The sequence below is a fragment of the Arthrobacter sp. SPG23 genome (genome assembly GCF_000876655.1).
GTDB lineage: Bacteria > Actinomycetota > Actinomycetes > Actinomycetales > Micrococcaceae > Arthrobacter.
In genome coordinates this window covers 57,672-157,858 of record NZ_JYCN01000012.1, presented here as the reverse complement: position 1 = coordinate 157,858, position 100,187 = coordinate 57,672, and the positions used below count along the sequence as shown (strand labels likewise).

70 protein-coding genes, 1 tRNA gene and 1 pseudogene (1 of these 72 only partly in view) are annotated in these 100,187 nt (G+C 66.2%); 35 read left to right on the top strand and 37 right to left on the bottom strand.

Going from position 1 to position 100,187, the window contains the following annotated elements; genetic code table 11:
* From TV39_RS06035 to TV39_RS06015, 5 genes are all read right to left on the bottom strand, one after another.
* Positions 1–514 (bottom strand): hypothetical protein (locus tag TV39_RS06035; protein ID WP_144406336.1); only part of this gene is annotated, 514 nt, incomplete at its 3' end.
* A 122-nt stretch (positions 515–636) separates the two neighbouring features.
* Positions 637–1,971, bottom strand: coding sequence for an adenylate/guanylate cyclase domain-containing protein (locus tag TV39_RS06030; RefSeq protein WP_235347295.1), 1,335 nt, complete (start codon positions 1,969–1,971; stop codon positions 637–639).
* Positions 1,961–2,587 carry a PH domain-containing protein gene (locus tag TV39_RS06025; RefSeq protein WP_043479629.1) on the bottom strand — a complete coding sequence of 209 codons (627 nt, stop codon included), beginning with the start codon at positions 2,585–2,587 and terminating at the stop codon, positions 1,961–1,963. Before TV39_RS06025 ends, TV39_RS06030 begins: the two co-directional genes overlap by 11 nt.
* Positions 2,580–3,626, bottom strand: coding sequence for a biotin--[acetyl-CoA-carboxylase] ligase (locus TV39_RS06020; RefSeq protein ID WP_235347294.1), 1,047 nt, complete (start codon positions 3,624–3,626; stop codon positions 2,580–2,582). The genes TV39_RS06025 and TV39_RS06020 overlap by 8 nt, the downstream gene beginning before the upstream one ends.
* Before the next feature lie 50 nt (positions 3,627–3,676).
* Positions 3,677–4,567 carry an SDR family oxidoreductase gene (locus TV39_RS06015; protein ID WP_043479627.1) on the bottom strand — a complete coding sequence of 297 codons (891 nt, stop codon included), beginning with the start codon at positions 4,565–4,567 and terminating at the stop codon, positions 3,677–3,679.
* A gap of 206 nt (positions 4,568–4,773) precedes the next feature.
* On the opposite strand from TV39_RS06015, the gene TV39_RS06010 reads away from it, so the two are divergent.
* The 4 genes from TV39_RS06010 to TV39_RS05995 all read left to right on the top strand — a co-directional run bounded on the left by TV39_RS06010 (position 4,774) and on the right by TV39_RS05995 (position 10,030).
* Positions 4,774–6,357 carry an acyl-CoA carboxylase subunit beta gene (locus TV39_RS06010; protein WP_043479625.1) on the top strand — a complete coding sequence of 528 codons (1,584 nt, stop codon included), beginning with the start codon at positions 4,774–4,776 and terminating at the stop codon, positions 6,355–6,357.
* Positions 6,358–6,440: 83 nt separating this feature from the next.
* Positions 6,441–6,632: an acyl-CoA carboxylase subunit epsilon gene (locus TV39_RS06005; RefSeq protein WP_043479661.1), complete on the top strand. Its 192-nt coding sequence runs from the start codon at positions 6,441–6,443 to the stop codon at positions 6,630–6,632.
* A gap of 99 nt (positions 6,633–6,731) precedes the next feature.
* Positions 6,732–8,417: a DUF885 domain-containing protein gene (locus TV39_RS06000; RefSeq protein ID WP_043479623.1), complete on the top strand. Its 1,686-nt coding sequence runs from the start codon at positions 6,732–6,734 to the stop codon at positions 8,415–8,417.
* 167 nt (positions 8,418–8,584) lie between these two features.
* Positions 8,585–10,030 carry a dicarboxylate/amino acid:cation symporter gene (locus tag TV39_RS05995; protein ID WP_043479622.1) on the top strand — a complete coding sequence of 482 codons (1,446 nt, stop codon included), beginning with the start codon at positions 8,585–8,587 and terminating at the stop codon, positions 10,028–10,030.
* A 90-nt stretch (positions 10,031–10,120) separates the two neighbouring features.
* Here TV39_RS05995 and TV39_RS05990 read toward each other — a convergent pair whose 3' ends face one another.
* A complete protein-coding gene (locus TV39_RS05990; RefSeq protein WP_043479620.1) occupies positions 10,121–10,672 on the bottom strand; it encodes a hypothetical protein in 552 nt (183 codons plus the stop codon).
* A 180-nt stretch (positions 10,673–10,852) separates the two neighbouring features.
* Here TV39_RS05990 and TV39_RS05985 point away from each other — a divergent pair, with 180 nt between their 5' ends.
* Positions 10,853–11,587, top strand: coding sequence for a TetR/AcrR family transcriptional regulator (locus tag TV39_RS05985; RefSeq protein WP_235347293.1), 735 nt, complete (start codon positions 10,853–10,855; stop codon positions 11,585–11,587).
* A gap of 1 nt (position 11,588) precedes the next feature.
* Positions 11,589–14,120 carry an MMPL family transporter gene (locus tag TV39_RS05980; protein ID WP_043479618.1) on the top strand — a complete coding sequence of 844 codons (2,532 nt, stop codon included), beginning with the start codon at positions 11,589–11,591 and terminating at the stop codon, positions 14,118–14,120.
* A 95-nt stretch (positions 14,121–14,215) separates the two neighbouring features.
* Here the strand turns inward: TV39_RS05980 and TV39_RS05975 are convergent, their stop codons facing one another.
* Together TV39_RS05975 and TV39_RS05970 are read right to left on the bottom strand one after the other, a co-directional pair.
* Positions 14,216–15,643 carry an HNH endonuclease gene (locus TV39_RS05975; RefSeq protein WP_043479616.1) on the bottom strand — a complete coding sequence of 476 codons (1,428 nt, stop codon included), beginning with the start codon at positions 15,641–15,643 and terminating at the stop codon, positions 14,216–14,218.
* A 3-nt stretch (positions 15,644–15,646) separates the two neighbouring features.
* The gene (locus TV39_RS05970; RefSeq protein ID WP_043479615.1) at positions 15,647–15,985 is read right to left on the bottom strand and encodes a hypothetical protein; all 339 of its coding nucleotides are present in this window, start codon (positions 15,983–15,985) and stop codon (positions 15,647–15,649) included.
* A gap of 102 nt (positions 15,986–16,087) precedes the next feature.
* On the opposite strand from TV39_RS05970, the gene TV39_RS05965 reads away from it, so the two are divergent.
* The 3 genes from TV39_RS05965 to TV39_RS05955 all read left to right on the top strand — a co-directional run bounded on the left by TV39_RS05965 (position 16,088) and on the right by TV39_RS05955 (position 19,565).
* Positions 16,088–16,762: a Maf family protein gene (locus TV39_RS05965; RefSeq protein ID WP_043479612.1), complete on the top strand. Its 675-nt coding sequence runs from the start codon at positions 16,088–16,090 to the stop codon at positions 16,760–16,762.
* 124 nt (positions 16,763–16,886) lie between these two features.
* Positions 16,887–18,737, top strand: a complete 1,851-nt coding sequence (locus tag TV39_RS05960; protein WP_442853487.1) for an acetyl/propionyl/methylcrotonyl-CoA carboxylase subunit alpha — start codon at positions 16,887–16,889, stop codon at positions 18,735–18,737.
* 96 nt (positions 18,738–18,833) lie between these two features.
* Positions 18,834–19,565, top strand: coding sequence for a glutamine amidotransferase (locus TV39_RS05955; protein ID WP_043479610.1), 732 nt, complete (start codon positions 18,834–18,836; stop codon positions 19,563–19,565).
* 71 nt (positions 19,566–19,636) lie between these two features.
* Here the strand turns inward: TV39_RS05955 and TV39_RS05950 are convergent, their stop codons facing one another.
* The gene (locus TV39_RS05950; protein WP_043479607.1) at positions 19,637–21,049 is read right to left on the bottom strand and encodes an MFS transporter; all 1,413 of its coding nucleotides are present in this window, start codon (positions 21,047–21,049) and stop codon (positions 19,637–19,639) included.
* A gap of 271 nt (positions 21,050–21,320) precedes the next feature.
* On the opposite strand from TV39_RS05950, the gene TV39_RS05945 reads away from it, so the two are divergent.
* From TV39_RS05945 to TV39_RS05930, 4 genes are all read left to right on the top strand, one after another.
* Positions 21,321–22,733 carry an MFS transporter gene (locus TV39_RS05945; RefSeq protein ID WP_043479605.1) on the top strand — a complete coding sequence of 471 codons (1,413 nt, stop codon included), beginning with the start codon at positions 21,321–21,323 and terminating at the stop codon, positions 22,731–22,733.
* A 1-nt stretch (position 22,734) separates the two neighbouring features.
* A complete protein-coding gene (locus TV39_RS05940) occupies positions 22,735–24,936 on the top strand; it encodes a molybdopterin oxidoreductase family protein (protein WP_043479603.1) in 2,202 nt (733 codons plus the stop codon).
* The gene (locus TV39_RS05935) at positions 24,933–26,534 is read left to right on the top strand and encodes an FAD-dependent oxidoreductase (protein WP_043479600.1); all 1,602 of its coding nucleotides are present in this window, start codon (positions 24,933–24,935) and stop codon (positions 26,532–26,534) included. Before TV39_RS05940 ends, TV39_RS05935 begins: the two co-directional genes overlap by 4 nt.
* A 139-nt stretch (positions 26,535–26,673) precedes the next feature.
* Positions 26,674–27,315, top strand: a complete 642-nt coding sequence (locus TV39_RS05930) for a hypothetical protein (protein ID WP_043479597.1) — start codon at positions 26,674–26,676, stop codon at positions 27,313–27,315.
* 2 nt (positions 27,316–27,317) lie between these two features.
* On the opposite strand, the gene TV39_RS05925 is transcribed toward TV39_RS05930, so the two are convergent.
* On the bottom strand, positions 27,318–28,733 hold the full coding sequence (locus tag TV39_RS05925; RefSeq protein WP_043479595.1) for an NAD(P)H-quinone dehydrogenase: 1,416 nt from the start codon (positions 28,731–28,733) through the stop codon (positions 27,318–27,320).
* Positions 28,734–28,828: 95 nt separating this feature from the next.
* Between TV39_RS05925 and TV39_RS05920 the strand changes: the two genes are divergently transcribed.
* On the top strand, positions 28,829–29,647 hold the full coding sequence (locus tag TV39_RS05920; RefSeq protein WP_043479592.1) for a purine-nucleoside phosphorylase: 819 nt from the start codon (positions 28,829–28,831) through the stop codon (positions 29,645–29,647).
* Between the two features lie 45 nt (positions 29,648–29,692).
* On the opposite strand, the gene TV39_RS05915 is transcribed toward TV39_RS05920, so the two are convergent.
* Positions 29,693–30,178 (bottom strand): RrF2 family transcriptional regulator, encoded by a 486-nt coding sequence (locus TV39_RS05915; RefSeq protein ID WP_043479590.1) that lies wholly within the window; start codon positions 30,176–30,178, stop codon positions 29,693–29,695.
* Positions 30,179–30,274: 96 nt separating this feature from the next.
* On the opposite strand from TV39_RS05915, the gene TV39_RS05910 reads away from it, so the two are divergent.
* Positions 30,275–32,017: a phospho-sugar mutase gene (locus tag TV39_RS05910; protein WP_043479587.1), complete on the top strand. Its 1,743-nt coding sequence runs from the start codon at positions 30,275–30,277 to the stop codon at positions 32,015–32,017.
* Here the strand turns inward: TV39_RS05910 and nirD are convergent, their stop codons facing one another.
* Complete coding sequence (nirD, locus tag TV39_RS05905; protein WP_043479585.1) at positions 32,018–32,383, bottom strand: nitrite reductase small subunit NirD; 366 nt, start codon at positions 32,381–32,383, stop codon at positions 32,018–32,020. It lies immediately after the preceding gene.
* 283 nt (positions 32,384–32,666) lie between these two features.
* Here nirD and nirB point away from each other — a divergent pair, with 283 nt between their 5' ends.
* The 13 genes from nirB (at position 32,667) to TV39_RS05840 (ending at position 49,148) form a co-directional block, all read left to right on the top strand.
* Positions 32,667–35,306, top strand: coding sequence for a nitrite reductase large subunit NirB (gene nirB / locus TV39_RS05900; protein WP_043479582.1), 2,640 nt, complete (start codon positions 32,667–32,669; stop codon positions 35,304–35,306).
* Between the two features lie 2 nt (positions 35,307–35,308).
* Positions 35,309–36,343 carry a uroporphyrinogen-III C-methyltransferase gene (cobA, locus tag TV39_RS05895; RefSeq protein WP_043479579.1) on the top strand — a complete coding sequence of 345 codons (1,035 nt, stop codon included), beginning with the start codon at positions 35,309–35,311 and terminating at the stop codon, positions 36,341–36,343.
* Positions 36,344–36,362: 19 nt separating this feature from the next.
* The gene (locus TV39_RS05890) at positions 36,363–37,517 is read left to right on the top strand and encodes a uroporphyrinogen-III synthase (protein WP_043479655.1); all 1,155 of its coding nucleotides are present in this window, start codon (positions 36,363–36,365) and stop codon (positions 37,515–37,517) included.
* A 166-nt stretch (positions 37,518–37,683) separates the two neighbouring features.
* On the top strand, positions 37,684–40,455 hold the full coding sequence (locus tag TV39_RS05885; RefSeq protein WP_043479577.1) for a GMC oxidoreductase: 2,772 nt from the start codon (positions 37,684–37,686) through the stop codon (positions 40,453–40,455).
* Between the two features lie 13 nt (positions 40,456–40,468).
* Positions 40,469–42,571: a hypothetical protein gene (locus TV39_RS05880; RefSeq protein WP_043479573.1), complete on the top strand. Its 2,103-nt coding sequence runs from the start codon at positions 40,469–40,471 to the stop codon at positions 42,569–42,571.
* Positions 42,568–43,632, top strand: coding sequence for an alpha/beta fold hydrolase (locus TV39_RS05875; RefSeq protein ID WP_043479571.1), 1,065 nt, complete (start codon positions 42,568–42,570; stop codon positions 43,630–43,632). The genes TV39_RS05880 and TV39_RS05875 overlap by 4 nt, the downstream gene beginning before the upstream one ends.
* Positions 43,629–44,603, top strand: a complete 975-nt coding sequence (locus TV39_RS05870) for an acetoacetate decarboxylase family protein (RefSeq protein ID WP_043479568.1) — start codon at positions 43,629–43,631, stop codon at positions 44,601–44,603. Before TV39_RS05875 ends, TV39_RS05870 begins: the two co-directional genes overlap by 4 nt.
* A complete protein-coding gene (locus TV39_RS05865; RefSeq protein WP_043479565.1) occupies positions 44,600–45,082 on the top strand; it encodes a DUF1772 domain-containing protein in 483 nt (160 codons plus the stop codon). The genes TV39_RS05870 and TV39_RS05865 overlap by 4 nt, the downstream gene beginning before the upstream one ends.
* Positions 45,079–45,570 carry a hypothetical protein gene (locus TV39_RS05860; protein ID WP_235347292.1) on the top strand — a complete coding sequence of 164 codons (492 nt, stop codon included), beginning with the start codon at positions 45,079–45,081 and terminating at the stop codon, positions 45,568–45,570. Before TV39_RS05865 ends, TV39_RS05860 begins: the two co-directional genes overlap by 4 nt.
* Positions 45,567–46,919 (top strand): patatin-like phospholipase family protein, encoded by a 1,353-nt coding sequence (locus tag TV39_RS05855; protein WP_043479563.1) that lies wholly within the window; start codon positions 45,567–45,569, stop codon positions 46,917–46,919. The genes TV39_RS05860 and TV39_RS05855 overlap by 4 nt, the downstream gene beginning before the upstream one ends.
* A gap of 211 nt (positions 46,920–47,130) precedes the next feature.
* On the top strand, positions 47,131–48,009 hold the full coding sequence (locus tag TV39_RS05850) for an FAD-dependent oxidoreductase (protein ID WP_043479560.1): 879 nt from the start codon (positions 47,131–47,133) through the stop codon (positions 48,007–48,009).
* A gap of 92 nt (positions 48,010–48,101) precedes the next feature.
* On the top strand, positions 48,102–48,845 hold the full coding sequence (gene deoC, locus TV39_RS05845; protein WP_442853486.1) for a deoxyribose-phosphate aldolase: 744 nt from the start codon (positions 48,102–48,104) through the stop codon (positions 48,843–48,845).
* Between the two features lie 72 nt (positions 48,846–48,917).
* On the top strand, positions 48,918–49,148 hold the full coding sequence (locus TV39_RS05840; protein WP_043479557.1) for a hypothetical protein: 231 nt from the start codon (positions 48,918–48,920) through the stop codon (positions 49,146–49,148).
* 89 nt (positions 49,149–49,237) lie between these two features.
* Here the strand turns inward: TV39_RS05840 and TV39_RS05835 are convergent.
* The 4 genes and pseudogenes from TV39_RS05835 to TV39_RS05820 all read right to left on the bottom strand — a co-directional run bounded on the left by TV39_RS05835 (position 49,238) and on the right by TV39_RS05820 (position 60,048).
* A pseudogene (locus TV39_RS05835) lies at positions 49,238–50,061 on the bottom strand (metal-dependent hydrolase).
* Between the two features lie 4 nt (positions 50,062–50,065).
* Positions 50,066–53,746 (bottom strand): transcription-repair coupling factor, encoded by a 3,681-nt coding sequence (gene mfd / locus TV39_RS05830; RefSeq protein WP_043479552.1) that lies wholly within the window; start codon positions 53,744–53,746, stop codon positions 50,066–50,068.
* Between the two features lie 127 nt (positions 53,747–53,873).
* The gene (locus tag TV39_RS05825; protein WP_052500507.1) at positions 53,874–54,761 is read right to left on the bottom strand and encodes an AfsR/SARP family transcriptional regulator; all 888 of its coding nucleotides are present in this window, start codon (positions 54,759–54,761) and stop codon (positions 53,874–53,876) included.
* A 409-nt stretch (positions 54,762–55,170) separates the two neighbouring features.
* Positions 55,171–60,048 carry a peroxidase family protein gene (locus tag TV39_RS05820; protein ID WP_043479549.1) on the bottom strand — a complete coding sequence of 1,626 codons (4,878 nt, stop codon included), beginning with the start codon at positions 60,046–60,048 and terminating at the stop codon, positions 55,171–55,173.
* Positions 60,049–60,204: 156 nt separating this feature from the next.
* On the opposite strand from TV39_RS05820, the gene TV39_RS05815 reads away from it, so the two are divergent.
* From TV39_RS05815 to TV39_RS05805, 3 genes are read left to right on the top strand one after another with little or no spacing between them, the layout of a single operon-like run.
* Entirely contained in the window at positions 60,205–61,701 is a 1,497-nt protein-coding gene (locus tag TV39_RS05815; RefSeq protein WP_144406331.1) for an SDR family oxidoreductase, read from the top strand.
* Positions 61,702–61,756: 55 nt separating this feature from the next.
* On the top strand, positions 61,757–62,254 hold the full coding sequence (locus tag TV39_RS05810; RefSeq protein ID WP_043479547.1) for a DUF2505 domain-containing protein: 498 nt from the start codon (positions 61,757–61,759) through the stop codon (positions 62,252–62,254).
* A 4-nt stretch (positions 62,255–62,258) separates the two neighbouring features.
* Complete coding sequence (locus tag TV39_RS05805) at positions 62,259–62,480, top strand: SCO4848 family membrane protein (RefSeq protein WP_043479544.1); 222 nt, start codon at positions 62,259–62,261, stop codon at positions 62,478–62,480.
* 329 nt (positions 62,481–62,809) lie between these two features.
* On the opposite strand, the gene TV39_RS22225 is transcribed toward TV39_RS05805, so the two are convergent.
* Positions 62,810–62,947, bottom strand: a complete 138-nt coding sequence (locus tag TV39_RS22225; protein ID WP_160292483.1) for a hypothetical protein — start codon at positions 62,945–62,947, stop codon at positions 62,810–62,812.
* Between the two features lie 197 nt (positions 62,948–63,144).
* On the opposite strand from TV39_RS22225, the gene TV39_RS05800 reads away from it, so the two are divergent.
* Positions 63,145–63,369 carry a helix-turn-helix domain-containing protein gene (locus TV39_RS05800; protein WP_011691098.1) on the top strand — a complete coding sequence of 75 codons (225 nt, stop codon included), beginning with the start codon at positions 63,145–63,147 and terminating at the stop codon, positions 63,367–63,369.
* On the opposite strand, the gene sufU is transcribed toward TV39_RS05800, so the two are convergent.
* From sufU to TV39_RS05785, 3 genes are all read right to left on the bottom strand, one after another.
* Positions 63,366–63,851 (bottom strand): Fe-S cluster assembly sulfur transfer protein SufU, encoded by a 486-nt coding sequence (gene sufU / locus TV39_RS05795; protein ID WP_043479541.1) that lies wholly within the window; start codon positions 63,849–63,851, stop codon positions 63,366–63,368. The two genes, TV39_RS05800 and sufU, sit on opposite strands and share 4 nt — an antisense overlap.
* The gene (locus tag TV39_RS05790; RefSeq protein ID WP_043479538.1) at positions 63,848–65,179 is read right to left on the bottom strand and encodes a SufS family cysteine desulfurase; all 1,332 of its coding nucleotides are present in this window, start codon (positions 65,177–65,179) and stop codon (positions 63,848–63,850) included. The genes sufU and TV39_RS05790 overlap by 4 nt, the downstream gene beginning before the upstream one ends.
* Positions 65,180–65,320: 141 nt before the next feature.
* Positions 65,321–68,008, bottom strand: coding sequence for a LuxR C-terminal-related transcriptional regulator (locus TV39_RS05785; RefSeq protein ID WP_043479536.1), 2,688 nt, complete (start codon positions 68,006–68,008; stop codon positions 65,321–65,323).
* Positions 68,009–68,406: 398 nt separating this feature from the next.
* On the opposite strand from TV39_RS05785, the gene TV39_RS05780 reads away from it, so the two are divergent.
* Complete coding sequence (locus tag TV39_RS05780) at positions 68,407–69,465, top strand: hypothetical protein (RefSeq protein WP_235347291.1); 1,059 nt, start codon at positions 68,407–68,409, stop codon at positions 69,463–69,465.
* A 133-nt stretch (positions 69,466–69,598) separates the two neighbouring features.
* Here the strand turns inward: TV39_RS05780 and TV39_RS05775 are convergent, their stop codons facing one another.
* The 3 genes from TV39_RS05775 to TV39_RS05765 all read right to left on the bottom strand — a co-directional run bounded on the left by TV39_RS05775 (position 69,599) and on the right by TV39_RS05765 (position 74,443).
* Positions 69,599–71,044 carry a glycosyltransferase family 2 protein gene (locus tag TV39_RS05775; protein WP_043479531.1) on the bottom strand — a complete coding sequence of 482 codons (1,446 nt, stop codon included), beginning with the start codon at positions 71,042–71,044 and terminating at the stop codon, positions 69,599–69,601.
* Positions 71,041–72,846, bottom strand: coding sequence for a polysaccharide deacetylase family protein (locus tag TV39_RS05770; RefSeq protein ID WP_235347290.1), 1,806 nt, complete (start codon positions 72,844–72,846; stop codon positions 71,041–71,043). Before TV39_RS05770 ends, TV39_RS05775 begins: the two co-directional genes overlap by 4 nt.
* 148 nt (positions 72,847–72,994) lie before the next feature.
* On the bottom strand, positions 72,995–74,443 hold the full coding sequence (locus TV39_RS05765) for a polysaccharide deacetylase family protein (protein WP_043479526.1): 1,449 nt from the start codon (positions 74,441–74,443) through the stop codon (positions 72,995–72,997).
* A gap of 592 nt (positions 74,444–75,035) precedes the next feature.
* Here TV39_RS05765 and TV39_RS05760 point away from each other — a divergent pair.
* Complete coding sequence (locus TV39_RS05760) at positions 75,036–76,217, top strand: chitinase (RefSeq protein ID WP_052500506.1); 1,182 nt, start codon at positions 75,036–75,038, stop codon at positions 76,215–76,217.
* Positions 76,218–76,220: 3 nt separating this feature from the next.
* On the opposite strand, the gene TV39_RS05755 is transcribed toward TV39_RS05760, so the two are convergent.
* The 13 genes from TV39_RS05755 to TV39_RS05695 form a co-directional block, all read right to left on the bottom strand.
* Positions 76,221–76,985, bottom strand: coding sequence for a hypothetical protein (locus TV39_RS05755; protein WP_043479523.1), 765 nt, complete (start codon positions 76,983–76,985; stop codon positions 76,221–76,223).
* A gap of 124 nt (positions 76,986–77,109) precedes the next feature.
* Positions 77,110–79,074 carry an S-layer homology domain-containing protein gene (locus tag TV39_RS05750; protein WP_052500505.1) on the bottom strand — a complete coding sequence of 655 codons (1,965 nt, stop codon included), beginning with the start codon at positions 79,072–79,074 and terminating at the stop codon, positions 77,110–77,112.
* Positions 79,075–79,154: 80 nt separating this feature from the next.
* On the bottom strand, positions 79,155–80,162 hold the full coding sequence (locus TV39_RS05745) for a dTDP-glucose 4,6-dehydratase (protein ID WP_043479520.1): 1,008 nt from the start codon (positions 80,160–80,162) through the stop codon (positions 79,155–79,157).
* A 53-nt stretch (positions 80,163–80,215) separates the two neighbouring features.
* Positions 80,216–81,649, bottom strand: coding sequence for a nucleotide sugar dehydrogenase (locus TV39_RS05740; protein ID WP_043479517.1), 1,434 nt, complete (start codon positions 81,647–81,649; stop codon positions 80,216–80,218).
* A 549-nt stretch (positions 81,650–82,198) separates the two neighbouring features.
* Positions 82,199–84,898 (bottom strand): helix-turn-helix transcriptional regulator, encoded by a 2,700-nt coding sequence (locus TV39_RS05735; protein ID WP_043479514.1) that lies wholly within the window; start codon positions 84,896–84,898, stop codon positions 82,199–82,201.
* Positions 84,899–84,900: 2 nt separating this feature from the next.
* On the bottom strand, positions 84,901–87,573 hold the full coding sequence (locus tag TV39_RS05730) for a helix-turn-helix transcriptional regulator (protein ID WP_144406330.1): 2,673 nt from the start codon (positions 87,571–87,573) through the stop codon (positions 84,901–84,903).
* Between the two features lie 330 nt (positions 87,574–87,903).
* The gene (locus TV39_RS05725) at positions 87,904–90,684 is read right to left on the bottom strand and encodes a helix-turn-helix transcriptional regulator (protein WP_144406329.1); all 2,781 of its coding nucleotides are present in this window, start codon (positions 90,682–90,684) and stop codon (positions 87,904–87,906) included.
* Entirely contained in the window at positions 90,662–93,394 is a 2,733-nt protein-coding gene (locus TV39_RS05720; protein WP_043479506.1) for a helix-turn-helix transcriptional regulator, read from the bottom strand. The genes TV39_RS05725 and TV39_RS05720 overlap by 23 nt, the downstream gene beginning before the upstream one ends.
* A gap of 233 nt (positions 93,395–93,627) precedes the next feature.
* On the bottom strand, positions 93,628–94,212 hold the full coding sequence (gene pth, locus TV39_RS05715) for an aminoacyl-tRNA hydrolase (RefSeq protein WP_043479504.1): 585 nt from the start codon (positions 94,210–94,212) through the stop codon (positions 93,628–93,630).
* A 91-nt stretch (positions 94,213–94,303) separates the two neighbouring features.
* A complete protein-coding gene (locus tag TV39_RS05710) occupies positions 94,304–94,903 on the bottom strand; it encodes a 50S ribosomal protein L25/general stress protein Ctc (RefSeq protein WP_043479503.1) in 600 nt (199 codons plus the stop codon).
* Between the two features lie 268 nt (positions 94,904–95,171).
* The gene (locus TV39_RS05705) at positions 95,172–96,152 is read right to left on the bottom strand and encodes a ribose-phosphate diphosphokinase (RefSeq protein WP_011691079.1); all 981 of its coding nucleotides are present in this window, start codon (positions 96,150–96,152) and stop codon (positions 95,172–95,174) included.
* On the bottom strand, positions 96,149–97,675 hold the full coding sequence (gene glmU / locus TV39_RS05700; RefSeq protein WP_043479502.1) for a bifunctional UDP-N-acetylglucosamine diphosphorylase/glucosamine-1-phosphate N-acetyltransferase GlmU: 1,527 nt from the start codon (positions 97,673–97,675) through the stop codon (positions 96,149–96,151). The genes TV39_RS05705 and glmU overlap by 4 nt, the downstream gene beginning before the upstream one ends.
* Before the next feature lie 93 nt (positions 97,676–97,768).
* Positions 97,769–97,840 (bottom strand) — tRNA-Gln (locus tag TV39_RS05695).
* A gap of 192 nt (positions 97,841–98,032) precedes the next feature.
* Between TV39_RS05695 and TV39_RS05690 the strand changes: the two genes are divergently transcribed.
* On the top strand, positions 98,033–98,632 hold the full coding sequence (locus TV39_RS05690) for a TetR/AcrR family transcriptional regulator (RefSeq protein ID WP_043479500.1): 600 nt from the start codon (positions 98,033–98,035) through the stop codon (positions 98,630–98,632).
* 27 nt (positions 98,633–98,659) lie between these two features.
* On the opposite strand, the gene TV39_RS05685 is transcribed toward TV39_RS05690, so the two are convergent.
* A protein-coding gene (locus TV39_RS05685) for an ABC-F family ATP-binding cassette domain-containing protein (RefSeq protein ID WP_043479499.1) crosses the window boundary here: on the bottom strand, positions 98,660–100,187 show its 3' portion. 299 nt of this gene lie beyond the right edge of the window; 1,528 of the gene's 1,827 nt are visible here — the last part of the coding sequence; the start codon falls outside the window, past its right edge; the stop codon is at positions 98,660–98,662.

Sequence of the window (100,187 nt, the reverse complement as noted above, 5' to 3'; positions counted from 1 at the left end):
CCTCCGAACCGGCCAGCACCGGTTCAGAGGCCTCCTCATCGAAACCGTTCACCGTCGACGGCGACAGAGCCCACACCTTGCCCTTGGCCGGATCCGTCACCGAAATGACCGACGAACCAAAACTGACATCAGCCGAACCCGGCAACTGCTTATCCCCGCCCAGCTGCATATTCGCCGGCGACACCTGATTCAGGGTCGAACCGGTCTCATCGTCAACAAAAACGTTCCCGGAGTTCTGCAGGATATCGAACGTCGTACTCGCCGGCGTCACCGCACCATCCAAAACACGCGACGGATAATTCAACCGGCCCACAGCATTCCTGGCTTTGCTGACCACCCACACGCCGCCGTCGTTCAACTCCACCTCAGTGGTCTTAAACCCCGGATAAATAATCGCACCAGCCACCAACGCAGCACCGGCCACCGCAAAAACCGTGCCTCGGAAAATCCGCGCACGCCGACGGTTCTGCGTCGGTTCCGATTTGGGCGGCACGGATCTAAGTAGCCGTTTCATTGCCAGTTTTTCCCCCACAAAAAATGCATTCCGGGCACGCTGCGACCCACCAGAGACGTAGCCGGGTCAGTCCGACTATGTCATAAGACCATCAAATGTAGAAACCTGCCCGGTGCAAGGACTCAGTCCAGCACGAGCCCGCGGCCGCTGCCGCGCTGCAGCAGTACGGGATGGATTTCGCCGAAGCCGCGGACCTCCTCGGCCTTCTGCGGCACCAGCACAAACCGCTCGTCGTGTTCCAGGGCGGCGGCAGTCATCGAGTCGACCAGCACCGTGCCGGGGTCGGCCAGTGCCGTGAGCCGGGCTGCGAGGTTGACAGTGGGCCCGTAGATATCGCCCAGGCGCGAAAGGATCCGGCCCCACACCATGGCAACCCTGGCCTCGGGCAGGATCTCGTCCTCGGTGAAAGCCTGCGACAGTGCGAGGGAAATTTCGGCGCCGGCTGCCGGTGTTTCGGCAATATAGAGGACTTCATCGCCCACCGTTTTCACCAGCCGGCCGCCGCCTACCGAAATGATCTCGGCGCACTTGTTTTCAAAACGCTGCACCAGCTGGGCGAGCGTCTTCTCGTTCATGCGCCTGGAAAGGCTGGTGTACGAGACAAGGTCCGCAAAGCCCACTGCCCGTGCAAGGGGCAACGGCGCGTCATCCTCATCGCCTTCACGGCCCTCTTCGCTCGCTTGCAGTCCGGCTTCGGCCCGCACGGCAAGGCGCTGGACACCCGCATTGAGCTGCCGGCGCCAGGAGTACACCAGCATTTCCTCGAGGGCATCCACGAGGGACGGCAGCTGGTTGACCAGCCGCTTGCGGGCAACGGCGTCCGACACGCCCTGCCGGTGGACCATGTCCTCAACAAGGGCTTCGATTTGCCACACCACCATGCGGTCAGTCATTTGCCCGATGGCCCGGGTCACCGAAATGGCCGCCTCTTCGGTAAGTTTTCCCGCGCGGACCAGGTCCACCACGGTGGAGAGCGCCGCCTGGTCGCGTTCAGTGAAGGCCACGTCCTCGTCGCCGAGGTTGGGAAAGCCCAGGGCGCGCCACAGTTTACGGGCGGAGAGCAGGGACAGCCCCGCACCGGCAGCCACCTCACGGCGGCGCAGCTTGCGCTCACCGCCAAGGAGCCTGGCCTCAAGCGCCTTGGCTGCGAGCCGTTCGGCGGAGAGTGTCCCCGTGGGGGGTGCCTCAGACGGGGATGATCCCGCCGGCCTGCCCGCCGGGGCCGGATCATAGGGGGCGGGGTCGTGGGGTATCGGGCGGTGGGGTGCAAGCGGCGTTCCGGCAGGGTCCCCGGCCGCGGACGTGTCAAGCACGGGTGCCTCCACTGAAACGGTGTCCAGCGCGGCCGTTTCCAACACGGCGGCTTCGAGAGTGGCGGTTTCCACTACGGCGTCCGGCGGCGAGGGCAGCTCGGAGCGCTCGGCCTCGTCCACGGGTCCGGCATTCTCAACGCTCATCTCTTCCACCTTCTCTCGTTTCCCACTGCCCGCCCATGTCCCACGGCCGGTAGTACTGTGCGTCCCCGGCTAGTTGCTCCGCCCGGTCCGCCTCGAAGACCATGCCGGGCGGCAGCTCATCGATGGCATCGAGGACGAAGTTCCGGAACTTCACGGCCTCCGGCACATCCGGGATCACGGCGTCCCCGCCATGTCCGGTATCCAACGATATATTCCCGGACCGCAATATGCGTTGCCACAGCGTCTGGCTGACACCGATGTGGTGGACGGATGCGAGCGGAACCTGCATGTCCCGCTTGCGCAACATGCCGTAACGGGCAACTATCCGCCGGCTGGTCAGCACGTACTGCGTAGCGTGCCACCTGAGCACACGAGGCAGGCAATACCCCAACAGTATCCACGCAACTGCCCCGACGCACACTGCGACAAGCCAGATCGTCCAATCCCCGCTGATCAGCGGAACCAGCCGGGCCGGGCCGCCTTTCACGATCCAGGCACTCGCGAAAGCACCCAGGGCAGGAACAACAATGAACAACAGCCCCGGAAAGAAGAGCTTCCGGGGCTGGGGCCGGGTGACAGTGATGACCTGTTCACCCGGCAGGAGGTCTTTACGCATATCCGCTTTCCGCGGCGCCCGTGCCGGTTTCTGTTCCGTTGCCTGTGCCAGGCGGCGTCCACGGCCGGAGGTGCACCACGTCCCCTGCCGTCACGACGTGTTCATGCTTGGCTGCATCGACCACCAGGAGGGAGCCGTATTCATCCAGGCGGGAGGCATGGCCGATGATCTCGTGGTCACCGGGCAGCTGTGCCCGCACCTGCTTGCCGAGGGTGGACATGACCGATTCAACCCGCTTGTGCAGCGACGGTCCGCCGGCCATCCCGGCGGCGGGATCGCCGTCGGCATTGCAGAAGTTCCGGTAGAGCGCGGCAAAGCGCGAAAGATAACTCTTCAGGAGTGCGGTCCGGTCAACCGTCCGGGCATTCTCCAGCAGCACGGACGTGGCCGTGGGGACGGGCAGTTCGCCGGCAGTCAGGGTCACATTGAGGCCCGTGCCCAGGATCACGGGCGGAACAGTGCCGTCCCCCATGGGTCCAAGCTGCGCCAGGATGCCGGCGATCTTCCGGCCGCGCACCATGACGTCGTTGGGCCATTTGATTTCTGCCGGGATGCCAGCGGTCTCCAGGAGTGCCTCACGCAGGGCAAGCGCGGCGAGCAGCGAAAACCAGGAGTAACTGTGCGTGGGCAGCGGCCGCCCTTCCGCGTTGACCGGGCGGAGAACGACCGACACGGAAACCGAGCTCAGCGGCGGGGCCTCCCAATGGCGGTCAAGCCGGCCGCGGGCCGCGGTCTGGTGCTCGGCCGTCAGCACGGAAAGGTCCGGCCAGGCGCGGGGATCCACGGTCACCCCCTGCAGGAGGTCCGCGTTGGTGGAGCCTGTCGAGTCCACCACCGTGAGCTGCGCGAGGCCGTTGGCAGCAAGGAATTCATCGCTGCCCAGCTCAGCCCGGTTGAGCCCGGCCCGCGGAACGGAGTCCGGCCCGGCAGCGGTTGGCGCATCAGCACCCTGCTGCTCCGGGTCCTGCGGCTCCGGCCCGGGCTCGGGAGACTGCAGGTTGTTCGGGTCCTGGCCGTCGGCAGGCTGTGGGGCGTCCATAGTTGAATCCTACCGAGTTGGTGCGGCTCCGGCGGCGGCCCGAAGGGTTCTCAGAGGAAAATGTCAGGGACCAGCCGGTCCTCCGGCGCGCCCAGGCTGTAGGCGGAAAAGTCAGCCACCCCGGCCGCGGAGAGCACCTGTTCATCCGTATAGAAGTTGCCGCTCGGCGAACCGCCGCCTCCCTGCAGGTTGCTTCCCGTCAGCACGGCATGCGCCGCATCCGCCATGATCTCCGGTCCGCGGGCGGCCTTCACCATGTTCTCGCCGCCGGGCATGTTGCGGATGGCTGCCGTATCGATCAGGGTGCAGGGCCAGAGCGAATTGACGTTGATGCCGTCTGCCTTGAGTTCTTCGGCCAGGCCGAGGGTGGTGAGGCTCATGCCGTATTTGGCCATGGTGTAGGCAAGATGCATCCCGGCCCACTTGGGGTCCAGGTTCAGCGGCGGGGAGAGGGTAAGGATGTTAGCGGAGGATGAACGGCGCAGGGCAGGAAGCGCAAGCTTGGAGAGCAGGAACGTGCCCCTCACATTGATGTCCTGCATTAGGTCGTAGCGCTTCATGTCCACGGCGTCGGTCTTGGACAGATCGATCGCGGAGGCGTTGTTGATCACGGCGTCGATCCCGCCAAACCGTTCGACGGCGGCGGCAACCGCCCCGGCGACGTCGTCGTCGTTGCGGACGTCCCCGACGATCGGTAGCGCCTGGCCGCCCGCCGCCTCCAGCTGTTCCGCAGCGCTGAAGACCGTCCCCTCCAGTTTCGCGTGCGGCTGGCCGGTCTTTGCCATCAGCACTATGTTGGCGCCGTCGCGTGCGGCGCGGAGGGCTATGGCCAGGCCGATGCCGCGGCTGCCGCCCGACATCAAAATGGTACGGCCCTGAAGGGAACCGGCGGCCTGGTACGGCCCTGCGGCGGTGCCCGAAGCATCGTTGCTTGAAGTCATAAGGACACTCTAACCGAAGTATGTTACCGGTGAGTAACATACTGGTCGCTGTCTCTCAACGGCAGAAAATTGTAGGTTTTCTACAGCGGTCCGCGCCAATAGCGTCACTAGACTAGCCAACAGGGTCCTGTTTTTGTGCGGAAGCTACTTAAGCGCCGTTGCGACACAGTGCCAGCGACCATCAGCTACAGAGCCGGAGACACTTGATGAGCCACGATCTGACAACGACAGCGGGAAAGATTGCCGACTTCCGCGACCGCCAGGCGCGTGCCGAGCAGCCATCCGGCCCCGAGGCCATCGAAAAGCAGCACGCCCGCGGCAAGAACACTGCGCGCGAACGCATCGACATGCTCCTGGACGAGGGATCCTTCGTCGAGTTCGACGCCCTGGCCGTCCACCGCTCCACGGCCTTCGGCATGGAAAAGAAGAAGCCCCTCGGCGACGGCCTGGTGTCCGGATACGGCACCGTGGACGGCCGCCCCGTGGCGGTGTACAGCCAGGACTTCTCCGTGTACGGCGGCTCACTGAGCCAGGTCAACGGCGAGAAGATCGTCAAGGTGCAGGAATTCGCGCTGCGCAACGGATGCCCGGTGGTTGGCATCCTCGACGGCGGCGGCGCCCGCATCCAGGAAGGCGTCGCATCCCTGGCCATGTTCGCGGACATCTTCCGCAACAACGTCCACGCCTCCGGCGTCGTCCCGCAGATCTCCCTCATCATGGGCCCCTCCGCCGGCGGTGCCGCCTACTCCCCCGCCCTGACCGACTACGTGGTCATGGTGGATAAGACCTCGCATATGTTCATCACCGGACCGGACGTCATCAAGACCGTCACCGGCGAGGACGTCGACATGGAGACCCTGGGCGGCGCGCGGCAGCACAATGCCACCACCGGAACCTCCACGTACCTGGCGTCGGACGAGGCGGATGCCATCGAATTCGTCCGCGAACTCCTGGACTTCCTTCCCTCCAACAACCTGGCCGAGGCTCCAGTGCTGGACCACCAGCAGGAAGTGGAAGTCGACGACGACGACCTCGCCCTGGACACGCTCATTCCGGATTCCGCAAACCAGCCCTACGACATGCGCAAGGTCGTTGAGCAGATCGTGGACGACGGCCACTTCCTCGAGATGCAGGCCCTATACGCTCCCAACGTGATGATCGGCTACGGCCGGATCGAGGGGCACACGGTTGGCATCGTGGCCAACCAGCCCATGCAGTTCGCCGGCACCCTGGACATCTCGGCGTCTGAAAAGGCCGCACGCTTCGTCCGGCACTGCGACGCCTTCAACATCCCGATCATCACGCTGGTGGACGTGCCGGGCTTCCTGCCGGGCAAGGACCAGGAATTCCAGGGAATCATCCGCCGCGGCGCCAAGCTCCTGTATGCCTACGCCGAGGCCACCGTCCCCAAGCTCACGGTCATCACCCGCAAGGCATACGGCGGGGCGTATATCGTGATGGGCTCCAAGAAACTCGGCGCCGACCTTAACCTCGCCTGGCCCACCGCCCAGATCGGCGTCATGGGCGCGCAGGGTGCCGTCAACATCCTGTACCGCCGCGAGCTTGCCGCGGTTGCGGACGCCGGCGGCGACGTCGAGGCCAAACGCGCAGAGGTCATCCGGCAGTACGAGGAAGAGCTCCTCAACCCGTATCAGGCAGCCCAGCTGGGTTATGTGGATGCCGTCATTGCGCCCTCGGATACCCGGGTTCAGATCATCAAGGGCCTTCGGGCCCTGCGGGACAAGCGCGCCAGCCTTCCCGCCAAGAAGCACGGAAACATTCCGCTGTGACCCCGGACGTGGAGCCGGCCGCGAACGCGGCGGTCGAGTCGCAGGCGACGCCATACGGGAACGGAACCGACGCCACGGAGCCGCTGTTCTCGGTGGTCAAGGGCGAACCGACGGACGTCGAACTCGCGGCGCTGACCGCCGTCGTCCTCTCCCTTGGCAGCAGCGCCGAGCCGGAAGGCACGGCCAAGCCCAGCGTCCGCCACTGGGTGCGGCGGCAGCAACTGCGGCTGGCCCCCGCTCCGGGACCGGGAGCCTGGAAACGCAGCCGAGGCTGACGCCGGCGCCCTCCGGCCTGCGGGAGCACGCCGGGAACTGACACACCGAAAAGTTCAGTAAGTCTTTCATAACTGGGATTGCCCCGTTAGTCTCGTGGGGTGACTACCGAACCCGCAGCCTCCGCGCGCCCCCAAACAGCCATCGACGCCGTCGCAGACGCCTACACGGACACCCTGATCAGGCTCAATCCGAGCTTCGCCACCGTGCTGGGCGTGCCGGGCCACGAGACCGAATTCCAGGACTTCTCGCCGGCCGGCATCGAAGGGTTCATGGCGGCGGCCCGGGAGGCGCTCAGCGCCCTTGACGGCCTGGAGCCGGCGGACGACGTGGACGCAGTGACGCTCGACGCCATGCGCGAACGGCTGGGACTTCAGTTGGAGATCCATGAGTCCGGCTGGGATGCCGCCGAACTGAACAACATCGAATCGCCGGCGCAAAACATCCGCTCTATTTTCGACCTGATGTCCACCGACACCACCGAACACTGGGAGCACATCGCCGGCCGCGCCCACAGCGTCCCCGGAGCGATCGACGGTTACATCGAGTCGCTGCGTTCCGCAAAGGAGCAGGGCAGGGTGTCCGCTTCGCGGCAAGTGGCGATCGTCATCGAGCAGGCCACCAAATACGCCGCCGGAGACGGCTTCTTCGCGAAGATGGCCGCCGGCGCAAAGACCACCGAAGGGCCGCTTTCCTCGGAACTGCAGGCAACGCTCGACGACGGCGCTGCCGCTGCCCGCGCAGCATATGTGAAACTCGCGGACTTCCTGTCCGCCGAGTTACTGCCCGTGGCACCGGCCAAGGACTCGGTGGGCCGGGAGCGCTATGCACTGGCATCCAGGGCATTCCTCGGCGCGACGGTGGACCTCGACGAGACCTACGCCTGGGGCGTCCAGGAACTTGAACGGCTCATAGCGGAACAGGAACGCGTGGCCAACGAGATCCGGCCCGGCGCGTCAGTGGAGGAAGCCAAGGAGATCCTGAACAGCGATCCCGCCCGCCAACTCAAGGGCACCGATGCCCTCAAAGCCTGGATGCAGGACCTCTCCGACAAGGCTGTGGCGGATCTCGCCGGCGTTCACTTCGAGATCCCGGACATCATGAAGACCCTCGAATGCCTGATCGCCCCCACCGACGAAGGCGGCATCTACTACACCGGCCCTTCCGACGACTTCAGCCGGCCGGGCCGGATGTGGTGGTCCGTCCCTGCGGGCGAGGACACGTTCACCACATGGGCCGAGACCACTACGGTGTTCCACGAAGGCGTACCCGGGCACCACCTCCAGATCGCTACGGCCATCTATCGCCGGGAATTGCTCAACAAGTGGCGCCGCAACGTCTGCTGGACCTCGGGCCATGGCGAAGGCTGGGCACTCTACGCAGAGAAACTGATGCAGGAACTGGGCTACCTCAAGGACCCGGGCGACCACATGGGCATGCTGGACATGCAGCGCATGCGCGCGGCGCGCGTGGTGTTCGACATCGGCGTACACCTGGAGCTGGAGGTTCCGGAACGCTGGGGCAGCGGCACCTGGACACCGGACAAGGGCTACGACTTCCTGAAGGAGAACCTGGCGATCAGCGAGGGACAGCTCAACTTCGAATTCGCCCGCTACCTGGGGTGGCCGGGCCAGGCACCGTCCTACAAAGTGGGCCAGCGCCTCTGGGAACAGATCCGGGCCGAACTTGAAGCCCGCCCCGGTTTCGACCTGAAGGCCTTCCACACCAAGGCCCTCAACATCGGCTCCGTAGGCCTCGACACCCTCAAGCGGGCACTGCTCCAGTAACCGTGTCCCGCGCGAGACGTTTGCCACATGGGCGCCGGGAATAACTTCACAAAAGTGCCCAGATACGCCATTTTCTAGGGATTTCCTGGCCGCGCGTAAAATTTATTCCCGTAACATTTCTCAACATCCGTTCGTCGTGGTAGGCGCACCCGTCCTAGCGTGTTCGGGTGACCACTCAAACCAGCACCCCCTCCCCCGCAGGAAACACCGGCTTCCGGCTGCCCAAGTGGGCCGGCTCGTTCGGCTTCCAGATCATCGCCGCCCTGATCGTGGGCCTGGGCCTCGGCCTCCTGGCCAAGTACACCGGCAGCACCAAGGCGAGCCCCAATGCCCTCGGCGCCACCTTGCAGACCATCGGTTCGAGCTACGTCTCGCTGCTGCAGACCGCCGTGGTCCCCCTCATCTTCACCGCAGTTGTCAGCTCGATCTCGAACCTGCGCCAGGTGTCCAACGCCGCGAAGCTGGCGTGGAACACGCTCCTCTGGTTCGCCATCACATCCCTGATCGCAGTGCTCATCGGCATCGGCCTGGGCGTGCTGCTGCAGCCCGGCGCCAGCACCGGCATCACCCAGGAAGCCAAGTACGCCGGCAAATCCGGCGACTGGTGGGCGTTCCTGATCGGACTCTTCCCCAAGAACTTCCTGGGCCTGGGCGCCAGCTCCACCGTTGCCGAATCAGGCGCCGTGACCACCGCCGTCAGCTTCAACGTCCTGCAGATCCTGGTAATCGCGATCGCCGTCGGCGTGGCCGCCCTGAAGGTGGGCAAGGCAGCGGAGCCGTTCCTGACCCTCAACGCATCCGCCCTCGCCGTCATCCAGAAGGTGCTGTGGTGGATCATCCGGATCGCCCCGCTCGGCACCGTGGGCCTCATCGGCAACGCCGTGGCCGTCTACGGATGGGACACCATCGGGTCGCTCGGCAAGTTCACCTTTGCCATCTACGTCGGCCTGGCCCTCGTGCTGTTCGTGGTCTACCCCGTACTGGTCCGCACCCACGGGCTGTCCGTCAAGCAGTATTTCTCCGGCGTCTGGCCCGCAGTGCAGCTTGCCTTCGTTTCCCGCTCATCCGTGGGTACACTGCCGCTGACCCAGCGCGTCACCGAACGCAGCCTCGGCGTCCCCCGGGCGTACGCTTCCTTCGCTGTTCCGCTGGGCGCCACCACCAAGATGGACGGCTGCGCCGCGATCTACCCGGCCATCTCGGCGATCTTCGTGGCCCAGTTCTTCGGCATCCAGCTCGACTTCAGCCAGTACCTGCTGATCGCCCTCGTCTCCGTGCTGGGCTCGGCGGCGACCGCAGGCACCACCGGCGCCGTCGTCATGCTGACCCTGACGCTCTCCACACTGGGACTCCCGCTGGCCGGCGTCGGCCTCCTGCTGGCGATCGACCCGATCCTGGACATGGGCCGCACTGCGGTCAACGTGGCCGGTCAGGCCCTGGTCCCCACGATCGTGGCCAAGCGCCAGGGAATCCTGGACGAAGCACTGTACAACGCGCCGCGCAACGGCGACCCGTTCGCGGACGACTCCGTTGAAGACTCCGCCGAGGCGGTTGCCGGCCCGACGGCGGCTGCTGCCGCCGACGGCCGCGAACTCGCCGATGCAAAGGCCTGATACCAGGCGCAGCTGACAACGCAGCAGTCCCCGGGAATCACTCCCGGGGACTGCTGCGTTATTGGCGCCCTGGGGGGTGCCGGCAGGGACCTACCGGCCTCCGCCGCCGATCACGCCGTTCTTTACGGCCTTGGTGACCGCGTCGGCTTCCGCCCGGGTGAGCTTTCCATCCGCTACGGCTTTGTCCAGCCGGGTCTTCAGTGCGGCGGCCCGCTGGGACTGGGCCTCGGTGCGCAGCTCGTCCAGAGCGGCGGTGACCTTGGATTCCTCAATGCCAAGTGACTCCGCGAGGGATTTGGCGAGTGCCGCTTCCATGGCCTCCCTGTCCGGCTTCGTGCCCTCGGCGGGACGCGTGGCCGGCTTGTTCGCGTCACGGAACGCCTTCAGCGCCTCGGTGACCTTTGCCTCGTCAACTCCGAGCTTGGCAGCTAGCTCCGATGCCTGCGCGCCCCCTCCGTGTCCGTGCCGGCCGCCCATGTGCCCGCGGTCGTGGCCGTCGGCATTGGGAGAGGCCGACGCGCTGGGCGACGGAGAGGGCGCGGGTGTAGTGGCGGCCGACGCAATTCCGCTCACGCCGATCCCGGCCCCGACTACCAGGGCAGCGGCGCCCAGGCCGAGGCCCAACTTCTTTCTGCTTGTCATGGCACGTCTCCTAGATCCTCCGCAGCAACGTTGCTGCCCGTGGCGGTAGGTACAGTTCACCTACCTTTCCAAGCGTCCGGCCTCGACCTATAGAAGAGCTGTCATAGAGCTGTCAGGAAGCTGTGAATCCGACACCGCACAAACTTGCACAGAGTGTAAATATGCACGTAGTGTAATGCCGTGCCGACCACCCAGACCGTGCCCGCTCAGGCTTCCGGCGATAACGCTGTCCCGCCCGCTCCCTCGCGCCGGGAACTCAACAAGGCCGCCACGCGCCAGGCCATCACCGATGCCGCGCTGCACCTTCTGCGCAGCAAGGGGCCCGGTAACTTCACAGTCGAGGACATCGCCGAGGCCGCTGCCATCTCCCGGCGAACGTTCTTCAACTACTTCAGCAGCACCGAAGCGGCCCTGGCGGCAGTGACCCACGGCTTCCTGGACCACGCCCTGGCGCAGTTCCGGCTGCGGCCGGCCGGTGAGCCCATCCTTGAGTCAGCCAGGGCGGCCCTGATCCAGCTGGCCGACCCCATGACCGTGGCCCCCATGGCCGAGCTCTACAGCCTGGCGCAGTCCAACCCACAGCTCAACCGCTCCGAACTTGAAGCCTGGGACCACTGCACCGCGGAAATCATCGACGCTGCCCGGGAACGATTCGCCCGGACCCCCGGGGCGGAATTCGACGAGCTCTACCTCCGTGCGCTGGCCGGTTCCCTCATCTCCTGCGGCAAGGCTGCAATGGACGTCTGGTTCGCCCGGTGCGGCGGGTCCCTCACCCCGGAGTCCCTTTCGATCCTCAGGCAACTCCTGATCGATGCCGTGGGCCTGCTGGGCTCCGGATTCGCCCGCCCCGAAACGCCCCAGGCCAGCACGACGGCCAACAACTCCACCGCCACCCCTTTCGCAGATCGGCTCTGACATGGCACTTTTGCTTTACCGCCTCGGCAAGTTCTCCTACCGGCACCGCTGGCTGGTCATCTCCGTGTGGCTCGCCGTCATGGTGGCCGTCGGTGGCGCGGCTGCAGCCTTCCACGGCACCCTGTCCAACAACTTCCAGATCCCGGGCACCGAGACGCAGCGGATGGCGGACAAGCTCAAGAGCGAGCTCCCCACGTCCTCCGGCGGTTCGGCGAGCGTTGTGTTCGAAGCCAACGACGCACAATTCAGCCAAGCCGGGAAGGACGCAGTCACCGCTGCACTGACCAAGCTCAAGACCCTGCCCGACGTCCAGGGCACGGTTGACCCCTTCGCCACCCAGGCGCAACTGGACAAGGCCGCCGCAGACCTCGCCGCCGGCAAGGAGCAGTCAGCTGTCGGCAAGGCGCGGCTGGAGCAAGCAGCTGCAGAACTCGCTGCCGGCAACGCCCAGCTGGAAGCCGCCGAACAACAGATGACTGCCGCAGGGCTCCCTCCCGCGGCCATCGAGGCCCAGCTCGGGCAGCAGAAGGCCGCCCTCGCCGAAGGCCAGGCAAAGCTCGACGCCGGCACCAAGGAACTGGAAGCGGGCGAAGCAAAGCTGGCCCTTGGCACCCGCCAGCTGGCGGCTTCGGAGGGGCTCCGCTTCGTCTCCGAGGACGGAAAGGCAGCGATCGCGCAGGTCCAGTTCAAAACGTCCATCAACGGACTTGATCCCGAGGTCCGGCAGGAAGTGCAAAACATCGTCAGCGAGGTGTCTGGAGCCAACGTGACCGCCCTCCCCAGCAAGGAGATCAGCGAGGACATCTCCGAGCTCTTTGGCACCGCGGAAATCCTCGGCATCGCGGTGGCAGCCCTGGTCCTGATCATCATGCTCGGCACCCTGATCGCCGCCGGGCTGCCGCTGCTGATGGCCGTCGTCGGCGTCGCTGTCGGTGTGGGCGCCACCTTCGCCCTGAGCGGCGCCGTGGATATGAGCTCCATCTCCCCGATGCTGGCCCTGATGCTTGGTCTCGCCGTCGGAATCGATTACTCCCTGTTCATCGTCAACCGGCACCGCGGCCAGCTGCTCTCCGGAATGGACCCGGAGGAGTCCGTGGCGCTGGCCACGGGAACGTCCGGCAATGCCGTGCTGTTTGCCGGCCTGACCGTCATCATCGCCCTCGCGGCCTTGGTGGTCCCGGGCCTTCCGTTCCTCGCCGTCATGGGTCTGTCCGCTGCCGCCACGGTGGCTGTCGCCGTCGTCGTTGCCCTGACCCTGACGCCGGCCGTGCTCTCCCTCGTGGGCCGGAAACTGATCTCCAAGCGGGCCTGGGCCAAAGCGGCCAAGCACAATGCCGCTCCCGGCCACGAAACAGAGGACCGCGCAAAGGACGAATACCGGAGCAGTCACGGCTGGGGCGGCATCGTCACCAAGCACCCGTGGCTGGCCCTTCTGGCCGGCGTGGTGCTGCTTGGTGTTGTGGCGCTGCCCGCCAGCCAGCTCCGGCTCGCCCTGCCGGACGCCAGTTCCGAGCCGGTAGCCTCACAAGCGTTCAAGGCCTACGACGTCACCAAACGGAGCTTCGGCGAGGGCATGACCGGCCCGATCATCGTGGTGGGCGACTTCCCGGAGGGACTCAGCGAAGCCGAGGCGCAGGCAAAGCAGTTCGACGTCGCGGATATCCTGCGTGAGACCGAAAACGTTTCCGCCGCCGTGCCGCTGGCTCTGAGCGAGGACCGCCGCACCGCAGTGTTCCAAGTCATCCCGAACGAGGGCCCGGCCAGCGCGAGCACCGTGCAGGTGGTCTCCGAGCTCCGGGCCGAAAAGGGCCAGATCAAGGACTCCACCGGCGTGAGCATCGGCCTCACCGGACAGACAGCCGGCAACGTTGACGTTTCCACGAAACTTGGTGACGCGCTCCCGCCGTATCTGGCGATCGTGGTTGGCCTCTCGCTGATCCTGCTCCTGCTCGTCTTCCGCTCCATCTGGGTCCCGTTGCTGGCCACCGGCGGCTTCCTGCTCTCGCTCGCCGCGGCATTCGGTGCGGTCGTCGCCGTTTATCAGTGGGGCTGGCTGGGCGCGGTGTTCGGCGTCGAAAATCCGGGTGCTGTCCTGAGCTTCCTGCCCATCATCCTGATCGGCGTGCTGTTCGGCCTGGCCATGGACTACCAGGTGTTCATTACCTCGGGTATGCGTGAATCGTTCATGCACGGGGAATCGGCAAAGCACGCCGTCCGGAGCGGTTTCAGCCATGCCTCTGCCGTGGTCACCGCGGCCGCCATCATCATGGTCAGCGTTTTCGCCGGCTTCATCTTCTCGCATCTGAACATGGTCCGGCCGCTCGGCTTCGCCATGGCCTTCGGTGTGCTGATTGATGCCTTCGTGGTCCGCATGACGATCGTCCCGGCTGTGATGTACCTCCTCGGCGAAAAAGCCTGGTGGCTCCCCCGCTGGCTGGACCGCATCCTGCCGGACGTCGACGTTGAGGGCACGAAACTCCGCAAGGATGACGCCGCCGCCGTGACACAAGCGGAAGAGGTCGGCGCACGCTGACGGAACGCTTCGGGTCCGTCATGAGCCGCCCGCCGATCACTTGATCGGCGGGCGGCCCTGTTTCTCCAGTTCGTTGATGCGGTCCGTGGGCCGAGCTACGCCGCCAATGGGGCATCCCGGAGGGCACGCCTGCGAATCTTGGCGTGGTGGCGGAGTTCTTTCCGACGGCGAACCTCTTCCGGGTCTCCTGATTCCGCGGCCGGGCTACCGCGTTGGGTTCCCGGCAACGGCGGTGCAGTGGATTGGTAGCTGTGTCCGGTGGGAGTTATCAGTTCGATGCCATTCCTGCTCTGGCCGGGGACGATTGGCGTGGTCGGGTGTGCGCTCCAGCCCGGCGCTTCCTTGGTGTGGTTGCAGGGTTCGCAGAGCCCGGCGCCGTTGGCGTGCGTTGTAGCGCCGCCGCCGCGCCAGGGGACGATGTGGTCCAGATGGCGGATGGGGGCGTCGCAGTAGGGCGTGCGGCAGGTGTCGTCGCGCGCCGCGATGAAGCGGCGGAGTCCCGGAGAGAAAAGTCGGGCGCGGGAATCCATCGCCACCAACTCGCCCGTGGCGGGTGCGGTGTAGAGCCGGCGGATCCACATATTGAATTCCGGCTCCCCGGCTGCGGGCGTCCCTCCGCCACGGTCAATGATGCTTCTGGCCCAGCCGCCCGGGACCACACCGTAGCCCGGGAGCCGTGCCGGTTCGCTGTCGCCCCGGAAGAGGGTGCGGTCGGTCTTAACGAGCTGGATTTCAACGCCAGTGATCCCGCCGGGGGTGCCGGTGATCCGCTCGACGAGGCCATCAGCCATCAGCTGCCCCCGGGAACGCCGATCCCCGCCGCTGCGGAGTGAATCGGCGTGGCGGGTCAGGGCGGCCTGCACGGCGACGCCTTGGGCGACAGGCAGCAGGGCGGTCAGGTAGCACATGGTGTCCGGAGCGGGACGAAGTCTGACGTGGCGTTCGGCTGCGGCGTGGCTGGCCCTCTGGGTGACAGAACGGGGGTCACGGCGGTAGGCAGCGGTCCGGACCGCGGCGATGATTCCCCGGTCGCCTACTCCGTCAAAGGCCCCGGTGTCGGCGGCGAGTTCCTCGTCCACGGCGCACCGGCCCTCCGCCGACAGGAACGCCGTTTCGCGCACCAGCAACGTGGCCCGCCACTCGTTCAACTGCCCGGTTTCCAAGGCAGCGAGCGTGTGCGGCATTTCAGTCACCAGAGCCTTGGCCAGGCCCAACAGCCGGCTCCCCTTAGCCGGGGATTCGCGCCGGGCGAGCGCGATCTGGGCTCCGACGCCTGCCCCGAGCTGGTCTCCAGGAATCCCGGCAGCGGACTGTTGCCGGCGCTGCAGGCGGTCGAATGCCACAGCCAGCCGGGCCTGACGGGCAGCGAGGGCAGACTTGTGGTCTTCCAAGGCCCGGATCTCATCGATCAGCCGGGCACCGTCCCCCTCAAACGCATTCCCCGCAGGCTCCTGACCCCAGCAGCAAGCACAACAGCACTCCACTGCTGCCGGAACCGCTTCAGACCCCGAATTCCCGTCCATAGCTCAAGTGTCCCGCCGGGCTCTGACATCCATGGCTAAGACCCTAACGAGGGCCAACAGAAGCCGATCAACCGCTTGGGATGCCATCGGCGTGGTACCCACCCCGGTCGTAGCAACCGGCCCCCGGCTGACGACAAGGGCCACTTGAAGGCGCATCCTGACAGCGGCCAATGCTGAGTTCAGCTCGTCGACGCGCCGATAGAACTCCTCCTGCCCGTCAGGTTCCTCGGGGGGCCTCATCTCTTCGATCGCACGGCCGCACATCCTGAGCAAGCTTAGGAAGTTGTCGCCATCACTTCCGGCCGTTGCCTGTGCCGCTTCCGATCCCTGGTTGCCGTCCATGAACCAACTATCCCGCCGACCTCCGACAATAAGACCGGAGCGCTAAAGCCCGCGCAATAAGTCCGAGCGACAACCATGCTCAGCAGGAATTAGGCTGGAGCGGTGACCCGCCTCATTCTTGCCTCCCAGTCCCCCGCACGCACCAAATTGCTGAGCCACGCCGGCATCCGCCACGAGATCCTGGTTTCGGATGTGGATGAAGATGCGGTCCAGGCCCGCTACGGCGTGACGGATCCGCACGACACCGCCCTGCTGCTGGCGCGCGCCAAGGCGGAAGCCGTCGCTTCGCTGCCCGAAGCGGACGGCGCCTTGGTGCTCGGCTGCGATTCCGTCTTCGAGTTCGACGGTGAGGCGCACGGCAAGCCGTACACGGCCGACGTCGCCAGGGAGCGGATGCTGCGAATGAGCGGCGCCATGGGGGTACTTCATACAGGCCATTGGCTGGTCGATTGCCGGGACACAGACTCAGACGACAGCGGCTCAAACGGTTCCGGCGCCACGCTGGGCTCCGTGACCTCCGCCGAAGTCCACTTCATGGACATGAGCGCCGAAGAAATCGATGCGTACATCGCCACCGGCGAACCGCTCCAGTGCGCCGGATCCTTCACGATCGACGGCTACGGCGGCGCCTTCATCAGGAAGGTCGACGGCGACCCCCACACCGTCGTCGGACTCTCCATTTCCACCCTTCGCGGGCTGCTGGGCCAAGCACAGGTGGGCATCACCGAGTTGTGGACCGGCGGCGCCATCGACCCCGCCGAAGTCCGCGCCGAGTGAGCCATTTCGCAAGTCTTTGTAGCTTCCCTACAAAGCTTCGGAGCTTTACACGCGGAATCCGCAAGTAATATCGGCGGAACCCTCAAAATCGCGCTAGGCTCCCTGAAGGAAAGAAGGAGACGCCTTGTCAGCAAATTCGGAGCAGTCCGCAAGTCCAGAGCAGTCCACCGCCCCCAGCCACGCAGGTGCCGCCCTGACGAGCTCCAAGCGGCTGAGCAAAGTCCTCATCGCCAACCGCGGCGAGATCGCCGTGCGCATCATCCGCGCCGCGCGCGACGAAGGCATCGCCTCGGTGGCCGTCTACGCCGACCCGGACCGCGACGCCCTGCACGTCCGCTTGGCGGACGAGGCCTACGCACTGGGCGGCAACACTGCCGCTGAGTCCTACCTGGTGATGGAAAAGCTCATCGAAGTGGCCCACCAGTCCGGCGCCGACGCCATCCACCCGGGCTACGGCTTCCTGGCCGAAAACGCACAGTTCGCGGCCATGGTCATCGGTGCAGGGATCACCTGGATCGGGCCCTCCCCGGAGGCAATCTCCGCCCTCGGCGACAAAGTCCAGGCCCGGCACATTGCTGAAAAGGTGGGCGCACCGCAGGTCCCCGGCACGGCGGACCCCGTTGAATCCGCGGAAGAGATCCTCGAATTCGTCGACAAGTTTGGGCTGCCCGTGGCCATCAAGGCGGCCTTCGGCGGCGGCGGCCGCGGCATCAAGGTGGCCCGCACGCGCGAGGAAATCCCGGAACTCTTCGAGTCCGCGGTCCGCGAGGCCGTTGCCGCGTTTGGCCGGGGCGAATGCTTCATCGAACGCTTCCTGGACGCTCCCCGGCACGTCGAAACCCAATGCCTGGCTGACGCGTACGGCAACGTGGTGGTGGTCTCCACCCGCGACTGCTCCCTGCAGCGGCGCAACCAGAAGCTTGTGGAAGAGGCGCCCGCCCCCTTCCTGACCGAAGAGCAGAACCGCCGCCTTTACGAGTCTTCCAAAGCCATCCTCAAGGAGGCCGGCTACCTCGGTGCCGGAACGTGCGAATTCCTGGTGGGCCAGGACGGGACCATCTCCTTCCTGGAGGTCAATACCCGCCTCCAGGTGGAGCACTGCGTCTCCGAGGAAGTCACCGGAATCGACCTTGTCCGCGAACAGTTCCGGCTGGCCCGCGGCGAAAAGCTGGGGTACGGCGACCCCGAAGTGCGCGGCCACTCCATAGAATTCCGCATTACCGGCGAAGACCCCGGCCGCAACTTCATGCCCGCCCCGGGCACCATCACCACCCTGAAGAACCCCACCGGCCCCGGCATCAGGATCGACTCCGGCGTGGAGCAGGGTGACGTCATCAGCGGCAACTTCGATTCGATGCTGTCCAAGCTGATCGTCACCGGCGCCACCCGCGAGCAGGCACTGCAGCGCTCCCGCCGCGCCCTGGAGGAGATGGTGGTCGAGGGCATCCCCACCGTCATTCCCTTCGACCTGGCCGTGGTCACCAACCCCGACTTCGCCCCGGCAGAAGGACCGTTCAAGGTCCACACCCGCTGGATCGAGACGGCGTTCGTCAACGACATCCCGGCGTGGACGAACTCCGTCGAAGGTGAAGCGTCCGACGCCGGCGATCGCCAGCGCGTTGTGGTCGAGGTGGGCGGCAAGCGCCTTGAGGTGGTGCTGCCGGCGTCGCTCGGCTCGTTCAGCGCGGGCGGCGGCGCCGCCAAGCCGGCCAAGGCCAAGAAGCGGTCCCGCTCCGGCGGACCGGCTGCCGCTGCGGGCGGCAACGCCCTGACCTCCCCCATGCAGGGAACCATCGTGAAGGTGGCTGTTGTGGAGGGCGACGTTGTTGCCGAAGGTGACCTCGTCGTCGTACTCGAAGCGATGAAGATGGAACAGCCGCTCACTGCGCACCGCGCCGGCACCATTACCGGCCTGGCCGCCATCGCGGGTGAGACGGTTTCCGCCGGCGCCGTGATCGCCACGATCGAGGACTGACCACGCGCAGGCTCCTTCGCAGCGGGCCCGCACAGCATTAACGCCGCCCCCGGCGCGCCCATGGCGCCCGGGGGCGGCTCCATGCACACTTAGCGTGTGAAGCCATTTCTACTTCTTGCATCGCGTGCCGAGGACAGGGCCGCCGAAGAGGAATACGAAGCCTACCTGCGCTATGGCGGACTCGAGCCGGCGCAGCTGAGGCGCATCCGGATGGAAGCCGGACCCATGCCTGAGCTGGACCTGTCCGACTACTCCGGGGTGATCGTGGGCGGCAGCCCCTTCACATCCAGCGACCCGGCGGACCACAAGAGCGCGGCCCAGCACCGGGTAGAGCATGAGCTGCGCCTGCTGCTGGACCGCATTGTGCCGGCGGATTTCCCGTTCCTCGGCGCCTGCTACGGGGTGGGCACGCTGGGCCTCCACCAGGGCGCTGTCATTGACCGGACCTACGGCGAGGGACTGGGCGGCACCACCATCAAGCTCACTGCGGAGGCCCTGCAGGATCCCCTCCTTCGCGGCCTGCCGGAAAGCTTCACGGCCTTCACCGGCCACAAGGAAGCCGTCAGCGTCCTTCCCTCCCACGCGGTGCTCCTGGCCAGTTCCGCGGCCTGCCCGGTGCACATGTTCCGGATCAAGGCCAACCTGTACGCCACCCAGTTCCACCCGGAGCTCGATGCCGACGGGCTGGTCACCAGGATCGACATCTACCGCCATGCCGGCTACTTCCCGCCGGAGTCGGCGGAGCTGCTGATGGAAAGCGCCCGGCAGTTCACTGCGGCGGAACCGATGAAGATCCTCCGAAACTTCGTGGAGCGCTATGCGAGGTAGCAGCGGGAAATGACAAATGCCCGGCACCCCCGCGAAGGGGTGCCGGGCATTTCCCGTGACTGCTGATCGGGTCAGGCTACGTTGTTCTCGTAGTCCAGGTCCCGCGTTTCCTTGCTCAGGAAGAGTGCCACAAGCGTCAGCACCGCCATGACGCTGAGGTACACGCCCACCAGCACGGGGCTGCCCTTTGCCATTTCCCAGAGCCACACCGCGATGAAGGGCGCCACGGCCGCACCCAGGATGCTGGAGACGTTGTAGCTCACGGCGGACCCCGTGTAGCGGACGTTGGTGGGGAACAGTTCCGGCAGCAGCGCACCCATGGGTCCGAAGGTCAAGCCCATCAGGGTGAAGCCGAGGATCAGCAGGGCCATGGTGCCCACGAAGCCGCCGCTGAACAGCGGGACGAACAGCAGGCCGAAGACGAAGATTCCGGCGGTCACGGCGATGAGCATCTTGCGGCGGCCATACTTTTCAGCCAGCGGGCCGGAGACCAGGGTGAAGATGCCAAAGAACACGACGCCGGCGATCAGCATCCACAGAAAGTCGTTACGGGTGTAGCCCAGACCCGGGACAAACGCGGCGGCTGCCGCTTCGGTCATCGGCTTTCCGGCCTTCTCGGCGGCGGCCCTGGCGGCGTCCAGGCTGGACGCGCGGGTGCCGTAGGTCAGGGTGAACGTGGTCATCAGGTAGAACAGCACGTACGTGGCCAGCATGATGAACGTGCCCAGGATGAGCGGGCGCCAGCTGGTCTTGAAGACGCGGCCGATCGGAAGCTTGGCCACTTCGTTGGATTCCAGGACCTTGGTGAAGGCCGGCGTTTCAATCAGCTTGAGGCGGACGTAGAGCCCGATGATCACCATGACGGCGCTGAGCAGGAACGGAACGCGCCAGCCCCAGGCTTCAAACGCCTGCGGGGACAGCTGGTAGCTGGCCACGAGGAAGATCACGTTGGCAATGATGAAGCCGATGGGCGCACCCAGCTGCGGGAACGTGCCGTAGATGGCCCGCTTGTTGGCGGGGGCGTTCTCGGTGGCCAGGAGGGCTGCGCCGCTCCACTCCCCGCCGAGGGCCAGGCCCTGGGCGAAGCGCATGACCACCAGGAGGGCCGGCGCCCAGAAGCCCCAGCCCGGAACCAGCGCCGTGGGAAGGCAGCCGATCAGGAATGTTGCGATACCCATGGTCAGCAGCGAAGCCACCAGGGTGCCCTTGCGGCCGAACTTGTCCCCGAAGTGGCCGAAGACCACGGAACCGAGCGGCCGGGCGATGAACGCGACACCGAACACGGCGAAGGAGCTCAGCAGCTGGGTGGTCTCGCTCTGTCCCGGGAAGAACAGCTTGGGGAAGACGAGCACAGCGGCGGTGGCGTAGACGTAGAAGTCGTAGAACTCAACGGTAGTGCCGATGAGGCTGGCGACGATCACGCGCCCGCGCGAGTTAACCTGCTTGGCTGACCCCGGCTGCGGTGAGGTGGCAGTGGATGACATGTAGTAACGCTTTCGTGAGAAACCGGGCGGGTGCCCCAAAAGACTGCCCGGCTAAGGGATACGTATCTCTCAATAATAGTTCCCGGCGTCCAGCGACTGGACAAAGAGTCCATTATGCGGACTTTTTGATTTGTCTCACCTGACGGCGCCTCACGCCGCCCCGAATGCGCCGATAGGCAAACTTCACAGCACGTTAACAAACGGCGACGGTTCACGAAACGCGCCATCCCTACCTTTGAAGAACAACAAAACCCCCCAAAGGAGGTACACCGTGACTGTTGATCGCACGGCAGAGGCCGGCGCACGGCCCGGCACTACCCGCACCGCTGACGCCCCCGCCCTTGAAGTCCGCCCCGGCCGCTGGATCGCCAACTGGGATGCCGAGAACAAGGAGCAGTGGGAGTCCCACGGCCGTTCCATCGCACGTCGGAACCTGAACTGGTCCATCTTCGCCGAATTCCTCGGCTTTGTCGTCTGGCAGCTCTGGTCCATCGTGGTGGTCCAGCTCCCGGCAGCAGGCTTCACCTTCTCCACTTCCGAAATCTTCTGGCTGATCTCCATGCCCAGCCTGGTGGGTGCCACCCTGCGCATCCCCTACACGTTCATGGTCCCCAGGTTCGGCGGCCGCAACTGGACCATCGTCTCCGCGCTGCTTCTCCTCATCCCCTCCACTGGCTTGGCACTGTGTGTCTCCAACCCGGAGACACCGTTCGGCGTCATGCTCCTCGTTGCTGCCCTTGCCGGTTTCGGCGGCGGAAACTTCGCGAGCTCCATGGCCAACATCACGTTCTTCTACCCTGCCCGCGAAAAGGGCTGGGCACTGGGCCTGAACGCCGCCGGCGGAAACCTCGGTGCCGCCGTCGCACAGCTCGCCGTCCCGATTGCCATCACGCTCCTGGCCGCCGGCACGGTCAACCTGCCCGTCGCCGGCCTGATGTGGGTCCCGCTGATCCTGCTCGCCGCGTTCGGCGCCTGGAAGTACATGGACAACCTCACCAGTGCCAAGGGTGACGTGGCCGGATCCGTGGCTGCGCTGAAGGAACCGCACCTGTGGATCATGGCGCTGCTGTACATCGGCACCTTCGGTTCATTCATCGGCTTCGCCGGTGTTTTCCCGAAGCTCATCAAGGACTACTTCCCCGCGTTCTCCTCCATCGGAGTGGGCACGGTTGCACTGTCCCTCGCGTTCCTCGGCCCGCTGGTCGGCTCGCTGGCCCGCCCGTACGGCGGACGGATGGCGGACCGGATGGGCGGCGCCCGCATGACCGTTGCCGCCTTCGCCTCGATGGCGGTCATCACGCTCACCATGATCTGGACCCTGCCGCTCAAGAACTTCTGGCTGTTCCTGGTCCTCTTCCTGATGCTCTTCACCGCCAGCGGCTTCGGAAACGGCGCCACCTACCGGATGATCCCCATCATCTTCGCCACCAACAGCCGGGCGGCCCGAAACGGCGCCAGCACAGTGGCCACCCAGCGCCTGGCCTCCTCCGCCCTCGGCCTGATCTCGGCAATCGGCGCCTACGGCGGGTTCGTTATCCCCCAGGTGCTGAACGCCTCCAACCAGGCCAGCGGCTCGTACACCCCCGCCTTCTACGGCTTCGTCGGGGCATACGTCCTGATGCTGGTGGTCTGCTGGGCCTGCTACATCCGCAACGCCAACCGAAATGCGATGGGACACGTCTAACATGGCCACAAGCGCCGACACGCACTGCCCTTACTGCGCCCTGCAGTGCGCCATGACGCTGAAGTCTCCAGCGGCTCTGACCCCGGCTGTCCAGCCGGGGTCAGACCCCGTGCCGGCTGCACCCGTCCTGGAGGTATCCGGACGCGACTTCCCCACCAACCGCGGCGGCCTCTGCCGCAAGGGCTGGACGTCCGCGTCCCTGCTGAGCCACCCCGGACGCGTCACTGAGCCCATGCTGAAGGGCTCCGACGGCGTCCACCGCCCGGTGAGCTGGGATGATGCCCTGAAGCTCATCACCGCCGCCGTGAAGGACACCCGCTCCCGCTACGGCGCGGACGCCGTCGGCGTTTTCGGCGGCGGCGGCCTGACCAACGAAAAGGCCTACATGCTGGGCAAGTTCGCCCGCCTGGCCCTTGGCACGTCCCGGATCGACTACAACGGCCGGTTCTGCATGTCCTCCGCAGCCGCCGCCGGCATGAGGGCCTTCGGGGTGGACCGCGGACTCCCGTTCCCGCTCGAGGACCTCGACGGCGCCAGCACCATCCTGATGCTCGGCTCCAACGTGGCCGAGACCATGCCGCCCTTCGTACAGCACCTGCAGGGAGTGCGCGACGCCGGCGGGCTCATCGTGGTGGACCCCCGCCGCTCCGCCACGGCTGCGTTCACCTCCGACGGCGGCGGCCTGCACCTGCAGCCCCTGCCGGGCACCGACCTCGCCCTCCTCCTGGGCCTCTCGCACGTGGTGATCCACGAAGGCCTGGCGGACTCCGAATTCATCCAGGCGCGCACCAGCGGCTTCGAAGCCGTGGTCCGCAGCGTCAACGCCTTCTGGCCCGAACGGGTTCAGTCCCTGACCGGCGTGCCCGCGGACCTGATCCGGGAGACTGCCCGCCGGCTTGCCCACGGGGCCACCAAGGGCGGAAGCTACATCCTGACGGGCCGAGGCGTGGAACAGCACGTGGACGGAACGGACACCGCCACCGCCGCCATCAACCTGAGCCTGCTGCTCGGCCTGCCGGGTTCAGCCCGCAGCGGCTATGGCACCCTCACCGGCCAGGGCAACGGCCAGGGCGGCCGCGAGCATGGCCAGAAGGCCGATCAGCTCCCCGGCTACCGGAAGATCACCGATCCAGCCGCCCGCGCCCACGTTGCCAAGGTGTGGGGCGTCCCGGAATCGCTGATTCCCGGCCCCGGCCTCCCCGCCGTCCAACTGCTGAAATCCCTCGGACAGCCCGACGGCGTCCGCTGCCTCTTCGTGCACGCCTCCAACATTGCGGTGGCCTCCCCCGACGCCAACGCAGTCATCGAGGGCCTCCGCAGCCTGGACTTCCTGGTGGTCTGCGATTTCTTCGTCTCCGAAACGGCCGCCGAAGCCGACCTCATCCTGCCGGTCCTTCAGTGGGCCGAGGAGGAAGGTACGCTGACCAACCTTGAAGGGCGTGTCCTGCGCCGCCGCCGCGCCCTGCAGCCGCCGGCCGGAGCGCGCAGCGAACTCTGGATCATGGCACGGCTCGCCGAGGCGCTCGATGCCCCGTCCACCTACAGCGAGGATCCCGAGACGGTGTTCGAGGAACTGCGCCTCGCCTCTGCCGGCGGGCTCGCCGACTACTCGGGTATCGACTACGCCATGCTGGACCGCGGCGAGGCCGCCTACTGGCCCTACCCCGCCGGAAGCACTGGCACGCCGCGGCTGTTCCTGGACGGTTTTGCCCACGCCGACGGCAAGGCGGTCATGACACCGGTGGCGCCCCGCCGCCGTCGTGCTCCGGCAGCAAACCCCGCACGGGACAACACAGCCCCGGGCGCCAAAACCATGACACTCATCACCGGCCGCCTGCTGGAGCACTACCAGTCCGGATCGCAGACCCGCCGCGTGTCCGAGCTGCTGGAATCCCAGCCTGAGGCAAAGCTGCAGATCCACCCCGCTGCCGCCGCGTCCCTGGGCATCACCGACGGCGCGTTCGTGTCCGTGGCCAACGAACGCGGCGAGGTGCTCTGCCGGGCGGAACTCAGCACCGCCATCCGGCCCGAGACGGTCTTCCTGCCGTTCCACTTCCCGGAGCTCGAGAGCGCCAACCGCCTGACGGAAGCTTCCACCGATCCCATCTCCGGGATGCCCGAGTTCAAATTCAATACAGTGTGGGTCCGGGCCGCCGCCAACCGACTCCAGCACAGCGTTCTTCAGACAACGGAGGCCTCATGAGTGAGCAGATCGTAATTGTTGGCTTTGGTCCGGTTGCCGCACGGCTGATCGATGAGCTGCTGCCCGCCGTCCGCAGCGGGCTCGCCCGCCTGACGGTGATCGGCGAGGAGGCGGACGCAGCGTACAACCGCGTACTGGTGGCCGACCTCGGCGTCGGACGCACCACTGCGGCGGCGCTGGCGCTCTCTGACGCCGCCGCGCTGATCGCCGACGGCGTGGACGTCCGGCTCGGCGTGCGCGTCCGCCGGGTGGACCGCGCACGCCAGCAGGTGATCCTCACCGATGGCACCACGCCGCACTACGACCGGCTGGTGTTCGCCACCGGGTCGCGCCCGGTCATCCCCAACCTGACCGGCCTCAACCCGGACCCGGCCCACCCCGTGCTGCCTGCCGGCGTGACAGCGCTGCGCGACCTGCGCGACGCCGAGGTGCTTCGCCAGGCTGTTTCCGGCGGCAAGCGCGTGGTAGTGCTCGGCGGCGGCGTCCTGGGACTCGAGACTGCCCTGGCCGCCGCCGAAGAAGGCGCCACGGTGACCGTGGTCCACAACGGCGCCCACCCGCTGGGCCGGAACATCGACCGCGGCGGCGGCGCGGTGCTCGCCGCCAGCCTGCGGAACTGCGGAGTCCGGATGGCCGGCAACGCGCGCTCCACCGGGCTGGAGCACAACGCTCCCGACGGCGGCTTCTCCGCATTGCTGCTGGATGACGGTTCAGCGATCGACGGCGACCTGCTGGTGCTCTCCTGCGGCGTCCGGCCGCGCGTGGAACTGGCCGAAGGCTGCGGGCTGTCCACGGCAACGGGCATCCTGGTGGACCACAAGCTGCGGGCACACCACGAGGCCCACATTTTCGCAATCGGCGACTGCGCAGAAGTCCGCTGCCCGGATCCGTCCTGCAGCGAGTGCCGCACCGCGGGCGGCCCCTCCGGCCTGGTGGGCCCGGGCTGGCGCCAGGCCGAGTGGCTCGCCGAATACCTGACGCTCCTCGCCGAAGGATCCGCGGCGGCATCCGGGGAGGGATCCGGCGAAGCCGCCGCGGCCGACCTGGCGGACTCCCTGCCTGAGCTGCCGATGGAAAAGCCGGGGGTCATCGTCCTCAAGGCCCGGGGCCTGAACATGGCCGTGGCCGGCGACAACGCAGCCGAGCCGTGGGACGACGAGATCCTGACGGCCGGTGCCGTGAACGGCCGCCCGCGCCTGCAGATCGCGCAGTGGGCGGACCCGGAACACGGCCGCTACGTCAAGATGACCACGCGCGGCGGCGTCCTGGAGGGCCTCGTGGCCGTGGGCATGCCCCGCACCGCCGCGGAGCTGGTGTCCCTGTTCGAGCGGGGCGACGAGCTCCCGGCCGACAGGTCGCTCCTGCTCCGCCTCGACGGACCGGACCAGCTGGCAGCCCCGGGCAACAGCGACCCCGCGCGCACCGTCTGCCGGTGCGCCGGGGTCAGCGGAACCAAGATCCAGGACGCCGTCGTTGACGGCTGCTCCACCGTGGCCGAGGTTTCCGGCGCCACCCGCGCCGGCACCGGCTGCGGCGGCTGCCACTCCGACATCAAGGACATCATCGAAAAATACTTCCAGGCGGCAGCAGCCGCCTGACGTGAGGTGATGGCGGCTCGCCCGGTGCGCCGGGAAGCCTGGCTTCGCCGCTGACCCGTCCAAGGGACTTATGCCCCTTGCCCCGCCCGTGCCCCCGGGGTGTCATGGAAGCTAGAGTCCGTGGATCCGAGGGGTTGCCATGTTCAGCGTCACGATCTTCCTGGCCGCGGCCGCGCTCATCGTTGTTGCCGCCGTCATGGGGATCGTGTCCATGCGGCGGCCGGACCGTAGCGTCCGTGCCCGTGCACTGGTGTGGACGGCAGCCGCCATCATGACAGTATTCACGGTCCTCGCCGGCCTGTTCATCAGCGGCTACGCCCTGGCCGACCCCGGCGGCACCGAGGGAATCATGCTGGTTTTGTGGTGGGCCGTTCCCCTGGCCGTGCTCGCCGTCCTTGCTTGGCTTCGTCCCTCATGGGCTGCACCGGTGCTGGCACTGCTGACCGCGTTGGTGGTCATGGCAGGAATATGGTTCGCCCTGGATTCCGCGTCGTGGCGAGAATTCGAGAACGCAAACGGCCCGGTCCGCGCCGTGGCCGTGCTGGTCCTCGCGTTCCCGGCAGCCGTCCTGGGCCTGAAACGAACGGCCACTGCGGGCTGGCTGCTCCTGGCCCTCGGCCTGGGCCCGATAGCCTTCTCAGCCCTGGGGAACCTCGCCGGAGTGGTGTCCCTCTCCGCCGTCAGCGTGATCCCGCTGATCACCGGGCTGCTGTTCCTGCTGGCGGCCCGGATGACCCGCGCCTCCGTGTCCACTGAGCACATGGGCGCCTTGCCCGCCTGACGTTACATATGAACGTGCAGGCGCCGTGCCGCTTCCGAGATGGAACCGCTGAGTGACGGGTACACCGTGAAGGTGCTGGCGACGTCGTCGACGTGCAGTTTCTGCGTGACCGCGATGGAGATCGCGAAGATCAGTTCGGACGCGTTCGGCCCCACCACCACACCTCCGATCACTGTGCCGGAGCCCTTGCGGGCGAAGATCTTGACGAAGCCGTCGCGGTGGTTGCGCATCTTGGCCCGGGCGTTGCTGCGCAGCGACAGCTTCACCACGTCGCCCTGGTACTTTCCGGAGTCGATCTCGGCCTCGGACACGCCGACGTTGGCGATCTCGGGCGAGGTGAAGATATTCGAGGCCACCTGGTGCAGCTTCAGCGGGGTGACGCTGTCGCCCATGAAGTGGGCCACGGCAATGCGGCCCTGCATGGCCGCGACGGAGGCGAGCGCAAGGACACCGGTGCAGTCACCGGCGGCGTAAATGTTCGGAGCGGTGGTACGGGAGACGCCGTCCACCTTGATGTGGCCGCTCTCGCTGAGGGCCACGCCGGCTTCCTCAAGCCCAATGCCTGCCGTGTTGGGAATGGAGCCCACGCAGACCAGGCAGTGGCTGCCGGTGACCTGGGAGCCGTCACCCAGGGTGACCACCACGCCGTCGTCCGTCCGCTCCACCGTTTCAGCGCGCGAGCGGGAGAGCACCTTCACGCCGCGGCGTTCAAAGACGCCCTCCAGGACCTCGGCGGCGTCAGTGTCGGAGCCCGGCAGCACGCGGTCGCGGCTGGAAATCAGGGTGACCTTGGAGCCCAGGCCGTTGTAGGCGGAGGCGAATTCCGCGCCGGTCACACCGGAACCCACCACGATGAGTTCTTCGGGGAGCTCGTCCATGTTGTAGATCTGCGCCCAGTTCAGGATCCGGTCGCCGTCGGGCCGCGCGGTGGGAAGTTCACGCGGGTGGGCGCCCACCGCGAGCAGGATGGTGTCAGCTTCCACCGTCTCGGTGCCGTCGACGGTGAGGACCTCGATGGTGTGGTTGTCCAGCAGCTTGCCGGAGCCGATCAGGATGCGCACGCCCTGGTGTTCCAGGCCGGTACGGATGTCCTCGGACTGCTTCCGCGCCAGGCCGAGCAGCCGGTCGTTGATGTGCTTCAGGTCCGCGCGCATCACGGGGGCAAAATCGCCGCCGTCGACGTCGAACTTCACTCCCAGCTCCCCCGCCTCGCCGACGCGGGTCATCAGGTCCGCCGTCGCGATCAGGGTTTTGGAAGGTACGACGTCGGTCAGCACCGCTGAGCCGCCCAGGCCCGCCCGCTCAATGATGGTGACTTGCGCCCCCAGCGAGGCGGCCACCATGGCGGCTTCGTAGCCGCCGGGCCCTCCGCCGAGTATTGCGATGCGAGGTGAGCTGAAATCCGGATGCGTAGTCACAAAGATCCATTCTCTACCCAACCGCCGCCGCACACCAATAAAAGGGACCTGCGCCACTGCTGGGCACGGCACGGCGGGCACGATAGCTTGTACCAGTGAGTAATACAGAATTCCTGAACACGGACCCTTTTGACGCCGCGCGCGCGGCCGCCGACTATATCGCCGAGGAGACGGGCGTGGACAGCCACGACGTCGCGCTCGTGCTCGGCTCAGGCTGGGGCGACGCCGCGGACCTGATCGGCGAAACCACGGCCACGCTATCCGCGGACGAGGTTCCCGGCTTCTCGGCACCGGCAGTTGAGGGCCACGTCGGCACCATCCGCTCCGTGCTGACCCGGGAAGGCAAGCGGGCCCTGGTCCTCGGCGCCCGGACGCACTATTACGAAGGCAAGGGCGTCCGCGCAGTAGTGCACGGGGTCCGGACGGCCGCTGCGGCCGGCTGCAAGGTTCTGGTGGTGACCAACGGCTGCGGCGGCCTCAACGAAGACTGGGCTCCCGGCACCCCTGTGCTCATCAAAGATCACATAAACCTCACCGCCACGTCCCCGCTGGAAGGCGCAACCTTCGTTGACCTGACAGATCTGTACTCGTCACGGATCCGCGGACTGGCCCGCCAAGTTGACCCGTCCCTCGACGAAGGCGTGTACGCGCAGTTCACCGGCCCGCACTACGAGACCCCCGCCGAAGTCCAGTACGCAAAGCGGATCGGCGCCGATCTGGTGGGCATGTCCACGGCGCTCGAAGCCATTGCCGCCCGGCATGCCGGCATGGAGGTTTTCGGCATCTCGCTGGTGACCAACCTCGCCGCCGGCATCAGCCCGGTGCCGTTGAGCCATGAGGAAGTTCTGGAAGCCGGACAGGCCGCCGCCCCCCGCATCTCCAAGCTGCTCGCGGAAATCATCGCCAAGCTCTGAGCACCTACTTCGTGCGGTGCCCGCCGGGAACTAGTCCCCCAACCTCTAGTTCCTGGCGGGCATCAGGCGGCGGAGTGTGTCCTTCCGGGAGCCGGGAAACTTCCGCTCAACTGAGGCTGCAATGCCGGCGATGGTCTGCCGGGACAGCGTCTGCCGCCACGCCAGCTCGGCCTGCCGCATGGTCTGGGACACCAGGCAACTGCGGAGATAGTCTTCGGCGGGGTCCGCGCCGGGCACGTTCGCGAGAATGGATTCGCAACGAAAAGCGGGTTCCGGACCCTCAATAGCCAGGACAACATCCAGTACGGTGATCTTTTCCGCGGAGCGCGCCAGCTGGAAGCCGCCACGGGGTCCCGAAACGGAGTACAGGATGCCCGCGCGGACCAACGCCTGCAGTTGCTTGTTCAGGTAGGCGGCGGGCAACTGATACAGCTCAGCCAGCCTGGCGCTGTTCACGGCCTCGCCCGCGGGCGCCCAGGACATGTTCACGCAGCAGTGCAGCGCCCACTCAACCCCCTGCCCCATCTTCATTTTTCAGACATTACGTGTCCGGAAAATTTACTGTCAAGGGCGCCGCCGCGCTTGTCGGACAGCCAATCCCGGACGTTAGGCGATAGCTTTGTTCCTATGACGTCTTCCGATGCCGAACTTCCGCAGCTGCTGAGCGATGCCCGGGACTGGGCCGCCCAGGACCCGGATCCCGCCACTGCCGCCGCTTTGACAGAACTCATCCAGCGCTCCGGGGACGGGGTTCCCTCTGCCCGGCAGGAACTCGAGGACAGCTTCAGCGGAACGCTGCAGTTCGGCACCGCAGGCCTCCGTGCCGCGCTTGGGCCGGGGCCCAACCGGATGAACCGCGTGGTTGTCCGGCGCGCGGCTGCAGGGTTCGCCTCCTTCCTGGCCACCGCCGTCGCGGATGCCTCGCCTGGCACCCGGCCCCGCGCCGTCGTCGGCTATGATGCCCGCTACAACTCCGACATTTTCGCGGAAGAGACCGCCGCGGTCTTCACAGCCGCGGGAATCGAAACCTTCCTGATGCCGCAGGCGCTCCCCACGCCGCTGCTCGCCTACGCCGTCCGGGCCCTGGATTGCGACGGCGGCGTGATGGTGACCGCCAGCCACAACCCTCCGCAGGACAACGGCTACAAGGTGTACCTCGGCAGGCACGCGGTGGACGAAAGCGGACGCGGGGCGCAGATCGTGGCCCCCTACGACGCGCTGATCGCCGCGGAAATCGACCGTGTGGGCACGCTGGACTCCGTCACCCTCGCCACTGCGGGCTGGACTGTCCTGGACCCTTCCATCGCTGCCGACTACCAGGCAGCCGTTGCTGCCCTGGCGCGTCCCGGGCAGTTCCCGGCCCGGGACCTGAAGATCGTCCTGACCCCCATGCACGGCGTGGGCGGCGACACGGCCGTTGCGGTACTGGGGGCGGCGGGGTTCGACGACGTCACCCTGGTGAGCGAACAGGCACGGCCGGACCCGGATTTTCCCACGGTCAACTTCCCCAATCCGGAGGAACCCGGCGCCCTGGATCTTGCGCTGGAAACGGCGGCCCGGGTGGACGCCGACATTGTGCTGGCCAACGACCCCGACGCCGACCGTGCCGCCGTTGCCGCCAAGGATCCGGACACAGGTGCCTGGCGCATGCTGCGCGGCGACGAAGTGGGCGCATTGCTGGGGGCGCACATTGTGGCCCGGCTCGCTGCCGGCGGCGCAAGCCCGGCCAACGGGGTCTTCGCGAATTCGATCGTGTCCTCGCGCCTGCTGTCACGGATCGCCGCTACGGCCGGATACGCCCATGAGGAAACCCTGACCGGGTTCAAGTGGATTTCCCGCGTTCCGGGCCTGCTCTACGGCTACGAGGAAGCGCTGGGGTACTGCGTGGCCCCGGACCTGGTCCGGGACAAGGACGGGATTTCCGCTGCCGTGCTCATCGCGGAACTAGCGGCCGCGGCCAAGGCCGACGGCAAGAGCATTTTCGATACCCTCGACGAGCTGTACCTGGTGCACGGCCTGCACGCCAGCGACCAGCTCAGCATCCGGGTGGCGGACCTGGGCCTGCTGGACGCCATGATGAACAGGCTCCGGGCGGACCCGCCGGAATCCTTCGGCGGGTCCGCCGTCGAAACGTTCAAGGACCTGGCCGAAGGCAGCGACGCCTTGCCCCCGACGGACGGCCTGCTCTACCTGACGAAGGACCTCAGCCGGGTGATCATCCGTCCCAGCGGCACGGAACCGAAGCTCAAGTGCTACCTCGAGGTCATCCGGAGCGTGGGCTCAGCGGCCGAACTGCCCGAGGCACGGCAGGCGGCACGGGCAGCGCTCGACGGCGTCCTGGTGGATGTGCGGGAGGCCCTGGGGCTCTAACTAGAGCTCAACTTCGACGTAGCCGTCCACCACACGGGTGCGGAACGTCGGCAGGCGGAGTTCGGCGGTGCCAAAGCACTCACCGGTTTCCAGGTCGTAAACCTCTTTGTGCAAGGGGGACGCAATGGTCTGGCGCGTTCCGCGTGAGCCAACGATCCCGCGGGCCATCACGTGGGCTCCCGTGGCGGGATCTTCCTGGGCCACGGCGAAAACTTCGGCGGGCGCGATGCGGAACAATGCCACCTGGCGGCCGGCGATCAGTGCAGCCTCACCCCAGGCCAGCTCCAGTTCCTCCACGGCGCAGACGCGGTTCCAGCCCGTGGCAAATCCGGTGCTCTGGTCTTCTAGTTCAAGTATTGCGGTCATTTTCCGGCCCCTCTCGCATAGCCTGCGGCCCGGTGCGCTATTGATACGGCTACCGGGCCCGGGCCGCCGACGCGGCCACATCTCCAAGCTAGGGTTGCGGTGTTTCGGCGGCGTGCAGTCAATGTGTCCGGCACGTAAAAGGCAACTCACCTGTCCGGAAATCCGTTCGTGATGCAGAAGTTAAGTTCACGAAACATAAGGGAAACTGAAGCGAAACTGCGCCTGCCTAGTCTGGAACGACAAGCTGCAGAGCACCGTCTGCGGCCCATGCGAAAGGCCCACAGTGACCGGACAGACTTCAAGCACCCAGACACCACGCCGCATCGTGGTCGCCGGCGGCGGCCCCGCGGCCCACCGCTTTGCGGACGCAATGCATGCCCGTGGCCTTGAAGGCTGGCATGTAACTGTGCTCACCGAGGAAGCACACCTCCCCTACGACCGGGTTGCCCTCAGCAAGGCGTTGACGGACAGCGACGCGGACCTCACCCTTGGCAGCGCCGCCATGTGGGACCACGACGCCCTGGCCCTGAAGACCGGCGAACGGGTCATCAGGATCAACCACGCTGCCAAGTCCGTGGAGACGGCAGCTGGCAACACCTATGAATTCGACGAACTCGTGGTGGCCACCGGTTCAGACGCCGCCCGCCTGCCGATTCCCGGCGCCGAGCACGTGCACGTCTACCGCACCCTCGAAGACGTGTGGGCCATCAATAAGGCGATCGCAGAACTCACCGAAAAGCTCGGCCGCAAGATCACTGCCGTCACCATCGGCGGCGGGCTCCTGGGCCTCGAATCAGCCGCAGGCACCGAACAGCTCGGCGCGACTCCCGTAGTGATCAACGGCGCCCCCTGGCTCATGAACACCCAGCTCGACGAAGGCGCCGGCCAGGCGCTCGGCCGCCTGATCGAAGCCAAGGGCTTCACCGTCCACGGCGGGGTGTTCCCCTCCGAGGTGCTCTCCGAAGACGGCCAGGTCACCGGCGTCCTGATGGCAGACGGCCGCATCATCCCGGCCGACCTCGTGATTGTTGCCATCGGCGTGAAACCGCGCGACGAACTCTTCCGCGCCGCCGAAGGCGAGGAACAGCTGTTCGACCTCGGTCCGCGCGGCGGCGTCGTGATCACTGACGGCTGCGAAACCCAGATCCCCGGCATCTGGGCGATCGGCGAGGTGGCGAACTTCGGCGGCATGTGCCTGGGCCTCGTGGCCCCGGCCAACACCATGGCTGAAATCGTGGCCGACCGCCTGCACGGCGGCGAAGCCACCTTCCCGGGATTCGACACCGCCACCAAGCTCAAGCTCTCAGGTGTTGACGTTGCCAGCTTCGGCGATGCCTTTGCCCGCACCGAACACTCACTGGAGATCGTCTACGCGGACCCCGCCCGCGGCGTCTACCAGAAGATCGTCACCACCGATGATGCCAAGACCCTCCTGGGCGGCATCTTCGTGGGCGACGCCACCCCGTACACGAGCCTGCGCCCGATGCTGGGCCGCGAGCTCGCCGCCGAGCCCGGCGCCTACCTCACCGCTGCCGGCGGCGGGGACGCTCCGGAGACCGAGCTGCCGGACGACGCCATTCTGTGTTCCTGCAACAACGTGTCGGCAGGAACCATCCGCGACACCGTCAACGGCTGCGGCGCCTGCGACGGCAACGCTCCTGTCCAGGAACTCGGCGAACTGAAGGGCTGCACCCGCGCCGGAACCAGCTGCGGTTCCTGCGTGCCGATGCTCAAGAAGCTGCTCGAAACCGAACTGACCAAGTCCGGCGTCGAGGTCTCCAAGGCCCTGTGCGAGCACATCGAGCTCTCCCGCCAGGAACTGTTCGAAACCATCCGGGTCCTGGAAATGACTTCCTTCGAGGAGGTCATGGCCAAGTACGGCACCGGCGCGGGCTGCGACATCTGCAAGCCGACCATCGCCAACATCCTGGCCAGCCAGAACAGCGCCTACGTCCTCGACGCCGGCCGCGGCACGCTGCAGGACACCAACGACCGCGCCCTGGCCAACATGCAGAAGGACGGCACCTACTCGGTGGTCCCCCGCATCGCCGGGGGTGAGATCACCCCGAAGAAGCTTGGCGTCATCGCAGCCGTGGCAGAGAAGTACAACCTGTACACCAAGATCACCGGCGGCCAGCGCATCGACATGTTCGGTGCGCGGCTGGAACAGCTGCCGGAGATCTGGAAGGAACTGGTGGACGCCGGCTTCGAATCCGGCCAGGCCTACGGCAAGAGCCTGCGCACGGTGAAGTCCTGCGTCGGTTCCACCTGGTGCCGCTTCGGCGTGCAGGACTCGGTGGCCATGGCCATCCAGCTCGAGCTCCGCTACCGCGGCCTCCGCAGCCCGCACAAGCTCAAGATGGGCGTCTCCGGCTGCGCCCGGGAATGCGCCGAGGCCCGCGGCAAGGACGTCGGGGTAATCGCCACGGCTGACGGCTGGAACCTCTACGTCGGCGGCAACGGCGGTGCCACCCCGGCACACGCCCAGCTGCTGGCCAAGGACCTCGACGACGAGACCCTCATCAAGTACATCGACCGGTACTTCATGTACTACATCCGCACCGCCGACCGCCTGCAGCGCACCGCGCGCTGGCAGGAAGAGCTCGACGGCGGAATCAAGCACGTCGAGGATGTGGTGGTCAAGGACACCCTGGGCATCGCCGAGGAACTCGAAGCGGCCATGGCCAAGCACGTTGACACCTACGTCGACGAATGGGCCGACACCCTGAAGGATCCCGAGCGCCTGCGCCGGTTCCGTTCCTTCGTCAACGCGCCGGACCAGAAGGACGACTCCATCACGTTCGTCTCCGACGAGCGAGGCCAGATGCGCCCGGCCACCGCTGAGGAAAAAGGCAAGGTCCTGATAGGGGCCACCATCCCGATGCGTCCCTCCACCCCGGAACTCGACAAGAACGAGGTATAGGCATGCAGCTCAGCATTGATCTCACCGGCCGCGAAGTCCTGGTCACCGGTTCGGACCACGCCGCACGGCAGGCGGTCCGCCGCTACCAGGCCGCCGGCGCCGTCGTCTCCCGCCTCAGCACTCCCCACGGAGCCAGTCATGACGGACCACTGCCCGAGCGCCCGTTCCTCGTGGCCGCCGTCGACGACGGCCAGCCCGGCTGGGACGCGCTGCTGGAGCGGTGCCGCCAGACCGGCATCCCCGTGGCACTGGAACCGGCGGCCGGAGCGGTGGGCCACGTAACCCTAGTGGGCGGAGGCCCCGGCGTCGGCGAGCTGCTGACCGTAGCGGCTGTCAAGGCGCTGCGCGATGCCGACGTCGTGTTCTACGACCGGCTGGCCCCCTACCAGGAGCTGCCGTCCCTGACCTCTGCCGAGCTGGTGGATGTGGGCAAGCAGCCAGGCCATCACAAGGTCAGCCAGGGCGACATCGAGAAGCTCATGGTGCAGAGCGCCCTGGCCGGGAACAACGTGGTCCGCCTCAAGGGCGGGGACCCCTATGTGTTCGGCCGCGGCGGCGAGGAAGTTGCCGCCTGCGTGGCCGCCGGGGTGCCGGTCAAGGTCGTTTCCGGCGTCACCAGCGCCATCTCCGTCCCTGCCGCGGCCGGGATCCCGGTGACCCACCGCGAAGTCAGCCACATGTTCACTGTGGTGTCCGGTCACGCCCCGCTGACCGAGAAGGAGCTCACCCACCTCGCCGGGCTGGGCGGGACGATCGTGGTCCTCATGGGCATCGGAACGCTCCACCAGCTGGCCGCCGGCCTGCGCCGGGCGGGCATGCCGGCCGACATGCCGATGGCCGTCGTCGAACGCGGCTACCGGCCCGGCCAGCGCACCACCATCGCCCAGCTGGGTACGATTGTCACCGCGGCCGCCGACTGCACCAACCCGGCAGTGCTGGTCATCGGCGAGGTGGTGCGGGTGGCTGAAGCCAACCGCGGGCACGCCGAGGCGGCGGCAGACCTCGACCGCCTCGCAGCGTCACTGATGGAATCGTGAAAGAAAAACCATGAGCGCCATGAACTCTATTGCCCCCGCTTCCACCTCCGGCCCGCAGGACTCCCCCGCTGCCGACGCCCCCGATTCGCCCCTTGAGGGGTTCCGAATCGGCGTGACGTCGCACCGGCGTTCCCAGGACCTGATCGAAGCACTGGAGCGGCGCGGAGCGGAGGTGCTGCACGCGCCCGCGCTCAAGATCGCACCGGTGCAGGAGGACATGCGGCTCATCGAGGACACCAAGGCCATCATTGCCGCCAGGCCCGACCTCTGCATCGCCACCACTGCCTACGGCATGCGCCGCTGGTGCGAGGCGGCTGACGCGTCCGGCATCGGCGACGAACTGCTGGAAACCCTCGCGGCCTGCCGCATGTTTGTCCGCGGTCCCAAGGCACGCGGCGCAGTCCGCGCCGCCGGACTCGCCGACGTCGGAATCAGCAGCGACGAAACCACGGCAACCCTGGTGGACATGCTGTTGAAGGAAGGCGTCCGCGGCAAGACCGTGGCCGTGCAGCTGCACGGCTACACGGATGTCCGCCAGCTGGAGCGACTCAAGATGTCCGGCGCCACTGTCCTGACCGTGACCCCCTACCGCTGGGTCAAGCCCGACGGCGAGGACAAGCTGCCGCGGCTGATCGAAGCCGCCTGCAGCGGCAACCTGGACGTCCTGACGTTCACCAGCGCGCCCGCCGTCGACGCCATGTGGAGCACCGCCCATGAGATGGGCCTCTACAAGCAGCTCGTCGATGCCCTGAAGACCACCGTCACCACCGCCGTCGTCGGTCCCATCACGGCACAGCCGCTGATCGACGCCGGGCTGTCACCGCTCATCCCGGAACGCTTCCGGATGGGCGCCCTGATCCGCCTGGTCTGCGAACATCTTGCGCTGAACCACGTGCGCCGCCTGGACACCCGGTCCGGCAACGTGGAGCTCCGCGGACGGTCACTCCGGATCGACGGGGAACCGGTGGAAATGGCACCGGCACCACTCCTGCTGCTCCGGGCCCTGCTGGGTGCCGAAGGCGCCGTCCTGTCCCGGGAATCGCTCTCCGACCTGCTCGAACTGCGCGGCTCCGTGCATGCGCTGGACATGACCGTCAGCCGGCTGCGCTCCTCGCTGCCCGACGGCCGCATGGTGGAAACCGTGGTCAAGCGCGGATACCGGATCCGGGTCTAGCTGGTCCCCGCCGGCGCCGGACGCCGCGCAGTCCGTGGACAGACCCGGGCCGCAGTGGGAACATGTCGCTATGGTTTGCGTCTGACCGCCCGTTGGCCGCCCCCGCACCGCCCAGGTGCGTGGCTGCCGGGACGTTCGGCGAGACAGCTCTTCCAAGGGGAATTGCGTGGAACCGGTGGTGCAAGGCGACGATGATCCCGCGGAGTCGGTGGACGCCGTGGTGGTGGGCTCCGGCTTCGGCGGATCGGTAGCGTCCTACCGCTTGGCGGCCGGCGGCCAGTCCGTGGTCCTGATGGAACGGGGCAGGGCCTACCCGCCGGGAAGCTTCGCCAGGACGCCGTCCGAGATGGGCCGGAATTTCTGGGACCCGGACAAAGGCCTCTATGGCCTTTTTGACGCCTGGACGTTCCGCGGCCTGGAAGGAATCGTCTCCAGCGGACTGGGCGGCGGTTCCCTCATTTACGCGAACGTGCTGCTGCGCAAGGACCGGAACTGGTTCGTCCAGGAATCTCCCGTTCCCGGCGGGGGCTACGAAAGCTGGCCGTTCAGCAGGCAGGATCTCGAGCCCTTTTACGACGCAGCCGAAGCCATGCTCCGTCCCGTGCCCTATCCCTACCAGGACACCCCCAAGACCCTGGCCATGGAAACCGCCGCGAGGACACTCGGCCTCAGCATCACGCGGCCGCCCATCGCCGTCACTTTTGCCACCTCCCCTGACGCCGCCCCTGCCCGGAACCGGGTGCTGCCGCCCGCGCCCTATGGCAGCGTCCATGGCGACGACGCGTTCCGCACTACCTGCACGCTCTCAGGCGAATGCGACATCGGCTGCAACGCCGGCGCCAAGAACACCCTGGACCACAACTACCTTTCCGCGGCCAAGGCTGCCGGCGCGGATATCCGGACCTACCACGACGTCCGCGGCATCCGGCCCCTTCCGGCGGGCGGCTACGAGGTCCGCTACGTCGTCCATAATCCCGCCGACGCCGCGCCCGGACTCCTGCGCGAACAGGTGATCCACTGCCGCCGGCTCATCCTCGCCGCCGGCACGTTCGGCACCACGTTCCTGCTGCTGCGCAACCGCGCCTCCCTGCCGGCGCTCAGCCCTGCACTGGGCACCCGGTTCAGCGGGAACGGTGACCTGCTGGGGTTCGTCCTGGACGCCAAGGACGCCGACGGGGCCACGCGGACGCTCTCGGGCAGCATCGGGCCGGTGATCACCACGGCCATCCGCACGCCCGACTCCACCGACGGCGGAGACGGGCGCGGCTACTACATCGAAGACGCCGGCTACCCCGCGTTCATGAACTGGCTCCTTGAGACCGGACAGTTCCGCCAGGTGGCCAAACGCGCCGGCAAAGTGATGGTGCAGCTCCTCAAGGACCGGCTCTTCCAGGCCCAGCGTTCCAACATCTCCGCCGACCTTGCCGCCGCACTCGGGGACGGCCGCCTGTCCGCGTCCTCCGTTCCCCTGCTCGGCATGGGGCGGGACATACCGGACGGCATGATGACCCTCCAGGGCGGCCGGCTGGCCATCAACTGGACCCTGGCCACTTCGGCCACGTACTTCGGCCGGATGCAGGCCACCATGCACGCGATCGCCAGGGAACTGGGCGGGAGCTTCAAACAGAATCCGCTGTGGTGGAGCAAGCGGGTCATCACCGTGCATCCGCTGGGCGGCGCCCCGGCGGGACGGAACAGCAGCGAAGGCGTGTGCGATTCCTACGGTGAAGTCTTCGGCTACCCGGGGCTGCATGTGGTGGACGGCGCCGTGATGCCCGGGCCGGTGGGAGCCAACCCGGCCCTGACCATTGCCGCCTTTGCCGAACGGGCCTGCCACCGGATCCTGACCGGACCTGACGCGCAAAGGCAGCGCGGCGGCCTGGACACCGCCGGCTCCCCGTCCGGCACTACCGACGCCGTGACTTTCGACGGCGGCAGCGTCGACGGCGGGATGCCCGACGGCGGGATTCCCGGCCACCGGCCGGGGCCGCTTCGCGCCCTGGTGCCGGACGCCACCAAAGGCGCCAAGGCCCCGGCCCAAGAAAGCACGTTCGTCCCGCGGACCGCCGGCCGGTCGCGGGGGTTGCGCGACCTCGGATCACCGGCTGCCTTTGGAACCCCCGGAAGCGAGGCGCTGCAGGAGGCTGAGATCGAGGAGGACGCCGAACTGGCCGAAACCGGGCCCACCTCCGTCAGCTTCACCGAACAGATGCACGGGTGGTTCAGCGCCGGCGTGGCGGACCCCGAGGCGGGACGCAGCCTGGGCCGTGACCGCGGCCGGCGGATGATGTTCGAGCTCACCATCACCGCCTTGGACATTGAGGAGTTCGTGCGGGACCCGCTCCATCCGGCGAGCGCGGACGGTTACGTCCTGGCGGACCAGTTCGGCGGCCGCCTGCCGGTGGAACGGGGCTGGTTCAACCTCTTCGTCAAGGACGGTCCTGAACCTGCCGGACGCAAGATGCTCTACCGTCTCTGGCTGCGGGATCCCGGCGGCACGCCGCTGACGTTCGTGGGCCACAAGGACGTCCGCAACGACCCGGGCCTGGACGTCTGGGCTGACACCACCACACTGTATGTCACGGTCCTGCGCGGGCACATTCCGCCCCCGGAGAGTTCCCGTCCGGATACAGGGTCTGACGCGCCCCCTGGCCCGCCTTATATGGACAAGAACGCCGACCCTGCAGCGGCGGCGGGGGCAGAAGCGGTAGCGGGCGCGGGGATTCTGTACATCCGGCCGTGGGACTTCGCCCGGCAACTGACCACGGTCCGCGCGGTGGGCCCGAACCCTGCGGGCGCCCTGGCGGCCTTCGGCAAGGTCTTCCTGGGTGAGCTCTGGCAGGTATACGGCCGCCGGCTGCACGGCCGGTCCGGGGGCGGCGCCCGGGTCCAGCGGGCCGACCGCGAAGAGTACGGCCAGTCCGCCGGCAGGCGATGAGGGGCGACCGGGCATGAAGCGGGCTGAGCTGGCACAGCACAGCGAAAGACTTGGCTTCACGCCGCGGGACGCAGTGCGCTGGCTTGCCCCGGCCCAGCTGGGGAGGACCGCCGTGCGGGTTGTCCTCGCGTCCGTCTTCGCGGACTTCGGCGACAAGCGGGAACTGGAGGGCGGCTTTCCCCGCTACGACCTCGATCTGGAACGGCTGCCAGTGCAGGGCCAGCCGGCGCAGCCGGTGGTCCGCGACCTGGAGCTGCCCGGAACGCCGTCACGCGCCAACCGCGCAGGAGAACCCGCTGGAGAACCCGCTGACCACGGCACCGCCCGCACGCACGGAGCCGCGGAGTCCGGCGGCCCCGAGCTGTGGCTGGATTTCGCGGCCGACCTCGGCGACGGCTTTGATTCGACGTACACGGTGGCGTCGGTGCTGGCCGAGGAGTCGCTGGTGGTGGACGGGCATGAGCTTCGCCGCGGCAAGGTGCTGGTGCTGGGCGGCGACGAGGTGTATCCGGTGGCCGCGCCCGCCGCGTACGAGGACCGCATGGTGGGGCCGTACCGGACGGCGCTTCCCGGCGGCCGCTCCCCGGGCCGGGACGGCGTGCTGCTGGCCCTGCCCGGCAACCATGACTGGTACGACGGCCTGACCTCCTTCATCCGGCTGTTCACCCGGCAACGGAACATCGGCGGCTGGCGGACCATCCAGACGCGCAGCTACTTCGGCCTCCGGCTGACGGGCGGGGAGGACTCACCCGGCTGGTGGCTGGTGGGGCTGGACAGCCAGTTGGGCCAGTACATCGATGAACCCCAGCTGGATTATTTCTACAACACGGTGACCACCAGGCTGCTGCCGGGAGATGCGGTCATCCTGTGCGTGGCTGCCCCCTACTGGGTGCGGGAAACGGAAAATGCGAATGCCTTTCGGCAGGTGCATTTCTTCGAGCAGGATTACCTGCGGCGCCGCTTCAACCGCCGCGCAGGATTGTTCGAGGAAACCGGGGCCTCCGTGCGGCTGTGGCTCACCGGGGACCTGCACCACTATTCACGCTACGAGGAACTCGCGTCGGAGGCTGACGGCGCCACCGGCACCCCGGGGGGCACCCGGGCCGGGGCCGACCCGCGCCGGACTCAGCTCATCACCTGCGGACTGGGCGGTGCGTTCCTGGCCGACACACGCTTGCTGCCCGCGGAACTTACGCTTCCTGCGCACCAGCCGGCACCTGCCCCCACCGGCACCGGGCGGCGGACCCGGCCCGGCACGGCAGACGCCGCAGGGCCGGGGACGGCACCCGGCACCTTGGACTCCGCAGCGCCAGGCGGAACTCCCGGCCCCGGCCGCCGCTTCGTCCTGACGCCCGGAACCTTCCCGGGTGCCGCCGAGTCCCTGAAGTTCCGCGGGCGCCTGGCCAATCCTTTCTCGCCGTTCTGGCTTCCGGTGCGGAACCCGGGCTTCGGCTCGGCCCTCGGCATCGCGCACACGGTGGCTGCGCTGACGCTCTGGACCGTCTTCAGCGCTTTCCGGGGCCTCTCCTTCGTGGACAGCCTCCTCAGCCTGAGGGCGGGAAATACCGGGTTCCTCGCGCTGACGATCCTCGCAGTCCCCTTGCTCCTGCTGGTGCTGCTGGTGACCGTCGGCGCTGCGCTCGGCCTCTCCCGGGATCCCCGGGAGAACGGCGCGGGGTTCACCGTTGCCCGTGGTGCGCTCTGGCAGCTGTCCGCGCTGGGGGCCGGGATCGCCGTCGTCCTCCTCCTTCCCTGGCCGGCGGGGTGGCCGCCGTTCCTGACCCTCGCGCTGGTGCTCGCCATCATTTACGCCACAGGGTTTGCTGCCGGAAGTGAAGCGTTCGCCTGCTTCATCCTGGGCACCGCAGGCGGAGAAGTGGCCTCGTGGGCCATGTCCGGCCAGGCCATCGAGGACCACAAGGGCTTCCTGCGGATCCGGGTTGCCGCGGACGGCAACGTGACGGTTTATCCCGTGGCAGTGGACCGCGTCTGCCGGGACTGGGATCTCAAGGAAAACGACGACGGCGGCATCCGCCCGGTACCGGCCGGCGGGTTGCCGCCGCTCCGGCTTTTCGAACCGCCGGTCACCGTCGCCAGGGAAGGATTTCCGCCATGAACAGCCCCCGCACCATCACCCGGGCGGACCACGTCACCGAAGTCATCCCGTTCGCCGCCGGCGACGGGACGCCGCTGACCCTGGTCCATGTCACCTCCACAGTGCCTCCCGACGCCGGGAAACCAGCGAAGGGGCCGGTGCTGCTGGTTCACGGGGCCGGCGTGCGGGCCGAGCTCTTCCGCCCGCCGCTGCCGCGGACGCTGGTGGACGCACTGCTGGAAGACGGCTGGGACGTCTGGCTGCTGAACTGGCGCGCCTCCATCGACCTGGAACCTCTCTCCTGGACCCTGGGCGACGCCGCCGTGTACGATCACCCTGCCGCCGTCGACTACGTCCTGGGAGCCACCGGCGCCGAAACGCTGAAGGCGGTCATCCACTGCCAGGGGTCGGTCTCCTTCACCATGGCGGCCGTGGCCGGGCTCCTGCCCCGGGTGGATACGGTGGTCTCCAACGCCGTGTCCCTGCATCCGGTCATCCCGCTGTGGTCGGTCATCAAGATCACCTACTTGGCCGAACTGCTGAAGCCCTTCACGCCCTGCCTTTCCCCGGCGTGGGGTTACAAATCCAACGGCTACCTCTCCCGGATCCTCAGGTCCATGGTCAAGGCCACCCACCACGAATGCGACAACCTGGTATGCCGCCTGGTCAGCTTCACTTACGGCAGCGGCAGGCCCGCGCTGTGGTCGCACGAGAACCTGGACGAGGCAACCCACAACTGGATCAGCGGAGAGTTTGCCGAGGTACCGTTCACGTTCCTGTCCGAGATGGGCCGCAGCGTGCTGGCCAGGCGCATGGTGGCGGCCGGAAACCACCCGGAGCTGCCCGCAAACTTCCTGGCCGATGCCCCGCAGACGGACGCCAGGTTCTCCTTCCTGGCCGGCCGCAACAACCGCTGCTTCCTGCCCGAAAGCCAGGAACGGACCTTCGCCTTCTTCCAGGGCCACCGCCCCGGCAAGGATTCCCTGCACCTGTTGTCCGGGTACGGGCATCTGGACGTCTTCTTTGGTGCCCGCGCCTGGGCGGGCACCTATCCCGTCATCCTCAAGGAGCTGAACAGATGAACCAACTCATCGGTCTTGCCGCTTCCCTGCTGCGGCTTGTGCCCTCCCCCGTGCCGCACCGCCAGGAGCGGCTGCGGGGACAACACGCCACAGTAGACGGCATCAAATACTCCATGCCCGTCAATTCCGATGATTCCCCGGTGCTGATGGCGGCCTTCCCCATCAACAAGCGCGCCGCCGCGGCAGCCCTGCCCGGCACGGAGCTGCGGCCGTTCAGCCTGGGCGGCAAGGGGCTGCTGGTGGTCACCGTGGTGAACTACAGGTCGACGGACATCGGCAAATACATCGAATACTCGCTGGCGATCGCCGTCACGCACGGCTCCCGGCCGGCACCTCCGCTGCTGCCGTTGATCTTCCAAAAGACATTCGGTTTGGGCCAGTACGTCGTGGACCTGCCGGTGAGCACGGAAATCTCGGTCAAGGGCGGCAAAGGCATCTGGGGCATGCCCAAGCACCAGGCCAGCCTGGACTTCGTGGTCACTGACACTGCGGTTTCGGCGCAGTATGACGACGGCGGCAAGCTGGGCTGCTTTATCGAGATCGAACGGCCCCCGGCGATGGGCATCCCGCTCAAGCTGGCCGCCTCCAACTACTGCGCCTTCCGCGGGATGCTGATGAAATCAGACATCTATTTTGAGGCCGCCGGGGACATTGCCCTGGGAGGCGGCGCCAAGGCCCGGCTGGTGCTGGGCGACGCGCCCGGCGTCACCGTCCTCAAGAGCCTCCAACCGGCGGAGAAACCGGTGTTCACGGCCTACCTTCCCGAGGCCCACGGTGTGCTGGACGACCACTACGAGGCCTGGTTCCTGACGGCGCCAAGCGCCGAGGAGGCCGCCCGGATCCCCGGCGGCGACCCCCTCGAATCCGTCGTGGGCCTGGGCCAGGGCCAGGAATGGCTGCCCGCCCCGGACCGGAGCACCACGGGCCGCACCGGCGCCGGAGGCACGGCTCCCAGCGGAGAAACGCCATGAACTGGCTCCTGCTGCTGAACGCGCTCTACTTCCTTTTCGGCGCCACCATGTACGTGGGCACCATGTGGGTGCTGAAGTTCTTCCTTTACCCCACCTGGGAGTCCCTGAACCGCGGCAACGTGGACATGCACTTCGGCATCCCCACCCGCCAGGCCACCAAGTTCTTCACCGTGGTGGTGCCGCCGATGTTCATCGCCGGCATCGTCCTGGTCTGGACGGAATGGGGCACGGTCCGGATCATCCCCGCGGCGCTCTGCCTCCTCGGGATCATCGTCCTCACGGTGGTGGGCCAGGCCATGATCATTCCCGTCAACATCAGGATCCGGGGCGGAGACTTTGCCGACGACGCCGAACTGCGTTCCCTGCTGCGCCGGTGGATGCTGCTCAACGACATCCGCTTCTATGTTTCCACGCTCACCTGGCTGGCCATCGTCTGGCTGCTGGTGGACCGGGGCCGCCTGTGGGAGGCGTTCGCATGAGCGGGGCGGTACGCCCTTCCGTAGCGGCCCTTCCCCGCGTCGGCGCCTGGATCGCGGCCGATCCGCTGCGCGCCGTCCTGGCCGCGATCGCCGTCGTCACCGTCTTTTCCGGTGCGGTGCAGATACCCTTCGGCGGCGCTGTCCTGGAGTTACTCGGAGCGGAGCCGACGACGGCGGCACGCCAGCTGTTCGCCACCGTGGGAATGTTCATGGTGGTGGTGGGCGGCCTCCTGCTGCACACGCTGCTGCGGCCGCAGCCGGCGGCCGAAGTGCTGCTGTGGTGCGGTGTGCAAAAAGCGGGGGCCTGCGCCGCCGTCGCAGTCGGGGTGCTCAACGGTGTCTTTGCGCCGGTGGCGCTGGCCGTTGCCGTGTTTGACCTTGCGACGGCGGCACTGTGCCTCATCTACCTGCGCCGGCTGGTGTATCTGCGCGGCGTCCCGGCGGGGAACGGTGCCGGCCAAACCACCGGACCGGGAACACTGCGGTGAAACGCTCGCTGGTCCTGGCCGGAGGCGGAATGCGCGTGGCGTGGCAGGCCGGAGTGGTCCGCGCACTGGCCGAAGAGGGGCTGCACTTTGACCACGTGGACGGGACGTCCGGCGGCATCCTGACGGCAGGCATGCTGCTCTCCGGGGTGTCCCCGGAGGACATGTGCCGGAACTGGTCCTCCGTCAAGGTCAAGGACTTCGGCTCGGCGCTGCCGCTGGGCGACTACGTCAAGGGCCCGTGGTCGCTGCCTGCCATCGGCGACGCCGACGGCCTGCTCGGCAAGGTCTTCCCGGCCCTCGGGATCGACGACGGCGCGATCCGCCGCCGTGCTGCGCTGCCCGGCGCCGCCGAAGGCACATTCAACGTGGCGGAGTTCACCGAAAAACGCTGCCACGCCATCGACGCCCGTGCCGCGGATGCCCAACTGATGGCGGCGGGAATGTCATTGCCCATCTTCCTCACTCCGCTGCGGCGCGGAGGGAAGATCTGGACTGATGCGGTCTGGATCCGCGACGCCAACGTGGCCGAAGCCCTTCGCCGCGGGGCGGATGAGGTGTGGCTTGTCTGGTGCATCGGCAACACCGGGTACTGGGGCGACGGTCCGCTGGAGCAATACGTGCACATGATCGAGATGAGTGCCATGGGCGCCCTGCTGGCAGACTTCGAGGCTGCGGCAGCGGCGGGCCGGGACTTCACCCTCCACGTGGTCAGGCCGGAGAACCCCCTGCCGCTGGATCCGGAGTTCTACCTGGGCCGGATCGATGCGGACACGCTGATCGGCATGGGGTACCGGGACGCCCGCAGCTACCTCAAGGAAATGACAGCCGAAGGCCTGCCCAAGGACGCTTCCTGCACTGCGATGGTGGAACCGCCGGCCGGCATCCGCTTCACCGAACGCCTGCGTGGCGACGCCGGCGGCCAGGACGTCCAACTCACAGTCACCGTGGCCCTGCCCCTCGACGGTTCAGGCGCGGCAGCAAGGCTCACCGGGTTCCTTGACCACGCACCCTTCGGCCCCAGGGTGTTCCTGGCGGGCGGACGGGTGGACGTCCGCGGTGAGTCGGTGACCTACCGGGCGTCGGTCCATGCGGGGGGCGCCTGGCACCGGCTGTCCCTGAACCGGGTGTTCCACGACGATCCCGGACCGGACGCCTGGGAGGACACCAGGCGGGGCCGCCTGACGGTGGGGTCGCTGCTGGATGTGCCGGTCACCATGGGTCTGCCGGACGCAGCGGCCCTGATCGCCTCGGTGGAACCGGCCGGAGTCCATGGTCCCGGAGACCGCGCCGGCGTCGTCGCAAAAGTCGTAGCGGGAGGGCTGCGGGAGGCCTTCCGCCGGTACGGCTGACGCCTCAATGGCAGCGCAGGGCTGACGACGGGCCTGATTGTGAGACAGGACACATTCAAGGACACATTTGTTGCCGGCTGGTAAACAGCGTGGAACAGGCACTGTCATTCCGGCAACAACCGGGAAACACCCCCGAAAAACCGGGCGCCTAGGCTGGTCCCCATCACCAACCCGGGCCTGACAAGGGCCTCACCAGCGAAAGGGCCTTCACATGTCCGCTCCGGCACCGTCCATCTCCTCCTCCGCCACGTTCCGGGGGTCGTCCCCGGCGCCGCGCGTGGTCATCGCCGGCGCCGGACCCGCAGCCCGTGCCCTGGTGGACCAGCTGGACAGGTCCCGCTTCGCAGGCACCATCACGGTGCTCAGCAACCGCGACGACGCCCCGTCCGAGCTCCTCGAGCTGGCTGCCCTTCCGCAGGTTTCGGTCCGATTCGGCCAGCCGGCCAGCTTCATCGATGCGGCCAACCGCATGGTGACCACAGCAGACGGTATGGAATTCAGTTACGACCAGCTGGTGATTGCCACAGGTTCCGCCCCGGCCCTTTCGCCCGTGGACGGCGCAGGCCGGTGCCTCAGCTACTCCACCATCGACGACGCCGCCCGGATCGGTGACGCCGTCAAGGAAGTCACCCGCGTCCTCGGTCGCAGGCCGCTGGGAATCCTGGTGGGAACAGGCCCCGAGGCGGGACAGGCCGAAGCGGTGCTGCGGGCCCGCGGTGTACGTCCTATCCGCACCACGCTCCGGCCGGCCGCGGTGGTCCCGACACTGGCGGGCTCAGTGCTCCCCGCCGCCGGGATTGTCTTCGAGGACGGCAGCAGCATGAACGGCGACCTGGTGGTCCTCGCCGAAGAGCGGGTGGCACGCGACGGCCTGGCGGCGAGCGCGGGCCTCGAGACGGCAGCCAACGGCGGGATCGTGATTGGCCAGGACTTCCGGACGTCGGTTCCCGGTATCTGGGCCATCGGCGATGCCGCCTCGTTCGACGGCGTACGCCTGGGCCTTCTCGTGGCGTCGGGCTCCGCAGCAGGTGTCTGCGCAGCCCAGCTTATGCAGGCAACGCTGCAGGAACCTGTGGCCGCTGCCGCCTAGCACCGTTGTGGCAAGATGGTCACCTGAGAAGCCACGAAGAACACGGCGCCTGTAGCCCACAAGGCCCGGCAGGCGCACCAGGAAGGACCACCATGAGCAACGAAGCCACCGCGGCCGGCATGCCTGAAACCGCCGCCGGGGTCACGACACCCGGGGCCACCGCACCCGGAGACATCGCCTCCTTTATCGACCACACGCTGCTGAAGCCTGAGGCCAGTGAAGCGGAGATCCTCAAGGTCTGTTCCGAGGCCGCCGAGTACCACTTCAAATCCGTCTGCGTGAACCCGGTGTGGGTCAAGACCGTTACCAACGCACTCAAGGGTTCGGGCGTCCTGGCCTGCTCGGTGGTCGGCTTCCCCCTCGGCGCCACTCCCACCGACGTCAAGGCTTTCGAAGCCCGCGGGGCCGTGCTTGACGGCGCCGACGAGGTGGACATGGTGATCAACATTGCGGCAGCCCGCGCCAATGACAAAGGCGCGCTGGTTGATGACATCCGGGCCGTTGCCGAGGCCGTGCACGGCAGCGACGCCATCCTGAAGGTGATCATCGAGACCGCGCTGCTCAGCGATTCCCAGAAAGTCCTCGCCTGCGAGGCAGCAGTGGAAGCCGGAGCGGACTTCGTCAAGACGTCCACGGGCTTCAACGGCGGTGGCGCCACGGTGGAGGACGTGGCCCTGATGCGCCGCACGGTGGGCCCGGATGTCGGCGTCAAGGCTTCCGGCGGGGTGCGTTCGCTGGCCGACGCTCAGGCTATGATTGCTGCAGGTGCAACACGTATTGGCGCCAGCTCCGGAATTGCGATCGTCAAAGGCGAACAGGGTTCGTCCGCGTACTGACCAGGTCCGGAAGCGCCACAGTTTTTGAGCCCTTCGGGGCGTTTTGAGCCCTGCGGGGCCGAGGAGGAATGAATGTCCAAGACCGTTGATAGCCCCAAGACCCCTCAGAACGAGAACAGCCTTGCCGGGAGCATCGCCGTTTTCGTGGTCATGATGGCCCTGTTCCTCGGCTCCATCTATTCGCTGTCCTTCCTGACGCTGGGCAACCCGTGGCCGATGGCCGTGTGCCTGATCCTCTTCGCCGGAGCGTTCTGGATCCCGCAGACCCTCCTGGGCCGTTCGGATTCGGCCGGCGAGCACTGAGCCTTCGAACTTAAAGAGCTGAAGCCCCCGGAACTTCCGGGGGCTTCAGCTCTTTAAGCGGCCGGTGACCGGCTGGCCCGGCACGGCAGCTAGCCCGCGCGGAACAGGCTGCTGACCAGCGTGCTTCCTAGCGCAAGTGCTGCCGGGAAATGGGTTTTGGCCAGAGCCCAGGCCGCGACGCACAACCCCACCATGGCGTAGGCACTGACGGGAATCAGCACGAGCCACTCCCGCCGTGACCCGGCCCGGCCCAGCAGCGGAATGGAAAATGCGCCATTCGCCCGCCACACATCGTTGAGCACGGGCAGTTTTCGCAGGAACCTGGGCGGTTTGATCACGATCGGCCAGAGCAGGGGCACTCCCCCGGTGGTGATCATGTCGCCGACGATGTGCACCACCACCCCGGTCAGCATCGAGACGGGAAGCCAGGTCCATTGGTCCGGCGCGAACCAGGTGACCAGTCCGGCCATGGTCAGGGCGAAGAGCCAGTTGCTGATGAAGCCTGACTTGGGGAAGAGCTTAAGGGCCTTGGCGGCGATGTTGATCATGAACATGCAGAGCAGGCCGGCACCCACTGAGAGCAGGCCCCAGTCCGTGTGCAGCTGGAGCTGGCCGGCGATGGTGGCCAGCAGCACGAAGAAGGCCGCCCCCAGCACGGAGTGCGTGCCCTGCCGGTGGCCGCCGCTGGCATTCTCGATCCCCACGGCGATCACGTTGGACAGTGGCGGCAGCGAATTGGCAACGGTGCTGTGGCGGTGGTCCCAGTCGCACACCAGTGCGGTTCCTGCCGTCGCCATGCCGCCGATCAGGATGCCGGTGGCATCCAGCGGGTACCAGCCCAGGGTGTACGGCCCCGTCGAGGCAATAGCTACCCACGCCGCGGCTCCCGACGCGCGTGGTGTCCTCCCATCATGCGGCTAACCGCTAACTGCCGGAGCGGCGAGTGGGGCGTCGGAGAAGATGTTCCGGATGACGCCGTTGGCCCACTCCAGGATTTCGGCGTCCTGGAGGTCCCGGCCGCCGATCCGGGCGGTCTTGGGCTTGGGGATGAGCACCGCGTCCAGGGCAGGCTTGGACTGCGAGCCCGGGTACATCCGGGCCAGCCGCATGGTTTTCGATTCGGGCAGCTGGGCCGGGGAGAACTTGATGAAGTTTCCCTGCAGGGCGACGTCGGAGAGCCCGGCTTCGCGGGCTCCCACCCGGAAGCGGGCGACGGCGATCAGGTTCTGCGCGGCCAGTGGCGGTTCGCCGTAACGGTCCACGAGTTCGGCCAGGACCTCGTCGATGGCCTCGTTCGTGAGCGCGGAGGCCAGCTTGCGGTAGGCCTCGAGGCGCAGCCGTTCGCCCGGCACATAGTCGTGCGGCAGGTGGGCGTTGACGGGCAGCTCGATCTTCATTTCGGCGGCCTTCTCCTCGGCCTCGCCGCGGAAGTCGGCCACGGCCTCGCCCACGAGGCGGATGTAGAGGTCGAAGCCCACGCCCTGGATGTGGCCGGACTGTTCGCCGCCCAGCAGGTTGCCCGCGCCGCGGATCTCAAGGTCCTTCATGGCCAGCTGCATGCCGGCTCCCAGCTCATTATGGGTTGCCACCGCCTTGAGCCGTTCCAGCGCCACCTCGCCCAGGGGTTTCTCGGAGGGGTACAGGAAGTACGCGTAGGCGCGTTCCCGTCCGCGGCCCACGCGTCCACGCAGCTGGTGGAGCTGGGAGAGGCCGTACTTGTCCGCGCCGTCCACGATCAGGGTATTGGCGTTGGAAATGTCCAGGCCCGTTTCGATGATGGTGGTGCAGACCAGCACGTCAAAGCGCTTCTCCCAGAAGTCCACGATGATCTGCTCGAGGCGGCTCTCGGACATCTGGCCGTGGGCCACCTCCACCCGGGCCTCGGGAACCAGTTCGCGGATTTTCGCCGCGGTCCGTTCGATCGTGGACACGCGGTTGTGCACGAAGAACACCTGACCCTCGCGCATCAGTTCGCGGCGGATTGCGGCGGAGGTCTGCTTGTCGGTGTACGGACCCACATAGGTCAGCACCGGGTGGCGCTCTTCCGGCGGGGTGGCCAGGGTGGACGTTTCCCGGATGCCGGTCAGCGACATCTCCAGGGTGCGCGGAATCGGGGTGGCGCTCATGGCCAGGACATCCACGTTAGTGCGCATCTTCTTGAGCGCTTCCTTGTGTTCGACGCCGAAGCGCTGCTCCTCGTCCACAATCACCAGGCCCAGGTCCTTGAACTCGAAGTCCTTGGACAGGAGCCGGTGTGTTCCGATCACCACGTCCACGGAGCCGTTCTTGACGCCCTCCGCGGTCTCCTTGGCCTCCTTCGATGCCTGGAAGCGGGACAGCGGCTTCACCCGCAGGGGGAATCCGGAGAAACGTTCCGTGAACGTTTCATAGTGTTGCTGGGCCAGCAGGGTGGTGGGCACCAGCACCGCCACCTGCTTGCCGTCCTGGACTGCCTTGAACGCTGCCCGGACGGCGATCTCGGTCTTGCCGTAGCCCACGTCACCCGACACCAGGCGGTCCATGGGGATCTCACGCTCCATGTCCGCCTTGACCTCGTTGATGGTGGTCAGCTGGTCCGGGGTCTCCACGTAAGGGAAGGCTTCTTCCAGCTCACGCTGCCACGGGGTGTCCGGTCCGAAAGCGAAGCCCTTGGACGCCATCCGGGCGGAATACAGCCGGATGAGTTCGCCGGCGATCTCCTTGACTGCCTTGCGCGCCTTGGACTTGGTGCTGGCCCAGTCCGAGCCGCCCATCTTGCTGAGCGCGGGGGTGTCGCCGCCCACATAGCGGGTAACCTGGTCCAGTTGGTCCGTGGGCACAAAGAGCCTGTCCCCCGGAGCACCGCGCTTGGACGGCGCGTATTCCAGGACAAGGTACTCGCGGACACCCTCGCCGCCTCCCGCAACCTTGCGCTGGATCAGTTCCACGAAGCGGCCGATGCCGTGCTGTTCGTGGACCACATGGTCGCCGGCCACCAGCTGCAGCGGATCCACGGCGTTCCGCCGCTTGGACGGCATGCGCCGCATGTCCTTCGTGGAGCCGGCGGACGTGCGGCCCAGCAGGTCCGCCTCCGTCAGCAGGCCAAGTTTCAGCCCGTCCAGGACAAAACCGCGTCCGACGGCGGCAGTGGTCACCTCGATGATGCCGGCCTGCGGCTCGTCGTCGAGCCGGTCCACCCGCGCGCAGGGGATGTTGTTGTCATGGAACAGTTCAGCCAGCCGCTGGGCCGGTCCGGGGCCCTCCGTGGCGACAACAATTCGCCACTGGTCCCGGACGTGCGAGCCGATGAACTCCATCATCTCCGCGACGTCGCCCTGGTAGCCGCGGGGTTCCCGGGCGTGCAGGTTGAGGACGTTGATGTCCGGCGTCAGCTCTTCGTCGGTGGCCAGCGAGGTGATGGACCACCAAGAGACGCCTTGGCCGAGCGCCGAGGTGCGGGTCTCCGTCAGCGAGCGGAAGCTGGCCGAATGCAGGGCAGCCGAGGCTGCTGAGCTCAGGTCAAGGGGCGCCGTGCCGCCGTCCGAGGCGGTAGACCAGGCCGCCTCAAGGAATTCCTCGTTCGTGGCGGCGAGGTCGTGGGCGCGCGTGCGGACCTTTTCCGGCTCGATCACTACGGAGATGGACCCGCCGGGCAGCTGCTCCACAAAGGGAACCATGGCATCCACCAGCACCGGCGCCAGGGACTCCATGCCCTCCACCGCGATGCCGCCGGCGATCTTTTCGAGCATGTCGGCAGCTGCGGGAAGCTGGGTCTTGAGCGTGGCGGCCCTGGACATCACCGAGGGGGTGATCAGGATCTCCCGGCACGGCGGAGCATGCAGCTCGGTGGGGTGGTGCAGGCCGGGCGACGAGAGGGAACGCTGGTCCGCCACGGCGAACCAGCGCATCTGGTCCACCTCGTCGCCGAAGAATTCCACCCGGATCGGGTGGTCCTCGGTGGGCGGGAAGACGTCCAGGATGCCGCCGCGGACGGCGAACTCGCCGCGGTGCGTCACCATGTCCACCCGGGCGTAGGCGGCGTCGGAGAGGCTGCGCACAACGTCGGTGAAGGGGGCATCCTGTCCCACCTTCAGTGTGACGGGCTTGAGGTCGCCCAGGCCCGCCACGATCGGCTGAACCACGGCGCGGACTGGCGCCACCACCACGCGGAGCGGTCCTCCCGAGGCCGTCGCCGGGTGGGCCAGCCGGCGCAGGACGGACAGGCGGCGGCCAACGGTGTCCGAGCGCGGGGACAACCGCTCGTGCGGGAGCGTCTCCCAGCTGGGGAATTCAGCCACGGACCCGGCCGGCAGGAACGCACGCAGCGCCGCGGTGAGGTCCTCCGCTTCGCGGCCGGTGGCGGTGACGGCCAGCACCAGGGGCGCCCCGCCGTCGTCGTGGGTTGCGTCCGGTGACGCGGCATCGCCGGCGTGCAGCGCCGCCAGGCCGTCGGACATCTCGGCCAGCAGCGCAGCGCGCAGCCCGGCCGGTGCGCTGATCTGGTAATCCTCGCTGCGGGTTCCAAAACTCCGGGACGCTTCAGCCTGCACGCGGGCAAACGTTGTGTCTCCGGCGAGCGCGCGGCGAAGGCCTGTGAGTGACGGGCCGGTGAGGCTCATGGCAGAAGCTCCTGAAATGATCACGGGGAAGCAGGCAACACGAAAACCCGAAATTCGCGAGAATCCCGGGTCTTCCCAGCCTACCGCTACCGCGGAGCCTGCGTGCGAACGGTGGTGTCCGCAGGCGTCAGACCGCGGCCCTGGCGCGCTGCAGGAAAGAATCGAGAATGCGGCCGGCGTTCTCGCGGGTGGACACGGGATCCGCGCCGGCCTCCTGCCCGTGCCGGGTTCCCTTCATTGACTCGCCCAGGTACAGCAGGGCGGCCAGGGCTTCTGACAGCTCCACGTCCGCCTCGGCCCGCTGGCGCAGGAGCCGCAGGTGCGCGGCCTGCAGGGCGGGACCCGGCGCGCAGCCGAGGTCCCGGTCCAATATCCTGCGGCACCGCGCATAGGCAGACAGGCCCTCGGCGGGGAGCCCCGACAGTTCGTAGGCTGTCACCAGCACGGTCCAGGCCCGTTCGTTGAGTGGCTCGGACGCCACCGCCGACTCCGCCCAGGGGACAGCTTCCGAAGGCCTGTTGAGCAGGACCGCTGTTTCCGCGGCCCGGACCTGTGCGGCCACTCTTTCGGCGCTGAGCCGGGTTCGGGCTTCGTCGGCCCAGTCGGAGGCCAGTTCCGAACCGAGGAGCGGATCGGCGGATAGCCGCAGGGCCTCCGTCAGGAGGGCATAGGCGTCCCGGGGAGCTGCCTGGCAGGCATCCCGCACCAGCCGGCGGAATGTCCACAGGTCCAGGTCCACCAGCGCCGGGTCCAGGACATAGCCGCCGTTGGCGGTCCGGAGCGGGCCGTTCCTGGTGTTCCCCGGCTGGATCGCCCGCCGGATGCCGCACACGTAGCTCTCCAGCGTCGCAGTTGTTCCGCCGCCGGCGCTGGAACCCCACAGAATTTCTATGATCCGGCTTTTGGATACAGGGCTGCCCAAATTCAGCAGCAGGATTTCCAGAATGTGCCGGGGTTTGCATCCGCCCATGTCGGCTGCGGCCAGCATCGCCCCATTGCGCCGGATTTCAAACATTCCGAACAATCGAACAGATATCGATGTTGATAATTCAGGAGTTGTCCCCACGATGTTCTCCATTTTCCCCATGTCAACGCCCCATGCGTCTTCCGGCGGGACCAGGCAACGGTGCGTTGTTGCTGGTCCGGCCTTCCAAATCCACGGTGACACGCTGGATATGGCCCCACAAAGCGTTCCAAATACCTGTCTTTCCGCGAAAGGAAAAGACGCGTAGCTCCCTGGCTGCGCCGGGTATCCCGGCCTCCACAAACAGGAGTACCCGACATGTCCTAGCAAGTAATGGGAGTGACTGGAGTGATGCCTGAGTGAGTAGCACGCGCAGGTGATAAGGAGTGAAGAATTTACAGTCAAAGGCAGGCCCCGGATGATCCGGAGCCTGCCTTTGGTTGGTGACCGGGCGCGGGTGCTAGCCGACCGCCCTGTTGCTCATCCGGTAGAGGAAGGCTGCCATCTGGTCGCGGTTGATCTTCTCGCCGGCACGGTAGCTGGCCGTGTTGTTAGCCTCCGGCCAGCCGTTGGAGATGCCCTGATCGGCAAGCCACGCAATTTCCTTGTAGAACGTGTGGCTGGTAGGAACATCAATGAACGGAGACACCGCCGGCGGCGTGTAGTCGGTAGTGCCGCTCATCCGGTAGAGGAAGGCCGCCATCTGGTCACGGTTGATGGTATCCGCCGGACGGAACGTCGCCGTGTTGTTGGCGCCTGGCCACCCCTGGGAGATGCCCTGATCGGCAAGCCACGAGATTTCCTTGTAGAAAGTGTGGCTGGTGGGCACGTCCGTGAAGGGCGAGACCGCAGGTGCCGTGTAGTCGGTGGTGCCACTCATCCGATAGAGGAAGGCCGCCATCTGGTCACGGTTCACGTTGGCCCACGGCCGGTAGGTGAACGTACCGTCCGCTTCAGGCCAGCCCTCGGAAATCCGGCGTTCGGCCAGCCACGCGATTTCCCGATAGAACGGGTGGTTCGTCGCCACGTCGGCAAACGGTGAGACCGCCGGCGGAACATAGGCCGGTACGCGGGGCGTCACCTCATTGGAAGCCGCCGACAGCGGGCTTTCGCCGGCTGAATTGACCGCCCGGACCTGGAAGTTGTAAGCGGTACCGTTGCTCAGTCCGGTGACCTGATGGCTGGTTGCACTGCCCGGAACCCCGTCGATGGTCCTGACCACCGTGGTGCCGGTGCGCACCACAATGCTGAACGAGTCAGCGGGGAACCCGCCTGCCGGTGCCGTGAAGGCCACCGTCGCCGAGGTGTCTCCCTCCACTGCCGTCCCGATCAGCGGAGCGGCCGGAGCCTGGATGACAGCCGGAACGAGGTTCACGGTCTGGTCGGTGAACCGCAACTGTTCAACGTTGGTGATCCGGTCCGTGCCGTCGCTCCCGGTGCCGCCGGTGTGGGCCACGGTGGTGACTCCCCCAACGGTGCTGATCTGGTACTCATTCCGGGCTCCGGAGAATACTGCGGTGTCGACGTCGGCTGCGCCAGGGCTGGCAAGGATTTCCCGGACAATCTTCACGTTGCCGGGGTCGATGGTCCCGGCCATGATGTCCGCCTGGAGTTCGGTCAGCGATGTGGCCGTCCTGATCTCGGTGCCGCCCGGTCCGTCCAGGACGCTGAGCCGGACGTTGAGCCACTTGTCGCCGTCGATGATGTCGTCGGCGCCGTTGCCCCAGATCTGGTCGCTGCCGGAGCCGCCGATGATGATGTTGCCGGCTCCGAAGGTGGTTGCGCCCGCAGGCAGCAGGGCCGCCAGGCCGCTGATCCGGGCGATACCGGCCGCGTCCAGTTCGTTGGTCAGCCCTTGGACGTTGACTTCGGTGTTGGGTACGGACGGCACCTCGTCGTCGCCGCGGAGCACGTCGTCCTTGTCCCAGCCGGAGAGGGCCTCGACCAGGAGGAAACGGTCCTTGAGCGCGTTCGGCCCGTCGACGATGATCTGTCGCATGTCCGAATCGGCGGCTTCGACCGACCGTGCGTGTGTCACCCAGTCGAACCCGAACACTCCGTGGTTGCGTTCGATGCCCGGGCCGGCGACCATCACGTCGTCGCCGCCTTCGGCATCGTAGTCGTCTTCGCCGGAATCGCCGATCAGGACGTCATGGCCGGGAGCGTTGATGTCGTCGAAGAACGGTGCGCCGCTGTCGCCCTGCAGCAGGTCGTTGGAGTTGCCGCCTTCCTGCCAGTCGTCCCCGCCGCCACCGAACACCGTGTCCGGTCCGTCGCCGGCGAGAACCAGGTCGTTGCCTTCGCCGGCGAACGTCTCGTTGCCGTTGAGGCCGCCGTTGGAGAAGTCGTCGCCTTCTCCGGACATGATGATGTCCAGGCCGGGGCCGGCGTCGATTGCGTCGTTTCCGTTGCCGCCCTTGAGCACGTCATCGCCGTGCGAGTCCGTGATCCGGTCGTTTCCGTCGCCACCGAGCACTGTGTCGGCGCCGTCGTTGCCTTCGATGATGTCGTTGCCGTCATTGCCCCAGAACGTATCGTTGTCGATGCCGCCCCAGACCCGGTCACCGAGGGCGGTGCCGTTGAAGGTGGACTGGGCGTTCAGGCCCGGACGGTCCACGGTGTTGCTGACGCGGTACCGGATGGTGCCGTCCGACATCCGCATCAGGAGCGCGGATTCGTCGCAGGCGGAGGCCGGGTCGTCGGCAACCGAGTTTCCGGAACTGGCCGTGATGCGGCCAAGCTCGAACTCGCAGTCCGCCACGCCGAACACGTCAGCCTTCAGGGCTTCCGCATCGGTGTTGCGCATGATCAGCTCCGCCAGCGAGTTGCCTTCCAGCTGGGTGCGGAGGTTCAGGCCCGAGGTACGGGAGAGGTAGTACAACCGGTCCCCGTCCTGCAGGTCCGTCATCTGGCGCTCGAAGATGTAGTTGAACGTTGAGCCCAGGAGGCCGCCAAAGAGGTTCTGGCGTTCCGCGAGGCCTCCCACCCAGAGGTCGACGTTGTCCAGGCCGGTGGGCTGCGAGGCCCAGGCTCCGGCGCTGTTGACGAAGTCGTAGGAGTCCGTGGGAGTGGCAGGGTCAGCGGTGTCCATATCGAACAGCCGCTGGGCCGCTGCACGCTTGTCCGTGATGGACACTGCCGCGGTGATCGTCGGATGCGTGCCGTAGGCAGCCATGAAGTTGACCACGGAATCCGGGTGCTTCAGGTTCTGGCCGAGATCCACCCAGCTGGTGTAGGGCTTCAGTGAGGACTCGCCGGTCTGTGCGTACAGCTGGGTACGGAACTTGTTCAGGGACGGGATGCCGGTATCCCGCCCCCGGGCGAGGTTCAGCGATGCAAGGTCCAGAGGCAGGCCAAGCACATTGTTCCGCAGGGTGTCAGTGACGAACTCGTCGAGTTCAGCACCCACCTGGTCTGTCATGCCCATGGCGATGGCGCCGGCCGCCTGCTTGGGCGTCAGCGTGCCAGCCGTGCTTTCGTAGTACGCCGGCGGGTTGAGGAATGCGTCCAGCAGCGGCATCCCGATGTCCGTGCCGTCGTTCATCTTGCGATCCACGGTTTCGGTGAGCATAGAGTGGCCGAACCGGTACGTGGCATGGGCGAACTCCGCCTTGATGGCGGGGTCGATCCCGGTGTCCGACTGCGTGAAGACGTTGAAGCCGTTGATCCCGGGCTGGATCTTGCGGGCAAAGTCCTCGAACACGATGTGCTGGTACTGCATCTCGGTCACGTAGCGTGCCGCCTGGAACAGCCGTTCACCATTCCATTGCCCGTTGGGAAGCTTCCACTCATTGAGGTCAAGGTTCTGTGAAGTAAGAAGCTCCTCCATGTAGCCCACCAGGCGGTTGTGCTCGGAGTGGAACACCTGGTGGATCGCTGTCAGGCCGATGTTCTCGTTGACCCGGCCGTCACCGGCGACGAAGTGCTTGTCCAGCATTTCGTCGTCGTACCGGCCGGCCGGCCGGGGCTCGTTGACGCCGTTGATGTCCGCGTCGTCGTCCGGCTGCAGCGGTGCCCCGGTCTGGGAGTTGAAGGGTGCCGCGTTGTGGCCGATGTCATCCAGGAAGGCGATGCCGATCCGTTCCACGTTGGCAGGGGGAGCCACCGGGGCGGCCAGGTTCCCTTCCACGCGTCCGGTGGCCGTTTCGTACTGCGGGAGTCCGTTCGGGCCGCGCAGGAACCGGCCGTACTGGTCGGTAGCCAGCTTGGGGATGTCTGCCACGTCGACGTCCGACAGTTCAAGCCCAAGCATTGTCCGGGCCTGTTCCTTGAGGCGGGCCCACGTTGCCATGCCGCCTGGTTCACCCTCGATGAGCTCGCCCGTAGACACGGGATCGCCGTTTTCGTTCAGGGTGTATTCGCGCAGGAATACCTGATGGGACGAATGCGAGGCGTAGGTCTGGCTCTGGTCCACCCACGGAGAGTCCGTGTTGGTGGCGTCCTGCTCATCGTCGGCTGTTCCCAGGACACCGTCAGGACCGGGCTGGTTCTCGGCCCGGTTGAGAAGCATGAAGTTGGTCCGGCCGCCCGGAACATACAGCGGATCGTCCGGTGACAGCGGCATCATGACGTAGTTTTTGGTCTTCTTGGTGAAATCAATGCCGTGGTCGAAGAACTGGCCAAAGAGCGCGAACATGCCGTTATACGGCGGGGACAGGCCGAAGTCCGTGGTGACGTTGGGAATGTCGAGGGTCTCCCCCTCGGGCACGCAGTTTTCCGGGAGGCCGTTGCCGTCGCAGGGAACTGCCGTGGGGCCGTCGTTTACGGTGCGGTGGGCTTTGCCGGCTGCGGCCACAGCCGCGGGGTTGGTGACGGTCTGGTCCACAATGACGTTGCTGACGAAGCGCGGGCCGTTATCGGTGACGTTGGCGTTGACGGACTCATAGCTCTGTCCGCCGGACGACGTACGCCATTCCGGGTCCGACAACCGCGGGAACTCACGGCTGGCGGAGCCGTAGCCGCTTTGGCCGGCCACCAGGTTGTTGTCGGTGCCGTCAACGGTCCGCAGGCCGTACGGCAGCAACGGACTGGCCACCTGGTTCGGGCCGTCGCCCAGCAGCGGCTGGCCGGGAACGTCATTCCCCTGTGCGTCCTCTTTGGTGGCGTTGTTTTCGGCAATTTTGATCTGTTTGAGAATGAACCGCATATCGCCGGCATTAAGCGTGAATCCCTGGCCCGTCGGAGCCGCGGAAACCGCCGGTGCCAGAACCGAGGGGACAACCCCCGCCCCGATCAAAAGGGCCAGCGCACCGGCGGTGACTTTGCGGGTCACGCCGGCCGCCGGGCCCTGCGGATGGGGCTTACCGTCCCCCTTTCGGGACTTGCGATGTTTAGCCATGACTTTTCCTCCATCGAGTTCCTACCGGCTCCCCCCTCAACGTGGTCGCTCGGTTCCCTGAATGGCCCCAGCATTGATGACCGGCCTTTGGAAAAACTTGGATTGCTAAGCTGGCTGTGCACCGACGCACTCCGCTTTCGTTCCAAGGAGATCCACATGAACGGCATCCCGAAAACCGTGCTTGTCACCGGTGCCACCGGTTATATCGGCGGCCGGCTGGTCCCCCGCCTCCTCGAAGCCGGGCACACGGTGAAAGTCGTGGTCCGGACACCGGCGAAGATCGCCGGCGTCCCATGGCTGGAAAAGGTGGAGGTCATCCAGGGCAGCCTCGACGACAGCGACATGCTCCGGGGGGCGCTGGACGGCGTCGACGTGCTCTACTACCTGGTCCACTCAATGGCCACCGGCGCCGGCTTCGAAGCCAAAGAGAAGGCCATGGCGGAAACCGCCGCGAAGGCGGCAGAGGACGCCGGGGTGGAGAGAATCGTCTACCTTGGCGGCCTGCACCCGGAAGGCGCGGAACTCTCAACGCACATGCGCTCGCGCGAAGCCGTGGGCAAGGTCTTCCTCGCGAGTCCGGTGGACGCAGTGGTGTTCCAGGCGGGAGTGGTGATCGGATCCGGGTCGGCGTCCTTCGAGATGATCCGGCACCTCTCAGAGACCCTCCCCCTCATGCCCGCGCCGAGCTGGGTGCGGAACCGGATCGAAGCGATCGCCGTCCGGGACGTGCTGTACTACCTCGTTGCCGCAGCGTCCTTGGAAGGGCACATTAACCGCACCTTCGACATCGGGTGCCGGCAGGTCCTCACCTACGCGGGCATGATGAAGGAGTACGCCGCCGAGGCCGGCCTGCCCTACCGCGTGGTGCTTGCTTTGCCCATTCCCGCACCGAAACTGGCCGGCATGTGGGTGGCACTGACTACGCCCATCCCCCTGTCCATGTCGCTGCCGCTCGTCGAATCGCTCCAGCACGACGCCGTGGCGCGCGAGCACGACATCGACGACTACATTCCGCTGCCTGAGGGCGGCCTGACACCGTACCGGCGCGCCGTGGCCCTCGCCCTGGGCAAGGAACGCGACGCCCAGGTGGAGACGACCTGGGCCAGCGCCGGTGCGGACGCCGACCCGCTCCCCAGCGACCCGGATTGGGCCGGGCACCGGGTGTACGTCGACGAGCGAAGCTACTCCAGCCCGGTGGACCCGAAACACGTCTGGACCATCATCGAAGGCATCGGCGGCCGCAACGGCTGGTATTCGCTGCCACTGGCATGGAGCGTGCGCGGCTGGCTGGATAAGCTCACGGGCGGTGCGGGGCTGGCGCGCGGCCGGCGGCACCCGCACCTGCTTGCCGAGGGCGAGGTAGTGGACTGGTGGCGGGTCGAACGGATCGACCGCGGCCGCCTGCTCCGGCTGCGCGCCGAGATGCGGGCGCCCGGCCGGGCATGGCTGGAGCTGTCGGTGGAACCGGAAGGCGGCGGCAGCCGCTACCGGCAGCGGGCCATCTTCTTCCCGAAGGGCCTCAGCGGCAAGCTGTACTGGCTCGCCGTGCTGCCGTTTCATAGCGTCATTTTCCCCGCCATGTCACACAACATCACTGCCGCCGCGCAAAAGCTGGCCGAAGCCGAATCGGAGTCTGCAGGGTCCACCACATAGGATGTGGGAGGCAAAAAACCGATGCCCCCATACCCCCAACCCACATGGAGGAACAATGGCACTGAGTGCTTCCACCACCCTGCCGCACAGCGTTGACCGCGTAACGGCTGTGTTCGCCAATGAGGACTTCCAGCGTCACACCAGTGAACTGGTGGGCGGAACCCTTGAATCGTTCAAGGTCGACGGCGATGTTGCCGGCGCTTTCAGCACCACCTCGGTGCGCACGCTGCCCACTACCCGTTTGCCGGAAATTGCCCGCAAATTCGTGGGCGAAAGCCTCACCGTCACCCAGCTCGAGACCTGGGAGGCCCCTGCCGCCGACGGCTCACGGCAGAGCAACATCAGCCTGAAGATCGCAGGCGCCCCGCTGGACGTCACCGCGGTACAGCGGCTGGTGGCCGAGGGCGGCAGCACCCGCGTTGAGCTTGAAGGCAACGTCACATCCTCGGTCCCGTTCCTGGGCGGCAAGATTGCCGATGCTGCCGAGCCCATGGTGGGCAAGGCCCTGAATATCCAGTCACAGCAGGCGCAGGCCTGGCTGGAAAGCCACTAACGCCGTGCAGCTTCCCGTTGCCCTGGCCTGGGTCCTGATCGTTGCCGGTGTCTGGTCCCTGGTGGTCTGGCCCCAGTTCCTCAAGCGGGTCATGAAGGACCCGCGCGCCCGTGACGCGGCCGGCAAAGCTACCCGGTTCCTCACGGTCCACGTGGTCCTGGTGTCCATCTCGATGGTCCTCGGCGCCGCTACGGCAGCGATCGGCATCGCCGGAATGATCGGTTAGCCGACCACTCGAGTAGCAGCCGCGGCAAATGGAGTAGGAGGGGGCCTAAATGAGGTGGAGGACACGCTGTTATCTGAATGTGATAAGCCGTAAATTCCTGATATGGACGCGAACGATATGGAACGGGTTTGGCACGGAAGCCACCGTAAAATCGACCGCAGAAACTGGTCGTTGTATTTCGCACTCACCCTATTGGGGCTTATCGCGTGGGTAATAGTTGTTTTTCCCCACTAATATTCGAATTTTCGGCACCATAACCAGAACTCCGGCGGGTCCCCACCTGTCGGAGTTCTATTTTCTGCGGCGGCCGGTCAACGCTTCCTGCGGAATTACCGGACGAAGTCGGAATAGCCGGCAATGATCGTGAGTGCGGTGAGCACCACGAGGGCTACAACGCAGAAAATTTCCGCCCTGTGAATCCTGTGCTGCGTCTGCCGCCATTCAGTTTCGTCCTGGATATCAACCATATATAGACGCTACTGGCCCTGCCTCCACGCCACTAGAGTAGTCACTACTTGTCTTTATCCCCATTGCGGCGCGCTCTTCACATCAAGCTCACCATGCCATAAAGTAGCCATAAGATCGGCGATCGGCTCAGCGACGTTTGTCTCAGGATTGAAGTACGTCCTCAGGATTGAACTACGTCCCAGGAGAGCTGAGAACAGTGGCCGCTGAAGGTTTTTCAAATACCCGTTTCCTGACCGTTTCCGAGGTCGCAGAGGTCATGCGGCTGTCACGGATGACCGTGTACCGCCTCGTCAAGGCGCACGACCTCCCTGCAGTGCGTTTTGGCCGCTCGTACAGGGTCCCCGAGCACGCCATCGAAGACTACGTCCAGCACCATTCCACGCTCGCGGACGACGAGCATCCGGAGGCCGGCAAGACCTAGCGGCTGGTGGCTACGGCCTGCCGCAGCGCGTCCTCGGCAGCCACCCACGCCAGCATGGCGCACTTGACCCTGGCCGGGTACTTTGCCACTCCCGCCAGGGCCGCCGCATCACCCAGGATTTCCTCGTCCGGCTCCAGCCGGCCCCGCGACCGCATGAGCTCCCGGAAATGGTCGATCATTTCGCTGAGCTCGTCCGGCGACGCCCCCTCGGACAGCTCGCTCAATATGGAAGCCGAGGCCATGGAAATGGCGCAGCCGTCACCGTGCCAGCGGATTCCTTTCACTGACGGCGGGTTTCCGGCAGCCTCCAGTTCCAGGCGCAGCGTAATTTCGTCGCCACAGACCGGATTGAGCTGATGGCACTGCCCCACTCCCGCCTGGTCAGGCATGGCCGTGGCTTCATCAGGAGTAAGGTCGGACCCGCTGCGCGCTTTTGCGTGCTCCAGGATCAGTTGCTGGTACATCGCATCCAGGGTGCTCATTTGGATGCCCCCGCGCCCGCGACACCGAAGTAGGGCCTGACCTGGGCCACGGCCTCCAGCAGGAGGTCCACTTCGTCGGTGGTGTTGTACAAGTACGTGCTCGCCCGCGTGGTGGCGGTCAGGCCCAGCCGACGGTGGAGCGGCTGGGCGCAATGGTGACCCACCCGGACCGCGATACCCATACTGTCCAGGTACTGCCCGACGTCGTGCGCGTGCACGCCGGCAACGTCGAAGGCGGCCAGGCCGAGCCGTTCCACGCCTGCCCCGGGCCCCACGACGCGGACTCCGTCGATGGCGCTCAGCCCGGTGACCAGCCGCTGGCCCAAGGACGCTTCCCAGCCGGCGATGCGTTCCATGCCGGTTTCGCGCAGGTAGCTGGCGGCGGCAGCGAGCGCCACCGCCTGCGAGATGGGCTGGGTGCCGGCCTCGAACCGCTGGGGCGCCGGAAGGTATTCGGCCTTTTCCATCGTCACAGTGGTGATCATGGAGCCCCCGGTCAGGAACGGAGGCATGGCGTTCAACAATTCCCGCCGCCCGTATACGCCGCCAATCCCCGTGGGCGCCAGCATCTTGTGCCCGGAGAAAACAGCAAAGTCCACGTCCAGCGCCTTAAAGTCCAGGGGCAGGTGCGGCACTGACTGGCAGGCGTCCAGCACAACGAGGGCACCTGCCTCCCGGGCCAGACCGACGAGCTCGGACACCGGATTGATGGTTCCGAGGACGTTCGACGCGTGGGTGAACGCCAGGACTTTGGTGCGCCCGGTGACCAGCCGCGCCGCCTCCTCAAGCCGCAACGCGCCGTCGTCGTCGACGGGGATGAACTTCAAGGTGGCACCCGTGCGCCGGCAGAGCTCCTGCCAGGGAATCAGGTTCGCGTGGTGTTCCATCTCGGTGACCAGAACCTCGTCGCCCGGGCCGAGGGCGAAGCGGGCGGCGTCACCCCGGACTGCGCCGACGCTTGCGTTCGAGAACGCGTACGCGAGGAGGTTGAGTCCGGCGGTGGCATTGGCCGTCCAGACCAGCTCGTCCTCCGCCACGCCTACGAATCCCGCCACGGTGGCCCGGGCGTCTTCGAAGGCGTCGGTGGCCTGGACGGCAAGGTGGTGGGCACCGCGGTGCACCGCGGCATTCCTCCGTTCGTAGAACTCCTGTTCAGCCTCGAGCACGCTTCTGGGGTTCTGTGATGTGGCACCGGAATCCAGGTAGACGAGGGGCCGGCCGTTGACTTCCTGGTCCAGGACGGGGAAGTCGTTGCGGATCCGCAGCACTTCGACATCACTTAGCCCGACCTGGGTGTCTGCGGTAGCGGGAGTGGATACCATGACCAAACTGGAGCTCCTTGATAGGCAAGACCTGCCGGCGGCTCTCCGCTACGGGCAGGCACACCGCTTGCGTCCGCGGTGCTACTCCTCAATTGTCCCACTATTGCCCGGCGCCGGTTCCGCCCGCGTTGTCAGTGCCCGGTGTTGTCACTGCCCGGTGTTGTCCAGGCTATTCCAGAGTTCAGCCAGTTCCTGGCGGCGGGATACCCCCAGCTTGCCGTAGATCCGCTGCAGATGGGCGTTCACGGTGTTGACGGCGATCCCGAGTTCCAACGCCACGCGTGCGCTCCCCATGCCGGTGACAACAAGCACCGCCACTTCACGCTCCCGCTGGGAGAGCTTGGCCGCATCAGCAGCCGGTCCGTTCCTGCCGGACGGGGCGCGGTGGCCGGCGCGCGTCCGGCGCGCCGGTTCGCTGTCCGGCCCATCGGACAGCCAGTCCTGCGTGCCGCCGGGCTCCGGCCCGCTGTTCCCGTCACTTGACCACCGCCAGTCCGGCGGCCCGTCTGCCGTTTGTTCAAATACCGCCCCTTCCGGCCTTGCCGCGGCTCCAAGGTTCAGCAGTTCACGTGCCCTGCGGCCCCTGCCGCCTCCTGTTGCCATGGCCGGCTTTCGGGGCGTCCGCTGGGGCGGACCGGCTGCACCGGTAACGGCCGGACGCGCCACCGAGGCGTAGGTTTCAGCCAGTCTGGCCGCGACGCCGCCGTCCGCTGCCCGGCCGTCCGCTGCCTGGTGGTCCGCCGACCGTTCCTCCGCCCGGTCGTCAGCGGGGGCATAGCCGGGGCCCCGCAGCTGCGCCAGGTCCCAGGACAGCCACTCCGCCGTGGCCTGCGCGCCCAGGGTGAGTGCCAGCAGGTCGTCAGGGTCCCCGGTGGTCCCGGCGGCCGCGCCCCCGGACGTGCGCTCGTCGGCGCTCCCGGCAGCCCGCCGGCAAAACATCATGGCCCGGAAGAGCTGCAGCGGTCCGCCCGGGTAAGTCATCCATTTGTTCCGCCCGTGGAGTTTGTCCGACCTCCCGGCATCGGGGCCCTCCCCCATCCGAGTCAGGTTGGAGGCATGGATGGTCAGCACGGTGGAGTGGAAGTCGACGCTGCACCGCGGCAGGCGCTCCACGGCGTTAAGCGCCCGGGTGGAAAGCTCGACGGCGTCCGCGGACTTCCCGCGCGCGGAAAGGCCCTGTGAGGCCAGCGCCAGAAGCAGGATGCCTGCGTGGGTACCCGGCGAGTCCTCAGGACCCGGACCGCCGTCGTCGCAGAAGCCGGGCGGGCAAAGCCGGCGGAAGAGCTCCCCGTCGGGGCTGGGCCAGTTTCCCTCCCGCGATTCCAGATAGAGCTGGAGGACGTCCAGCTCATCCTGGACGGCATTCTGGTATGTCTCGGCGGCCGTATCGCCTACGGAGGCGGCGGCCGCCATGGTCAGCCGCCGCCTTGCACCGTCCACTACGGATTCAAGTGTGCTGCGGCCCGGATTCATGGGTATGAGTGCTTGGAGGAGCAGTCCGACTGCCCTGGCGAACTCGATGCTTAGCACTGCCGGGGTGGTCTCCACGACGCCTCGCAGAACCTCGGCGCTCCGGCCGTACTGGTGGGAATGGAACAGCGCCCGTGCCGCTTCCGTCTGCGCCATCAGCTGGAGTTCCGGTGCCTTGACCGATTCGGCTGCCTTCAGGGCGCGGTCGCTGTCATAGAGATTGTTTGCGATGGTTGCCACGGCCAGGAGGTCCAGGTCCGCCACCGCGGTGCCGGCATCCAGCGCGGCATCAACCCGCCGAAAGAGATCCCACAGCGGTTCCTCCCCCGCCCGCCCGGAGGCGCCGTGCCCCCAGCCGCGCAGGTGCACTTCGGTGTGCAGGTCCAGCGGCCCTGCACCGCCCGGATAATGCCGCGCGGCGATGGCCTCGACCTCGTGGTTCAGGGTGACGTCGGCCCCGCCGTCGCTCCTGATTTGGAGCCGGATGACGTTGCGCCGTTCCAGAGCGGCCAGGGCGTCCGGCGGCACGGCCCGGGCGAGGCCTGACAGCGGAGCCGGATCTGCGGCGGCCAGGAAGTCAACCACCTGGCGCTGCACTGCCGGAAGTCCTTCGATCCGCCTGCGGGCAAGGTCGAACTGGCGCACTTCCACCGGCTCAAGCGGCCGGACCAGGGTACAGGCGCCGTCCCGCTCCGCAATCCGGCCGTCGGCCAACGCTTCGTCCACCAGCCAACTGGCCGTTAGCGCATTGGCGCCCGAGGCGGCGTGGATGTCGCGCACCAGTGCGTGGCCGGGCCGGGCGGGGAGCCGGTGCTCGAGGAACGTCCGGAGCTGGTCCGGTGTCAGCTCCTCCATTGTCACGATGGACAGTTGCCGGGCCACCACAGATTCCATCAGCTCCATCTGCAGCTGCCGGTCGGAGCGGTGGCTCGCCAGCATCCTGATGTCCGGTTCTGCGAGGAGCTGGTTCAGGACCCACAGCGATGTTCCGTCCAGGTGGTCAACGTTGTCCAGGACCACCAGGATTCCGTTCGCCCCCGGGTCCTGGCTGCGGAGTGCATCACGGCATGCCCGGACGATGTTCAGGGGTGACACTTTGGCATTCGCGGGCAACGCCGGAGCCAGCACGCTGCCGATGCCGAACTTCATCCGGCGGCAGGACCGGGGAATGCTGTGCACCATGACGGTGAGCTGTCCGGAGAGCTCCTCCGCCGCAGCGGCAAGGAGCATGGTCCGGCCCGAGCCGGCAGCGCCCGTAACGATGACGCCGGAACTCTCCGAACCGCAGAGCGCACTGATGGCGGCCCGCAGTTCGGCCTCACGAATGACCGGGGGGAAAGATGAATTTCCTGCCCTAACGTTCATGGTTGCGTCGCTTCCTTAGCCGCGGAGCGTGGAGTTCCGGACCGCCCCCAACCATGCCGGCATTAGCACCTCCTACGCTACCTAGCTACCCCTCGCGCTGGCGTGAGTAGTGACTACTCGAAAATGCCGGACCGTTGCTCACAGGCCCGTTCAGGCTACTCACAGGCATCCGTGTAAAGTGGAGCGGGTGTTAACGGTCTCTACGGGTCTCGTGACGGTCCCGCTGGCTGCTTCTGGGGAGTAAGCGGCTCAGCTGATTTCACTATCAGCATCGATTCTGGGCGCGGCCACTGCTGCGCCGATCTGGCGGTCATGACCCGTGCTTGGCGTGCCCTCTTTGGGCCCCTGCCATCCCTGTTAATGTCCCCAACAGATATGTATCCCAAAAAATGAAACACATGACCACGCCCATCATGGCTGTGTTGATCCTCCTCATCGGAGTATTGACCGCAGGCTGCGCCGCCCAATCGGCGCCCGGCCCGTCGGCCTCTGCCAGCCCTTCGTCAGCCAGCGCACAAGCATCGCAGGTAACGCCGAAGGCATCACCCAGTTCGACGCCGGCTGCCGCCCCTGTCGAGGAACCTGCGCCCGCCGCGGCTTCCGCACCCGAACCTGCCGTCGCGGCCCCCGCACCGCTGGCGGTAGCCGCAGCTGAGCCCGTAGCAGCTGCGCCCGCAGCCGCTCCGTCAGCCAGCAAGTACCCGCTGCACACCAACGTCGTGAGCACCACTTTCTGGGTAGGCGAAATCTTCAACGCCAACCTTGCAGACGGTTCCCAGGTCTGCTCGACGTACAACGGCCAGTGGGCTTTCAAGCACACCGGCGTCAACGCGGGCACTACTTCCGCCACCGCTTCCGGCTGCCCCGGCAGCATCTACGGCGGGTGCGATGGTGTGAGCTCCGGCTCGGGAAGCTCGTTCACCTGCGCCACGGAAGCACGCGATGCCTCCAACGGGTACTTCCCCAAGAACCAGCCCGCGCCGCTTGAGAACCCGTTCTACCTTGACCTGCCTTACGACGACGTCAATGACAGCGTCGCGTTCCAGCAGCGCTGCCAGGTCATCCCCTGGGCCGCCGCGGACAACGCCGCCACGGGAGTCGACCACTGCGCGGACGGCAGCTATTCGTACATGAAGAACCGGTGGGTCCAGATGACCGGTCCGAACGGCAACGTGTGCTACGGACAGATTGAGGACGCCGGTCCTTCCAGCGGGTCCGAGTACCATGACGCGAACTACGTCTTTGGTGCCGCCGACGCGCGCCCCGCAAACACCGATTTCTCCGCCGACGGCACGCAGGGCGCAGGAATGGATGTTTCCCCTGCCCTGAACGGCTGCCTCGGCTTCGCAGAACTGGACGGCAGTGGCGATCACGTCTCGTGGAGGTTTGTTGACCGCGCAAATGTTCCCGCCGGGCCGTGGCTGAACGTCGAAACCACCTCGGGTGTCAGCTGGTAAAAAGCAGCACGCGTCTGTAAGCAGAACCCCTGTAAGCAGAAACCCTGTAAGCAGAAACCCTGAACGCAGGAACCCTGTACGAAGAAACGCCCCTTCCGCGACCACAGTGTCCGGCGGAAGGGGCGTTTCTGCACTATCGGGTGATGCCGGCACCCGCCGTTGCCTCTTCCAGCTCAAGGCCTTCACCCTGGATGCGCCGCATCGGGCTGACCCACACGCCCGATGAGGCCGCGGAGAAGGCCCGGGGCAGCACCATGAGGCAGATGACGGAGTCGAGGATGCGCATGAGCGGGAAGAAAGGAGCCATCAGCAGGATGCCCGGACGGCGAAGGGCCAGAGCCGCGATCACGGTGAGCAGGAAGTCCGGAATGAGGACACCCAGGAGGACGTCCTGCGGACGCATGAGTCCGGACAGGTAGAGGAACGACTCGCCGTTGTCACCGAAGGCCTGGAGTTGCATGGACGCCACCAGCGAGAGCAGGAAGACCGGGATCAACAACACGAAGAACAGGCAGCTAACAACGAGTTCGATGATGTAGAAGACCAGCACAAACCAGAACTTACCGGCCTGCAGGCGGTGCCGCCGGACCGTCTGCCAGAAGCCCAGGATCCAACGCCGGACCTGCCTGGTGTAGTCCTGCAGGTTGTCCGGATCCTGGGTGTAGGCCACAGCGGCCGAGGGGTGGAACGCGATCCGTCCGAGTTTCTTGGCATGGATCTCAAAGGTCATGTTGAAGTCCTCGATGACCAGCCCCGGCGCCAGCACCTTGATTTTCGCGAGGGCGCTTGTCCGGTACATGCTGGCGAAGCCCGGCACGATCGAGACGACGTTGGCGCCCCTGGCCGCCTGGCCGTATTTCAGCAGCAGCTGCACCACGATGTACAGGCGTTCCCGATAGGCCACCAGGAATCGGCCCAGCACCGTGGGTGCCGGCGGCGTCATGATGGACTTTGCCCTGCCGGCCACGGCCACCACGGAGGGATCAAGGAAGAGCGGCAGCCCGGTCTCCAGGTAATCCGCGGTGGGCCGGGTGTCCGCGTCAAGCAGCATCACTACTTTGAACTTCCGGCACAGCTCGAAATAGGCGATCCCCGCGGCCAGTGCGCCGGCTTTCCCCCTGTTGGGTTCGAGATCCAGGACTTTGACCCCGGCGGCGCGGGCAATCGCTGAGGTGTCGTCGGTGGACATGTCCGAGATCACGTGGATGTTCCTGATCGGCACCAGTGCCGAGGCGGCCCGGATAGTCTCCCTGATGACCAGGGCTTCGTTGTGCGCAGCTATGAGCACGGCAACATTTGCGGGCAGTATCCTGGGGTCCCTGGCCCGGTGGCGGCCATGCTCGCGCTGGATCTGACCCCGGTGTGCCCGCGGCGCCGGCAACGTGTGGGCGCCATGGACGCCATGGCCGATCCGGTTGGCCATCGGCCAGCGCTGCAGGAGCCCGAGCATACGCCCGCTGAGTGGCGGGCCCAGCGTGATCCGGCGGGTGTACTGCTCATTGGCCAGTCGCAACAAGCCTACGAATGACCAGAAGATCGTACTAATTCCAAGGACAAGGACGATGTATACGGCTATCACAGCGACGGCGCTCCAATCGTGTCGTACATGGCATAGTCATCCGTGATGAGCGTGCCATTCCTGAAGAGGTTCAGCCCGAAGCTGATCGCGGTTGCGCCGGAGGGCAACGCGGGGGTGGTGAAGCTCGCCTGCGTATAGGAACCGGCGGCAGCGAACCACGGACTTGATGTCCAGTACACCCAGGTTCCGGCAGAATTCCGGTAGTAGACGGCGAACTGGGTCACCGTCGTCGAGGTGTACCAGGCGCGGAGCGAATACGTGTGGCCGGCGACCGCCGGCGGTGCGCATGAACCGGAGTCCAGTGTCTGCAGGAGTTTAGCGTCGCCGTCGACGTAGTTGGTCATCACCAGGCGTTCTGCCTTTGTCCCGGTCCTGGCGGTTGAGACGGTACTGAAGGAGGCCGTATTGGAGCCGTACCCTGCTGTTTGCCAGCATTGCGGCGTTGTGCCTGTTCCCGCGGTTTCAAGGCTGGCGTTCTGCACCAGGTTCGTACCGGCGGGCGGTGGCGGAGGCGGAGGCGTGGACGATGCGGTGTCGGTCATTTCGTAGTCGTCCGTGGTCAGCGTCCCGTTACTGAAGAGGTTAAGCCCGAAGCTGATACCGCTGGCCCCGGAAGGCAGGGCGGGGGTTGTCCAGCTGGCTCTTTGGAATGTCGTGGCGGGTCCGAACCACGGGCTCGAAGTCCAGTAGACCCAGTACCCGAGCCCTGTCCGGTAGTAGAGCGCGAACTGGGTGTTGGCGGTGGACTTGTACCAAGCGCCTAAGTTGTATGTGTGCCCGGGCGTTGCCGCCGGCGAACATCCGCCGAGGTCCAGGGACGGCAGCAATCTAGCATCGCCGTTGACGTAGCCTGACACCACCAGGCGCTCTGCCACAGATCCGGTCCGGCCGGGACTCACCGTTGTGAATGTCCGTGTATTCGTGCCGTAGCCGGCCGCCTGCCAGCATTGGGGCACACCGCTAACGAGCGTCTCGAGGCTGGGATTCTTTACCAGGTTGCCGCTCGAAGGCGGCGGCGGCAGTGCCGGGCCGGAGACAACAGGCTTTACAGTTCCCCCGATCACCTGGTCCACCGTCTTGACCGTTGTTGTGGCCGGCCGGGTCTTCAGCCAGGATGCGAACTGAGTGAAGAGCGTGGGACTAATGGTCAGCGGACCGGGTGTAGACGAGATGTGGTGGAAGGTGAATTGAACCCACCCGCCGACGCTTTCGGCCCTGGTCACGCTATTTTGGAAATCAGCCAGGGTCCACGGGCTGTCCACCTGGTCCAAAGCCGCTGTGCGGAACGGATTCAGCGGTGGAACGGTTTCCGCCCAGGCGCACCCCGAGCAGCCAAAGCGGGACTGAATGTCGCCCAGCGCACGTGCGCTGTTATAGCCACAGTCTCTTACGGTCGTCTGGGCCGCACTATTAACTGCGCTGAACGGATAGGCAAAGCTGGTGACACGGAAGCCCCAATTGGTCAGGTTGACCCGGTCGTTGCATACCTGGCGGGTGACCTCGTCGGAGGGCAGGGTGGTGAGATCAGCATGGGTCACGGTGTGTCCGCCGATCTCGTGACCGTTGGCTGCGAGGGCCTGAAGATCCGAGACCGCCATGTAGCCGGCATTGTTGATATTTCCAGAAGGAATGAAGAACGTTCCGTCCAGACCGTAAGTGTTCATGATCTGGGCCGCAGCCAACTGGTCGGCATTGCCGTCGTCGAACGTCAACGACACAACGGTGGGTGCCGCAGCCTGCGCCGGTAATGCCTGCGCAGCCAAGCCGGTCAAGGCCAGGGCCACAATGCCCGCTGCCGTCACAGCCTTCCGCGTCCGCCTCCCGATCCCCTTCAGTGCGGGGCCAGGGTCAAACTGCCATGCTAAACGCCCGGAAGTTGGTAACTTCATGGGAATCGACTCGATTCTTTTTTCGAGCCCGTGGAGCTTCTGCGCTGGCAACGGGCGGGGCCTACGGGGCGGGCGGCGCCCCCGTGTCGAACATCTCGTAGTCATCTGTGGCCAGCTCCCCGTCGCTGAACAGATTCAAGCCAAAACTGATGCCGACGGCGTCTGCCGGCACCGGTGGTGCAGTCCACTCAGCCTGCCGGTAGGCATCGCTGGCGGGAAACCATGGGCTGGCTGTCCAGTAGGTCCAGGTGCCAACCTTGTTGCGGTAATACAACTCGAACTGCGTGGATGAAGTGGAGCTGTACCACGCGCGAAGAGTGTAGCTGTGGCCGGGGACTACGCTCGGTGTGCACGCCCCCAGGTCCATGACAGGCAGCAGCTTCGCGTCCCCGGATGCGTAGCCGGTAACATCCAGCCGCCGCGTGATGGTGCCGGAGCGGCCGGGAGTCAGCGTGCTCAGGACGTGTGAATTCTCGCCGTAGGAGGAAACCTGCCAGCACTCGGGAAGGCCGTATTTTCCGGCTGTTTCCAGTCCCGGGTTGCGTAGCGCGTTGGTGCCCGGCGGTGCCGGCGGAGCTGCAGGTCCCGGTACTGCGGGTTTTGCCCCGCCGCCAACGACGTCGTGCACGGTGCGGATGGCGGTGGTTCCCTCGTCCGTTCGCGTCACCAGCCACGCGACGAAGTCGTTGAAGAGTGCAGGGCTCACCGATCGCGGGCTGCCGCTGTCATCGATGTCGTAGAATCCCAGCTGCACCCATCCTCCGGTGGTTTCGGCATCCATCACTGACTGCTGAAGGTCCGAGAGGGTCCACGCGGAACCGATCTCCGGCGTCGACCTCGTGGCGAACGGGTCGGCCGGCCGGACCGTTTCAGACACGGCGCAATCGGCGCACCCCAGCCGGCTGCGGAGATCGCCCTGGCTGCGCGCGCTGTTATACCCGCAGCCGGCCACCATCGCCTCGGCCGCCGGCGACTTCGCGGCAAAGGGATACGCGAAGGATGTGACTTTGAAGCCCCAGTCAGTGAGGTTGGTCCGGTCATTGCAGACCTGCCGGGTGGCTTCAGCAGGTTCGAGCGCCGTCAGGTCGGCGAGCGTTGCCGTGTGGCCGCCAATCTCATTGCCGTCCGCGGCGAGCGCGTGCAGATCCTCCACCGTCATATAGTCTTTCGCCCCCAAGAAGCCGGAGTTGACGAAGAACGTCCCCCGCAATCCATGGCTTCGAAGGGTCTGGGCGGCGGCCAGTTGGCTGGCCCTGCCGCCGTCGAACGTCAGTGTGACGGTGGTCAGCGCGAGGCTGGTGTCCACTGGTGCCGCAAAATTCTTCAGGGGGCCCTGAGCGTCGCGGCCCTGCGCCGGACCGTCCTGGGGTACCAGTGCGGCGGACCCCGTCAGAAGTGCAAGCCCGGCCAGCCAGGAGACCGCCCAGAGCGTTGTCCGTTTGCGCTGCCTCGTCAAACCGGGCCCGGGCGGACCGCCCTGCTCCCCCGGCAGTTCATGCCTCTGGCTCATGACAGATATCCCCTCTTACATCCGTATCGCCCGGCCGCAAGAGGATCCCCCCAGGCCGCAGTGCTTCATTGTTTGACACCTTGAAGGGGTCGGTGACGACTGGGGGGAAGCCTTGGTCTCAAAGGCTTGTTCGCCACCGACCCCCGTTCACGGGCCCCGGGCCTGTGCGCCAGGGCTGGCTGCCTCGCGGCAGCTGTATCGGCAGAATTGGGAGAGAAGTCACCGGCTGGTTCCGCTGGCTTGGGCATTCCTGCCGCCATGGCCGTCGCGGACTGCCGTCCAAGGGTATGGTTGCGTGCTTTCGCCCGCAAAGGTGCGTCCATTCCCATTGTGAGACCCGATTCTCCCCCGGAACTCTGTATCTATCCGACATCCAAAGCCTATTAAGCGGGGACCCCGGCGGCACGAGTGGTGCCTACCCGTCTTTCCCTTCAGCGTGAGCCGGATGGGCCTGACGCCACTCGCCCGATACCCGGTTCGGTACTCGTTGCGGACCCGTACACACCCGCCTTGTCGGGCCCACAGGGGCCACCGGCAGGCATGCCGTGGTGAAATGGTGTCTAAGTAAACCAGAGGGGGGCGTGGGAACCGGATGACAGCCATAAACCGCGGCACGGAGCCGGCCGCCAAGGCTGAAAAGGAGCCGGGACCGAAGGCCGTTCCGCCGCCGGTTCCCGGCAGGTCCCGCGCCCGCCGGAATTCAAAGCTGCCTCAGCCCTCGTCGCCCTGGATGACAGGCATTGCCACAGCCGCCATCCTCGCCGGCGTCATCTTTTTTTGGGCCTGGCGCTCCGGCCTGGCCACCGGAACGGCGCAACCCACATGGTTTGCCGGTTACGTCGACGTGACGGTCTCGCCGCCGTACGCCTTCGAGCAAGCCGCCACGTCCGGCACCAAGGAAGTGGTGCTGGCGTTCCTCGTTGCCTCCCCCCAGGACCTCTGCGTGCCCAGCTGGGGCGCCAGCTACGGACTCGAGGAAGCAAATACCGCTCTGGGCCTGGAACGGCGCATCGCCGATCTTCGCTCGCGCGGCGGATCTGCTGCCGTGTCCTTTGGCGGGGCCCGGAACAGCGAACTGGCCACCACGTGCAAGGACGAAGGGAAGCTCCGTACCGCGTACCGGGACGTCGTTGAACGCTACGAGCCTGCCTTCATCGACTTCGACCTGGAGGGTGCTGATCTCATTGACCAGGCCGGCGGTGAACGCCGGGCGAGGGCCGTTGCCGCCCTGCAGGGGGACCGGAATTCGTCCGGCAAGGAGCTCGCCGTCTGGCTGACCCTTCCGGCTTCACCCCGTGGACTCACCGACGCCGGCATAGCCGCTGCGGAACAGATGCTCCAGGCAGGCGTTGAGCTGTCCGGCGTCAACATCATGACCATGAACTACGGGGCCAGCCGGAGCAGTTCACAGGACATGCTGGAGGCTGCCCAGGCCGCAGCGGCTGCCACGCATGACCAGCTGGGCATCATCTACCAGCGCGCCGGGATCAACCTCAGCCGCGAACAGGTGTGGAAGAAGATCGGGCTGACTCCGATGATCGGCCGCAACGATCTGCCGGGCGAGATCTTCGGGCTGGACGCGGCACGGGAGCTAAAGGACTACGCGGTGGAGTTGGAGATCCAACGCCTGTCCATGTGGTCGCTCAACCGGGACGCGCCCTGTCCTTCCAGTGAACAGGGGGAAACCGCCAGCTTTACCTGCAGCGGCGTGGACCAGGGAAGCTCCAGGTTCTCCGACCTCTTGGGATCCGGACTCCCCGGCAGGATGGGCTGACCCTTACTTCACCTGGCTGGTTGTGACCACGTCCAGCCACGGGCCCGGCGGAACATCCTGCTCCTCCACGAATTGCCAGTCCACCTTGTCCTGTTCGCCGTTGAGGGTGCTGAAGCCCAGGCAGCCGTTGAGGGCAGGCGAAACATCCATTCCGGCGCCGTTGAATTTCTTGTTGACCGGCCGCGCGTCGTTCGACCCAAAGACGTATTCTTTGTCCTGGTACTCCCCCGGGCCGGCATCTTGGATCTGGCCGTAGCACTCCTTGCCGTCCTTGCGGATTTTGACCCAGCGGTTCTTCATGTAACTGAAGGCGCGGTTGGTGGCCTGGCCTTTGTATCCCTCGTCGTTTGCCCAGGGGATGACCGTTGCCCGTTCACGGAAGGCGGCAGCGTTGTTGATGTCGTCATACGGCAGATCAAGGTAGAAAGGGTTCTCCTTGGGCTTCATGGCGGTGGGGGCGAAACCGTTGGAACCCGACCGCGCTTCGGTCTCACAGCCGTCTGCCGTGAGCCGGCCGTCACAGCCGCCGTAACTGTCCATCCACTTCGAGTCGTAGGTGGAGAACACCTGGCTCCCGTCCGCTGCGTTGGGGTCAAAGACCTCGCCCACCCAGAAGGTGGTGGCCACGATGTTTGTATGCCAGGGGTATTTCCCCTGGGACCGTTTTTCCGACTCCGGAGGCGTGCAGGCTGTCGCCACCATCGCCAGCAGCAATGCTGCCGCCGCCAGGCCGCGGAAGCGGCGGCGCTTTGAGCCTGGATGTTTCACTCCGGTCCCCCCGGGTCAGCGGACTTCAGTCCTGCGGAAAAGAACAGCGGCGAAAGCGGCCACGCATCCGAGGGGGTTCCCCCGGCTGCGCGACCGCCTGTCGCGTTACCGGCGTTGAGCCTGTTTACATTCCCTTCGGGAAGCTCAGGTTGTAGCGGTAGATGAATGCCGCCACCTGGTCACGGTTGATGGAGGCGCCCGGCTTGAACGTGCCGTCCGGGAAACCAAGCGTGATCTTCATGTCAGCCAGCCAGCGAACTTCGTTGTAGAACTTCAGTGATGGCGTGATGTCCGGAAAGACCGGGGCGGTGGCACTGACAGTCGGCTTGCCGTTCATCCGGTACAGGAAGGCCGCCATCTGGTCACGGTTCACCTGCTCAAACGGGTGGTAGCCGCCGTCCGGGAACCCCTCCGTAATGCCGGTTGACGCCATCCACTGGATCTCGTTGTAGAACACGTGGGTCGGTGCTACATCCGGGAACTTCTGGGCTGCCGCCGGAACGGTCGGCCGTCCGGCCAGCCGGTAGAGGAAAGCCGCCATCATTCCACGGTCCAGCGTGGTTCCCGGCTTGAAGGTGCCGTCCGGGTAGCCGTTGGTAATCAGGTTGTTCGACATCCAGCTGATCTCGTTGTACAGGGGGAACGTTGCAGGGACATCGGTGAACGTCTTGACGCCCACGGTGTCATACAGTTCGTAGTCGTCAGTGACCAGGGTGCCAACGCCGATCATGTTCAGGCCGAAGCTGATGGCGGTTGCCCCGGCCGGAACCGGCGGCGTCGTAAAGGTCAGCTGCGTCCAAACATTATTCGTGGGAAGGTACTGAATGCTATCCGTCCAGTACGTCCACGAACCTGTGGCTGTGCGGTAATGCAGATTGAACTGGGTATTCCCGCCGGTGGACTTGTACCAGGCTTTGGCAAGGTAGGTATGACCCGGCGTAGCACTGGGCGCACACTCCCCCGTGTCCAAGGTGGGCAACAGCTTGCCGTCGCCGTCGGTATAGGCCGACATCACCATCTGCTGGGCGGCTGTGGCCGTACCGGCGTGCCCGGGGGTCACATTGCTGAATGTCCGGGTGTTGTTGCCGTAACCGCCGGCCTGCCAGCACCGCGGGAGCAGGGACCCGGCAAGGCCCGGGGTCTCAAGGCTCGGGTTCTTGATCAGGTTGCCGGCGGTCTGCGGGGTCGGGGGCGGAACAACGGCCGGTGCGGCCTTGGTGGTGCCGCCAATGACTTCCTTGACTGTTTTGACCTGGATCGCGTTGGAGTTCTTGAGGCCTGCGAGCCAGTCGGCGAACTGGTTGAACGTGTCCGTGCTGACGGTCAGCGGATCAACAACATTGGATCCGATCACTTTGCCGTCGCCGATGTGGTGGAAGGTCAACTGGACCCAGCCGCCGCCGTTGGCCTGCGCCTGGGTAACCAGGGACTGCATGTCCGCGAGCGTCCAGGTATTGTCCAACTGGTCAGGGGCACCGGTGTAGTACAAGTCGCCCGGAGGCAGGGTCTCGGCGAAGGGGAACGTCTCTGAACCCACTACCTTGCTGCGGATATCGCCCAGTCCACGCGCACTGTTGTAGCCGCACGCTGCGACTTCTGCCTTGGCGGCATCGCTTGCCGAGGCAAAGGGATAGGCGAAGTTTTGGACGTCCAGTCCGTAGCCCAACAGCGTGGCGCGGTCGTTGCAGACCTGCCGTGCCAGTTCATCGGGTCCGACGGCGGCCAGGTCGGCATGTGTCACGCTGTGGCCGCCGATCTCGTGCCCGGCGCTTTGCAGCGCCAGGGCCTGGGCCGTGGTCATGTAGTTGGTCTGGTTCATGTAGCCGGACGGCAGGTAAAACGTACCGCGCAGGCCGCTCGAGACGAGCTTGTCAGCGGCGGCGATCTGGTCCACGTTGGCGTCGTCGAACGTCAGCGTGACGACGGTTTCGCCAACAGCGTTGGCGGCGGGGGCGGTGAGCCCCAGCAGCGAGGCGGCCAGCGCCACCGTTGTGGACACGGCCAGCCAGCGGGACCTGCGCCGGCCCGGAGGCCGCTCGGCCCTGTGCCGGGGCTCCGAGGCCGCGGTATAGCGTTGCAGAAGCGTCATGGAACTCAACTCTTTCGTCGAAGGTGCTCATAACTTTTGACGGTTGCCGCCCCCCGTACGGCGCGGCACCTCACGGACGGCTAGTTGGCCGCCATCGTGACTTTCCACCCGAGCGGGTCGGGTGCTTTCACCGGGCGGTGGTCGGCCGCCACGTTCAGGATGATCTGGTCCAGTGTGGTCTTGGGGTCGAAGCCCACCAGATCCTTCGCTTTGCCGTTGTTTGGCACACGCCGGCGCATGTCCTCATATCCCTCGGCGTAGGCCTGTTCGTAGGGCACCAGGGTGATGGGGCTTCCGCTGCCGAGCAGCTCCACGATCCGCTCTGCGAGGGTCAAGATCGAGATCTCATAGCTGCCGCCCAGGTTGTACGCATTGCCGTAAGCGGACTTTTCCTCGGAGATTTTGGTGATGGCCGGAACGATGTCCCCGACATAGGAGAAACACCGTGTCTGGTGGCCGTCGCCGTAGACGGTCAGTGGCTCCCCGGCCAGCGCCTGCTTGACGAGCCGGGGAACCACCATTCCGTAGCGGCCCGTCTGCCGCGGACCCACCGTGTTGAACAGCCGGACAATGGCAACCGGAAGTCCGAACTGGCGCCAGTAGGCGTGCGCAAACGCCTCGTCGATGCCCTTGGCCGCGGCGTAGGTCCACCGGGACTTGAGCGCGGAGCCGAGGATCCTGTCTGATTCCTCCGAAAGGCTGTCCGAAGTGTTCTTCCCGTAAATTTCACTCGTGGATGCCAGGAGCAGCGTCGCCCCGGATTCCAGGACCGCGTCCAGGACCACTTCCGTCCCGTGGATATTGGTGCGCAAGCTCTCCAAGGGGTGCTCAACGATGAGGTTGACGCCTACCGCGGCGGCCAGGTGGAACACCCGGTCGGCACCGGCCACCACTTTGTCCACCGCTGCGCGGTCCAGGATGGTGCCCTCCACGAAATGGAAGTCCCGGTGGCCAATCACCGTCCGGAGGTTTTCCAGGCGACCGGTTGAGAGATCATCCAAGACGGTGACTGTGTCCCCGGCCGCGAGGAGGTGCTCCACGAGATGGCTCCCAATGAAGCCGGCTCCGCCGGTGATTGCTGTTTTCACTTCTCCTACTTTCTTTTGAATCCCAGCTGGGCCGCTGGGCTCACAACTCGGATTCACAACCTCGTGACGTTGGTGCCGGCCGGAAGCCGGTAGGTGGTGTCCAGGACGGCCGGGGTGTCACGCAGCCAGTCGATGTCCATCGCGGAGTGCCTGGTGTGAAGGATGACCAGATCCGCGTCCCACTTCGACGGGTCCTCGAGGGATTCCAGCGAGCTGCCCTGGCCGTCGGGGGCCGTGGGGCACCACGGATCGTGGTAGGCAACCACAGCGCCGTCGGCCACCATTGCGGCGATAATCTCCAAGGCCGGAGATTCGCGGAGGTCCTCGACATCCGGCTTGTAGGCCACGCCAAGGACCAGCACACGGGCTCCCTTGATTCCGTGGTTCCGGTCCGACAGGATGCGCCGGGCCTTTTCCACCACCTGGTGGGGCCTTCCTGCGATGCCTGCCATGGCGTGCTCGATGACGGGCGCCGTGACCCTTGCCTTCCGCAACTGCCACAGCAGGTAGTGCGGGTCGCAGGGAATGCAGTGTCCACCGACGCCCGGGCCGGGCGTGAACGGCATAAAGCCGTAAGGCTTCGTCGACGCCGCATCGATCACGTCCATGACCTCCATGCCCAACTCGTGGCAGATATCCGCGAACTCGTTGGCAAGGGCGATGTTCACCGCACGGAACGTGTTTTCGACGAGTTTGGTCATTTCGGCCACATCGGCTGACGGCACAACATGCACCAGCTTGGTGCTGGCCTGGAGCAGCTCGGCTGCGGCCTCACCGCAAGCAGGAGTTACTCCCCCCACCACCCGGGGAACGTCCTCGTGCGAGAAGGCGTCCACGCCGGGGTTGATGCGTTCCGGCGAGAAGGCTACGAACACATCCCGGCCGGGAATCAGGCCTTTGGCGGCCAGCGGCACTGCCAGGAGGTCCCTGGTGGATCCCACGTAGGTGGTGGACGTCAGCATCAGCAGCTGGTCCGGTACCGCGAATTCGACCACGGAAGCGCACGCTGCCCGGAGAATGCCGAGATCGGGCACCAGGTAGGGATCCACCGGGGTGGGGACGCAAACCACCACTGCAGCCGCCCGTGCCAGCAGTGAGAGGTCCGTGCTGATCATGAAGGACGGGTCCTCCAGCGCGTTGTCGAGCCGGACTTTGTCGGAGTCCAGCAGGTCAGCCTGCCGGGACCGGATGACAGCCAGCCTGTTCTCGGAGACGTCGAGTCCCAGGACGCGCCGTCCGGAGGCGTTGATGGCAAGCGCCGTCGGCAGGCCAACGTAGCCAAGTCCCACAATCGCGACGTCGAACGTGAAGGTGAGATCCTGGCTGGCAGCGTCGTCTGCCGCTGCGTCTGATTCAACGGCTTCCGACGCCAGCTCTGGCACCCCTGCTCCGTCTTCCGGCCATTCCCGGGAATCCTCATGGAGCGGTGGAAGCTCGGCCCTGCTCAGGGCGGCTTTGTGGGTCTTGAGTTTGGTGTTCGGTGTCATGCTAACCGACCTCCCGGTATTCGATGTGTCCCGTTTGAAAGAAAGCCAGCGACGAAAGGTGGCAGATCCCGGTAACAGAAGATGCTGCCCGGATCGTCGCCGGCTCGAATGGGGTGCCCGCGATCCGCGGGATGCTGGTCGCCCTGGAGGAGTGTTCCAGGTGGATTGCCACGTGAAATTCCGAATGCCAAGTGTCAGCTGATTGATGCATTTAGAGACCCACTTCTTCCCCAATAGTTGCCTGCGGCCCAACAAGCTACAGCGTATTAACCAACCACCTGCCGGGGCGCGAGTGGGCTCTACCCGTCTTTGCGGGTGCATCACTGAGGTGTACAGGGTGGTACCCGCCCGGCCCGCCCGAACCACTCGCATGAATACTCGTTTGAGGACGGCGCGAACGCAGGGCCGGCTCCGATCCCGGGGCGCGGAAAAATTCCAGCGGGTAGCCGGAGGGTTGACTACAGATGTGGCCGGGCTCTAACGCTGCCAGCCGGCCGGACCCGGCCGTGCCGGAAGGGTCCGTGCCGTACTGGCAGTGCCGGCGTCAGGTCAGGCCGTGCCGGGCAGGCCGGCGTGGCGGGCACCGTAGGCTACGGAAGCCAGGTCTTCCCGGTGGCTGATGCCAAGTTTCGCGAACATCCGGTAGAGATGGCCTTCCACGGTGCGGAGCGAGAGCCCGAGCTGCAGGGCGATTTCCCGGTTGCTCGCACCGGCTTGGACGAGCGCTGCGATCTCCTGCTCGCGCCGCGTTAGCTTGTGCAGATCCGGCGGGATCTCGGCGGTGGACGATCCTGTCTTGTTCAGCGCCGCATTGCGCTGCTTGACGAGTTTCTGGGCCTCGAACTGGCGGGGCTTATCTCCGCGCGTCTCCAGGATCCGCAAGGCGTGGGCTGCACATTCCGCGGCCGCCAGGTCCAAACCGTCCCGCGCGGCGGAATCGCTCATTTCCACGAGCCGGTTGACGTCCTTGGCAGCGAGCGCACGGCAGTAAGCGGCCAGGAATTCCGCGCTGCGCCCCTCGCAGCCCTCCGCGGCTGCGGCAAGGCGAGGCACGACGGACAGGTCGCCGAGGCGGAGCACCAAAGAGAGGATCTCCACTTCGTAACTGAGGAATCCGGACGCTGCCGCCGCATCCGCGAGAGCCATCAGCTTTGAGACGGCGGTCTGGACGCCCATACGCTCCGCCAGCGCAGCAACTGTGTAGGCCCGCCCCAGCGGTGACGCGTGGCGGTGGTCGGACAGCAGTGCGTCATACGCGTCCGCATTTGCTTTTGCCGTTTCCGTCCGGTTGAGGATGGCCGCTGCGTAGGCTGCGGCCGCAAGGGCGTCTGGCAGGTCTCCGCCGGCATCCGAGAGGCGCAGCACCTCGGACGCCTGGCTGAGTTTCGGCAAGGCTGCCCCGATAGCCCCACGGCGAAGGTCCGCGGTACCCGCCGCGAGGTGCAGCATCCCGCCGAAGTAGATCAGGGAGTTCGAAGCCTGGGCGATGTGGTTTTGCAGGTAGGTATCCAGGACGTCGAATTCACCGGCATGCAGCAGCGCCAGCAAGTAGCGTCGCATCACAAACTCGGCGTACTCAAGGCGCCGGTCACCGCTATCGGCAAGGATATCCTCGACGTCCATGACGATCTGGAGTGCCGACACGGCACGTCCGGTGAGCGCCAGCGACTCTGCCAGCAGCGTCCCGGCCAGCAGGCGGGACTCGTCGTCGTCCGTGGATTCCCAGATCTGCTGGAGCTCCGGCTCCGCTTCCACATGGCGTCCTGCGGCCTGATAGCCCTCCAGGGCAAGAAGCCTGCTGCCCAGCCGCGCGGTCTCAAGCTCCTTCGCATCGAAGCCGGGCTCGGCTTCTTCCAGCCTCGAGACAGCCTCCGCCCAGGCGTCAGCCGCCCGCAGCACGGCTTCCGGACCGTTGCGTTTGCCGGCCGCGAGCTGGGCCGCCAGCATGGAAGCCTGCCGTATGGTGCGAAGGTCGGTGGCTTGTTCCACCACGCCTTCGAGGCACAGGGCGGCCCCCATCGGGTCCCGTCCATAGAGCTTGGCGCGGGCAAGTTCCACCTGTGCGGCAAGCTTCAGGGATGGGTCGCGGATGGCGCCAACCACCCGTTCCACGTATTCCGGAATGAAGAGCCGGTTCGCCAGCTGGGCGGCCTCAAGGATGTCGGCGTCGGGGACTGTTGCGCCGGACTCCAACGCCCAGGTGACGTGCCGGAGCCTGCCGTCCAGGGTCTCCGGGCGCGAGTCCATAAGGTCAACTATCCGCCGCCGGATGGTCACGCTGCGGGCGGTCGGAACCAGCTGCCTGATTACTTCGCCGATCAGCGGCTGGGCCAGGCGGACGTGCCTCGCCGGATCCGCCGAGATCGCGATGAACTGGAGCTCCTTGAGCTCATCGACGGCGTGGCTGTCACTTGCCCGCTGAAGGACGCTAAGGGGGATCGCCTCGGCGAGCGCCACTGATTCCAAGGCTTGGCGCTGATCAGGATTCAGCTGCATGATCTGGTTCCTGACGAGGTCCATCAGCCGGACAGTGGCTGCTCCCGGCTCGCCCAAAAGTACCCAGGTGTCATTTCGCTGCACCAGATGGCCGCGGGTTTTGGCATGGGCTATCAGTTCCAGCAGGAACATCGGGTTTCCGCCGGAGGACCTGAACAGGACCGCGCTCGCGCTGGGAACCAGCGGCGAGCCCAGCACCCGGGTGCACAGCTCGTCCGCTTCTTCCTTGCTCAGGGGCTGCAGTTCGAAACGGTCCACCAGGCCTTCCGACCACATGGACAACACCTCCGGCGGCGGCGACGGGTGCGGCCGGCACAGGAGCACCACCCTGGCGGCTTCCGCAGCAGCCAGCTGGGCAATGACTGCGGCGCTGCTGTCATCAAGGTGCTGGGCGTCTTCCACGACCAGGACTGCCTGCGACTGGTCCCGCAAGCCCTCCGGATTGAGTTCCGTTACAAGGGCCTTGAGCACGGCACGCGGCTGGTCCGTCTGTCCCGGAGTCAGGGCCGTCAGCAACGGCGCAAGGGCCGCGTACGGAACCTCCGAGAGCGAAGGGCCGGCGAAGACGTAAAAGGGCCGGATCCGGCTGCCAAGTTCAAAGATCACTTCGTTGGCGAGCGCGGTCTTGCCGATGCCTGCGTCGCCAAGGATGAGGGCGCCCGGGCCGTTGGCGTCCAGAAGGCAGTCGACAACCGACGCAACCATGCCGAATCGGCCGATCAGCCGCTCTGCCGTAATGGTGGTTTCAGTCATGGCTAGTCATCTCCTGTACTTCCGAGGGCTACCGGAAGCTCCAGGCGCTCTTCGATTTTTAGCTTGCCGTAGATCTGGTAGAGGTGGCCCTCCACGGTCCGAACCGAAACGTGCAGCTGGGCTGCGATGCTCTTGTTGCTCGCTCCGGCAGCTGCCAGCTGCGCTATCTGGAGCTCGCGGGCTGTCAGCGTGAGACGGTCGTGGCTTCCGTCCTGGGGCGTCCGCAACCTTCTGCGGCAGGTCTCCGCCAGATGCTTGGCCTGCCGGACCAGGCTCCGTTCGAGCCGCGCCTGGTCGAGGTTGAGAAGTGATTCGGCGATGTCCAGGGCAAACCTGTCATTATGTAGCCTTGCTGCGAGATTGGCGGCAGCCATAAGATCGTCCGCTTCACCGGAGATGACGCCGCGCGCGTATTGCGCACACAGTTCCGCGAAAGGTCCCTGGCTTTCCGCCGCACTCTCCAGCAGCCGCGGCGCCGCAGCGGATTCCCCCAGCCTGACTGCCGAACTCAAACACAGCAGCTCATGGCCGACGTTGCCCGTGCCGCGGTCCTCCTCCGCCATGCGCAGCAGCTGTCCGATCCCCGTCCTGGGACCCTCCAGCTCCGCCCGCGCGAGGGCCGTGAAGTAGCCCTCCGCCCGGGACACCTTCCATGATTTCCGCCGGGATTCCGATTCCGTCTCCGCCAGGTAGCCGAGCGCCTGCTCGCGCTCCCCCTGCAGGGCCGAAGCGTAGGCCGCGGCCGCGCAGGCAAGGGTCAGGATGCCGTCGCTGTCCTGGATCCGCAGCTGGCTGATGCCGGGAATGAGCAGGTCCAGTCCGTCGCGTCCGCGGCCCTGCATGCAGGCGCAGATCGCCTCTGGCACCTCAGTGGCGCTGAACCGCCGGTAGACCACCGATGACGGGCCCCAGTCCTCGGCCGGCAACGTCTCCGCCGCCTCGTCCCATTTGCCGGCCACCAAATAAGCGAAGCGCAGCCGGGAAATCACCGACTGCGCTATCGCCACCGGGATCTCCGGACGCAAACACTGCAACTTCAGCTGTTCAGCAAGCTCGGCGGCGTCCGCCTGTCGCCCCGTCACGGCCCACGCTTCACACAGCCAACTGCCTGCCTGAAGCCGGAATTCCGCGCTATGGAATTCCGCGTTGTCCAAGGCTCCGGCAAGGGAGGCTGCCATTTCCGGGTACGTGCCGGCGTAGCTGGCTGCTTCGGCTTCCGCCAGCGTCAGCTGCTCGCGGATGCGCCTGAGCTCCGGTGCCGGCATCCCGGCTGACGGACCTGGCGCCTCCTCATAAAGTATGTGGCGCGCCTTTGCCAAGGAATCACTGGCCTCCTGCCAGGCCCCCGGCGTGGCAAGGAAGACCGAGCTCTCGGCCAGCAGCAGACCGATCCATGCAGCTAGCGCCGGGTCTCCCGTCGAAGACTTACGGTGGCGGCGTACCACCTCGAGGGCCTCCTCGACGTCGCCGAGGGTCATCAGCGCCGCGACTTCCTCGGTGACTGCTGCCGCCAGCCCCTCATGCCCCGGTACGGAGCGGACAAACCTCAGCGCCAGGGCGGCATCCAGCCTCCTGTTGGCAAGGCGTGCGGCTGAAAGGGACTCTTTCGTTGACAACACGGCACCGCATTCCAGCGCCCAGACCGCGAACGGCAGTTCCGTGGCGGGCGTCCGCAGGGAGGGTGACGCAGCGAGGAGAACCATTTCGCGGAGCTCGTTGCTCCGGCCGGGCGGGACGTTTTCGCGGACCACATCGGCCACCAACTGGCTCTGGATCCTGACGCGGCGGGGCAGGGAGTCCTCGACCGCCAGGACCCCGCGTTCTTCGAGGGCGTCCACGTCGTCGGCCTCTACGAGCTTCAGCAGCGTGTCCAAGGGCAGTGTCTCTGCCAGCGAGAGGATTTCCAGGATCCGCCGGTCAGCCTCGCCGATCCGTCCCAGGCGTGTGGCGATCAGGTCGGTGATGGCCCGGCCGTGGACGTGGTGGTCCGCAGTCAGTACCCACACCCCGTCCCGGACTACCAGGGAACCTGAGTCAGCAAGCTCCATGGCCAACATCTTGAGGTAGTGCGGATTGCCGTCGCTGGCAGCCCAGAGGGATTGGACAGCCGAGTGTGAGACCTTGGCACTGAGGCCTTCTTCAAGCCAGCTGACGGCCTCGCGGAAGGACAGGGGTTCGAGGTTGACGCGGGTGAGGAACCCGCCGTCGCAGAGTCCCGAAAGCTCTGCCGACAGCCGCAAGGGATCCGAGCACGTCAGCACCAGGCGCACTGCGCGGTTTCGGGCCAGCTGGGCGATGGTGACAGCCGTGAGTTCGTCGGCCTCGCCGGCGTTGTCGACAAAGAGGTATACGGTCTTTCCCTTGGCGCGTTCGCGGAGTAGTCGCATCAGCCCGGACAGCACCAGCACCGGGTGGTTCAAGTACCCCGGCTCCAGATCGCTCAACAGCATGTTCAGCGCGCCGTAGGGTGAACGGGAGAGGGCGGCACTGCATCGAAGGGTCACAACCAGGGAATCGTCCCGGAACTGTTTGAGGGCGTGGGTGGTAAGGAAGGTCTTCCCGGTGCCGGAGGTCCCGGTCACCAGGACTCCACCGGTGGACTCCGCCAACGCGCGAGTGATGTCGCTGACCGCCTGCTTGCGCCCGATCAAAGGCCATGCGGCGCCCCGTGTCATTCCGGCGGACCTGGTGGCGTGTGAACTGGCCACATTATCGGCTGTCAACATGAGTGAGACCTCTGTATTTACGAGCGATTCCTAGTACCCCAAATTAACCAGCTGGCAGGCCCGCGGGCACCAGTAGTGAGTACTCGAATTTGCCCGGTGCCCCTACCTGTACTTGGAAAGCAGGTACCCCTGCTTGCCCCGTCACGGTACGCAGACCTGCGAATTTACAGGCGTTTAGGGGCTTGACCGGCACCTGCTGCCGCTCCGAAATAGTTAACAAGCCGCGGTGGCACTACCGGTTCCGCCACGCGTCCGGGTAGTACCCGGCGGTCCAGGTACCTATTTCCCCGGTGGCGTCCCGGGCCCGGCGTCCGGGTCTTCTACGAGTCCGGCGGCGGCGGCCAACTCGTCGCGTCCTGCGATACCGAGCTTCAAGTAACAACGGTAAAGGTGGCCTTCCACCGTGCGGACAGAAATCTGCAGTTTGTCCGCGATCATTCGGTCGCTGAGCCCGGTTGCCGCCAGTCCAACAATGTTCCGCTCACGCTTGGTCAGGACGGGGGCCACGGTGTCCGGCTGGGCTTCGCTGCCTGCGTGGCCCAGCTCTTCGTTGCACCGGGCGATGCCTGCGCGGGCCAAAGCTGCCAGTTCGCGGTCCCGGCTGCGGTCCAGAAAGGTCAGGGCGGCTGAATAAGCGTCCGAGGCCAGCTGGAAGACGGATGCCGCGCAGAGGGTGTCGCCCGCACGCAGGAACAGTTCAGGGCTGCCGTCGTTGAGCGCCGCACAGTATTCAGCCAGGGCAGCGGCCCAGGTGCCCTCCACCGCTCCGGCAAGTTCCCGAATCCGCTCCAGCCTGGTGGTGTCGCCAAGGCCCAGCATCATGGCGAGGGCATTCAGTTCCAGGAACTTGGCATCCTGTTGCGCGGCTTCCTCCGCACTCCTCAGCAGGGCCGCGATGCCGGTTCCGTCCCCGGCCAGGAGCTCATCACCGGCAGCCAGGAAATCCCGGGCAAAAGCCGTCACCAGGTGCATGCCTCGCTCACCCCAGGCGTCGTAGTCTGACTTCAGCCTGTCAGCCTCGGCCTTGAATCCCTGGGCCGCCGCCACGTAGTACGCCATGGCCGCGCACAACCGGAACATTTGCTGGGGGTCGCTGTCGCGGAGGGCTTCAAGCCCGGTGGTCAGTAGCTCCAGGGCGTCCGCAAGCTTTCCCTGCCGGACCGCAATGTAGCCCATCACGACGTAGGCGGCACCGCTGAACGAGACCATGGCGGAACCGAAGGGCGTTTCCGCGTAGCCGGCCAGGAGCTGCTGCGCCTCGTCCCATTCACCAGCCGCAAGGTCGCAGGCAACGAGCCGGACCACGATGAACTCTGGGAGGAAGAAGATGTCATTGTCCGGCGGCTGGGCCTGGCCGAAGGCGTCCATGGCCAGTTGCCGTCCCTGAAGCGGGTATCCCAGCGCGCAGAGCCGCTCGGCCTGCAGCGCCAGGGCCATGGACCGGGTAAGGGCGCCACCGGATTCCCCGGTGGAGCCGCCGGCTGCCAGCAGGTCGTCAAGAAGGGGGCCCATCTGCCTGTAGTCGCCCGTCAGCGAGTAGGCCATGAGTTCCACCAGGGAGGCCCGGCGTGCCGTGACGTTGAGGATGGCGGCCGAGTCCGCGGGATTGGCCGCGGCCTCTTTTTCTCCCCATTGGCGCAGCCGGCGGGCATCGTCCGCGATGTCCGACGCGGGGTGCCCGAGTGCCGTCCTTGTGGCCGATCTCAGGAGGCTGTTGACCACCATGTGCGTGAGACCGCTGCCGGCCGGGACGTTGACGTTCAACAGGGCGGCGGCTTCGTCGTAGTGTCCGAGGTTGTAGTGCGAGCGGGCCATCACTGCCCGTGCAGTCTGTTGCAGTTCGGGGTCCTGCACTGCCCAGGCGATGCGCAGGGCAGTCTCGCTCTCGAACAGCTTGCAGGCCAGCACCGCTGCCCGGATCAGCAGGCGGGCGGGCACTTCCGCCCCGCAGTCCAGGGACCAGGAAACCATTCGGAGCAGCGACTCCGGTTTGTCGGCCGAAACTTCCATCCGGGACACGAGTTCCCGGTGCAGCTGGAGGCTTCGGGCCGCGGGAACGATACGACGCAGCACTTCGCCGTAGACCGGGCTGACCAGACGGAGTGTCGGCTCGCTGTCCACCGACTGGACCACGAGCCGCTGGTCCAGGAGTTCCTTGACGGCGGGCTCGCCCGCGATCTCTCCCACGAGGGTCCTGTCCACCGGTTCCGCCAGCGCAATCAGGTTCAGCGCCTCACGGCCGTCGGCCGAGATGCGCATGAGCTGGACCTTGACGACGGCGGTGAGTTCCAGGGTGCGGACGTGGGACGAACCTGCGTTAAGCCACACTCCGTTGCGCCGGATCAGGTCACCCGAGCGCTGGGCCTCGCGGACGAGGGTCTTGAGCAGCAGCGTGTTGCCGCCGGCCTCCTGCCAGTATTGACGCGAGGTGCTGTTGAGGACTTTGCCGTCAAGCAGCGCCTCGCAGAGTTGGTGCCCCTGTTCCATGGTCAGGGGGGCAATGTCGAATCGTTCAGCCGTGCCGTCGTGCCAGAGCCGGAGCAGCGGCTGCGGTATGCCGGGCCTCGGAATGCACGTGGCCACGAGTTTGGCCCAGCCCGCCTGGACAAGTTCGGAAATCATCTCGGCCGTGGCCGTGTCGAGGTCGTGGGCGTCGTCAACCAGCAGCAGGGCGGGCCCCGGATTCTTCCTGCCGCTTTCCAGGTGGGCCCACAAGGCCCTGAGGACAGCGACCTTGGAAGTGACGTCCTCAACGGAGAGATCAGCCAGGTAGGGGGACAGCGCCCCGTACGGAACAGGCGCAAGCGACGGGCTCCCGTGGACAGTCATCACGGACGTCCGGCCGTTTCGGGCGTCGTTCAGTTGTGCCAATAACGAAGAGGCACCCAGCCCGGCGTCGCCCACCACAAAAACAGCCCAGCAGTCATCCGAAGCGAGGGCGTCCCTGACTGCGGACAGCATGTCCCCCCGGTCTATCCACGGCTCACCGGCATTCTGACGCCTGGTCCCGGCGCGCGCCTGCGCCGAAGCCTTCCCGTCAGACTTGAGCGGATCCTTCAAGCTCACTCCTCGATGAAATCCCCATTTTCGTGAAGATCTGGTAGAGATGGCCCTCCACCGTACGTATGGAAAGCTGCAGCCGGTTGGCGACTTCCTTGTTGCTCAACCCCTGGCTGGCCATCCTGGCGACCTGCCGTTCCCGCTCCGTCAGTTCCGGTCCCACGGTGTGCGGCATTAAGGGCAGCACCGGCAGCGTCTCCACGAGCCGGTCCAGACGATGCTGGGCCGCGCGGGCGGATTGGGAATCACCCTTTTCCCGGGCGATGTCCAACGCCAGGACGACGCATCTGGACTCCACCGCATCGAGGTGGAGCTCATGGGCTACGGACGCTGCCTCAAGCAGGACCTTGGAATCCTTCTTTCTGCTCCCCTCCCCCACCAGCCGGTTAACGCTGGCCATCTTTCCTTGCCGACGAGAGGAAATTTCGGTCAGCAGGACCAGTTCTTCCTCTGTTCCATGCACCGTAGCACCGAACAGGCTGATGGAGGCAGTGGTTGTCCGCCCCTTGGAAATGTCCTCGTGGGCGGACTCCATCAGCTTCTGCTTTGCTCCCGGATCCTTGAGCCACCGTTTGGCCATCCGAACGCAGAAGTCTGCCATCCAGGAGGTGAACCAGGCGACGTGCTGCTCCTCCTGGGCAGCCAGGTCCAGGAAGTTCCGCGACTCCTGGATATCGCCCGCCTGGGCATAGGCGAAAGCCAGCGCGGAGCACGCCAGGGACGGACCGTAGTAACTCCGCCTGATTTGCAGTTGCGCCTGGGCGCCGAGCAAGGTGTCGATGGCGAGGTCGGCCCGGCCGGCATAGGTGTAGGCCACGCCGAGCGCGAGTTCGGCTGCCCCGCCCAGATACTGCATGATTTTGGGCTTCTTATCCAGGGCTTCGGTGAGTATCCTGACGCAGTCCTCCCACTGGCCGCTGCATAGAAGGGCGGCAAAAAGGCCCTCAGCCTGCCAGCTGAGCATCCCCGGAGCTACGTTGGACTGCTCCATCCTGTGCTGAATCTCGGCCGCAAGGGCGATTGCGTCTGCCTCCCGGCCCAGGATCGCCCACGCCATGGTCAGCAGGCACGCACAGTTCAAGACAAAGAGCGGGTCGCCCTCTTCCTTGTAGGCCCGCTCCAGGTCTTCGGCAACGGCCGCGTATTCGCCCTGGTGGACCATCTGCTCGAATTCGGCGAGCCTGATCAGCTCATGCGCGCGGGCAAAGTCGGCTGCCGTTTCATTGCCAATGGATGCCCTCTCCCGCCGGGCAAGTTCCTGCCGGGCCGCCGAGAGGATGCCGTCGATCCTGCTGTACCCTCCGTAGATCCAGAGCAGTGCACTGCAGAAGTCCTGTACGTAGCTTGCGTAGGCGGTCGCGGGCAGTTCGGACAGCTGCTCGGGGGTGACCTCCTCAAGGACAGCCACTGCCGATTCGTGCTCGGCCAGGGTCATGTAAGCGGAGGCCCGCTGCTGGGCTGCTTCAGCCCAGTGCGGGTCTCCCACCCGGATCTGCGCCAGGGACTCCAAGGCGAACATCGGATCGAACAGCCGGTTTGCCGCAGCGGCCGCGGCCAGCGCAAACGCCGGTTCCACGGGTTCCCCGCAGTCCAGTGTCCATGCCACATAGCCAAGGAGCTCTTCGACATCCATCTCAGCGGGGGTTGCACCCACCACCCTCGCCACGAGCTGGTGCAGCTCCTTGCGGCGCGGCAGGTCCATCCAGCCCCGGATGACTTCGCCTACATATTCGTCCTTCAAGCTCACCCAACGCCGGCCAGTCTCTCCCACCTGCAGGTACCCGGCCTTTTCGAGGTCGGCCACCACCGCCGGGTCCAGAACGTCGAGCAGGACGAACAGGGGAACCCGCCGGATCAGGGCCAGCCATTCCAGGCCCTCACGGACTTTGGGTGTCTCCCTTGCCAGCCGGGACCTGACCAGGTCCACCAGTGCGTCGGCTTCCGCGAGGTTGATGCCTCCCCTGAGCGCCCAGACCTTGCCGGCCAGATGAAGGTTGCCTGAACGCAGTTGCTCAATGACGATCGCCTGGAGGACCAGCGGATTTCCGCCGCTCGCCGCGTAGAGCGAACTTGCGGCTGTGGCCGTCACCGGGCGACCCAGTACTCCGGCAAGCAATTTGCTCACTTCCGGCCGGGTGAATACTTCGAGCCGGACTTCCTCAAGTGATTTGTTCCGGAGGAGCCGGATCAGGTCTTCGGGCATGTCCGTCACATTGCGGACGGTGACCATGAGCTTGGCGGCGCCGCTGAGGACGAGGTGCATCAGGACGGCGGTGCTCATGCTGTCGATCGCCGGCAAGTCCTCGAGCACCACCAGGACAGGGCGTCCGGCGGCGTCCTCCCGGATCAGCCGGGAAATCCCGTGGACAATTTCGCCGGGAGACTCCAGCGCCTTGCCGGGCAGCCGGGCCACCAAGAACGCCAGCTGGCCGAAGGGAACAGCAGGATCGGTGGTGGTTCCGTGCAGGTGGATGACGTGCATCTTTCCGGCCAGCTGGGCTTCCACTGCACGTGCAAACGTGGATTTGCCTACGCCCTGGGCTCCGACCACAACAACACCATGAAGATCGTTGTCGCCAAGGATCGAAACGACGGATGCTTGGAGGTCCTGCCTGACCAGAGACGACCACTTACGCCGCTCTGAGGCTCCCATGCCCCGGCGTTCAGTCTCCAGCAGCCCCCCATGTTCAGAGCCTGGTGATGCAAGCACGATCGATCACGCTACCTTCGTGGCTCGAGCTGATGCGACTTGGCTGAGCCGTCGGGTGTTCAGTTTTCCGATGCCGCCAAACGAGGCAACAAGGCCTTGAATGTGAAAATTACCATAGCAGGTATGACTAAACAATTAGGCCGTTTTGCGATTGGTTAACCAATTGCATGGCACTAACGGTGGCCAGTCCCCCACCCGCAGGTTACCGCGATAAAGGCGGCTTCACGGCAACGTTACTGAACCGCAGTGTGAAATTTCTGCTGGGCGGCCGCCAGGCCGTCCTTCACCACGGCCTCCACCGCATCGGCGGCATCATCGAGGAGGAAGGGCAGTTCCTTCTTTTCAGTGGTGGCGAAGTCCTTCAGGACGAAGTCTGCCGTGTCCATCCGGCCCGGCGGGCGGCCCACTCCGACGCGGACCCTGAGGTAATCCTTGGTGGCCAAGGCCTTCGAAATGTCCCGAAGGCCGTTGTGCCCTCCTTCGCCACCGCCAATCTTGAGTTTGACGGTGTTAAAGGGAATGTCTATTTCGTCATGGACTGCCACGACGTGTTCCGGACTGATGTCGTAAAACTTTGCAAGGGCGGATACCGGCCCTCCGGAGACGTTCATGTAGCTCATGGGCTTGGCCAGGACAACGCGGGGTCCGCCAATGCCGAGCCGGCCCTCGAGTACGTGGGCGCGGGTTTTGTGCACTTTGAAACTCCCGCCCACCCGGCGGGCCAGTTCATCCAGCACCATCTGGCCGACGTTGTGCCGGTTCCTGCTGTACTCGGTGCCGGGGTTGCCAAGGCCTACGATCAGCCAGGTGTCAGTCATGCGTCAATCCTAGGGTTAATACAAGTGGGCGTTAAAACGGCAGTGGCCGGGCCCCGACGGGGTCCCGGCCACTGCAAACGGGCTGCCGGAATTACTCGGCTGCAGCCCCGGATGCCTCGGCGGTAGCCTCTTCGGAAGCCTCTTCCTCGGTGACCTCGGTGGCCTCGGAGATGTTGACCACGAGGGACTCGGGGTCAGCCAGCAGCACGGAGCCCTTCGGCAGGACCAGATCGGAAGCGTGGATGTGCTCGCCGGCGGCGCGGCCTTCGATGCTGACCTCGACGGCGGTGGGCAGGTGCGTGGCCTCGGCTTCCAGGGAAACAACCGTCATTTCCTGGTTGTAGACGTTGCCCGGAGCAAGTTCACCGGTGACGTGGACGGGAACGTCCACGGTGACCTTCTCGCCCGTGCGGACGGTCAGCAGGTCAAGGTGCTCGATGATCTGCTTGATCGGGTCGCGCTGGATGTCCTTGACGAGCGCGAGGTGCTGTTCGCCGTTGATGTCCAGGGTCAGCAGCGCGTTGGCAACGCGGACAGCCAGCGTGGTGGCCTTGGCCGGCAGGGTGATGTGGATGGGATCTGCACCGTGGCCGTAGATAACAGCCGGGATGAGGTTGGCCATGCGTGCGCGGCGGGCGAAGCCCTTGCCGAATTCGGTGCGTACTTCTGCTGCGAGCTTCTGCTCAGACATGAAAATCTCCTTGAAATCTAAACGGGGTTCAGCAAGGGCGGAGGTCTGTTTGCGACCTTCAACGCCGGGCGGCCCGTGGCCGGCCCTTCAAGAAGGGAGATTCAGACCCAGTCGATAACGGAGAACGCTCTCCCTCGCCAAGGTATCGTGGACAAGCTTACCAGCGTCGGGCCCGGTTACTGAAAACGGGCCCGACGCCGGACGGATCCCCACCAGCTCCCTAAGCTCGCAAGCTCGCTCAGGGAACCCTGCTGGCGTGGGCCCTTCCTCAGGCGTTGCCGTCGAAGAGGCTGGTGACGGAGCCGTCGTCGAACACTTCACGGATGGCGCGCGCAATCAACGGAGCGATGGACAGGACGGTCAGCTGCGGGAACCGCTTGTCGGCCGGAATCGGCAGCGTGTCGGTGACCACTACTTCGCGGGCGCCCGACTCGGACAGCCGGCGGGCAGCCGGGTCGGAGAAGACAGCATGGGTCGCCGCGATGATGACGTCCTTGGCGCCTGCGTTCTTGAGCACCTGGACGGCCCCGGAAATGGTTCCGCCGGTATCGATCATGTCGTCGATCAGGACACAGGTGCGGCCCTCGATCTGGCCCACCACGGTCTTGGAGACAGCCTGGTTCGGGACCGTGAGGTCCCGGCTCTTGTGGACGAACGCCAGCGGAGCCCCGCCCAGCCGCTCGGCCCACTGTTCGGCCACTCGCACACGCCCCGTGTCCGGCGAGACCACGGTGATGTTGTCCGCGGCAACCCGGGTGCGGATGTAATCAGCCAGCAGCGGGATGGCCATGAGGTGGTCCACGGGTCCGTCGAAGAATCCCTGGATCTGTGAGGTGTGCAGGTCAACGCTCATGATGCGGTCGGCGCCGGCGGTCTTGTACAGATCAGCCACCAGACGGGCGGAAATCGGCTCGCGGCCGCGCCCCTTCTTGTCCTGGCGGGAGTAGGGGTAGAACGGCGAAACCACGGTGATGCGCTTGGCGGATGCCCGCTTCAGCGAATCAATCATGATCAGCTGTTCCATCAGGTGGTTGTTCAGCGGAGCCGGGTGCGCCTGGATCACGAAGGCGTCAGTGCCACGGACGCTCTCCCCGGCGCGCACGTAGATTTCCCCGTTCGCAAAATCGTAGGCATCCACCGGCAAAAGTTCAGTGCCCAGTTCCTTGGCGATCTCCCGCGCAAGCTCGGGGTGTGCCCGCCCAGCCGCGAGAACCAGTTTCTTCTCGCCGCGTGCCGTAATTTCGGTCATGATTGCTTGCCCTCTTCTGTAGTTGCCGGGGTGCTTGAGGAATCCTGGGTCGGCTGAGCCGCTGCTGTTTCGCTGACCGGCGCCGTTGCCCCCGCGGCTTCGGCCAGTACTGCCGAGATGGAGCCCGGCCGGTGCGAGACGACCCAGCCTTCGGCGTTCCGCTGCTTGGCCACCGAGATTGCCAGCGCGCCGGCCGGCACGTCCTGGCGGATCACGGCGCCGGCGCCGCTGTAGGCGCCGTCGCCCACTTGGACCGGAGCGACGAAGACCGTGTTGGAACCCGTCCGAACGCCCGAGCCGATCACGGTGCGGTGCTTGTTCTCGCCGTCGTAATTGGCCGTGATGTTGCCGCAGCCGATGTTGGTGTCCTCACCGATCTCCGCGTCGCCGGCGTAACCGAGGTGCGACAGCTTGGAGCCGCGGCCGATCTTCACGTTCTTGGTCTCGTAGAACGCGCCGATCTTGCCGGTCTCCCCCAGCACCGTTCCCGGGCGGAGGTAGGTAAACGGACCCACGCTGGCGTTCGCGCCGATCGTGGCCCCGGAGCCGTGCGTCCGGGTCACTTTGGCGCCTTCGCCAACGGTGACGTCGGTCAGCGTGGTGTCAGGGCCGACGACGGCGTCCCTCGCCACCGCCGTGGCGCCGTGCAGCTGGGTGTTGGGCAGGATCCGGACGTCCTCTGCCAGGGTCACCGTGGAGTCGATCCAGGTGGTGGCGGGGTCCACCACCGTGACGCCGGCGCGCATCCAGGCTTCGACGGTGCGGCGGTTGTGTTCCGCTCCCAGCGCGGAGAGCTGCACGCGGTCGTTGGCGCCCTCCACCTGCCAGCGGTCGGTGGTGACCACGGCGGCCACGCGCCCGCCGGCCGAGCGTGCAAGGCCCAGGACGTCGGTGAGGTACATCTCGCCCTGCGCATTGTCCGTGGTGACGTGGTCCAGCGCGTCGCGGAGGACGGCGGCGTCGAAGGCGTAGATTCCGGAGTTGATTTCGCGGATTTCGCGTTCTTCGTCCGAGGCGTCCTTGTGCTCGCGGATACCCGTGACCGTGCCGTCGGCCGCACGCAGGATGCGGCCATAGCCGGCTGCATCGTCCAGGACTGCCGTCAGGACGGTGACGGCGTTGCGTTCGTGTTCGTGGATCAGCACCAGTTCGGCAAGCAGTTCCGCCGACAGAAGTGGCACGTCTCCGTAGGTGACCACAACGGTGCCGCTCAGCGGGCCGCCGGCGTCGAGGGCCTTCAGGGCCGCCTGCACCGCGCGGCCGGTGCCGGGCACTTCGTCCTGGTCCACGACCAGCGCTGCCGGATCGAGCCGGGACACGTGGGCTGCCACAAGGTCGCGCTCATGCCGGACCACGATGGCCAGTTGCCGGGGATCGATGGTGCGGGCGGCACGGAGGGCATGGCCCACCAGCGACAGTCCCCCGATTTCGTGGAGGATCTTGGGGGTGCGCGACTTCATCCGGGTACCGGCACCTGCAGCTAGGACGATGACGGCGGCGGGGCCGGTGGTCTCGGGGCTCACGTACAGGCTCTCCTTGCTTGGTGAATCTCAGTTGCGCGCACTTTCACACCTTGGCCGGACTGTTCCGGGTACAGGACCCGTCCACAGTGGCAGTTCCGCCCATAGGATTCGAACCTATACTCCACGGCTCCAAAGGCCGGGGTGCTGCCATTACACCAGAGCGGACCGTGCCCGGGCCATTGGCCCCGCGGCACGAGAACCAATTCTGCCACGAAGGTCGGCGCACGTGCGACTCGGAAGCCCCGGCGCCCCTTAAGGCATGATTGGACGGTGAGCAAGATCAACGGTGCGCCCGATGGTGCCGGAAACCCTCCTGGCAGGCCCGTCAGGGCTCCCGGATACGTGCCCAGGGCCCGCATGACCGGGGCGCAGCGGCGCTCACAGCTGATCGAAATCGGCCGCGGGCTCTTTGCCATCCGTGGACTTGACGGCACCACGATCGAAGAGATTGCCGCTGCTGCGGGCGTGTCGAAACCCGTGATCTACGAGCACTTCGGGTCCAAGGAAGGCCTGTACACGCAAGTGGTGGAGCACGAGTTCCGGATTCTGTTGGCAGCCATCAACGACGCCCTCACGGACGAAGCCAAGCCGCGGGTCCAGGTGGAGCGCGCCGCACTGGCGTTGCTGACCTACATCGAGGAACGCACCGACGGGTTCCGGATCCTCATGCGCGACGCCCCGCCGTCGCAGCCCGAAGGCGCCTTCTCCACCCTGCTCTCGCACGTGACGGCCAGAGTCGAGCACATCCTGTCCGACGAGTTCGCCCGCCGCGGCTTCAGTGCGGCCGACGGCGCCATGTACGCGCAGATGCTGGTAGGAATGGTGGCAATGACCGGCCAGTGGTGGCTGGACAGCCGGACCCCGGACAAGCGCGCCGTGGCCGCCCACCTGGTGAACCTCGCCTGGAACGGCCTCACCGGACTGCACAAGGAGCCCGAGCTCCGGTCCGAGGATTAGGTGGGCGAGGCAGCCATCCTCTGCGTGCTACTCCCCCAGGACCTCGAGCGCTTCGAGCCACTCGAGTTCCAGGGCTTCGCGTTCTTCGGCCAGGGTCTTGAGCTTCTTGTTGAGTTCGGCCATGGCGTCGAAGTCGTTGTCGGCCGTGCTCTTGACCATCTGGGCGTGGATCTTTTCTTCCTGCTGTGTCAGCTTGCCCAGCTGGCGGTCAATCCGGTTCTTCGCCTTGCGGGCGTCACGCTTCTCGGCTTCGGACGGGCCGCCCGCGGCGGGAGCTGAACCGCCGCTGGCTCCCGTGACGGGGTTTCCGCCGCCGGTGATGGTGGAGCCGGCCAGCGCGCTTTCGCGCAGTTCCAGATACTGGTCGACGCCGCGGGGCAGCGCGCGGATCTTGCCGTCGCCCAGCAGCGCCATTTGGTGGTCCGTGACGCGCTCCAGCAGGTAGCGGTCGTGGCTCACCACAACGAGAGTGCCCGGCCAGCCGTCCAGGACGTCTTCGACGGCGGCGAGGGTGTCGGTATCGAGGTCGTTGGTGGGCTCGTCGAGCATCAGCACGTTCGGCTCGCCCACGAGTAGACGCAGGAGCTGGAGGCGGCGGCGTTCGCCACCTGAGAGGTCCTTGACCGGGGTCCACTGCTTCTCATTGGTGAAGCCGAGCTGTTCCACCAGCTGGCCGGCACTGAATTCCTTGCCGCCAACGTTGAAGGACCGCTTTTCGCGCTCGATCACTTCGATGACGCGCAAGTCCTTGACGTCGTCGAGCTCCTTGACCTCCTGGGTCAGAACGGCGGTGACAACCGTCTTGCCGCGCTTGAGCTTGCCCGAGGTGGGCTGGATTTCGCCGTTGAGGAGCTTCAGCAGCGTGGTCTTGCCGGCGCCGTTGACGCCGACCAGCCCGAGCCGCTCCCCCGGCGCGAGCCTCAGGGTGATGTTGTCGAAGAGTTTCTGCCCGGGCTCGCCACCCAGGAAGTCCAGCGAAACGTGCTCAAGGTCCAGCACGTCCTTGCCGAGGCGCGCTGTGGCCATCTTGCTCAGCGCCATCGAGTCCCGCGGTTCCGGGACGTCGGCTATCAGCGCGTTGGCTGCTTCGATGCGGAACTTCGGCTTGGCCGTCCGGGCCGGGGCGCCGCGGCGCAGCCAGGCGAGCTCCTTTTTGACGAGCTGCTGGCGTTTGCCTTCCATCACGGATGCCGAGCGGTCACGTTCGGCGCGGGCCAGGACGTAGGCCGCGTAGCCGCCTTCGAACGGGTCCATGATTCCGTCGTGGATTTCCCAGGTCTTGTTGCAGACTTCGTCGAGGAACCAACGGTCGTGGGTGACCACGAGGAAGGCGCCCTGGTTTGCCCGCCACCGGGTCTTGAGGTGGCGTGACAGCCAGGCCACACCCTCGACGTCGAGGTGGTTGGTGGGCTCGTCGAGCATGATCACGTCATGGTCTTCGATCAGCAGCTTCGCCAGCGCAACGCGTCGTTTCTGTCCGCCGGACAGGGCGTGCACGTTCGCATGCCAGTCGACGTCGGACACGAGTCCGCCCATGACCTCGCGGATCTGCGGG

What these genes read in the sequence shown, in the direction of transcription:
- TV39_RS06030 (WP_235347295.1), bottom strand. Translation starts at nt 1,971, where the DNA reads ATGAGCGTTGAGAATGCCGGACCCGTGGACGAGGCCGAGCGCTCCGAG.
- TV39_RS06025 (WP_043479629.1), bottom strand. Translation starts at nt 2,587, where the DNA reads ATGCGTAAAGACCTCCTGCCGGGTGAACAGGTCATCACTGTCACCCGG.
- TV39_RS06020 (WP_235347294.1), bottom strand. Translation starts at nt 3,626, where the DNA reads ATGGACGCCCCACAGCCTGCCGACGGCCAGGACCCGAACAACCTGCAG.
- TV39_RS06015 (WP_043479627.1), bottom strand. Translation starts at nt 4,567, where the DNA reads ATGACTTCAAGCAACGATGCTTCGGGCACCGCCGCAGGGCCGTACCAG.
- TV39_RS06010 (WP_043479625.1), top strand. Translation starts at nt 4,774, where the DNA reads ATGAGCCACGATCTGACAACGACAGCGGGAAAGATTGCCGACTTCCGC.
- TV39_RS05990 (WP_043479620.1), bottom strand. Translation starts at nt 10,672, where the DNA reads ATGACAAGCAGAAAGAAGTTGGGCCTCGGCCTGGGCGCCGCTGCCCTG.
- TV39_RS05980 (WP_043479618.1), top strand. Translation starts at nt 11,589, where the DNA reads ATGGCACTTTTGCTTTACCGCCTCGGCAAGTTCTCCTACCGGCACCGC.
- TV39_RS05975 (WP_043479616.1), bottom strand. Translation starts at nt 15,643, where the DNA reads ATGGACGGGAATTCGGGGTCTGAAGCGGTTCCGGCAGCAGTGGAGTGC.
- TV39_RS05970 (WP_043479615.1), bottom strand. Translation starts at nt 15,985, where the DNA reads ATGGACGGCAACCAGGGATCGGAAGCGGCACAGGCAACGGCCGGAAGT.
- TV39_RS05950 (WP_043479607.1), bottom strand. Translation starts at nt 21,049, where the DNA reads ATGTCATCCACTGCCACCTCACCGCAGCCGGGGTCAGCCAAGCAGGTT.
- TV39_RS05940 (WP_043479603.1), top strand. Translation starts at nt 22,735, where the DNA reads ATGGCCACAAGCGCCGACACGCACTGCCCTTACTGCGCCCTGCAGTGC.
- TV39_RS05935 (WP_043479600.1), top strand. Translation starts at nt 24,933, where the DNA reads ATGAGTGAGCAGATCGTAATTGTTGGCTTTGGTCCGGTTGCCGCACGG.
- TV39_RS05930 (WP_043479597.1), top strand. Translation starts at nt 26,674, where the DNA reads ATGTTCAGCGTCACGATCTTCCTGGCCGCGGCCGCGCTCATCGTTGTT.
- TV39_RS05915 (WP_043479590.1), bottom strand. Translation starts at nt 30,178, where the DNA reads ATGAAGATGGGGCAGGGGGTTGAGTGGGCGCTGCACTGCTGCGTGAAC.
- TV39_RS05910 (WP_043479587.1), top strand. Translation starts at nt 30,275, where the DNA reads ATGACGTCTTCCGATGCCGAACTTCCGCAGCTGCTGAGCGATGCCCGG.
- nirD (WP_043479585.1), bottom strand. Translation starts at nt 32,383, where the DNA reads ATGACCGCAATACTTGAACTAGAAGACCAGAGCACCGGATTTGCCACG.
- cobA (WP_043479579.1), top strand. Translation starts at nt 35,309, where the DNA reads ATGCAGCTCAGCATTGATCTCACCGGCCGCGAAGTCCTGGTCACCGGT.
- TV39_RS05890 (WP_043479655.1), top strand. Translation starts at nt 36,363, where the DNA reads ATGAACTCTATTGCCCCCGCTTCCACCTCCGGCCCGCAGGACTCCCCC.
- TV39_RS05880 (WP_043479573.1), top strand. Translation starts at nt 40,469, where the DNA reads ATGAAGCGGGCTGAGCTGGCACAGCACAGCGAAAGACTTGGCTTCACG.
- TV39_RS05875 (WP_043479571.1), top strand. Translation starts at nt 42,568, where the DNA reads ATGAACAGCCCCCGCACCATCACCCGGGCGGACCACGTCACCGAAGTC.
- TV39_RS05870 (WP_043479568.1), top strand. Translation starts at nt 43,629, where the DNA reads ATGAACCAACTCATCGGTCTTGCCGCTTCCCTGCTGCGGCTTGTGCCC.
- TV39_RS05865 (WP_043479565.1), top strand. Translation starts at nt 44,600, where the DNA reads ATGAACTGGCTCCTGCTGCTGAACGCGCTCTACTTCCTTTTCGGCGCC.
- TV39_RS05860 (WP_235347292.1), top strand. Translation starts at nt 45,079, where the DNA reads ATGAGCGGGGCGGTACGCCCTTCCGTAGCGGCCCTTCCCCGCGTCGGC.
- TV39_RS05850 (WP_043479560.1), top strand. Translation starts at nt 47,131, where the DNA reads ATGTCCGCTCCGGCACCGTCCATCTCCTCCTCCGCCACGTTCCGGGGG.
- deoC (WP_442853486.1), top strand. Translation starts at nt 48,102, where the DNA reads ATGAGCAACGAAGCCACCGCGGCCGGCATGCCTGAAACCGCCGCCGGG.
- TV39_RS05840 (WP_043479557.1), top strand. Translation starts at nt 48,918, where the DNA reads ATGTCCAAGACCGTTGATAGCCCCAAGACCCCTCAGAACGAGAACAGC.
- mfd (WP_043479552.1), bottom strand. Translation starts at nt 53,746, where the DNA reads ATGAGCCTCACCGGCCCGTCACTCACAGGCCTTCGCCGCGCGCTCGCC.
- TV39_RS05825 (WP_052500507.1), bottom strand. Translation starts at nt 54,761, where the DNA reads ATGTTTGAAATCCGGCGCAATGGGGCGATGCTGGCCGCAGCCGACATG.
- TV39_RS05820 (WP_043479549.1), bottom strand. Translation starts at nt 60,048, where the DNA reads ATGGCTAAACATCGCAAGTCCCGAAAGGGGGACGGTAAGCCCCATCCG.
- TV39_RS05815 (WP_144406331.1), top strand. Translation starts at nt 60,205, where the DNA reads ATGAACGGCATCCCGAAAACCGTGCTTGTCACCGGTGCCACCGGTTAT.
- TV39_RS05810 (WP_043479547.1), top strand. Translation starts at nt 61,757, where the DNA reads ATGGCACTGAGTGCTTCCACCACCCTGCCGCACAGCGTTGACCGCGTA.
- TV39_RS22225 (WP_160292483.1), bottom strand. Translation starts at nt 62,947, where the DNA reads ATGGTTGATATCCAGGACGAAACTGAATGGCGGCAGACGCAGCACAGG.
- sufU (WP_043479541.1), bottom strand. Translation starts at nt 63,851, where the DNA reads ATGAGCACCCTGGATGCGATGTACCAGCAACTGATCCTGGAGCACGCA.
- TV39_RS05785 (WP_043479536.1), bottom strand. Translation starts at nt 68,008, where the DNA reads ATGAACGTTAGGGCAGGAAATTCATCTTTCCCCCCGGTCATTCGTGAG.
- TV39_RS05780 (WP_235347291.1), top strand. Translation starts at nt 68,407, where the DNA reads ATGACCACGCCCATCATGGCTGTGTTGATCCTCCTCATCGGAGTATTG.
- TV39_RS05765 (WP_043479526.1), bottom strand. Translation starts at nt 74,443, where the DNA reads ATGAGCCAGAGGCATGAACTGCCGGGGGAGCAGGGCGGTCCGCCCGGG.
- TV39_RS05760 (WP_052500506.1), top strand. Translation starts at nt 75,036, where the DNA reads ATGACAGCCATAAACCGCGGCACGGAGCCGGCCGCCAAGGCTGAAAAG.
- TV39_RS05750 (WP_052500505.1), bottom strand. Translation starts at nt 79,074, where the DNA reads ATGACGCTTCTGCAACGCTATACCGCGGCCTCGGAGCCCCGGCACAGG.
- TV39_RS05740 (WP_043479517.1), bottom strand. Translation starts at nt 81,649, where the DNA reads ATGACACCGAACACCAAACTCAAGACCCACAAAGCCGCCCTGAGCAGG.
- TV39_RS05735 (WP_043479514.1), bottom strand. Translation starts at nt 84,898, where the DNA reads ATGACTGAAACCACCATTACGGCAGAGCGGCTGATCGGCCGATTCGGC.
- TV39_RS05730 (WP_144406330.1), bottom strand. Translation starts at nt 87,573, where the DNA reads ATGACACGGGGCGCCGCATGGCCTTTGATCGGGCGCAAGCAGGCGGTC.
- pth (WP_043479504.1), bottom strand. Translation starts at nt 94,212, where the DNA reads ATGACTGACACCTGGCTGATCGTAGGCCTTGGCAACCCCGGCACCGAG.
- TV39_RS05710 (WP_043479503.1), bottom strand. Translation starts at nt 94,903, where the DNA reads ATGTCTGAGCAGAAGCTCGCAGCAGAAGTACGCACCGAATTCGGCAAG.
- TV39_RS05705 (WP_011691079.1), bottom strand. Translation starts at nt 96,152, where the DNA reads ATGACCGAAATTACGGCACGCGGCGAGAAGAAACTGGTTCTCGCGGCT.
- TV39_RS05690 (WP_043479500.1), top strand. Translation starts at nt 98,033, where the DNA reads ATGACCGGGGCGCAGCGGCGCTCACAGCTGATCGAAATCGGCCGCGGG.